This window comes from Undibacterium hunanense (genome assembly GCF_014284335.1).
Lineage (GTDB): Bacteria > Pseudomonadota > Gammaproteobacteria > Burkholderiales > Burkholderiaceae_D > Undibacterium > Undibacterium hunanense.
Genome location: NZ_JACOGF010000006.1, coordinates 1 through 115,343, shown reverse-complemented (window position 1 = coordinate 115,343; position 115,343 = coordinate 1). Strand labels below are relative to the sequence as shown.

Sequence of the window (115,343 nt, the reverse complement as noted above, 5' to 3'; positions counted from 1 at the left end):
TGTTTTTGCAGCATTTGCCATCAATCCCATTGCTTAAAGGTCCGAATGAATACGCTCACAGACACTACAGAAACACTCGATCCCAAGCTGTTGCTGGCGGCACTGACTGCGCTCAAGAAGGGTGATTTCTCAGTCAAAATGCCATCTGACCTGACGGGCTTGAATGGCAAGATTGCCGATACCTTGAATGAGATCATCGAAAATAGCTCACATATGACGCAGGGCATTCTCAACGTCAGTCAGTTGGTTGGTCAGGAGGGACGTTTGTTGCAGCGCGCTTCTTCAGTACGGGCGGAAGGGGATTGGGGCACGATCGTCAACTCGGTCAATTCACTGATTGATGATCTGGTACGCCCCACGACTGAGATGGCAAGGGTGATTGGGGCTGTAGCAAAAGGCGATCTTTCCCAAAGTATGGCACTGGAAGTGGATGGGCGCGCCTTGCAGGGCCAGTTCCTCAGCGCGGCGACGACGGCGAATACCATGGTGAGCCAGCTAAGCTCTTTTGCCTCTGAAGTCACCCGCGTGGCGCGGGAAGTGGGTACTGAAGGTAAGCTCGGTGGGCAGGCAAATGTGCCCAGCGTGGCTGGTATCTGGAAAGATCTTACTGACTCGGTCAACTCCATGGCCGGTAACCTGACCTCACAGGTGCGCAATATCGCCGAAGTGACCACTGCGGTGGCAAACGGTGACTTGTCCAAGAAGATTACGGTCGATGTGCGTGGTGAAATCCTGCAACTGAAAGACACCATCAATACCATGGTCGATCAGTTACGCTCTTTTGCGTCCGAGGTGACGCGGGTAGCGCGCGAGGTGGGTACCGAGGGCAAATTGGGTGGCCAGGCATATGTACCAGGTGTAGGCGGTACATGGAAGGATCTGACCGATAACGTCAATTTTATGGCATCCAACCTGACCGGGCAGGTACGTAATATCGCCGAGGTGACTACAGCGGTGGCGAATGGCGACTTGTCCAAGAAAATTGCGGCGGATGCCAAGGGTGAAATTTTACAGTTGAAAGATACCATCAACGTCATGGTGGATCAGTTGAGCTCGTTTGCATCTGAAGTCACACGGGTGGCAAGGGAAGTGGGTACCGAAGGCAAGCTCGGTGGGCAGGCGCAGGTCAAGGGAGTTGGCGGTACCTGGAAAGATTTGACCGATTCGGTGAATTCCATGGCGGGCAATTTGACAGGCCAGGTGCGTAACATCGCGGAAGTAACGACAGCGGTGGCAAACGGGGATTTATCGAAAAAAATCACGGTGGACGTAAAAGGTGAAATTCTCGAACTGAAAAACACGATTAACGTGATGGTGGATCAGTTGAATTCGTTCGCATCTGAAGTAACCCGTGTGGCACGCGAAGTGGGGACTGAGGGCAAACTGGGCGGACAGGCAAACGTGCCCGGCGTGGCTGGTACATGGAAGGATTTAACGGATTCCGTCAATTCCATGGCAGGTAACCTGACAGGACAGGTAAGGAATATTGCCGACGTCACCACGGCGGTGGCGAATGGTGACTTGTCGAAGAAAATTACTGCCGATGCCAAAGGTGAAATTCTGGAATTGAAAAACACCATCAACGTAATGGTGGATCAGCTCAGCTCGTTTGCCTCTGAAGTCACGCGGGTGGCCCGCGAAGTGGGTACCGAAGGTGAGCTGGGTGGGCAGGCGAATGTACCGGGTGTTGCCGGTACCTGGAAAGATCTGACCGACTCGGTCAACTCCATGGCAGGTAACCTGACCGGGCAGGTGAGGAATATTGCCGACGTCACCACGGCGGTGGCGAATGGTGACCTGTCGAAGAAAATTACTGCCGATGCCAAAGGTGAAATTCTGGAGCTGAAAAATACCATTAACGTGATGGTGGATCAGCTCAGTTCGTTTGCCTCTGAGGTAACGCGGGTGGCCCGTGAGGTCGGTACCGAAGGTGTGCTGGGTGGCCAGGCGAATGTGCCTGGCGTGGCGGGTACTTGGAAGGATTTGACAGATAACGTCAACTTCATGGCATCGAACCTGACTGGTCAGGTTCGTAATATCGCCGATGTGACAACAGCAGTGGCCAAAGGTGATTTGTCGAAAAAAATTACGGTCGATGTCAAAGGCGAAATTCTGGAACTGAAAAACACCATCAACGTCATGGTGGATCAACTGAGTTCATTTGCGTCTGAAGTAACACGCGTGGCACGTGAGGTCGGTACAGAAGGCAAGCTCGGTGGACAGGCGTTTGTGAAAGGGGTAGGCGGCACCTGGAAGGATCTGACCGACAACGTCAACTTCATGGCATCCAATCTGACTGGCCAGGTACGTAATATTGCAGAGGTAACCACGGCGGTGGCGAATGGTGATTTGTCCAAAAAAATCACCGCCGACGTCAAGGGCGAAATTCTTCAGTTGAAAAACACCATCAACGTCATGGTGGATCAGCTCAGCTCATTTGCATCTGAAGTGACGCGGGTAGCGCGTGAGGTGGGTACCGAAGGCAAGCTGGGCGGGCAGGCAAATGTGCCCGGTGTTGCCGGCACCTGGAAAGATCTGACCGATTCGGTCAACTCCATGGCAGGTAACCTGACTTCACAGGTGCGCAATATTGCCGATGTGACGACGGCGGTGGCGAATGGTGACTTATCCAAAAAAATTACCGTAGACGTGCGTGGCGAGATTTTGCAACTGAAAGATACCATCAACACCATGGTCGATCAGCTCAATTCTTTTGCTTCTGAAGTCACGCGGGTGGCGCGTGAAGTGGGTACTGAAGGGCGTCTGGGTGGCCAGGCGAATGTTCCCGGTGCTTCAGGTACATGGAAGGATTTGACGGATAACGTCAACTTCATGGCATCCAACCTGACCGGTCAGGTGCGTAATATTGCAGATGTAACGACGGCTGTGGCGAACGGTGATTTATCCAAGAAAATTACGGTGGACGTAAAAGGCGAAATTCTTGAATTGAAGGACACCATTAACGTCATGGTGGATCAACTGAGTTCCTTCGCTTCCGAAGTGACCCGCGTAGCACGTGAAGTGGGCACCGAAGGCAAACTGGGTGGACAGGCGCAAGTGAAGGGCGTGGGCGGCACCTGGAAAGATCTGACAGAAAACGTCAATTTCATGGCGGCCAATCTTACCGCGCAGGTACGCGGTATTGCCGGTGTGGTGACAGCCGTGGCGAACGGCGATCTTAAAAAGAAACTGACCGTGGCTGCACAAGGTGAAATTGCCTCGCTTGCCAATACCATCAATGAAATGACCGATACGCTGGCCGTGTTTGCGGATCAGGTGACAACCGTTGCGCGTGAGGTGGGGGTTGAGGGCAAACTCGGTGGACAGGCCAGCGTGCCAGGCGCATCGGGTACCTGGAAAGATTTGACTGAAAACGTCAATCAGCTCGCCGCCAACCTGAGTACGCAAGTGCGTGCGATTGCCGAAGTGGCGACAGCGGTGACCAGGGGCGATCTCTCGCGTTCCATTCAGGTGAAAGCCCGTGGTGAGGTGTCTGACCTGAAGGACAATATCAATGAAATGATACGTAACCTCAAGGAAACCACACAAAAGAATGCTGAACAGGATTGGCTCAAGACCAATCTGGCACGCTTTACCCGTCTGCTGCAAGGCCAGCGCGATCTGGGTACCGTCACCAAACTGATTCTGTCTGAACTTGCACCGTTGGTGTCCGCGCATCATGGGGTGTTCTATATGATGGACTCCAATAACGATGCTCCCTTGCTGGAAATGATTGCCAGTTATGGTTATCGCTCCAGCAGCAAGTTACCGACTTCCTTCCTGCCTGGCGAGGGCCTGGTAGGGCAGTGCGCGCTGGAGAAGAGCCGGGTGTGGCTGACCAATGTACCGCGTGACTATATCAAGGTCTCGTCCGGTCTTGGCTCTGCACCGCCGACCAATATTGTGGTCTTGCCTATTTTGTTCGAACAGCAGGTCAAAGCGGTCATTGAGATTGCTTCTCTCGACAAGTTCACGCAAACGCATATGGGCTTTCTGGATCAGTTGATGGAGTCTATCGGCGTTGTCTTACATACCATTGAAGCGAATAGCCGTACCGAGAGTCTGCTGACACAATCCCAGTCATTGGCGCAAAAATTACAACAGACCAATCAGGAACTGGCAGAAAAAGCCAGCCTGTTATCTGATCAGAATATTGAGGTGGAACGTAAAAACCGCGAGGTTGAACAGGCCAAGCTGGCACTCGAAGAAAAAGCTACGCAACTGGCTTTGTCATCCAAATACAAGTCCGAATTCCTGGCCAATATGTCGCATGAATTGCGTACGCCACTGAACAGTCTGTTGATCCTGGCCCAGCAATTAAGTGATAACCCGCAGGGAAATCTATCTGGCAACCAGGTGGAATACGCCAAGACCATCTTCGGTTCCGGTAGCGATTTGCTGACGCTGATTAACGATATTCTGGATTTGTCGAAGATAGAATCAGGTACCGTCACGCTGGAACTCAGCGAATCGCGCCTGTCCACACTGGCATCTTATGTCGAACGTACTTTCCGCCACATGGCAGAAGCCAAGAATATCAATTTTTCGATTACCCTGGATCAGGGCTTACCGGCAGCTATCAAAACCGATACGACACGTTTGCAACAGATTCTTAAAAACCTGTTGTCGAATGCCTTCAAATTTACTTCACGCGGTGAAGTGCGGCTCAGTATCGGTGTGGTGCAGTCAGGCTGGACGCCTGATCTTCCCCAGTTAAGCCATGCAGATGCCGTGCTGGCATTTTCGGTAGCTGATACGGGTGTCGGTATTGCCAGTGACAAACTGCAATTGATTTTCGAGGCATTCCAGCAGGCAGATGGTAGTACCGCGCGTAAATACGGGGGTACAGGGCTGGGACTTTCCATCAGTCGTGAACTGGCACGTTTGCTGGGCGGAGAAATTCGTGTGACCAGTATCGTCGGCAGCGGTAGTACGTTCACCCTGTTCTTGCCATACAGCGGTGGGGGCCTGATTAGCCCAGTACCGCAACAAAATGCAGCATCAACAACGCCGGCACTGATCAGGGTGTTGGGAACACCTGTGGGTAGTTCCAATGAATTGACGCACCCTGCACTGGGCGAAGCAGCGACGATGAGCCTGAACTATGCCGAGGGGGAGGCTGCATTCGATGACAGAAACATGATAGCCAGCGGTGACCCGGCGCTATTGATTGTGGAAGACGATTCCCGTTTTTCTGCTATTTTGCTCGCTTTCGCCAGAGAGAAAGGCTTCAAGGGTATAGTCAGCCAGAGCGGTGACGCGGCATTGACACTGGCACGCGATTACAGTCCGACCGCGATTCTGCTCGATATAGATTTGCCAGACTGCGATGGTTTTACTGTGCTCGATCGTCTGAAACGCGACCCCGGTACACGGCACATTCCTGTGCATATCATGTCCAACTCCAATGAGCGTGAGCGCGGCCTGCAACACGGTGCCATTTCTTACCTGACCAAACCGATCAAGCGCGAGAGACTGGAAGAAGAGTTCAACCGCATACAGCAATTCCTGATCCGCGGTAAGCGCAGCTTGCTGGTCGTGGAGGATGAGGAATTGCAGCGCGCCCGCATTGTAGAGCTGATAGGCGAACATGATGTGCAGATCACAGCCGTGGAAAGCGGCCAGAAAGCGCTGGAGGCACTAAGAAACGCGCATTTTGATTGCATGGTACTGGATCTGACTTTGCCTGATATTGATGGTTTTGAATTACTGGACATCATCAGCAAGGATAAGAAACTCAGGGACTTGCCGGTGATTATCTATACCGCCAAGGAATTGTCACGCAAGGAAGTCACCAGGATACGCAAGGTGGCGAAAACCATCGTCGTCAAGGATGCCCGTTCTCCCGAGCGCCTGCTGGATGAGACGGCGCTGTTCCTGCATCGTTCGCCTGCCGATTTGCCTGAATTCCAAAGACGCATGCTGGAAGACATGCACGCATCGGATGGCAGCCTGTCAGGCCGGAAAGTACTGGTCGTTGATGATGACTTGCGTAACATTTTTGCGCTGACGACCGTCCTCGAAAGGCAGGACATGCTGGTGGTTTTTGCAGAAAACGGCAGGGATGGCATAGAGTTGCTGGAACAAGACCCGGATATCGAGATCGTGTTGATGGATATCATGATGCCGGAAATGGATGGCTATGACACCATGCGTGCCATCAGGAAAATACCCAAGTTCAAAAGCATGCCCATCATCACCCTGACGGCCAAGGCCATGAAAGGTGACCGTGACAAATGTTTTGCGGCAGGGGCGTCCGACTATATTACCAAGCCGGTGGATAGTGCGCAGTTACTGTCATTGATGCGTGTCTGGCTAACGGAATAAAGCAGGCATCTGATGAACGCATTAAAAGTCGAGGATATTGAACTCGATATGCTACTGGAAGCCATCTACCGCTACCGCGGTGATGACTTCCGTGGTTTTGATCGTCTGATGCTGATAGAGAAATTCAATGTCCTGATGCAGCAGAATGCAATCAAAACCTATTCTGCATTGCAAGACAGCATATTGCATGACAACGCGCAGTGGGATGCGTTGTTGCGCAGCCTTCTTTTAAGCCCGTTCGCCATGTTTGGCGAACCGCAGCGCCTGCGATTTTTGCGTAATCAACTGTCACCGTGGCTGCGTTCACATTCGCATACCAGGATATGGATTGCAGACTGTTCCAGTATTGAAGAAGTGTATGCCCTTGTTATCCTGCTTCATGAAGAGCAGGTGTACGAAAAAGCAGCAATTTACGTAACGGGTGCCAATGAAATGCTGATACGGGAAATGGCCGCAACAGGATTTCCTGCCGGGAAATTGACTGAATATGAAAAAAATTATGTGCAAAGTGGAGGTGAAGGCAGGTTCGCGGATTATTTTTATGAAAAAAACGGCAACCTGATACTCATCGACCATCTGCAAAAAAATCTTGTCTGGTCGCAGTTCAGTCTGATCACGGACACTTCTTTTAATGAGTTTGAACTGATCAGTTGCCGCAGGGTGCTTGCCCATTTTGGTGTCGCCCTGCGTCACAGAGCATTGCGCCTGTTTGCTGCCAGCCTTACTCCGCTTGGTATGCTGGATGCTGATTTAGCGCGCCATCAAGATATAAGGACTAATATTACCTGGCATTACCAGGCTATCTCGGATGAGTATGGATTGTATCGCTATCATCCCTGATGTAGCGACATGCAGCATGCATGTCGGTAATGACTGAAGGCTGTCGATGATGTTTAGTCTTTCCGCAAGCCCTCAACCGCCTTCAATTCTTTCGAACGATCAATCGTTTGATTGGTCGTGGCAAACTGATCGTTGGTTGGCAGTTTGATTTCGATATCGGATACCGCACCGACCTTGATCGCGCCCAGGCTAAGGCTGAGTGCCAGTACGTGGCCGCCAGCTTTGTGGTCGTTGGACAGATAGTGCCAGTGATAGCCCGGTACATTAAAGCCCTTGGCAAAACCAGGACTGCGAAAGCCGACCAGTACACCTTTGGTATTGGTATAGTTGAACAGGGTTTGTGTCTTGGTGACTTCGGCCAGTGGTTTGTAGGGTTTGTCCTGTGGTGCAATGGCACGTGTGGTCAGTTGCTTGAAATCACCCTCTACCCGGATCGCATAGAAAAGGTTTTTATTGTCCAGGCGCTGATCCAGCATGTCTTCCAGTTCTTTCATGCCGGTTTCTTTGCTGATGTCATAGCGAAAGTCCGCGTTGAATCTGGTGACGACGGCAAAAGGTGTCAACTGAGTGCCACTGGCTTTGACCACGGAACCGTCGGCTTTGAACTGGAATACTTCACCGTCAAGAACAATCATCTCTCCATCAACCCGGTTGAAAGTGCCAATGCCAAAATCCCCCTTCAGTTTAAGCTCATCGACGGTCAATTCACCTTCATACGCACCTGCCAGTAATGCGTCTATGGTGGAGTAATGAAAGGCCTTGGCTGGCGGCGGTGTTTGCGCGCAGCTTAGTGTTGTGACTGTTGTAGCGAAGAAAAGCAGGGATGCCAGGCTCAGATTTTTCATGATTTTTATTGGGCGGTAATGTTGCGATGGCAGATGGACAGTAAAGACGTGCGCCATATTAACTCAGGATGCCTTTGTTTTGTAGTTAAATAAGCAATTGTGTTGCGTAGCGAAAACTGACGGAAGGTGCGACATAAAATTGGTGAACTATGCGAAGAGAAGATAGTCTGAGTTAGTCTGATAATTGCTCGACAATTGAGCAGCTTGTATCCCCACACACCGGTGAACATGATGAAACGATTAATTGAAATACGCACTTATCGCCTGAAGCCCGGCATGGCTGAAGCGTTCCACCAGGCGGTACATGGCCTGGCAGTACCCATGCTAAAGAGCCGGAATATGGATGTCGTTGCTTATGGGCATTCAGATCATGAAGAAGCCACTTATTACTTGATACGTTCGTATGAAAGTCGTGACGCACTGGAGCAGGAGCAGAATGCTTTTTATGGTTCCAGCGAATGGAAGGATGGCCCCAGGAAAGAATTGGTGGATTGCATAGACAGTTATATGAATACGCTGATCTGGGTGTCTGCCGAAGCAATTGAAAGCATGAGGGAATTGAATCAAGCCTGAGTGTATCTGGCAATGAACCTGCTTTGCGTCAAATCTGCAACTTTGTCGCACCCAGGAATTGTGAAAACCACCAAATCGAATAACGATTCTTCCTAGCGGCATCCAAAGCAATGGTCTGATGCATTGTCATCTGATACCCTTTTTGAACTTGCTTTTGAACTTGCATCAGACATGGTGCTGATCATGCAAAAGTAATTTGCAATACGATAAAATATAGTCAACCGTGCAACCTCGGCCATTGTTTTGCGATGGTCCTCGTTTTAACGGCGCGGAGTACGCGAGGTGCTCCAGTTAAACGGCATGCCGCAGGCATGTGTGTTAGTTATAACTGGAGACTGACAATGCACTGTTTTACTTCCATTCAAATTCATCGACATATCCTTAACTGGCAGAGTTTGCTTGGCCTGACTGCGCTTGCCTCATTGGTTCCTGTCGCACAGGCACAGGATACGCGCAACGTGCGCGAGCCTGTGATGCCAGCGACATGTACAGTCTTGCTGGCAGAGCCATCAACACCCAGCCGCAACGATGCCCCGCGCATCCAAGCCGCGATGGACAAATGTACAGCAGGGCAGGCTGTGCATCTCGCACCCGGCAGCGGCAACACTTCCTTCACATCTGGTCCGTTGAAGCTGCGTTCTGGCGTAACGCTGGTGGTCGATGCGGGCACTATCTTGTATACCAGCACCAATCCTTTGCTTTTTGACCGGGGAGCAAAAACCTGTGGCACCAATGATGCAACAGGCAAAGGCTGTCAGCCGTTTATCACGGTCGAAGGAGTAAACGGCACGGGTATCATGGGTGAAGGTGTGATTGATGGCCAGGGCGGTCAGTTAATCGACGGCAAGAACGAAACCTGGTGGCAAATCGCACGTCGTGCGCAAAAAGAAAAGCAGCGCCAGAATGTGCCACGTCTTATTCAACTAGACAAGGTGCAGGATTTCACCATGCACCGTATCACCTTGCGCAATTCACCCAATTTCCACGTGGCGATGAACCGTGTTGATGGCTTTACCGCCTGGGGTATCCGCATCGATACACCGCATGATGCACGCAATACCGATGGCATAGACCCGGGTGCATCGCGCAATGTGACGATTGCATACAGTCACATCCGCACGGGTGACGACAATGTCGCCATCAAGGCTGGCAGCAGTGGGCCTAGCGAAAACATATCCATCCTGCATAACCATTTCTATAGTGGTCACGGCATGTCGATAGGCAGTGAAACCAATGGTGGCGTACGCAATGTACTGGTCGAAGACCTGGTGATGGATGGAACCACGTCAGGCTTGCGCATCAAGAGCAATGACAGACGTGGTGGCATCGTTTCTGGTGTTGTATATCGCGATGTGTGCCTGCGCGATATACGCTGGCCGCTGTACATCAACACGCAATACGAACCCGGCCCGGCGGGTGACCTGATTCCTTCCTATACCGACATCCGCATGGAGCGTGTGCACAGCCTGACCCCGGGGCAAGTGATCTTGCAAGGCTATGACGAACAACGCCCGCTGCACCTGGCATTGAAGGATGTGGTGGTGGATGGCAATCCGGTAGTCAAACTTGAATTTGCCAAACTGACGGGGCAACTGAATGCGCCGGATGCGCAGGCGGTCAATTGCACTGAACGCTTCGTGCCGTTTCGACAATCATGATGCGATAGCTTCAGCGGCCAGTTTAATGACTGCTGCGAGTTGTGGCTTGAGGCTTCTTTCAGAAAATTTCACTACACATATCAATGAACACAAGACATTTACTGCTTGCTTTGCTGGCGGCCATATTGTCATTACCTGCATGCGCCGTCACTTGTCCGGGCAATGCGACATGGTGCGACGATTTTGAGCATGGAACAGAGCGGTGGCCAAGCAAAGACCTTGCCGCATCTGGCGCAACGGTGCAAAGCCAGAATGGATCAGGCAATCATGTGCTGGTGCTCAATGGTCAGGGTGTACCCTTGCTGGCATCCGAACCTGTTGCACAAGTAAAAGATGCCTACTTTGTCGAGGCACGTATGCGTCCAGTCAGCAATGCAGTCACCTCTTCGACTGGCGGGCAGGCTTATCTGATTGCCCGCTACCAGGATGACAATAACTGGTTGGGTGCCAGCCTCAGTATCAATGTCGACAGACAAAGACTAGCCGTTGACCTGGTCAAAATGCAGCATGGCAAACTGCTCAAACTAAAACAGTCTGGAAAAGACGCTGGCCCAAACGGCAGCTTTTACACCGTCAGGCTGGACGTTGCCGGTGGCGCGCTGGTGCTGTACCTGAATGGGGAAATGCTGGTCAGTGCCACGGATTCTTCACCGTTTGAGGGACGGATAGGCTTATTGGCCAAAGGCCAGAGTGTCGAGTTTGATGATGTACGCATCGGCGCTGCTGCCAGCAAGCCTGTGCGCCTTGCCTTGGCGCGCGTGATGGATCGTGTCAGCTTGCAGTTGGGTGATGCGCCTCAGTCTTATCAGGTACTCGCGTTCTCAGGCAAGGACAGGCTCACACTTCCCTTGAGTGCATTGTCCAGTAACGCCAGCATTGCGGGCGTTGTCGTGGAAGATGGCAAGCTTGTATTCACCGCGAAACGCCCTGGCCTGACAACGATCGCAGTCAGCAGCCAGGCAGATGCCAACGTGGCCACGTATATCACCGTGCGGGTTGATCCGGCTTTTACTTCATCATCACAACAGTATGCACTGCAAGGCAAAGTCAGGCCGGCGTCGCATGCTGATGAAGTGCCAGTGGATACCCATTTGCAGATCGAGTTTGATCAGGCACCAACGCTGGGGCAAGGCGGATCGGTGCGGATTTATCGCGCCTCAGACAATGCCCTGGTCGATATCATCCGCGTCGGTGAAGATATTGATGAAATTGGTTACGAAGGGCAGGAACTCAAACGCGTGGTGCGCTTCCGGCCCATCAGGATAGACGGCAGGACTGTGACTATTCAGCCGCACAGTGCGCGCCTGGCGTATGGCATGGCGTATTACATCGCTGTTGACGTAGGTGTTTTCGTCAACGCCAGCCTGGCGGGGCAGGCATTTACCGGGCTGGGGCAAGCTGCCGGCTGGAGTTTCAGCACGCGCAAGCTGGCACCATCTGGCACCAGTCTGACGGTTGACGATGATGGCCCGGCTGATTTCCGTACCGTGCAGGGGGCCTTGAATCATGCAATGCGCTATCTGTCGCGTGCAGAACCGGTGTCCATACGCATCGCCAATGGTCGGTATGAGCAGTTACTGTATCTGCGGGGCAAGGACAATATCACCCTGCGTGGTGAAAGCCGTGATGGCGTCATTCTGCAAGCTTACAACGACGATGGCAATAATCCCGGAACCGGTGTCAGTCAGGGCCTATTGACGCCATCGGTTACCGGTGGACGCTCAGTATTTCTGATTGAAGATGCCGACATGCTGATGCTGGATACGCTCACGCTTGTCAACACGGCAGTGCGTGCCAAAAGTGTCGGCGCGCAGGCAGAAACCCTGGTGTTCAGCAGTGACCGCGGCCGCCTGGTCGCGCAGCATGTCAACTTTTTCAGCGAACAAGACACCATACAGGTGAAGGGTTACTCGTGGTTTTATCGTTCACTGATTGCTGGTAACGTCGATTTTATCTGGGGTGCCAACAGGGCAGCCTTGTTCGAAGAAAGTGAAATCCGTTCTGTCGGTGACAGTGCCAATCCCGGCAAGGGTGGCGGCTATGTGGTGCAGGCACGCACGGTTGCCGCCAGTGAACCCGGTTTTGTTTTTCTGAACAGTCGCCTGACGCATGGCAATGGTCCCGGACAAAACGACGTCTTGCCCGGCACGGCTTATCTGGCCCGCCAGGGGCCATCAACTACCTGGGACAGCGTCAGTTTCATCCACTGCATGATGGACAAACATATAGCTCCCGCAGGCTGGCTGACGCCACGCCCGGAATCCGCACAGGCGCAGCCCGGTGCCGGCTGGGGTGAATACGGCAGCATGGATATCAACGGCAAGCCACTGGATGTATCGCAGCGTTTGCCGGGGCACACATTGACTGAACAACAGGTGGCGACACGCTTCGCCAGTCGCCGCCTGGTTTTCGCAGATTTCGATAACGGCAAAGGCTGGAACCCATCGCCATCGGATAGCAAGTAAGGCAGTAGCAGGAAATATGAAGTAAACATGAAATAAGCATGAAGTACAAATAAAGCACATATAAAAAAACGATAAAACAAAGGAGATAGACAATGAACAGAATCAGGTGCGCCACTACCCCAGGTCTGGCACTCAGCACGGTCACCCTGGCCGTGCTGACCTTGATGAGCCAGGCCCAGGCTCAGCAGGGTCAGCCAGGCCCAACAACACCCACACCAACTTCCGCACCAGTAACCAAGATAGAAATCACTGGCTCATCGATCAAACGGCTGGCTACGGAAAACGCCTTGCCGCTGACTACCTACAAGGCCGAAGAACTGGAAGCACAGGGGCTGACAACCATGTCCGAAGTAGCCACGTCCTTTGTTATGGGTGCCACCAATGAACCCGTTGGCGGTGGTGGTGGTGGCACCATGATCAATATGCGCGGCCTGAACACCAACCGCACCCTGGTCTTGCTGAACGGCCGTCGTTTGCCGAATGAAGCCATCGGCGACAGTTCGATTAACGTTGATGTCGTGCCCATGAGTGCGATAGAGCGCGTTGAAGTTTTGCGTGATGGTGCGTCGTCAATTTACGGTACCGACGCCATCGCCGGGGTCGTCAATTTCATCACCCGGCGTACGCTGACTGACATCAGGCTGGCTGCCAGTGTGGTGGCACCAGAACGTGCAGGTGGCGGTGACCAGCGCCGCTTTTCCATCGCCGGTGGCAAGGGGGATTTGAACAAGGATGGCTGGAACGTGTATGCAGCATTTGATACGCAGACGCGCTCGTCCCTGTTGCAAAAGGACAGACCGAATATCACCGATCCTGATGCCATCGCCCGCCTGGGGGGAAGCGTATTCAGCACCAATACCTCGGGCTCTTCGTCTGCCCCTGCCAACTTTACGGTGTACACCAATGGCAAGGCGACCAGCACTACCGGAAATCCGTATTGGGCCACCGGTTGCTCCAGCACGTATGGTGCGCAATACAGTCTTCCCTCGATCAAGGCTACTGGTTCTGGCATCAAGACCTGTATTCTCGACCCTACTCTTTATCCACAACTCTTGCCCGAGAACCGGCAGACTACCTTGTTTAGCAAAGGATCTTTGCGCCACGGCGACAACAAATTGTTGACGGTTGAAGTGCTTGCCAGCGAATCCTATATCGATGCACTTAATCCGCCGCAGGTATTTGGTGCCCAAACAGATTACGACAAGTTCAACCCTGGTGTACGCAAGCCGTTGTTTATTACCAAGAGCAGTAAATGGTACCCAGGCGGCAGTGGTGGTGTACCGGCAGTTGCGGGGGTGACCGGGCAGGACCTGGCATTGACCTGGAGCCTGGATGAGCTTGGCCCAGCCGCTACGGATGATCGTCAAAATACCAATCGCCTGGTCATCGCTGATGAGGGCGAATTCATGGGCTGGGATTACCGTGTCGGTTTCAATGCCGCGATGAGCAAGCGCCGGGTGGGCTGGAAGAGTGGTTTTGTCAGCACACCGAAGCTGTATGACGGTGTGGCAAACGGTATCCTGAATCCCTTTGGTGCACAGGATGCGACGGGCCAGGCCTACCTCAACAGCATCAAGGTGGATGACATTACCTATCGCACCGCCAGCGTGAAATACTTTGGCCCTGATTTCAATCTGTCGCGCTCACTGACAGAATTGTCCGGCGGGTCGCTGTCGGTGGCAGTGGGTGGTGATTTGCACAGAGAAACCTATACCGATTCCACGAGTCTTCTTACCAATGAAGTCGTCTACAAGGTGTCCGGTACACCCGGTGCGAATCCAAGTGGTGCCCGCACCATTGCGGGCCTGTATGTGGAACTGGACGCTCCGCTGACCAAAGAGCTTGATCTGACCTTCGCTGCCCGTGCTGACCGTTTCAGTGATTTTGGTTCTACAGTGAACCCCAAGGCCAGCATACGCTGGGAACCGCATAAGTCTGTCATGCTGCGTGGTACGGCCAGCACCGGTTTCCGTGCCCCGACCTTGCCTGAACTGTATGGCACACCACGGACCAAGACACCGTCTACCAATCGCTGGGATGACCCTTTGCTTTGTCCAAGTACCACTCCGTCACAGCCAAATACCGGGACGCTGACGACCGACCCCAAATATGCCAGCCTGAATCTTGATCCGGCACGCGTATGTAATACCCAGCAGACCATATTGACGGGTGCAAATCCTGATCTGCAACCAGAAAAATCACGCACGCTGACGGCTGGCATCGTGCTTGAACCTGTGCAGAACATGATGCTGTCCTTCGACATATGGGATATCCGCATGAAGGGAACCATCGCCCAGATTACGGAAGAGACGATTTTTTCTGATGTCAACAAATATGCCAACCTGTTTGTGCGCAACCCGGATGGCACGCTGAACTACATCGTGGTTACGCGCCTGAACATGGGCGGGGTACACACGCGTGGTGTTGATGTCAATTTCCGTTATCTCTTCCCAACTTCCAGATGGGGTAAGTTTGGTGTGAGCATGGATGGCACTTACGTCAACAAATATGAAGGGCAAAACGATGTCGGCGGGGCCTGGGTGGATAGCGTAGGCAGGCCAGGTGCACTGGCGACGGGTTCTACTTCAGCCAATACGTATATTTACCGCTGGCGTCATAATTTGCGTTTGTCCTGGAACATGGGCAAATTCGCGACGCAGTTGTCGCAATCGTATACGTCCAGTTATGAAGACACCAATGCGCTGGCTACGCAAAAAATCGGGCAGCCGTATTACAACGTGATTGATTCTTACATCATCTATAACCTGAGTGCCAACTATAGATTTTCAGATAAATTCAGGTTGAACTTTGGCATCAACAATCTGTTGAATGTGGACCCGCCTTTGTCGAATCAGCGTTTGAGTTCACGCGTGGTGTTTGCGCAAAACGTCGCCAAACCCATAGGCCGTGCTTATACTGTCAAGGCAGAGTATGCATTCTGATTTTGCTTTGAGCATTATTTGTACTTAACAAGCCGAAGAGCTGCCGGTGCAGCTCTTCGTAAGAATTCTAAAATGAATCGTAACAGTATGCCTAATTACACTTCTTCCTCTATGTACCGCGCTGCATCGACGATTGCATCAGTTGTCCTGCTCGGACTTGGCATTTCGGCTTGCCAGCATACGCAGGTTGCGCAACGCGAGGCGACAAAAGAGCCGTGGGTGGCTGACCTGGGTGATGGGCGTTATAAAAACCCTGTGCTTCATGCCGATTATTCTGACCCGGATGCGATACGTGTAGGTGATACCTATTACATGACGTCTTCGAGTTTCAACAGTTCGCCGGGTTTGCCTTTGCTGCAATCCCGGGATCTGGTGAACTGGGAACTGGTAGGCCATGCCTTGCCGCAACTGGTACCGGCGGAACGTTTCGCTGTGCCACGCCACGGCGAAGGCGTCTGGGCACCGTGCCTGCGTTATCACGACAATCAGTTCTGGATATTTTATCCCGATCCCGATCTGGGTATTTTCGTTATCACGGCAAAAGATTTTGCCGGACCATGGAGCACGCCCAAGCTTTTGCTGCCGGGTAAAGGCATCATCGACCCCACTCCGCTGTGGGATGACGATGGCAAGGCTTATCTGTTGCATGGCTGGGCAAAAAGCCGGGCTGGTATCAATAATCTCTTGACCTTGCGCGCCATGGCTCCAGATGGCAGCCGTTTGCTGGACAGTGCGGGCCAGACTGTTATTGATGGCAATAAAATACCTGACTACCGTACGCTGGAAGGCCCGAAGTTTTACAAGGCCAATGGCTATTACTATGTGTTTGCGCCGGCAGGCGGGGTTGAGCAGGGCTGGCAAGCAGTATTCCGTTCGCGCAGTATCAATGGGCCATATGAAGTCCGTACCGTCATGGATCAGGGCAATAGTCCCATCAATGGTCCGCATCAGGGTGCCTGGGTAAGGGCGCAGGATGGCAGGGACTGGTTCCTGCATTTCCAGGACAAGGAAGCCTATGGCCGTGTCATGCATCTGCAACCCATGCGCTGGGTAGATGACTGGCCTGTGATTGGTGAGGATGGCCCTAAAGCTGGCACCGGGCAACCAGTGCTGACTTATGCAAAGCCGGTATCCGGTGCTGCAATCAAGGTGCCACCGACATCGGATGAATTCAAAGGAAGCAGGCTGGGTCTTCAATGGGAATGGAATGCCAACTTCAACGCGCAATGGTATTCATTGACTGAACGCCCTGGCGTATTGCGCCTGTACACGCAAATTGAACCCGAAGTGATCAATAACGTACGGCGTGCGCCGTCGGTGCTGACGCAAAAACTGCCTGCGCCAGAATTTGCAGTCAATACACATGTGCAGTTAAACAATGCGGCAGATGGTGACAGGGCCGGTTTAATTCTGAATGCCATGCAATATGCCTGGCTGGGCTTGCAGAAAACAGCAGGCGTGACACAACTGGTATATGTGACCTGCACCGGGTCTGGTGATCGTTGCACGGAAGCACCACAGGTGATCTTGCCGTCTGCCCCATCTTCATTGTATTTACGCCTGAATATGGCTGATGGTGCACTCGCAAGCTTTTCTTATAGTACGGATAACGTGAATTTCCAGAAAATTCCTCAAGCCTTCAAGGTTGGCAAGGGACGCTGGGTGGGAGCCCAGATTGGCCTGTTCAGCATTGGCGAAAAAGTGACGACGCCACGTTCCAGCATGGATGTGGATTATTTCCGTGTTACCGCGAAATGATGGACTTCAATTGATCAAGGTGCATTGCGTCTGAATCGCGATTGGGCAGGATAAGTTACATACAAGTGCAACACAAAAAACAACGCCCAATATAAATTGGGCGTTGTTCTTTAAGCGGCGACCTCTTGATGAGACCGCCATTCCCAGCGGATTACTTCGATGCTGCTGGTGTTGATGCAGCTGGTACTACCTTGGCATCGTCCGCTTTCATGTCCTTTGTTGTCTGCTTAACTTGCTTGGTCTGTTTCTCTTGCTTCGTGTGTTTTGCGTGTTTTGTTGCTTTTTCTGTTACCGCAGATTTGACTTCAGGTGCTGCTGGCGCTGCTGCAACGGGTGTTGCAACGACAGGCGTTGATTTGGCGACGCTGGCCGCAACTACAGCAGATGCTGCCTTGACTGGCTTATTAGCTGCTGTACTTGCTGCTGCGCTTGCTGTAGCTGGTGTCTGAGCGAACGCGCTACCCATGATGACGGTAGAGGCAACGAAAGCGGTGATGAGCTTGTTCATGTTTATTTCCCTGATATGAATGGTTTTTTGAGTATCTGTTTTTTTACCGACAGCATATGTTGCGGGTAATACCTGCGCTTTATTGATTATTTCGATGCTGCTGGTGCCGAGGCTGATGCCGCTTTGACTTCATCTTTCTTGACTTCTTTTTTTACATGTTTTTCATGCTTAGTTGTTTTGTCCGTCATTGCTTTGTCTGTCACCGGTTTTGCTTCAGTTGTGGCAGCGACAGAAGCAGATACAGAGCTGGCTTTGGCAACAGGAGCAGATTTCGCTACGCTGGCTGCGGCAGATGCAGATGCGGCTTTCACTGGCGTGCTGGCGGCTGTTGCGGATGCTGCTGGAGTCTGTGCAAATGCGCTACCCATAACAACAGTGGCGGCGATGAAAGCGGTGATGATTTTGTTCATGATGTTTTCCTATTCCTGTTTGGGTTTGCTTGCTTTGTTTTGCGTAGTCAAGCTACGTAAGCCAAGAACGCAGTCAATGACAACAGCGTTGACGGAAAAAAGACAGTTTCAGCCTGTTAGTATTGTTGATCTAAACGCAGATCAGGCTGTCAACCAAAAACATGGTTTGCACGTTACGCACGTATACTTGTATAAATTTTGTAAAACGAAAGAACAAAAAAAACGACACCAGCATATTGCCTGATGTCGTTTTTTTATAGATTCTTGGCCTTGCCTGTAGCAAGACCGCCTGCTATTTTTTGGTGTTCTCGCTATAGCTGACACGATAAATACGCCCACCAAAGTCATCCGAGATGAGCATGGATCCATCTGGCAGGAAGGCAATGTCAACCGGGCGACCAATCACTTTTTCATCCTGCAAAAATCCTTCGATGAACACGGTATCACTGACGACCTTGTTGTTATACAAGGTGATCAATGCGACGCGATAGCCGATTTTTTGTGTACGGTTCCAAGAGCCGTGTTCTGCGACAAATAGCTGATTCCTGTATTGCGCAGGAAATTGCGTGCCATCGTTGAATGCCAGACCTAGTGAGGCAACATGTGGCCCCAGCTTTGCTGCCGGTTCTGCGAATTCTTCACAGCGCCTGTTTTTGTGAAATTCCGGATCCTCCACGGCACCGCCAGCGCAATACGGAAAGCCAAAATGCATGCCGGCTTTGGGGGCGTAGTTCAATTTATCGGATGGCATGTTGTCACCCATTTCATCGCGACCATTGTCGGTGAACCACATTTCCTTGCTGGCCGGATGCCATGCAAAACCGACAGAATTTCTGATGCCGCGTGCATAGATTTCAAAGCCTGAGCCATCAGGGTTCATACGATAAATTTTGGAATGTGGTGCATCTTCCTTGTCGCAGACATTGCATGGCGCACCTATGGGTATATATAATTTTCCATCCGGGCCAGCCTTGATTATTTTCTCGCCATGCCATTTGTCTTTGGGAAAATCATCTTTGACCACGTGCAGTTGCGGCGATTTGTCGTAGGTTTTTTCGATGTCATCAAAGCGAATGACGCGTGTCATTTCTGCCACGTACAGTGAACCATTCAGCAAGGTCAGGCCGATAGGGGAATCCAGCCCTTTGGCAACGGTGACGACTTTCGGTGGCACGCCATCTTTGCCGCTATTGATGACGGCATAAATTTTTCCCACTTTACGTGATCCGACAAAAACAATGCCGGATGCAGTCACGGCCATGCCACGTGCATTTGCAAGCTGATCGCTATACACAGAGATGGAAAAACCAACCGGCAGGCGAAATTTTTTGAGTTCGGGGTAGGGATCTGCCCGTGTTTCTTTGACCACTGCCTGCGCCACCGGCTCAGGCAGCAACAGATATTCAGCAAGGGCAGCAATCTGCTTCTGGTTCAGGACATTCTTCCATGCGGGCATGCCGGTGTTGGGGGAACCTTCGCTAATGAAGCGTTGCAGACTGTCTTTTTTCCAATCGACCTTTGCCCACGGCCGCTTGAGCAGGCTGGGACCAAGGCCTCCTTCACGATTGGCACCGTGACATTGTGCACAGCTTTGCTTATACAGATCGCTGCCTTCTCCTGCAAATACAGATGAGGTATGCAGTAGCAGCAGGGTGGTGAGCAGAGTAATGATTTTCATGGTGTTGTGTCAGTGTCGGGGTTAGTACTAGTAACTTAACTTCACCAGGGAAACCGCCTGGCGCGGCAACTGCATATGTATCGTGACTTGCTGCTCACGCACCTGCAGATGTGCAGGTGCTTCGAGTTCAGCCAGTTGACCAGCTTTTTCCAGTTCTGCAATCTGTGCTGTGTTTGGGTTTTGTGGCGAGCCCATCTTTTTCCAGGCAGCATAGGAATTGCTGTGTGCTTCATCAATACGATAGTGGTGCACGGTCAGTTTATCAGCAGCTATGCCCTTGATGGTTAATGCTACTGGTGAACCCGCGTCGATGATGTCAGTGTCATGGTAATTCCACACCAGAATGCTGACACTTTTTTTGTCTTTGGCGGCAAGTGCATTGATGTCGGTTCTTTCTGCACGTACGCCGGTTTTGATGACGGCTTCGGTATCGTAGGCAATATCGCCACTGACTTCGACCCGCTTGCCCGACATCATACCCAACATGCGAAATACATTCAGTACAGGTTTATCGACACCGTTGGTGGCCAGGTCTCTAAAACCGGCAAACCATGGCTGGTCTTCAAATTCAAATGACCAGTTGACGGCGCCCAGCAGGTTGACGCCACGACGATCGGCAATCTCGTATTCGCGTGCAATGGAGGCTGCAGTGTAGCTGGAATACAAGGTGCCGTTGCGATAGGCATTTTCTGGATTGGTCTGCATGCCGCAGGCTGCACAACCTTCAGGATCAGATTCGCCAATGATGATGGGGATGTTCTTCAACTCGGGATAAGAGGCAACGATAGAAAAACCACGATCAATTTTACTGAGATGCGCCATGATACCCATTTGCACCACGCCATTGATCAGCCTGGGTGAACCCTTGGCGTGAAAGGCGACAAAATCAAGCGGTGCGCCAATCTTGCCTGTCGCCATATTGGGCTCGTACAAAGCATGCTTCAGAAAGTTGTCAAAAAATTTGCCTATACTGGCGGTATGCGGGCCACCCATGCGTGCCGTTGGCAGGGCGCGTTTGACGGCATCGGCTGCATAGTCGTACATCTTGAAAAATTCGCGCTCTGTATCTTCGGCTTTTAGATAGGCGCCATCCGGTTCATTCCATAATTCCCAGTACCAGCTCTCGACTTCGGCCTGGCCATAGCGATCCACGCTGTGCCTTACCCATTGATAAATCAGTTCTGCCCATTTGTTGTAGTCCTTGGGTGGGTAAGCCCATCCGGTCATGATGTCTTTGTATTTTTTGCCGGGTTCCCAATTGTGTCTATAAGGTTGTGGTACCCGGGATAGCGCTTCCGGCATGAAACCGATTTGTGCCAAAGGCTTCATTTCTCGTTCGACATAGGTATCAAAAATCTTGTCGATGATGGTCCAGTCATAGATGGGCTTGCCGTCTTTGTCTTCTTTGTACATATCGGTTGACCCCCACTTCAGCGCGGCAGTGCCATCGCCGGAAGTCATCAGATTGTGGGCGCGTACATACACCGGGGTCGGGCTGAGTGCGGCGATTTCGCTGAGCAGCTTCTTGCCATCCTTCATTGTTGTGTAGTTTGGTTCGTCGTACCCAAACCATGCCCATATCGGCTTCATGTCACCTTTTTCCCTGGCCAGATCGACTTGCAGGGCGACGGCAGGGGTCTGACTGTGTGCAGTGACAGATGCCGCCAAAGCAAGCAACAGACAGCAACTAAGAATGATACTTTTCATGATAGGGTCATTTTTCAGATGGCAAAGATGATGAATGAGCGCGCAGTGGTATTCGGCTGCACGACGCAAGGTGCTTGCCATGTCTCTCTGCGTCCACTGAGTATGGATTCTTATAAGTGATAGTGGCCTTGTTTGTCTGGGCCAGTATTGTGTTTGAGGACAGTATTGTCAATAATATTGCTCTCATGTTTTTGATTGAATTCTTGTATCTGTTATTAACTTATTGTTTTTTAATATAAAATTTGAGTAAGACATTGATTGCCCTTGATTTGTTGTGAATAGTATTATCGATAATTGTCCAATGGCAGGTTTTGTCGTGTTGACCTTGCTTTCAACCCTGACGAGTTTTGCTCATGCCTCAAACACAGCGCAGTACTATTGATTCATACCCGGATGCAGACCTGCACGTCATCAGCGAAGCTGAATTGGTCATGCAACTGGAAGAGGACATACTTTTTTTGCGTCTAAAGCCTGGAGAGCGTCTGGTGGAAGATCTCCTTATGCAGCGCTTTGGCGCAACGCGGCATTGTGTGCGTCAGGCCCTGAATCGGCTGGAGCGTACCGGGATAGTCATGCGAGAACCCAACAAGGGGGCACGTGTACGTTCGTTTTCGCAGGAAGAGGTAAGCCAGATTTATGAAGTGCGTGAATTCTTGCAGCGTCAGGCCGTGCTGATGTTCAAGCTTCCGGCACCGTCAGAATTTATTGATGAATTGAACGCGATTCATCAAACGTATTTAGTGCATGTGAAGAATGCTTACCTGCGTGGTGTGCATGAATTGAATGATCAATTCCATTCGAAAATATTTTCACTGTGTGGCAACCGCTACCTGGAACGGTCGATCCAGGATTATATGAACTTGAGTTATGCAATCCGCACCAACTCATTGGCTGTACCAGAAAAACTGCAGATTTCAGTCGCCCATCATGCATTGATGATAGAACTGCTGAAGGGACGTGATAACTGGACGCTGGCCCAGCTTTGTGTTGATCATATCTTGCCCAGCAAATATGAATACCTTGCACAACGCAAGGCCAGTGAAGCTGGAGATGAAACTTGATCTCTGCATACGAGTCCTGGCATTCTCCGGTTGTTCACCTTTTTGCCTGATTACCTGAAGCAAAGACAAAATATGTGTAAAAAGAGGGTTGTACTGGGATTGAGTCTGCTTGCACCGTATAGTCTCATTGGCCTGACTCCGGCCTATGCTGGTACACCTGCGGATGTCGTGGTTATCAGTGGCAGTCGTATTGAGCGCAGCAGCTTTGATCTGGCGGCAGCGATTGATGTTGTGGACGATACCCGCCTGGGCGAAGCGCAGATGCGTGTCAATCTGTCAGAAGCGCTGATGTCTGTGCCTGGCCTGGTGGTATCGAACCGGCAAAATTATGCGCAAGACTTGCAAATATCTTCCCGTGGTTTTGGCGCACGTTCTGCTTTTGGCGTGCGTGGCATGCGACTGATCAGCGATGGCATTCCAGCCACCATGCCCGATGGTCAGGGGCAGGCCGCCACCTTTAATCTGGATGTCGCCAGCCGCATCGAGGTCTTGCGTGGGCCACTTGCCGCCATCTATGGCAATCATTCTGGTGGTGTGATGCAGTTGCTGACCAAAGACGGCAAGGGGCATCCTTCCGTTGAGGTGAGTGTCGTCAGCGGCAGTGAAGGTGTCGGCAAGATCGACGTCAATGCGCAGGGCGAAACTGCTGGCATCAGCTATGTGGTGGATAGCTCGCGTTTCCAGACCAGTGGCTACCGCGAGCATAGCGCCGCCAGACGTGAGACCAATTTTGCCAAAATAGCGTTTGTGCCATGGGCCAAAAGCAAGCTGACACTGGTGGCAAACAGATTGATTCAGGACGATACCCAGGACCCGCTGGGCGTGCAATGGCAGACATTTCTGAATAATCCACGTCAGGCGGAAATCGACAGTTCAGACACTCAGGACCCAAAGCGCTCATTTGCCGACCGTTACAACACTCGTAAAAGTATCCATCATGCGCAATTTGGACTGACTTATGAACAACTGATGGATGCTGGTCGCTTGCGGCTCAGCTTGTATGATGGCGACCGTCAGGTCAGCCAGTATCAGGCGTTTTCCAAAGCGCTTCAGGCAAATGCCAGTCAGTCTGGTGGTGTGGTTGATTTTGACCGGCATTTTTATGGCGCGGAAGTGAACTGGCTTCACACGGCTGAATTGGCCGGTGGCGTGCTGACCACGACATTGGGTCTGGAGTATGCAAGGTCGAGCGACAGGCGTCAAGGATTTGAAAATTTTATTCTTACCCAGTATGGGGTGAAAGGTAACTTGCGACGTAATGAACAGGATATCGTCACCAGCCTTGATCCTTACCTGCAAACAGAATGGGTGACGGGCCCGTGGCGCTTCAGTGCCGGCTTGCGACGCAATCAGCTTAATATCCAGGTACGTGATTATTTTCTGGCAAATGGCAACGATAGCGGCAGCCTGAAGTATGCGAAAACCACGCAATTTGCCGGGCTATTGTATAAATGGAATCCAGAACTGAATCTGTATGCCAGTGCGGCGCGTGGCATGGAAAGCCCCACGCTGAATGAATTATTTTATTCAGGCAGTGGCAGCGGATTTAATTTCAATTTGCGGGCCGCACACAATACCCAGATAGAAGCCGGTATGAAAACCATCTTGCCTGGTGGTGCACGTTTTAATGCAGCCATCTTCCAGGTGCGCAGCGCGGATGAACTGGTGGTTGACACTGCAGTCGGCGGACGCACCAGTTACCGGAATGCCGCCAGTACCTTGCACCAGGGTATGGAAGTAGCGCTGGACTGGTCCTGGCGCAATGGCATCAGTGCCAGGTTTTCCGGCACAGTCTTGCGAGCAATCTATGATGAAACCTATGGCGCTATTGCCGCAGGCAACAGGCTGCCAGGCGTGCCGGAGATCAACTGGTATGGTGAGCTTGCATGGCATGCCCGGGATGACAGCCTTGATGCAGGGCTGGAATTGCTGGCAAGCAGCAAGTTATATGTAGAAGACAGCAATAAAGAGACAGCTGCCCCTGCATATGCCATTGCCAATTTTCGCGTTGGTGCCAGGCAGGATGCCGGCGCCTGGCGTTTCAAAGAGTTTTTACGTGTTAATAATCTGTCGGATAAGATCTATGTTGGCTCAGTAATCGTTGGCGATACCAACCGGCGCTTTTACGAAGCTGCGCAGGGGCGGAACTGGTTGCTCGGCATCAGCGCACAGATGACTTTTTATTAAAAATATCCTGCGAAGTGTGCTAATGATGCTGTCCCCAATTTATTGAAGGCAGGTTTTGCACAAGTATCTCTCCGGTAGTTGTGGGGCAAGTGAATTTTCAACCAGACAACTTTTGTTGATTATTAAATCGCCTGAGGTCGTAGCAAATCCAGTCAACCTGGCTGTTGAAATGGATTAAATAATTACGACAGGGAGCAGATGCCATATTTTTTTGATATCTTTCTAGTCTGTCAAAGCCTTAAACCATCTTATAAGTTGACTTTGTATTTGTTACAGATTGTTAAAGAAAAACGCCGAAAAGCCTGTTTTTCACGTGAAAACAGGCTTTTTTATTGTTTTTTTATAAAAAATATAAAAAAAATCCTGAGTTTTGTAACTTTCCATGTCAACTGAACTGCAAGTCGAATCGTTTTTGGACTAAAGAATCTTTGCTGACCACTTCTATTAAGCAAAGTTTCACTTATAGGAGTCAGAAAAATGATTTACGAAATACTGGTTCGCCCATCGGACAACAGCAAGAAAATGACTTCAGATCATTTGATCTGGATTGAAAGCGACATGACTACCCGTTCTTTCGAGAAATGGCTCCGCGAAAAATCCTTGCTTGATGGCAGCGGCCATGCGCCTGTAGCGCGCTGGAGTATCGTACAGACGCAGCGTGCTGCGCATTTTAAACTGGCTACCCAGGCTAAAGCCCTGAAAAGCCGCATTTCCGAATTGATGACTGGTGTACCAGAAGTTGTCGCCGTACCAGACGCGAAGCGTGCACTGAAAGTGTTCCGTCTGAAGAGCCCTGTAGCGCCACAGTTGATCGCAGCCTGATTGCTGTCTGATCCGCATCAGATAGCGCTGTAGCCTGACTTGTTGAATTGCCCTGATACTGCATCAGGGCAATATATTTTGACAAGTACGCCTGGGGCAAGCACAATCCAGTCTCTTTTTTTGGATTGCACCCTGCTTGCCCTGCCATGGCCAGATTAGCCCGACTCGTTATCCCGCATCAGCAACATCATGTCATCCAGCGTGGAAACGCTGGTGCCATGGTTTTTATTGATGCGGAAGATTATGCTGCCTTTCTCGATTGGCTGAAGCAGGCGGCTAGCCTGTTTGATGTTGCCATTCATGCCTATGCGCTGTTACCTGATCACCTGCATTTATTGCTGACGCCCGGTGATGAAACCGGCCTGGGCAAGATGATGCAATGGCTGGGGCGCCACTATGTCCCCTATTTCAATCGCAAATATCAACGTACCGGCACCTTGTGGCAAGGGCGTTATCGCGCCACAGTGATCGAATCTGCCGTTTACTTCATACCCTGCAGTATTTATATAGAAAGCAATCCTCAGCGAGCAGGCCTGGTGACGGATTTGCTGGATTACACCTGGTCAAGCTATCGCCACCATATAGGCCTGCACATTGACCCGCTGATTACCGATCACAGCACCTATTGGGCTTTAGGCAATACGCCGTTTCAACGTGAGGCGGCCTACCGCGAAAATATGGAGCATGGTTTGTCAGGCCAGCAAATCATGGAAATTACCCAGGCAACGTCCAAAGCCTGGATGTTGGGTTCGTCCCGCTTCAAGATAGAGATGAGCAAACTGACCGAAAGACGGGTAGAGCCCATCAAGCGTGGCCGTCCCCGCAAAATTGCCGTTAATTCCTGAACGGTATTACCCCTGATGCATACGTCCGCAGCACGCAAGTCATTCAATTAAACAAGCTGAAAAATGTCGATATAGCTACAAATTTGCCTGAATTTACTATGTCCCCAATTAAATAAATCAGGAAATTTCCTTAATTTAAATTGACACTGACCCTAAATAAATTTGTTGAATAATCTTTTGCACCGCAGTATTCTCTTCCTTAGTCCTTTTCAGGATTTACGCAAAACTGTTTGAACACCCTGTTTTCATGCTCGCAAGTCTGTTGTAGACAGATTCCGGCAGTTCCTCTTGGTTGATCCGCCTCTCTGATCAACACGCCCGATACTGGCTGTGAAAGCCCGGCTTGAACAGGTGATAGCAGTTTTGCGTAAGTGCTGAATTTAAATTTGTTTTCCGGAGATCGCTATGCATGCTCAAGGTTTATACGACCCATCCAATGAACACGACGCCTGTGGCGTCGGTTTTGTTGCCCATATCAAAGGCAAAAAGACCCATGCCATCGTTGATCAGGGTTTGCTGATATTGAAAAACCTGGACCACAGGGGTGCAGTTGGTGCTGATGCCCTGATGGGTGATGGTGCCGGTATCCTGATCCAGATTCCTGATCAGTACTATCGTGAAGAGATGGCCAAGCAAGGCATCAGCCTGCCGCCGCCAGGTGAATACGGCGTGGGCATGATTTTCCTGCCGAAAGAACATGCATCCCGTCTGGCCTGTGAACAGGAAATCGAGCGTGCCGTGCGCGCCGAAGGCCAGGTGGTACTTGGCTGGCGTGATGTACCGGTGGACCGTGAAATGCCGATGTCGCCTACCGTACGCGAAAAAGAACCGGTCATACGTCAGATTTTCATAGGCCGTGGCCCGGACATCATGGTGACTGATGCGCTGGAACGCAAGCTCTACATCATCCGCAAATCCGCAGTACACGCGATTGAAGCGCTGAAGCTCATCCACGGCAAAGAATACTTTGTGCCATCCATGTCAGCGCGCACCATTGTGTATAAAGGCTTGCTGTTGGCGGACCAGGTTGGTGTCTACTATAAAGACTTGCAGGATGAGCGCTGTGTATCTGCGCTGGCGCTGGTACATCAGCGTTTCTCTACCAATACCTTCCCTGAATGGCCACTGGCCCACCCGTATCGCATGATTGCGCACAATGGTGAAATCAATACGGTAAAAGGTAACTTCAACTGGATGCGCGCCCGCGAAGGCGTCATGAAATCCGCCGTACTTGGCGATGATTTGCAAAAACTGTATCCGCTGATTTTTGAAGGTCAGTCTGATACGGCAAGTTTCGATAATGCGCTGGAACTGCTGGTCATGGCCGGTTATCCGATTGCGCAAGCCATGATGATGATGATCCCGGAAGCCTGGGAAAATCACACCATGATGGATGAAAACCGTCGCGCCTTTTATGAATACCATGCCGCCATGATGGAACCATGGGATGGCCCGGCCGCCATGGCATTTACCGATGGTCGCCAGATCGGTGGTACGCTGGACCGTAATGGCTTGCGTCCTGCACGTTACATCATCACGGATGATGACCTGGTAGTCATGGCATCTGAATCAGGTGTTTTACCGATTCCTGAATCCAAGATCATCAAGAAATGGCGTCTGCAACCAGGCAAGATGTTCCTGATCGACCTGGAAGCAGGCCGCATCATTGATGACAAGGAAATCAAGGATACCTACGCCAATGCCAAGCCTTACAAACAGTGGATACAATCGGTACGTATCAAGCTCAATGACCTGAAGCCAGGTGCAGACAAGGCTGAATACAGCGCCAGTCTGCTGGATCGCCAACAGGCATTCGGCTACACCCAGGAAGATCTGAAGTTTCTGATGGCACCTATGGCCCTGGCTGGCGAAGAAGCAATCGGCTCGATGGGTAACGACTCTTCACTGGCAGTCATGTCGAACAAGCTGAAGCCTTTGTATAACTACTTCAAGCAATTGTTTGCCCAGGTGACCAACCCACCTATCGATCCTATCCGTGAAGCGATGGTGATGTCGCTGGTATCCTTCATCGGCCCAAAACCGAATCTGCTGGATACCAATAACATCAATCCGCCTATGCGTCTGGAAGTGTCACAGCCTATCCTGGATTTTGCCGACATCGCCAAACTGCGTAACATCAGCGCGAATACTGGCGGCAAGTTTCAGTCGTATGAACTGGATATCTGTTATCCGGTGGCATGGGGCAAGGACGGCATTGAAGCACGCCTGGCTTCCATCTGTGCTGAAGTGGTTGATGCGGTCAAGTCTGGCCATAACATCATGATCATTACTGACCGCAAGATGGATGCCAACTATGTCGCGATTCCTGCGCTGCTGGCGACATCGACCGTGCATCAGCATCTGGTCAGCAAAGGCTTGCGTACGACGACAGGTCTGGTGGTGGAAACTGGCTCTGCCCGTGAAACCCATCACTTTGCCCTGCTGGCAGGGTATGGCGCGGAAGCTGTTCATCCTTACCTGGCGATGCAGACACTGGCCGATATGGCGAAAGACCTGTCCGGTGACCTGTCGGCTGAAAAAGCTGTCTACAACTACACCAAGGCAGTGGGTAAGGGCTTGATGAAAGTCATGTCCAAGATGGGTATTTCGACGTACATGTCTTACTGTGGTGCGCAGATTTTTGAAGCCATTGGTTTGAACAAATCACTGGTCGACAAATACTTCAAGGGTACTGCCTCCAACGTTGAAGGCATAGGCGTGTTTGAAGTGGCAGAAGAAGCTCTGCGTTTGCATAAACTGGCTTTCAGCAGCGACCCTGTGCTCGAAAATGCACTTGATGCCGGTGGCGAATATGCTTACCGTGTACGTGGTGAAGACCATATGTGGACGCCGGATGCAATTGCCAAACTGCAGCATTCCACCCGTTCCAACAACTACAATTCTTACAAAGAGTACGCCCAGATCATCAATGACCAAAGCAAACGTCACATGACTCTGCGCGGCCTGTTTGAATTCAGGATCGACCCAGCCAAGGCCATTCCTCTGGACCAGGTTGAACCTGCCAAGGAAATCGTCAAACGCTTTGCGACTGGTGCGATGTCTCTGGGTTCTATCAGTACTGAAGCACATGCCACGCTGGCTGTGGCGATGAACCGCATAGGCGGCAAATCGAATACCGGTGAAGGCGGTGAAGATCCGGCGCGTTATCAGCAAGAATTGAAAGGCATCCCTATCAAGCAGGGCCAGACCATGGCATCTGTTGTTGGCAAAGACCAGATTGAAGTCGATATCCCTTTGCAGGATGGTGATTCGCTACGTTCCAAAATCAAGCAGGTGGCATCTGGCCGCTTTGGTGTGACGGCAGAATATCTGAGTTCCGCAGACCAGATACAGATCAAGATGGCACAGGGTGCGAAGCCTGGTGAAGGTGGTCAGTTGCCAGGCCACAAAGTGTCTGAATACATTGCCAAACTGCGTTTCTCGGTACCTGGCGTGGGCTTGATTTCTCCACCGCCGCATCATGATATTTATTCGATTGAAGATCTGGCGCAGTTGATTCATGATTTGAAAAACGTCAACCCAAAAGCATCGATCTCGGTCAAGCTGGTGTCTGAAGTGGGGGTAGGCACGATTGCTGCCGGTGTTTCCAAAGCCAAGGCAGATCACGTGGTGATCGCCGGTCATGATGGCGGTACCGGCGCATCACCTTTGTCTTCCATTAAACATGCTGGCACACCGTGGGAACTGGGTTTGTCCGAAACCCAGCAAACGCTGGTATTGAATGGCTTGCGTGGCCGTGTGCGGGTACAGGCTGATGGCCAGATGAAAACCGGTCGTGACGTGGCGATCGCTGCCATGCTGGGTGCAGACGAAATCGGTTTTGCGACAGCACCGCTGGTGGTTGAAGGCTGCATCATGATGCGCAAATGCCATCTGAATACTTGCCCGGTCGGCGTGGCGACACAAGACCCGGTCTTGCGTGCCAAGTTCTCTGGCAAACCTGAATATGTCGTGAACTACTTCTTCTTCGTTGCTGAAGAACTGCGTCAGATCATGGCGCAACTGGGTATCCGTACGTATGACGATCTGATTGGTCGCGTTGATTTGCTCGATAAATCCAAAGCGGTTGGTCACTGGAAAGCCAAGGGCCTGGATTTCAGCCGCATCTTCCATCAGCCAGAAGTGGCCGAAGGCGCTGCTATCCGCAATGTGGACTGTCAGGACCATGGTCTGGAAAAAGCACTGGATAACAAACTGATTTCCCAGGCGAAAATCGCGCTGGAAACCGGTGAAAAAGTATCCTTTATCTCACCTATCAAAAACTTGAACCGTACTGTCGGCACCATGCTGTCCGGTGAAGTGGCCAAAAAATACGGCCATGCCGGTTTGCCGGATGACACCATCCATATCCAGTTACAGGGTACGGCTGGTCAGTCTGCCGGTGCCTTCCTGGCGCATGGCGTGACCCTTGATCTGGTCGGTGAGGGCAATGACTATGTGGGTAAAGGTTTGTCCGGTGGCCGCATCATCATTCGCCCGAATACCGAATTCCGTGGCTGGGCGGTTGACAACATCATCTGCGGCAATACCGTGCTGTACGGTGCGATTTCTGGCGAAGCCTTTATCAACGGTGTTGCCGGTGAACGTTTTGCGGTACGTAATTCCGGTGCGCTGGCAGTGGTCGAAGGAACCGGTGACCATGGTTGCGAATACATGACTGGCGGTACCGTCATCGTGCTGGGTAACACAGGCCGCAACTTCGCTGCCGGTATGTCGGGTGGTATCGCTTACGTGTATGACCCGGAAGGCGAATTTGAAGCCAAATGCAATATGTCCATGGTGACACTGGAGCCAGTGCTGGCAGGTGATGTACAGGTAGCCACGCTGGACAAATCCATCTGGCATAGCCGCCTCAGTGGCGGTGAAAGAGAAACAGATGAAGCCATTCTGCGTAATCTGATCGAGCGTCATTTCAAACATACAGGCAGTACCCGTTCCCGCAACCTGCTGGATGACTGGGCCCGTAGCCGCGCCAAGTTCGTCAAGGTATTCCCTACCGAATACAAGCGCGCACTGGGTGAAATGTATGCGGCCAAACAAGCCGCAGGAAAAAAGGAAAAAGTCACAGCATAAACCGGATGGTCACGCCGCAGCCTGGCTGCGGTAGTGTCTGCTTGTGTTGTTCAGACTATTCAGCTTGTTCAGATTAAGACAGGGCAAAGGCCCGCAACGATATTGAGGTTAGAAAATGGGTAAAATCACCGGCTTCATGGAATACCAGCGCTTGCAGGAAGCAAGCGAAGCACCACAGTCACGCAAAAAGCATTACAAAGAATTTCTGGTGCATCTTGATGATGGCCAGGCCAAGGTGCAGGCCGCACGCTGTATGGATTGCGGTATTCCCTTCTGTAACAACGGCTGCCCAGTCAATAACATCATTCCTGACTGGAATGATCTGGTCTTCAACGGCAATTACAAACTGGCGCTGGATACACTGCATTCCACCAATAACTTCCCGGAATTTACCGGCCGTATCTGCCCCGCACCTTGCGAATCTGCCTGTACCCTGGGTATCAACAGTGACGCAGTAGGCATCAAGTCGATAGAACATTTCATCATCGACAAAGGCTGGGAAAATGGCTGGGTTGTGCCACAAGTGCCTTCCATCAAAACCGGCAAGAAAGTCGCCGTGGTCGGCTCCGGTCCTGCAGGCATGGCCGCTGCCCAGCAACTGGCACGTGTTGGCCATGATGTAACCGTGTTTGAAAAGAATGACCGCGTTGGTGGTTTGCTGCGTTATGGCATTCCTGACTTCAAGATGGAAAAATCGCACATCGACCGCCGTGTCGACCAGATGGTGGCTGAAGGCGTGACTTTCCGTACCAGCGTATTCGTCGGCAAGGATTTTCCGGCAACAGTCACCAACTGGGCCAAGGAAACCGTCTCTCCTGAACAACTGCAAAAAGAATTTGATGCAGTCATCATTGCCGGTGGCGCAGAAACACCACGTGACCTGCCAGTGCCTGGCCGCGAATTGAAAGGCGTGCATTTCGCCATGGATTTCCTGCCGTTGCAAAACAAGGTGAATGCCGGCGACAAGGTCAAAGACCAGATCATGGCCAGTGGCAAGCATGTAGTCGTGATCGGTGGCGGTGATACCGGTTCGGATTGCGTTGGTACCTCGAACCGTCATGGCGCCAAATCGGTTGCTCAGTTTGAGCTCATGCCTCAGCCGCCAGAACAGGAAAACAAACCCATGGTCTGGCCTTACTGGCCAACCAAATTGCGCACCTCTTCTTCGCATGAAGAAGGTTGCGAGCGTGACTGGGCAGTTGCGACCAAGCGTCTGGAAGGCAAGGGCGGCAAGGTTGACAAGCTGATCGCCTGCCGCGTGGAATGGAAAGACGGCAAGATGCAAGAAGTACCGGATTCCGAATTTGAAATGAAGGCCGATCTGGTCTTGCTGGCCATGGGTTTTGTCTCGCCAGTTCAGCAAGTGCTGGATGCTTTCGGTGTCGACAAGGATGCGCGTGGCAATGCCAAAGCGAGCACGGATGGTGCTGGCTGTTATAAAACCAATGTCGATAAAGTGTACGCCGCAGGTGATATGCGTCGTGGCCAGTCGCTGGTGGTGTGGGCGATACGCGAAGGCCGTCAGTGTGCACGTGAAGTCGATGCCTTCCTGATGGGGGAATCGGTACTGCCGCGTTAATCGCGCCGTACTGTGTACACGCAGTGTGTGCCGTTATGTACTTGCACTGCCGCTTACTGAAATAATGACATAAGCGGCACGCGGGGCACTGGCAACAACAGAAGTAAGCGATGGGGCAGGCACTTGGCTTGCCCCATTTCATTTGCGCTGTAATGTGCATCCTTAACTATGTACGTCCTTATTTGTGTTGTTATCGGCACATACATTGCCGATGTCTTGTCATGCGTCAGCAGTTTTTGTGTATGCTAGACACATAAATCAGACAATACAGACAGTAAAGAAGTTGGTGAAAGGGTAAGTATTTGTAAATAACTGACTTACTGTTCATTAAAAAATTTATTTTTCATCGTTCATTTTTGAATAAAATTTTGAGATGGGTAACTTTGCTGTATTTTGCGTGGAATTATTCGGTTATTCCGAATTTATCGCGAATCATTGTATTTTTGTCATAGTTGTCTGTACAACCCTCTTTGCTGTTCTGCATTACAATCTAGCTTTTACAAAACTATCTCCGCTGCTGTGCCAAATCTTGTAGAAATTCGTGATATCCACTTTGGGTATGGAGATCGGGCAATTTTGTCCGGGCTGCATATGGATTTTCCACGCGGTAAGCTGATTGCCGTGATGGGTGGTTCTGGATCAGGTAAGACAACGATACTGCGTCTGATCGGTGGGCAGATTCGCGCCCAGCAAGGTAGTGTCAGCGTCAATGGACAGGAAATCAGCAAGCTCGATAATAGTGGTTTGTATGCTATTCGCCGCAAAATGGGCATGCTGTTCCAGCACGGTGCCTTGTTCACGGACCTGAGCGTATTTGATAATGTGGCTTTTCCCCTGCGTGAGCATACGGATCTGAGCGAATCCATGATACGCGACCTGGTGCTGCTTAAATTGCAGGCAGTCGGTTTGCGTAATGCAGCAGGTCTGATGCCGTCTGAAGTCTCCGGCGGTATGGCCAGACGGGTCGCTTTGGCACGCGCAGTGGCGCTTGACCCCGAACTGATCATGTACGATGAACCGTTTGCCGGTCTTGACCCGATTTCCATGGGGGTTGCTGCCAATCTGATACGGAACTTGAACGACGCTCTGGGGTCTACATCCATTCTGGTTTCGCATGATGTACATGAAACCTTCGCGATTGCGGATTATGTCTATTTCTTGTCCAAGGGCAAAATCGTCGCACAGGGTACGCCGGAAGAAATGCAGGTCTCGGATGATCCTTACGTCAGGCAGTTTGTGCATGCCGAGGCGGATGGTCCGGTTCCCTTTCATTACCCTGGCGCTTCCCTGCAGGATGATCTTGGACTGGAGAAGCGCGCATGATAATTGAAAAAATAGGCGGTACTGTCAGATCGGTTGTGGCTGATCTTGGCTATTCTGCACGCAGCTTTTTTTCTATCCTGAGTAATTGTCTGGGCTTGTGGCGCAGGCCGCGCCTGGTGACAGACCAGATACATTTCATCGGCAATTATTCCATGCTGATCATTGCCGTGTCGGGATTGTTCATCGGTTTTGTGCTGGCGTATCAGGGGTATTATGTTTTGAACCGTTATGGTTCAGAAGAGGCACTGGGTTTACTGGTGGCACTGTCACTGACGCGTGAACTGGGGCCGGTGGTGACGGCCTTGTTGTTTGCTGGTCGTGCAGGTACTTCATTGACGGCAGAAATAGGTTTGATGAAGGCGGGCGAACAACTGGCCGCCATGGAAATGATGGCAGTTAATCCTATACAAAGGGTGCTGGCACCACGTTTTCTGGCAGGTATTATTGCCATGCCAATATTGACATCGATATTCAATGCGATGGGTGTGATTGGTGGTTACATCGTCGGCGTGAAACTGATAGGCGTCGATAATGGTGCCTTCTGGTCGCAGATGCAGGCTGGCGTGGAAATCTGGCAAGACATAGGTAATGGCGTCATCAAGAGTATCGTATTTGGTTTTGCAGTAAGTTTTGTCGCCCTGTTTCAAGGGTATGAAGCGCAGCCTACGCCTGAGGGCGTGGCGCGCGCCACCACCAGGACGGTGGTGGTGTCTTCCTTGCTGGTGTTGTGTCTGGATTTCATACTGACGGCGTGGATGTTTCAATGATCGTGCATGACACGATGGGGAAACATATACCTTGTATAGCGTGTATATAGAAAATGCGAGCAAGTACGGCATGTCTGAATTTTAAACATCGCCCGTCTGTAATGATGAAGAGTTTCATTTCTACTGATGGTGCATATGGATTGATTTGTTGATGCCCCGCTGAAGGCTGGCTAACAAAATGTAGGAAAAAGAAAATGCAAAAAAAATCTCTGGATTTCTGGGTTGGTCTGTTTGTGGTGCTGGGTGCACTGGCTTTGCTGTTCCTGGCGCTGAAGGCAGGTAACCTGAGTTCGCTCTCATTTGAGCAAACTTATTCCGTGACGGCACGTTTTGACAATATCGGTGGCCTTAAACCCAGGGCCGCAGTGAAAAGCGCCGGCGTGGTGGTCGGTCGTGTCAGTCAAATCAAGTTTGATGATAAAACCTTCCAGGCTACGGTCGTGATGGACCTGGAAAAACGCTATAAATTCCCACAGAACTCATCCATCAAGATTTTGACGGCAGGTTTGCTGGGCGAACAATACATAGGTCTGGCACCTGGCAGCGACGAAGATAAATTCCTGGTTGCCGGTGACAGAATTAAATTTACACAGGATGCGATTGTGCTGGAAAACCTCATCAGCCAATTCCTGTTCAGTAAAGCCGCAGATGGCAATACGGAAGAGAAAAAATGAAATCCCAATCCCCATTTCCTGCATTCTCCGGGTTGCGCAGATTGCTGCCCCTGTTACTGCTGCTCACCAGCATCGTGCTGACTGGATGTAGCACGGTAACGGTAGAAAAGATCAAGGACAAGGCAGATCAAACCCTTGATGTATTGAGTACCAAGACCAATATCGGTAAAAACCCGCGTGACCCGCTCGAAGGCTTCAATCGTGCCATGTTCAGTTTCAATGACACCATTGATCAGGCTATCGTCAAACCGGTGGCCGAAGGCTATCGCGCTGCCTTGCCAACGTTTGTGCAAACCGGTGTCGGTAACTTCTTCAGCAATATCGGCGATGTCTGGAATGCGGTGAACAATATATTGCAGGGCCGTGTGAATGATGGTGTTACCGACGTGATGCGCTTTGCCGTTAACACCACTATTGGTATCGGCGGCTTGCTTGACATCGGTTCTGCTGCCGGTATGCCCAAGCACAATGAAGACTTTGGGCAGACTTTGGGCAAGTGGGGTGTGAAGTCCGGGCCGTATCTGGTGTTGCCTGTGTTGGGGCCGTCAACCGTGCGTGATGCGCTGGCAACCCCGGTTGATATGAAAGGTGATTTGTGGACGTACAAGCGGCCCGTCTACGTGAAAAACATAGGCACAGTGTTGCGCCTGGTGGACAAACGGGCATCGGTGCTGGATGCCGGCAGTTTGCTCGAAGAGGCAGCACTGGATAAATATGTATTTTTCCGCGATGCCTATTTGCAACGTCGTGCTGGTCAGGTGAATCCTGAAGACGATTAAGTTCGTTGTGTTTGTGCAAATTACTTGCTCGATATGCTGATCTGGCGTGCACAAATTGTAAGAAATAATAACAGCCGTCAACCTGCCTGCAGGCTGACAGGTTAACGCGATATGCATATCGCATAAAAAAGGAATAAAAATGAAAAATCTGATCACAAAAATAATTGCTCTGAGCTTGCTTGGTATGGCCCTGTTTGGTGGTAATGCCATGGCGCAGCAGGAAGCGCCGGATGTATTGGTCAAGCGTATCAGTCAGGAAATCATTGATCTGGCCAAGAATGACAAGGAAATTCAGGCTGGCAATCAAAAGCGTGTCTATGACATGGTGGAAAGCAAGATCCTGCCTTACATCGACTTCCCGCGCATGACATCGCTGGCGGCAGGCAAAAGCTGGAAAGAAGCCACGCCTGACCAGCAAAAGCAGTTGACGAATGAATTCCGCACTCTGTTGGTGTTCACTTACTCTGGCGCTATCTCCCAGATCAAGGACCAGCGCGTTGAATTCAAGCCTCTGCGTGCAGCACCTGATGATACCGAAGTGGAAGTACGTTCCCAGGTGATTCAGACCCGTGGCGAGCCTATCCAGTTGAACTATCGCCTGGAAAAACTGGCATCCGGCTGGAAGATTTTTGACATCAATGTACTCGGCGCCTGGCTGGTGGAAACCTATAAAGGCAGCTTTTCAGCAGAAATCACCAAATCTGGTATCGATGGCCTGATCAAGACTCTGGCTGAAAAGAACAAAAAACTGGCAGCTGCCGGTGCTGGCAAACCAGCTGGTAAGTAAGTAGACAAATAAGCTGACCGATAAGCCGACAAATAAGCCGACGAGGTATTTGTGTATAAAGTAACAGGCGAGTTATGCCATGACAATGCCCCCGCAGTAGTGGCTGCGGGCTTGTCTGCTATTGCCTCGGGGCAATTGGCCTTCGATTTGTCTGAATTGAGCAAGATAGACTCCAGCGCCGTGGCTGTCATGATTGAATGGCAACGCCATGCCTTGCAGCGTGGCGCGCAACTGCAATTCCAGGGATTGCCAGGTAGTTTGCTCAGCCTGATCTCTTTATATGGCCTGAGCGAGCAGTTCCAGGTCGCTGTTCCAGAACGACATTGACGTTTCCCACCTGGCGGTGTCGTGCTGCCAGTCACTGAAATGCACAGCGTCTGCCCATGATGCTGTGCCATTTCAGATCAAATCCGGAAAATCCCCTATAATCAAAGGTTTCGCCACCTGAATGGCGTTTAAGCCCAAGCTTCCGGTTCTTTCTACCCCCTGATGAGCACGTAAAGTGCAAACAACGCCAGATGGCAGCCATACAAATTACCAATATACAAAAACGCTACCAGTCGCTACAAGCACTGGGGGGCGTATCACTCACTATCGAAGAGGGTGAGTTTTTCGGTTTGCTGGGGCCTAATGGTGCCGGTAAGACTACCTTGATTTCCATTCTGGCGGGCCTGAACCGGGCTGACGCTGGCAATATCACCGTGCAAGGCCACGATGTGGTCACGGATTACCGCAATGCCCGCAAGAAGCTGGGCGTGGTGCCGCAAGAGCTGGTGTTTGATCCTTTCTTCACCGTACGCGAAACCCTGCGGATGCAATCTGGCTATTTTGGTCTGAAGAATAATGACAAATGGATAGACGAGGTGATGGAAAACCTCGATCTGACCAACAAGGCCGACACCAATATGCGCGCCCTGTCCGGCGGTATGAAGCGTCGTGTGCTGGTCGCACAGGCGCTGGTGCATAAACCACCCGTCATCGTGCTGGATGAACCGACTGCCGGTGTCGACGTGGAATTGCGTCAGACCCTGTGGCAATTCATTGCCCGTTTGAATCGCGAGGGTCATACCGTGGTCTTGACCACGCATTACCTGGAAGAAGCGCAGGCATTGTGTAACCGCATCGCCATGCTAAAACTGGGCAAGGTGGTGGCGCTGGACAGCACAGCGAATCTGATCAAACGCATTTCCGGTTCGCAATTGCGCATTACGCTGGCGGCCAGTGCAGTGGTGACACTGCCAGCCAGCCTGCGCGACAAAGTCATCACGCATGAAACACCGTCTGATCCACGCCAGTTTGCCCTGCGTGTGACTGACTATGATCAGGTCGAAGGCATGCTGGCGGCCTTCCGTGCGGATGGCTGTGTGATAGAGGATATGCAATTGCTGCAAGCTGATCTGGAAGATGTCTTCCTGCAAATTATGGAGGGCGCCAAATGAGTAACCTGACCGGCTTTAACACCCTGTTCTACAAAGAAGTCTTGCGCTTCTGGAAGGTCGCAACGCAAACCATTACGGCGCCCATCATGACGGCGATTCTGTATCTGTTGATTTTCGGGCATGTGCTGGAAGATCATGTGCAGGTCTATCCGGGCGTCAAATACACGGCCTTCCTGGTGCCAGGCCTGGTGATGATGAGTGTTTTGCAAAATGCATTTGCAAATTCGTCGTCGTCGTTGATACAGTCCAAGATCACAGGTAACCTGGTGTTCATATTGCTGCCACCGTTGTCGCACTGGGAGATTTTCAGCGCTTATGTGCTGGCGGCCATCCTGCGTGGTGTTGCCGTCGGTGCCGGGGTCTTCATCGTGACTGCCTGGTTTGCTGATCTGCATTTTGTCGCGCCATGGTGGATAGCGATTTTTGCCTTCCTTGGTGCGGCCATGTTGGGTACCATGGGTTTGATTGCTGGTATCTGGGCAGAAAAATTTGATCAGCTCGCTGCTTTTCAAAACTTTCTGATCATGCCGGCGACTTTCCTGTCGGGCGTGTTTTATTCCATTCATTCCCTGCCTGCTGTATGGCAAGGTATTTCGCGCTTCAACCCGTTTTTCTACATGATAGACGGCTTCCGCTTTGGTTTCTTCGGCAAGTCCGATGTCGATCCTTTGCATAGTCTGATGATCGTTTGCATATTCTCGCTTTTGCTGGCGGGCATTGCTATCAATATGCTGAAACGGGGATATAAGTTACGACACTGAGTACGCCACTGGGTACGTAACTAAGTACGTAACTAAATAAGATACAAAGTAAGACACTGAACGCATTACTGAGTACAACAATTGCTTCACCAATTTGATCAAGAAAGTTAGCCGTGTTTCCTACGCCCGAACAAATTAAACATTACATTGCAGCCGGTCTGGAATGTACGCACCTGGAAGTCGAAGGCGACGGCCAGCATTTCAAGGCTGTGATCGTTTCTGCTGCCTTTGCCGGCAAGCGCCCGATACAGCGCCACCAACTGGTGTACGCCGTGCTGGGTGACCGCATGCGCGAAGAAATACATGCCCTTTCGATGAAAACACTGACTCCTGAAGAGTACGCCGCATAATGGATAAATTATTGATTACAGGCGGCAAACGCCTGAATGGTGACATACACATCTCCGGTGCCAAGAATGCGGCACTGCCTATCTTGTGCGCAGGTTTGCTGACTTCGGGTGACGTGGTTTTGCACAACGTACCATCCTTGCAGGACGTCAGCACCATGCTGAAACTGCTGCGTCAGATGGGTTTGCAAGTCACACAGGAAAATGGTGTGACCACCCTCAATGGCAATGCCGTCGACAAGCTGGAAGCACCGTATGACCTGGTGAAAACCATGCGCGCATCGATACTGGTACTCGGTCCTCTGCTGGCGCGTTTTGGTGAAGCCAAGGTATCGTTGCCGGGTGGCTGCGCGATTGGTTCCCGTCCTGTGGATCAACACATCAAGGGCCTGCAAGCCATGGGTGCCGAGATCACCATAGAAGCTGGTTATATCCATGCGCGGGCCAAGAAACTCAAGGGTGCGCGTATCGTCACTGACATGATTACCGTGACAGGTACCGAGAATCTGTTGATGGCCGCCACGCTGGCCGAAGGTGAAACCGTGCTGGAAAACGCCGCACGTGAGCCGGAAGTCACTGATCTGGCCAACTTGCTGGTTGCCATGGGTGCGAAGATAGAAGGCATAGGCACAGATCGTCTGGTCATTCACGGTGTTGACAGCCTGCACGGCGCTACCCATACCGTGATTGCTGACCGCATAGAAACGGCGACCTTCCTGTGTGCAGTAGCTGCCACTGGTGGTGACATTACCCTGAAAAATACCCGTAGTGACATCCTGGATGTCGCTCTGGATAAATTGCGTGAAGCTGGCGTTATTCTGACCACAGGTCCGGACTGGATACGTGCGCAAATGAGTGGCCGTCCCAAGGCTGTCGGGTTCCGCACTACCGAATACCCGGGTTTTCCTACTGATATGCAGGCGCAATTCATGGCCTTGAACTGTATTGCGCAAGGTACCAGCCGCGTGACAGAAACCATTTTCGAAAACCGTTTCATGCATGTGCAGGAAATGAACCGCCTGGGCGCAAAGATAGAAATCGATGGTCACACGGCGATTGTGAATGGCGTCGATAAACTGGTCGGTGCACCGGTGATGGCCACTGATTTGCGTGCCTCTGCCTCGCTGGTGATTGCTGCCATGGTGGCCGAAGGCGAGACACTGATCGACCGTATCTACCATCTGGACCGCGGCTATGACCGCATGGAAGTCAAACTCTCCGCCGTTGGTGCCCAGATACAGCGAGTCAAATAATGTCTTCACCTATATCTTCGCAACTGACACTGGCCTTGTCCAAGGGCCGCATCTTTGAAGAAACCCTGCCATTGCTGGAGGCAGCGGGCATACGTGTGGCGGAAGATCCTGAGAAGTCACGCAAGCTGATTCTGGCCACCAATGATCCTGATGTACGCGTCATCATCGTGCGTGCTTCCGATGTGCCTACCTACGTGCAATATGGCGCAGCCGATTTCGGCGTAGCCGGCAAGGATGTTCTGCATGAACATGGTGGCGCTGGCCTGTACCAGCCTATCGATCTGAATATTGCCAAATGCCGCATGTCGGTGGCGGTGTCGGTTGGTTTTGATTATGAAAATGCCGTGCGCCAGGGGGCACGCCTGCGTGTCGCCACCAAGTACACAGAAACTGCGCGTGAACATTTCGCCAGCAAGGGTGTGCACGTCGATCTGATCAAGTTGTATGGCTCGATGGAACTGGCACCGCTGGTTGGTCTGTCGGATGCGATTGTCGATCTGGTCAGTACTGGCAGCACCCTGCGTGCGAATAATCTGGTGGAAGTCGAACACATCATGGAAATTTCTTCACGACTGGTGGTCAACCAGGCAGCGTTGAAGTTGAAACGTGAACGCCTGCAACCCATACTGGAGGCATTTGATCGTGCCTCCAAAGCAAATGCATAAGTGACCAAGAGAACAGCATGGCATCCCTGATTACCCGGCTTGATACGACCGATGCAGATTTTTCCAGGAAACTGACTTCACTGCTGGCCTTTGAAGCCAGCGAAGATGAAGCGATAGACCGTGCCGCTGCGCAGATTCTGGCCAGCGTCAAGACCAACGGCGACACCGCCGTGCTGGAGGCGACCAATCGCTTTGATCGCCTGAATGCCAGCAGCGTTGCCGCGCTGGAGTTGACACAGGAAGAAATGCAGGCAGCACTGGCATCCCTGAATGTTGAGCGTCGTACTGCGCTGGAAATTGCAGCAGCACGCGTACGCTCTTATCACGAAATTCAAAAAGCAGAATGTGGTTCTGCCGGTTTCAGTTATACCGAAGCGGATGGCACGGTGCTGGGGCAAAAAGTTACGCCACTCGATCGCGTCGGTATCTATGTGCCGGGCGGCAAGGCTGCTTACCCATCTTCCGTATTGATGAATGCGATACCGGCCAAAGTGGCAGGCGTCAAAGAAATCATCATGGTCGTGCCTACACCAGATGGTGTGAAGAACCCGCTGGTATTGGCGGCTGCGGCAATTGCCGGTGTTGATCGTGTCTTCACTATCGGTGGTGCCCAGGCTGTCGGTGCCCTGGCCTACGGTACGGCAACCATACCGCCGGTCGATAAAATTGTTGGCCCCGGTAACGCCTATGTGGCTGCGGCCAAGCGCCGTGTGTTTGGCGTGGTCGGCATAGACATGATCGCCGGTCCTTCCGAGATTCTGGTCTTGTGCGACGGCACCACGGACCCGGACTGGGTCGCCATGGATCTGTTCTCGCAGGCAGAACATGACGAGCTGGCGCAATCTATCTTGTTGTGCCCGGATGAAGCCTATATCGAAGCCGTGCAGGCCAGTATCATCAAGTTATTGCCAGACATGCCCAGGCATGAAGTGATACGCACTTCACTGGCCAATCGCGGCGCCCTGATCAAGGTGCGTGATATGGATGAAGCCTGTGAAATTGCGAACAGCATCGCGGCCGAGCATCTGGAAATTTCCGCAGAAAACCCGCAACAATGGGCGGACAAGATACGTCATGCCGGTGCCATGTTCCTCGGTCGTTATTCATCTGAAGCATTGGGCGATTATTGTGCCGGCCCCAACCATGTGCTGCCGACTTCGCGTACCGCAAGATTTTCTTCACCGCTGGGCGTATATGACTTCCAGAAGCGCTCATCGATGATTCATGTCAGTGAGCAGGGCGCGCAGACTCTGGGTAAGGTAGCGGCTGAACTGGCGTATGGCGAAGGCTTGCAGGCCCACGCACGCAGTGCAGAATTGCGGCTCAAGTCATGAAGGCGAAACCGCTGTCTGCCATGAATACCTGCATATGATGGCTGAATGGCGTAACCAGATTTTTTGTGAAGACGCGCTACAAGGATTGGCGCGCTTGCCCGATGCCAGTATCGATTTATTGCTGGCTGACCCACCATATGGCCTGGGCAAGGATTATGGCAATGATTCCGACAAGATGGAATCTGCAGCCTACCTGGAATGGATGGCGCAATGGGTGGATCTGGCCCTGCCCAAACTGAAAGCAAATGGCAGCCTGTACATCTTCCTGACCTGGCGATATTCACCAGAAGTCTTTGTCATGCTGAAGCAGCGCATGAGCATGATGAATGAAATCATCTGGGACAGACGGGTACCCTCCATGGGGGGCAGCGTGCGCAAGTATTCATCGGTGCATGACACCATAGGCTTTTTTGTCAAAGCCAAGGATTATTATTTTGACCTGGATGCAATACGCATCCAGTATGATGCAGCCACCAAGAAAGCGCGCAGCCGGAAAATTTTCGAAGGCGCGAAATGGCTGGAAATGGGATTCAATCCCAAAGATGTCTGGAGTGTGTCGCGCCTGCACAGAGAACATGCCGAACGCGAAGAACATCCTACCCAAAAACCGCTCGAAATCATCGAGCGCATGATCAAGGCTTCCTGCCCACCCGGCGGTGTTGTTCTCGATCCCTTCATGGGCAGCGGCACCACCGCCGTAGCTGCCAAACGTTGCGGGCGTGATTTTGTCGGTTTCGAACTGAACTCCGACTATTGCGCAATGATAGAAAATCGCCTGGCCCTGATCGATACGGAAGAAATCTCTGTCTGATTGAGTGATTCATCACTCAGACCCAGCCTGCGCGATTTTCAATGAACTGAGCCTGAACATGGAGCAATAATTGAGCATCACCAAACTGATACGCCCTGAAATCGCCAATCTATCCGCCTACCATGTGCCGGATGCCAGCGGTTTTGTGAAGCTGGATGCGATGGAGAACCCCTACCTGTTGCCACCCGACATGCAGCAGGAACTGGCACAGCATCTGGCCAGCGTGGCACTGAACCGCTATCCGCAGCCAGCGTATGCCAGCCTCAAGCAACTGATCGCCGACAAGCTGGGTGTGCCTGCCGGCCATGACATTGTGCTGGGCAACGGATCGGATGAACTCATCAGCATGGTATCCATCGCCTGCGCCAAACCAGGTGCCAAAGTATTGGCGCCGGTGCCCGGTTTTGTCATGTATGCGATGTCGGCGCTGTTTGCAGGGCTGGAATTTGTGGGTGTTGACCTGAATCCCGATTTCACGCTGAACAAAGCCGCCATGCTGGCGGCCATTGCCGAGCATCAACCGGCCATCATCTATCTGGCTTATCCGAACAATCCTACCGGCAGTTTGTATGATGCCGATGACATGCTTGCCATTTTGCAGACAGTGGGGGATACGGGTATCGTCATCGTTGACGAAGCGTATCAACCCTTTGCCCAGGCCAGTTTCATGTCCCGGCTGGCAGAGTTTGATAATCTGGTGGTCATGCGTACCGTGTCCAAGCTGGGTCTGGCAGGTATACGCCTGGGTTATATGGCGGGCAATAATGCGCTGATGCATGAATTTGAAAAAGTGCGTCCGCCCTACAATATCAATGTACTGACACAGGCGGCGGCAGAATTTGTGTTGTCAAGAGTAGAAGTACTGGATGCCCAGGCGGCCGAATTGCGTCAGCAGCGCACGGAATTGATGGCAGCGATGGCAAGCTTGCCAGACGTGCAAGTGTTTCCATCGGCTGCCAATTTTGTGTTGATTCGTGTTGCGAATGCCGAACAAGTCTTTGTGAAATTACGCGAACAAAAAATTTTAGTCAAAAATGTAGGTAAAATGCATAATCTGCTGGGACACTGTCTGCGCATTACAGTCAGTACCCGGGAAGAGAATGCTCTTTTTCTTGCTGCCCTGGCAGCATCTTTATCATCAAAATGAATAAGCCAATTGAACGCATTGCGGCGGTTACCCGCAATACCAATGAAACGCAAATCCGTGTCGCCATCAATCTTGACGGCACTGGCCAGCAAAAACTGAACACCGGTGTGCCTTTTCTTGACCACATGCTGGATCAGATCGCCCGTCATGGCCTGATCGATCTGGACATTGAAGCCGTCGGTGATCTGCATATCGATGCTCACCATACCGTGGAAGATGTCGGTATTACGCTGGGCCAGGCATTTGCCAAGGCAATAGGTGATAAAAAAGGTATACGCCGTTATGGTCATGCCTATGTACCTCTTGACGAGGCATTGTCACGCGTGGTCATCGATTTTTCTGGCCGTCCAGGTCTGGAATACCATATCCCCTTTACCCGCGCCATGATAGGCAATTTTGATGTGGACCTGACCCGTGAGTTCTTCCAGGGTTTTGTCAACCATGCGCTGGTAAGCCTGCATATTGATAACTTGCGTGGCGACAACTCCCATCATCAATGCGAAACGGTATTCAAGGCTTTTGGCCGTGCCTTACGCATGGCAACCGAGCTCGATGCACGTGCCGCCGGGACCATACCTTCGACCAAAGGCAGCCTTTAAATCCTGATGCCAGCCTTGCTGGTAAATCATTATGAACAAAATTGTTGTTGTAGATTATGGTATGGGCAATTTGCGCTCGGTAGCGCAGGCCCTGCGTGCAGTTGCGCCAGATGCCAATGTATTGATCTCGGGTGAAATCGCTGATATCCAGAGTGCCGACCGCATCGTCTTGCCGGGGCAGGGGGCCATGCCTGATTGCATGAGTTGCCTGCGTGAATCGGGGTTGCAAGATGCCTTGCTGGAAGCCGCCCGTAACAAACCCCTGTTTGGTGTCTGTGTAGGTGAGCAAATGCTGTTTGACATCAGCGAAGAAGGTGAAACACCCGGCCTGGGCCTGTTGCCCGGCAGAGTGGTACGCTTTGCGCTGGAAGGTCAGTTGCAGGAAGATGGCTCGCGTTACAAAGTGCCGCAAATGGGCTGGAACCGTGTACAGCAATCACGGTCTCACGCTTTGTGGCAAGATATCGCAGACGATGCTTATTTTTATTTTGTGCATAGCTACTATGCGCGCCCTGCTGATGGTCAGCATACAGTCGGTGTGACCGATTATGGCAGTCCATTTGCCTGCGCAGTAGCCCGCGACAATATTTTTGCGACACAGTTTCACCCTGAAAAGAGTGCAGCAGCCGGCTTGCAACTGTATAAGAATTTTGTACACTGGAAACCCTGAGCGCATTTTTTCCTGAACAGTTTTTTGCTTTTCGTTTTGCTTATTCGTTTGCCTATTCGTTTTACTTATCCATTTTATTGTCAATCTGACGCCCACACTTTTCTCATATCATGCTGCTCATCCCTGCTATCGACCTGAAAGACGGTCACTGCGTACGCCTTAAACAAGGCGATATGGACCAGGCTACCGTGTTCTCCGAAGATCCTGCTGAAATGGCACGTCACTGGCTGCGCCAGGGTGCACGTCGCCTGCATCTGGTGGACTTGAACGGTGCCTTTGCCGGCAAGCCAAAAAATGAGGCTGCGGTCAAGGCCATCATCCAGGCTGTGCGTGACTATGCCGAAGAAACCGATACCGAAGAAATCCCTGTGCAACTTGGTGGTGGTATCCGCGATCTGGACACAATAGAACGTTATCTGGACGACGGCCTGTCCTACATCATCATCGGTACCGCAGCGGTCAAGAACCCTGGCTTTCTGGCAGATGCCTGCAGCGCGTTTCCAGGTCAGATCATCGTCGGCATTGATGCCAAGGATGGCAAGGTAGCTACCGATGGCTGGAGCAAATTGTCAGGCCATGAAGTCATCGATCTCGCCAAAAAATTTGAAGATTATGGCGTCGAAGCCATCGTCTATACCGACATCGGTCGTGATGGCATGATGGGTGGCGTGAACATTGAAGCCACCGTCAAGCTTGCGCAAGCCGTCAGCATTCCTGTGATTGCTTCTGGTGGCGTGCACAACCTGGCAGACGTGGAAGCCCTGTGTGCCGTGCAGGATGAAGGTGTGGAAGGTGTGATCTGTGGCCGTTCGATTTACGAAGGCACCCTGGATTTGTCGTCAGCACAAGATCGTGCCGATGAACTCAGCGGTGAATTCGATGATGAAGAAGAAACTGAATGAGCTTAGCCAAACGTATTATCCCTTGTCTGGATGTGACTGCCGGTCGCGTCGTCAAGGGCATTAATTTCCAGGAACTGCGCGATGCCGGTGACCCGGTAGAAATCGCCCGTCGCTATGACGGGCAGGGCGCAGATGAAATTACTTTTCTCGATATCACCGCATCATCTGATGGCCGTGATCTGATCTTGCCGATTATCGAAGCCGTGGCTTCGCAAGTGTTTATCCCGCTGACAGTCGGCGGTGGCGTGCGTACCGTCGCCGATGTGCGTCGACTGCTCAATGCAGGTGCCGACAAGGTTGGTATCAATACGTCGGCCGTGACCAATCCGCAACTGGTGGCCGATGCGGCGCATAAATATGGCTCGCAATGCATCGTCGTTGCCATCGATGCCAAAAATGTAGCACCAGGCAAATGGGAAGTATTTACCCACGGCGGTCGCAATGCCACTGGCCTGGATGCGGTCGAATGGGCGCAGCACATGGCGAAACTGGGTGCCGGTGAAATCTTGCTGACCAGCATGGACAAGGACGGTACCCGCTCCGGTTTTGATCTGGGCCTGACCCGTGCAGTGTCGGATGCGGTTTCCATTCCCGTCATCGCCTCTGGTGGTGTGGGTGGTCTGCAAGACCTGGCGGACGGTATCAAAGTCGGTGGTGCGGATGCCGTGCTGGCAGCCAGCATTTTCCATTACGGACAACATACAGTCGGTGAAGCAAAGCAATTTATGGCGGCACAACATATTCCCATGAGGTTGTCATGAGCGCGGCAAAATGGTTGAACAAGGTCAAATGGGATGAAAACGGCCTGGTGCCCGTCATCGCCCAGGAAGCCAGCAGCAATGATGTACTGATGTTTGCCTGGATGAACCGGGATGCCCTGGCAAAAACGGTGGAACTGGGTGAAGCCGTTTACTGGAGCCGTTCGCGCAAAAAACTCTGGCATAAAGGCGAAGAATCGGGCCACATCCAGAAGGTCAAGGAAATCCGCCTCGATTGCGATGAAGACGTGGTTTTGTTGAAGATAGAACAGACGGACAGCATTGCCTGCCATACCGGACGCCATTCCTGCTTCTTCCAGAAATTTGAAGGCAGCCTCAATGATGGCGACTGGGAAGCGGTTGATCCTGTGCTGAAAGACCCCGAAAGTATTTACAAGTAAGTATTTACCAATGAGTGCCGTGAAATGACAGTAACACAAGAGCAGACTTTGCAGCATCTGGCAGAGATCATAGAAAGCCGTAAGCTGGTCAATGGCGGTGATCCGGACAAATCCTACGTCGCCCGCCTGTTTTCCAAAGGTGACGATGCCATACTCAAAAAAATAGGCGAAGAAGCAACAGAAACCGTGATGGCGGCCAAGGATGCGCGCGTCTCGGGTGACGCCACCAAGCTTTTATATGAGTGTGCTGACCTGTGGTTTCATTCGCTTGTCATGTTGGCGCAGTATGATCTCAGCCCTCAACAGGTGCTGGACGAACTGGCCAGGCGCGAAGGTATTTCTGGCCTGGAAGAAAAAGCGGCACGCAAGGATGCCTGACTGGTATTAACTGGTATCAAGCGATATTAAGCGGCATCAAAATAATCATGCATCTTGTTGAAATGAACGGATAAAACGTGGATAACTGTATTTTTTGTAAAATAGCTGCTAAACAGATTCCTTCCGCCACGGTGTATGAAGATGAAGAATTGCTGGCTTTTAAGGATATCAATCCGGCTGCCCCGGTGCATCTGTTGATTATCCCTAAAACCCATATCGATACTTTGTCGGCTGTGCAGCCGGAACATACGGTTTTACTGGGTAAAATGCTGGCTCTGGCGCCAAAACTGGCGCAGGAACATGGTTGTGCTCCGGTGCAACTGGCCGATGGCAGCCTGTCCGGGGGCTATAAAACCCTGATCAACACCGGACCGGATGGCGGGCAGGAGGTGTATCATCTGCATATGCATGTGATCGGCGGCCCCAAACCATGGCGTGGGCAACGCTGAGACTGGCTTGACCGTGCGATAAAATACACGTTACGGTTATCGGATTCTCATCAGGACTGAACGTTCTGATCATCATATTTTTCGGGAGCAAGTCTCTCACAAGGAGTAAGTAATGGGTTCATTGAGTATTTGGCATTGGCTGATTGTTCTGGTGGTGATCGTACTGGTGTTTGGTACCAAAAAATTGGGTAATGTCGGTTCCGATCTGGGCAAGGCCGTCAAGGGTTTCAAGGATGGCGTCAAAGGCGAAGAGGAAAAAACTGCTGCTTCCCAGCAGGTTGCCGATAAAAGCACCATAGACGTAGAAGCAAAAGAAAAATCCAAGCTGTGATGTTTTTTTTGACGATTCATCCGTATTTCCTGCCCAGGTCTGACCAATGATCGATCTGGGTATCAGCAAACTCGCCCTGATTGGTGTGGTTGCCTTGATCGTGATAGGGCCTGAAAAATTGCCAAAAGTGGCAAGGATGGCCGGTACCCTGCTGGGACGGGCGCAGCGCTATATCAATGAAGTGAAATCTGAAGTCAGCCGCGAAATCGAGCTGGAAGAGTTGCGCAAGATGCAAAAGGATGTGCAGGAAGCCGCTCAGAATGTCGAGCAGTCGATACATCAGACCTGGTCAGAAACCGAAAATGAACTGCGCAACATCGGACAGGAAACTGATTCTGCACTCTTGCATACCGCGACGCCAGAACATCTGGCCATCAAGGCAAAAAACTTCCGCCGCAAGAAACTGGCACGGTCTTCTGCCATACCGGCCTGGTACAAAAATCGTCATGGCCAAAGACAGAAAATCACCTCAGGCTCAGCCAGAATGGCGCGCCATCGGGTAACTGCCCGTTCTGGCAGCAGCTTCTTTTAATTGTCGCTTATGTTTTTGCGTATTTATAATCTGGCGGTATTCGCATGAGCGAGCAAACGGAACACAGTCCTGAAGAAAGCTTCATCTCGCACCTGGTCGAGCTGCGCGACCGGCTGGTCAAGGCCATGTATGGCCTGGGTATAGCCTGTGCAGCATTGATGGCCTGGCCTGGTCCATCGGCGATTTATGATTTTCTTGCAAAACCCATGCTGGCATCCCTGCCGGCGGGTTCCAAAATGATTGCGACAGGGGTCATATCTCCATTCCTGGTGCCAATGAAAGTCACCTTGCTGATGGCTTTCATGCTGGCACTGCCATGGATACTGTACCAGGCCTGGGCTTTCATCGCGCCTGGCCTGTACACACATGAAAAGCGTCTGGTGGCACCGCTGGTGATTTCTTCTTCGGTCCTGTTTCTGAGCGGCGTGGCGTTCTGTTACTTCCTGGTGTTTGGCCGCGTCTTCAAATTCATTAATGAATTTGCGCCGACCTCCATCAGTGTGGCGCCAGATATAGAAAACTACCTGGATTTCATCATTTCCATGTGTCTGGCGTTTGGAGTGACATTTGAAGTGCCGGTGGTGGTGGTGGTGCTGGTGCGCATGGGGCTGGTACCGCTGGAAAAACTCAAGGCCATACGCCCGTATGTCATCGTTGGTGCTTTTGTCATCGCCGCCATCGTGACACCGCCGGACATCGTCAGCCAGTTTTCACTGGCGATACCGATGATTATCCTGTTTGAACTGGGTTTGCTGATTGCTCCGCTGTTCGTGAAGGCAACCCAGGCACCCGGATCGACAGAATCAAACGGCGGGAACTGATCTTAACCAGCTTACCAGCGGCTTTGCGCTCTGGTAGGCTTTCAGCAGGGTGGCTTTCAGGTCATCCGTATCCATGCCCTTGAGTGGGCATTCTGTCCACACCATGAAATTTTTCAACTTGATCTGCTCTATGTGAGGCAGATCAGCATCAAAGCCTTTCGGCGGACGTTGCAGCTTGCCTTCATCCTGCAAGACACCAAAATACTGTTTCAGCTTCTTATCCTTCAATACTTTGGCAAAGCCATCCGGGTCAGCCACGATCTGGTTACGTATCGCTTTCAGGCGGTCTGATGGCGGCATGTATTCACCGCAGGCATAAAACAGGCGTCCAGTACCATCCATCTGGAAATAATAAGCCGGCCCGCCACCTTCGCTGGGTTTTTTGCGCCCGCTGGGTAAAATGGATGAAGAAAATGTCGTCTTGTAGGGCGATTTGTCATGGGCAAAGCGCACGTCGCGGTTGATACGGAACAGCGCTTTTTTCGGTTCCAGCCCGGCAATCGCCGGATCAAACTTGCTGATGTCGGCAATCAGTTCCGTTACCAGTTGCAAAAATTCTGCGCGCAAGATGTCGTAGCGCGGCTTGTTCATGACAAACCAGGCGCGGTTATTGTTATCGCCCAGTTCGGACAGGTAGGCTTGCAAATCAATCAGGTGCATGGGGTTTTACTCTCTCTGTTCTTCTCTGCGTGCCGGTGGGCGTTTGCCTATCAGGACTTCCAGTGTGGGTTCCTTCGTGTCACGCAAGACAGTAATTTTAGCCTTGTTGCCAGGTTTTAGCTGAGCCACCAGATTCAGCATCTGGGTGGTGTCGCCCACGGTTTTACCTTCGATTGCGATCAGGATATCACCTGGTTTCATGCCAGCCTTGTCGGCTGGGCCGCCACGTATGACGCCAGCGATGATGGCACCGGATTTTTGCTTCAGGCCAAAGCTCTCTGCCAACTCGGGCGTAATGTCTTGCGGTTCTACACCTATCCAGCCGCGTACAACATGGCCATTGGTGATGATGGATTCCATCACCAGTTTGACGGTGGATACCGGAATGGCAAAACCTATGCCTACCGAGCCACCATTTTGCGAATAAATCGCGGTATTGACGCCCAGCAGATTGCCATTGACATCCACCAGCGCACCACCGGAATTACCAGGATTGACGGCAGCATCGGTCTGGATGAAGTTTTCAAAGGCATTGTCGGTCAGGTTATTGCGGCCCAGGGCCGAGATAATGCCCATGGTGACAGTCTGGCCGACGCCGAAGGGATTGCCTATGGCCAGCACCACGTCACCGACGCTGGCCTGGTCCGAGCGGCCAAAGGTGATGGCAGGTAAATCGGTCAAATCGATTTTGATGACCGCCAGATCGGTTTCCGGATCGGTGCCGACCACTTTGGCATTTGCCTTGCGGCCATCAGCCAGTGCGACTTCGATATCGTCGGCAGATTCGACCACATGGTTATTGGTCAGAATATAGCCCTGGGTGCTGACGATCACGCCAGAACCCAGGCTGGACAGACGTTCGGCCTGCGGGTTTTGCTGATCGCCAAAAAAACGCTTGAGAAAGGGGTCGTTTAGCAAGGGATTGCGACGTTGCCGGACTTCTTTCGAGGTGTAAATATTCACCACGGACGGCATGGCATGTTTGGCTGCCGCGCCATACGAGCTTTGTGCCGGCACGCTATTCGGTGGCGCTTCCTTGACGGTGACACCGGCATTCAAGGGCAGATCCTGGCCCGCACGATAACCACCTTTTACCCAGGCGGGTTTCAAGGTGGTTACAATAAACCATATCGCCAGACCGACAGTGACAGTTTGGGCAAACAATAACCAAAGACGACGCATAGTGAGAGTGAGTATGAAATCAGTGAATCGGGATGAGCTGGGCCAGTTTTTGGCTAAAGAATTACAAGTCAGTTACTTTCGTGATTATTGCCCAAATGGCTTGCAGGTGGAAGGGCGGGATACAATAAAACATATCGTCAGCGGGGTGACCGCCAATCTTGCCTTGCTGGAGAAAGCGGTGGAACTGCAGGCGGATGCCATACTCGTGCACCATGGTTATTTCTGGCGCGGCGAAGACATGCGCGTGATAGGGCAAAAACACCGCCGGCTGAAATTGTTGTTGAAGCATGATATCTCATTATTTGCCTACCATCTGCCACTGGATGGACATGCTGAGCTGGGTAATAACATTGGCCTGGCCCGTTGCCTGGGCTTGCTGCCGGACGGGCGTTTTGGTGAGAATGACCTCGGCTGGCTGGGGTGGGCAGACAATGTACAGCTCAATACCATGGCTGACCTGGCGCTGCATGTTGAACATAAACTGGGGCGCAAGCCTTTGCTGATCGGTGACCCGGCGATACCGCTGGGGCGTATAGCCTGGTGTACCGGCGCTGCGCAGAACATGCTGGACCAGGCGATTGCGGCGGGGGCCAGTGTTTACCTGAGTGGAGAGATTTCTGAACCGACCGTGCATCTGGCGCGGGAATCAGGGGTAGCTTACCTGGCTTGCGGCCACCATGCGACCGAGCGTTTTGGCGTGCAAAGCCTGGGGAATTTCATCGCAGCGAAACTCGGTATAACGCATAGTTTCGTGGATATTGATAATCCGGTGTGACGGGCAATCACAGTTTTCCCCCTTGCCTGCAAGGGGGAAAGGATGGCATTGCTTCTTATTATTTCTTATTACTTCTTCAAAGCGTCACGTATTTCACGCAATAACAGAATGTCTTCTGCCGTTACTTCTGGTGCTGGTTCTGGCGCAGGTTCTGCTTTTTTCATCGCATTCACCAGTTTCACCATCTGGAAAATCACGAAAGCCAGGATGAGGAAACCAACACTGACCGTAACAAAATTACCATAAGCGATGACGCCGCCGGCCTTTTTGGCTTCGGCCAGTACCAGATGCGTGCCCTGGCCATTCAAAGGTATGTAGTAGTTGGAAAAGTCCAGGCCACCGACAATACGGCCAATCACAGGCATGACGATGTCACCGACCAGCGAATCAACGATTTTGCCAAAAGCGGCACCGATAATGACACCGACAGCGAGGTCGACCACATTGCCACGGCTGACAAAGGTTTTGAATTCTTGCAACATACTCATGAAAATCTCCTGTTTGGTGGATAGAGCTGGTGCAAATGCCATGCCCCAACGATAAGTGACAAGATTTTAATGCCCAAATCACATGAAAAGGAGAGGGAATTTTGTCAATTTTGTTTTCCATCCCGGTATAAATACCAAATCCTGATTGGAATTCTGGACTTTAAGCAGGCTCAAGACTAGCTGAAGCGCGCAAATGAGGGCTTAAATGTTGAAAAAAGCCTTCAAGTTGGTGATTCGGATATCTTTTTCTTTAAAACCATACCCGCCTCATTTATAATTTAAGGTTGCTAGAAGCTGGGTTTTGCTTCATCAAGTTTTGATTATTGACAGAATGGGGTTGGTATGAGTATCGAAAAGCAGGTCGATTCCGGCCGTCGCGGTTTGCTCGTCGCCACTTGCGCGGCGGGTGGTGTGGCAGGCTTGGCAACGGCAGGAGCGCTGGTAAGCACTTTCCAGCCATCCGAGCGTGCCAAGGCAGCTGGTGCTCCAGTGGAAGTGGACATTTCGGCCTTGAAACCGGGTGAAATGACGACTACGGAATGGCGTGGTAAGCCAGTATGGATACTGAAGCGTACGCCAGAAATGATGGCGAGTCTGGCCAAGACAGAAGACAAGGTCGCTGATCCAAAGTCAGAAAAACCCTACACCATGGAAATGCCGGACTATTGCGAAAAGCAAAGCCGTGCGCGTAAAGAACATAGTGACATCCTGGTGGCTGTTGGTATCTGCTCTCATCTGGGCTGCTCTCCAAGTTCCAAGTTCCAGGAAGGCGCACAGCCATCTTTGCCGGACGACTGGAATGGCGGCTTCCTCTGCCCATGCCACGGTTCGACTTTTGATCTGGCTGGCCGTGTATATAAAAACAAACCAGCTCCGCAAAATCTGGATGTGCCTCGTCACATGTTTTTGTCAGATACTAAAATCATCATCGGTAAAGATGAGAAAGGCGAGGCCTGATCATGGCATTTGTTGAGAAAAAACTCCCGGCGGACGCTCCTGTCGTGGACAAAGCCTTGAACTGGGTTGACTCCCGTTTCCCGCTGACCAAGCTGTGGAATGATCAATGGGGCAAGTACTACGCACCAAAGAACTTCAACTTCTGGTACATCTTTGGTTCCCTGGCGATGCTGGTGCTGGTTATCCAGATCGTTACCGGTATTTTCCTGGTCATGCATTACAAACCAGATGCGACACTGGCGTTTGCTTCGGTTGAATACATCATGCGTGATGTGCCCTGGGGCTGGCTGGTGCGCTACATGCACTCGACAGGCGCTTCGGCATTCTTCATCGTCGTCTACCTGCATATGACCCGTGCTTTCCTTTACGGTTCGTATCGCAAGCCACGTGAACTGATCTGGTTGTTCGGTTTTGCCATCTTCCTGTGCCTGATGGCCGAAGCCTTCTTCGGTTACCTGCTGCCATGGGGTCAGATGTCTTACTGGGGTGCTCAGGTTATTGTTAACCTGTTTGGTGCCATTCCTTTCATCGGTCCTGATCTGTCCCTGTGGATCCGTGGTGACTATGTGGTGTCTGATGCGACATTGAATCGCTTCTTCTCTTTCCACGTCATCGCCATTCCTCTGGTCTTGCTGGGTCTGGTGGTTGCTCACTTGATCGCCTTGCATGAAGTAGGCTCCAATAATCCTGATGGCATCGAAATCAAGGAAAACCTGGGCCCGGATGGTCACCCTGTTGATGGCGTACCTTCTCATCCTTACTACACTTTCCACGATATCTTTGGTGTGACTGTGTTCCTGACAATTTTCAGTGCAGTCGTGTTCTTTGCACCGGAAATGGGTGGTTACTTCCTGGAATACAACAACTTTATCCCGGCTGATTCCCTGAAAACGCCTCCGCACATTGCTCCTACCTGGTACTTCACGCCTTTCTATTCGATTCTGCGTGCAACCACTTCCGAGTTCCTGTTCGTGGTACAGGCAGGTGCAGTTGGCTATGTCGTGCTGATCTGGCTGACGACCAAGTTGCCACAACTGGTGAAAATCGCCATTGCTGCGATCGCAGTGATTGCGGTAGCAGGCATGATGCCAGGTGCACTCGATGCGAAATTCTGGGGTGTGGTATTGTTCGGCGGTTCTGTCATGATCCTGGCATTGTTGCCATGGCTCGACGTTTCTCCGGTCAAATCGATACGTTATCGTCCAGACTGGCACAAATATGTGTACATCGTCTTCGGTATTGCCTTCGTTACCCTGGGTTACCTCGGTGTCGAGCCGCCTTCACCAATTCGTGAGCGTATTTCTCAAGTTTGCGCGATCATTTATTTCGGCTTCTTCATGCTGATGCCATGGTGGAGTGCAATGGGTACATTTAAGCCTGTGCCAAAGCGCGTTACATTTGCAGCGCACTGAGAAAAAGCGAGGAAGAATAAGCATGAAATTACTTAAAAAACTGATCGCTGTGTTGGCTTTTGCTCCTGCACTGGCACTGGCAAATAGCGGTACTTTCCCACTGGATCATGCACCTGACCGATCTACGGATATGGCGGCTTTGCAAAACGGCGCGAAACTGTTCGTCAATTACTGCCTGAATTGCCACTCTGCGTCTGCGATGCGTTACAACCGTTTGAAAGATATCGGTTTGACAGATGACCAGATCAGGCAAAACCTGTTGTTCACGGGTGAAAAAGTCGGTGACCTGATGAAAACCACGCTGGCAGCAAAAGATGCCAAGGCCTGGTTTGGCGCAGTGCCACCAGACTTGTCCGTGATTGCCCGTGCCAAGGCATCTGAGGCGGGTTCTGGTGCTGACTGGATTTACACTTATCTGCGTACTTACTACAAAGATGAATCCCGTCCAACTGGCTGGAACAACATGGTGTTCCCTAACGTCGGCATGCCACATGTACTGTGGGAACTGCAAGGCACGCGTAAAGTCAAAATGGTAGAAGAAAAAGACGCGCATGACGAATCCAAGACCGTGCATAAATTTGATGGTTTTGAGACAGTCAAGCCGGGCACCATGACTTCCCTGGAATATGACAATGCAGTGGGTGACCTGGTCGCTTACCTGCAATGGATGGGTGAGCCTGCACAAAGCACACGCAAACGCCTGGGTGTTTGGGTATTGCTGTTCATGGCAACACTGGCAACACTGGCATGGCGTCTGAACGCGTCGTACTGGAAAGAAGTCAAATAAATGTAATGTTCCCGGTTGATGCTGCTTACAGTGTGAACCGGGGATTTTTGAGATCGTCCGTTTTTCTCCGTCGTAAATGGACGTGTAATCCCAGGGGTGAGGTGCGCAAAACTGGCTCCTCGCCCTGATCGTTTCTAAGGAACTATAAAATGATGGTTCTCTACTCGGGCACAACTTGCCCATTTTCCCAACGTTGCCGCCTGGTTCTGTTTGAAAAAGGCATGGATTTTGAAATCCGCGATGTTGATCTGTTTAACAAACCGGAAGATATCTCGACCATGAATCCTTATGGTCAGGTACCGATTCTGGTTGAACGTGAATTGATATTGTATGAATCCAATATCATCAACGAATACATCGATGAACGTTTCCCGCATCCGCAACTGATGCCGGCAGACCCGCTGCAACGTGCACGTGCCCGTCTGATGTTGTTCAATTTTGAAAAAGAATTGTTCATTCACGTCCATACTCTGGAAAACGACAAGAACACCGCGTCGGCCAAGGTACAGGACAAGGCACGCGCAGAAATCCGCGATCGTCTGACGCAGCTTGCTCCTTTGTTCGTCAAGAACAAATACATGCTGGGTGATGAATTCTCCATGCTGGACGTGGCCGTTGCACCATTGTTGTGGCGCCTCGATCACTATGGTATAGAATTGTCGAAGACAGCAGCACCGCTGATGAAATATGCAGAACGCATTTTCTCTCGTCCTGCCTATATTGAAGCACTGACACCTTCTGAAAAGGTCATGCGCCGTTAAAAACCTATTGACGATCTTAAGCGCGGGCGTAATAGGAGTCGACGCGGGGCTCATGTGCTGCTCAAAATGCTCATGTACCAGAAGTACATTTCGCTTTTTGCGCTGCTCTTCTCTCCGCTGACGCCCGCTCGCTACAGATCGTCAACAGGTTTTAAGAGCGCAGTCCGTAGCAGATAGGGATAACAAGGCTGATGTACTACGTCAGCCTTGTTGTTTTTGGGCTCCACGCCTATTCTTGAAATACACTTCCGACTGATGGTATAGCCATGCAAGAAATATCCACCAAGCCTTATTTTATGCGTGCCATTTATGAATGGTGTACCGACAATGGCTACACCCCGTATATGGCAGTCAAAGTGAATCACGCCGCACGCGTCCCCATGGAATTTGTACGCAATGGCGAGATTGTCCTCAACATCAGTTTTGGTGCCACCAGTGGCCTGAAGATGGATAACGATGCCGTTGCCTTCAAAGCCAGATTCGGCGGGGTTTCGCGCGATATCCATGTGCCGGTTGAAAATGTCATGGCAGTGTATGCCAGTGAAAATGGCCAGGGCATGGCATTTGAAGTTGATCTCAGCGAAGCCAGCGAAAGCCCTGCCACGGATGAGGCTACGGATGAACCCGTCAAACCTGTACTTGGCCTTGCCGCAGTGAACAGCAAGCCGGCACCGGCAGAAACCGCTGTTTCACCAGAAGAAGTAAAAAAACCTGAAAAAAAATCAGAAAAGCCCTCGCTAAAAATAATAAAGTAGCCTATAATCTTGGTCTTCGGGAATGCAACGGTAACGAAGCAAAAACGAAAAAAGTTTCGCCGACTTAGCTCATTTGGTAGAGCAGTTGACTTGTAATCATCAGGTGGCCAGTTCGATTCCGGCAGTCGGCACCAAATTAAAATCCCATCGTTAGCAATAACGGTGGGATTTTTCTTTATCTCTCCTCTTTGCAACAAAATCCCTCTCTGTAGTTTTCGTTATGCAAGCAAGTCTTGCAGGTCTTTATCGCCGTATTCGTTTAGCACGAATCGTGGTGGCAGCTTGCGTCCCATGGTTGCAAGAAATTTACCGCCGCCTTGACTGGCAAGCAATCGGCTTAATAATTACTGGCAAAATCGGTTTTTTCTGATATTCTCATTTTGTCAATTGTTGGAATTGCCATGCCTGACAAGCACTCAAACTTTCTGCGGGCCTGGAACATACCGGCCTGAATCTGATCCTGAAGTGGTATGTGTTTGAATAGTTATCAAACTTTGACCGTAAGGAGAGCCGGACTATGAAGCGTCTTGTCACTCAACCGGGATTGATCGGGCTAGGCTTGATTTTGCTTGGCGCAGAGACGATGACGGGCTGGGTGACACGGCATCCACTCTGGATTCTGCTGTTCCCCAGTAGTACGGTCATGGTGTTTTCAACGGCATTCTGTTTCTTTTGCGTAGGCATTGCTCTGGCTTTGCCGATGTTCCACGCGACACATAGTGTACGGGTACGCAAGCTGGTTGGCATTATTGTCATTTTGATTGGCAGCATGATGCTGCTGGAAAACCTGTTCTCCATCAGCACAGGTCTGGATATGCCAGGACTGCACCGCTGGTTTGACGATGCCAATCCTTACCCTGGCCGCATGGCACCCAATACCGCGCTGGCATTCATGGTCGGTGGTGTCGGCCTGTTGTACACAGATGGTTTTTTTTATGTGAAACCGCGCATGCTGGCGTCCATCATGCTGACCATCAGCCTGCTGGGCATGGTGGGGTATGCATTATTGCTGGATCTGGCCTATACCTGGTATGGGTTTCCGCGCATGGCTTTTTCAACCGGGCTGGGCATGAGCCTGTTTGCCTGCGCACTGTTACTTGAAAGAGCAGAGGCTGATAGCCCCAGCAAAAAAGAATCGAATATCTACCTGTTCCTGGGAGTGGCAATCACGGTACTGATCACTACCATGTTTGTTTCATATGGCAGTCTGCGTGCACTGGATGCGCGTACCAACTGGGTGGATCATACGTATCAGGTCAGGCTGTTTGCCGATGAAGTGATCGGTACTTTGCAGCAGGCCAGGCGTGCCAGTGATCAGCATGAATTCAAGGCTATCACCGCGGCGATCGACGACAAGATAATTGAGTTGCACCGGCTGAGCAAAGACAATCCAAAACAACAAAGCAGATTGATGCAATTGCGCCAGATATTGCTGACGCACCTGGAGGCGGCGCAAAAGATTTTGCCTGAAGAATCGACAGATGCAAACGATGCCAGGCTGGATCTGGAATTTAAACCTCTGATATCGACGATGGTTCAGTTTGCAGATGCAGAAAGTCTTTTGCTGGTACAAAGAAAACAGGATTCCATACAAAGCACATCCAGTACGATTTCAATTATTGTGATGGGCAATTTGCTCGGTTTTGCGATTTTACTGTTTACTTTCTGGCTGCTTAAAAACCAGAATGATCAACGCAATGCACTGGAACTGGCTTTGCAGCGATCGAACACAGAACTGGAAAGCAAGGTCGAAGAAAGAACCCGTGCGCAGGCAGTATTGAATGACGAACTGCAAGAACTGAATCAAACTCTGGAGGCAAGAATTACCGAGCGCACCGCTGATCTGGAGAGTTTTACTTACTCGATCTCGCATGATTTGCGCGCTCCCTTGCGTGCCATCGATGGCTTCGGTCGTATGTTGGAAGAAGACTATGCCGCCAGCCTGGACAAGAGTGCAGCACGTTACCTTGCCGTCATCCGCAGCAATAGTCAGCGCATGGGTAATCTGATTGATGACTTGCTGGCTTTTTCCAGACTGGGTCGTCAGAATGTGGTCAAATTCCACATCGACATGACGGCATTGGCACAGGAAGTCATTAGTGAATCCGTGCAGAATCTGCCCGATCCGCCAGAGATACAACTGCTGGCTTTACCTTCTGCATTTGCCGACCGCAGCCTGATGAAACAAGTCTGGGTGAATCTGGTGTCCAATGCGATCAAATATAGCGCCAAAAAGGAGCGGGTGCGTATCGAGATCAGTGGCAGTACAGAGGATGGTATGCTCAGGTATATGATCAGGGATAACGGTGCAGGCTTTAATATGGAATACTATGACAAGTTGTTTGGCGTGTTTCAGCGCCTGCATCATGTCGATGAATTCAGTGGTACCGGTGTTGGTCTGGCTATTGTTCACCGTATCGTCAGCAGGCACGGTGGACGTGTATGGGCGGAATCAATCATCGATGAGGGTGCCACTTTCTTTTTCACCTTGCCAATAGGAGAGCACAATGGATGAACTGGAAGTTGTAGAAATTTTGCTGGTCGAAGACAGTGAAGAAGATGCGGAGTTGACGATACGTGCGCTGAAAAAGAATAACCTGGGCAACAAGCTGGTCTGGGTCAAGGATGGCGTGGCAGCATTGAATTTCATCTTTTGTACTGGCGAATACGCAAGCCGCAACAAGGGCGATCCCAAGCTGATTTTGCTGGACATCAAAATGCCTAAAATGGATGGTGTCGAAGTGCTCAAGCGCTTCAAGGCCGATGACCGCAGCAAGACTATTCCGGTAGTGATGCTGACTTCGTCAGCAGAAGGACGCGACGTGACCGACTGTTACAAGCTGGGTGTGAATAGTTACCTGATCAAGCCGGTCGATTTCGATGCTTTCATGAGTGTGGTTGCACAGGTTGGTCTGTACTGGACAGTGATGAACAAGGTGCCCAAATAAGAGGGCTACCCTATTCATAAGCGAAGAGTACTGCGTGGCACCGTAACGGGTGCCATTATTTTTCTGCTGTAGTCAGGCCCATGCGTATGGCATAGCGAACCAGACCGGGTACGTCATGAATGTCGAGGCGCTCCATCAGTTGTGCCCGGTGGGTTTCGACCGTCTTGCCGCTGACATTGAGCCGGTAGGCAATTTCCTTGGTGTTGTCCCCTTCGGCAATCAATTGCAATATCTGTCTTTGCCTTGGGGTCAGCACTTCAGCGCTGGTGCCCTTGTCGAGTACCCGGCGCATATATTCATCCAGTGCCTGGGGTGACAGTATGGAGTCGAGGTAACGCTGGCCCTGCATGACCTGGCGTATGGCTTTTTCCAGTTCGTATGCGGCAGAATCTTTCAGCAAATAACCGTTGGCACCGGCATTCAGTGCCTGCATCACATACTCTTCACTGCTGTACATGGATAGCATCAGTAATTTGATATCTGGTTGCTGGGCGCGGAAACGGCGTACAGCTTCAACGCCATTCATGCCTTTCATGGCGATATCCAGAATCGCCAGATCAGGCTTGTGGGTGCCTGCCAGCAACAGGGCTTCGGCCCCATCGGCAGCTTCGGCTACCACCTGTATGCCAGGCATGGATTTCAGTAATGAATGTATGCCGCTGCGCACCAGCGCGTGATCATCTGCCAGCAAAACACGTATATTGATCATGTGAGCTCCCTGATACCGGGGGTAAAGGGAAGCACGACGTCGATGCTTACACCACTGCCCGGAGAAGATTTGATATCCATCGTGCCTCCCACCAGCAGGGCGCGTTCTTCCATATTCAGTAGTCCGAAACTATTGCCACGTACTGCATGCTCGCGCGCCTTGTCCACGTCAAAGCCCTTGCCGTCATCGCGTATACGCAAGATCAGATTGCTTTCATTCTTGTCCAGCCTGACCCAGATATTGCCGGCCCGGGCATGCCGCAGGATATTGGTGATGGCTTCCTGGACGATGCGAAAACAGGTATTTTCTATATCCGGATGCAGTTTGCTGATTTCACCTTCATGCTCAAACCAGCCATGCAGGCCGTCGTCTGAAGTTTTGCTTTCTACATACCAGCGCAGGGCCGATACCAGGCCCAGGTTATCAAGCTGGGGCGGGCGCAATTCCAGCGACAGCGTGCGTACCTGGGACAAAATGCTCGATACCAGTTCTATGCCTTCCTGTAATTTGGCATGGCGGTTTTCTGCATCATTTTTCTGTGCTGCCTGCAGCATAATTTTGAGAGCGGTCAGTGACTGCCCCACATCATCATGCAGGCCACGTGCCAGATGCTGGCGTTCTCTTTCCTGCACCTCTATGACGCTGCTGGATAATATCTGCAGGCGCTGATTGGCTGCTTTCAGGTTTTTCTCGCCATGCACCTGTGTCGTCACATCAATTGCCAGGCCGGCAACCATGGGCATGCCTTCATCCACTTTCAGAGGGAAGCGAGTGATATTCAATATCCGAGCGGTCAGGCCTTCATCTGCGATGGTTTCCTGGGTGCTGAGGCTTTCCTTGCTGGCCAGGACTTGTTCATCATGATGACGTGAGTTTTGTGCGGCACCTATCGACATCAGATCAAAGTCATCACGCCCTATCATTTCTGCTGGGGACATGCCAAAGAAGCTGGCCTGGGCTGCATTTACGTAGACATAATGCAAATCCCTGTCCTTGATCCAGGCAGGCATGGGGGCATTATTCATGAAGGCATGGAACCGTGCCTGGGTTTCCCGCAGCGAGGTTTCGCTGGCCAGTTTTTTTCGTCTGAGGACGGTATCGCGCAATTCTCTTTCGATTGCCAGTGGCAGGCGGGCAATATTCTGCTTGAGAAAAAAATCATCGGCACCAGCACGCATGGCTTCGACCGCAGTTTGCTCACCGATGGTACCTGAAGTAATGATGAAGGGAATCTGTACCTTCTGGCGCTTCAGAACTTCCAGCGCATTCAAGCCGCTGAAAGAAGGCATGGAATAGTCAGAAATGACGATATCCCACTTTGATTCTTCCAGTGCGCTTTGCATCGCCTTGGCATTGTCCACTCTTAACCAGTCAGGCGCGAAGCCGCCGCGCTTGAGTTCGCGGACGATCAGCTCCGCATCTTCGCTGACATCCTCAACCAGAAGTACACGCAGCGGTATATTCATCAGCTGGTCCTTATACAGTTAGCAAGTAGAAGGCAAAATATTGTATAAAAAAGCGATTTTGCGTGCTGATAAAGGAATATCGCTATATCCTTACAGCTTCAGACTTGTTGTTTGTGTTTAGTCCTGCCCGGTTGTTTTACGGCCAGAAAAAAGCTAGCCATAACAACAAAGATCATTGCAAATTAGATATTAGCAATTATTATAGAATTAGTTGTAATTTTTTGTCAAAACAGATGAATACCGGATGAATGCAGGTTAAAAACTGCAATCAGGAGCCTGGTTGCGTGATGCAGTTGACCATGCCGGTACAGATTGATGTTCCTCTTATCAGATAATGTGTATTTTTTTAAATAAAATAAAAACATTGCCAAAGTTAATGATTAATTTTGCAATGCTCTCTGCTTTACTTGTTATACTAACACCAGCTCTGGCAGAGAATCGTACTGCCAGCCTGGCAGTATCTGCAGTTGTTGTCCCAACTTGTACAGTACAGGGTTCGGCAATTTCCTTTGGAAATTATGAAACCACGCCTGTTGAACAAACCAGCAATATCGGTGTGAATTGTTCGCAAGGCACGGCCTACGTGGTGAGTCTTGGTGGTGCCAATGCCAATGTACGGCAGATGGCAGGTCCGTCAAATGCCACACTGAACTATGCCTTGTTTCAGGATGCGTCGCGTAGCAAGCTCTGGGGAAGCGCTGTGGACAGCAATGCCGTCGCCGGTACCGGCAATGGCAATCTGCAAAATCTGCCTGTATATGGTCGCATCCCGGCTGGTCAGGTAGTTACACCTGGTAATTACAATGAAGCGGTAAGCATCACCCTGACCTATTGATGTAAAACCTCGCGATGGAGGAGACGTCATGTTTCCTTATGCATGTGTTTTAATTCTTGGTTTCAGTTTGATGGCAGGCTCTTTCTCTGCCCGTGCTTCCAATTTCGAGATCGCTCCTGTCGTACTTGAATTGGGCATGAATCGTACGGCTGGTGTCATACGTATCGTTAATAAGGACGATCATGCCGTTTCCCTGCAGGTCCGTGGTTATGAATGGACCCAGCTGGACAATGATGACCAGCTCAACAGTACCGAAACCCTGCTGATCAGCCCCCCCATGTTCAGCATCGCGCCTGGCGCATCCCAGGTCATACGCGTGGTATCTCGCAAGCCCCAGTCCAGTAATGTCGAGCTGGCTTATCGCCTGTTGATTGATGAAATTCCAGACGAAGGTCAGGTCGCAGTCAATTTCAAGTTCCGTATTTCCATGCCGGTATTTCTTGTCCCGGACAAGCCGCAGGCGGCACGCATCAACTGGCGTGTCGAAGCCGGCAGCAAGCAAACCATCACTGTAGAAAACCAGGGCGGCCAGCGGACCAGGTTACTCAATATCAGCGTGGGTCTGCCTGATGGCAAGCGACTGGTACCGAAAGCCGCCGCCAATCCGTATGCTCTGGCAGGCGCAAAGCGTCGCTATGAATTTGAGTCAGCCGCAGAACTCAAGGCCGGGTTGCCAGTGAAGATATATGCAACAGCAGATACCGGAGCCATCGAAGTGGATACCATCGTCATGCCATGAAATTACTGGTCATGTGTGCCATGTTTTTCTGTATGACGACTTTGCTTCAGGCTGCCCCGGCGGACGAAATATTATTGCTGGAGGTGAGTGTGAACGGGCGTCAGACGCAGGCAGTAGTGCCATTTACCAGGCGTGCAGGCAAGTTATATGCAAGCGTGGAAGAATTGCAGGCTGCCGGTATACGACTGACAGCACAACAGTTGCAGCAAGGGCAGCAGGGACAGCAAATCGACCTGGCCAGTTTTTCTGATGATGTCCAGCTCGATATGGCTGCGCAGAAAATCAATATCAATGTGCGCGCAGACATGCTCGGTACCACGCAATTGACCATGAGCTCTGCCGACGATGAGGCAAGGGCCATGACAGACAGGAGTCTGGGGGCCTTGATCAACTATGATGTGCTGGCATCGCAGACGGCAGGTAGCCGTGCTCTCAGTGGCCTGGCCGAGGCCAGGGTGTTTTATGGTCCCCATGTATTCAGCAGTACCGGCCTGGCCTATGCACAAGGTGGCAGGTTCAGTCCTTTGCGGCTTGATACCACGTATACTCATTCCAGCCCTACTACCATGCAGCGCTACAGTGTCGGTGACTTTATCAGCAATGGACTGACCTGGTCGAGGCCGGTACGTATTGGGGGCCTGCAGCTTTCCACCGATTTCAGCCTGCGGCCGGACCTGGTGACGTTTCCTACCCCTGATCTGCGTGGCGAGGCCGTTGTGGCTTCCAATGTAGACCTGTTCCTGAACGGCATACGCCAGTTATCGGAAGCAGTGCCGCCGGGGCCTTTTGAAATCCGGCGTGCACCTGTCGCTACCGGTGCTGGTACGGTGTCGATTGCCGTGACCGATGCGCTGGGGCGCCAGACCTTCAGGAACATACCGTTTTATGCCAGCGAAAAATTGCTGCGGGATGGCCTGTTTTCCTATTCGCTTGAAGCTGGGGCGCTGCGCAGAAATTATGGACTGCAAAGTAGCGACTACGGTGGCATGGTGGCATCTGCATCGACACGCTACGGTTATTCGCCCACCCTGACTCTGGAAGGACATGCAGAAACGGCCAATTCACTGCGTCTGGCCGGCATGGGCCTGGCAACCACACTGTATGACTGGGGGGTATTGAGTGCAGCAATCAGCGGCAGCACCATGGGTGACAGGCGTGGCCGGCAATATATGCTGGGGTTTGAGCGGCGCGCTGCCGAGGCCAGTTTTTCCGTTTCAAAATTACAGGCCGACCGTGATTATCGCGACATTGGTGCCGTGTACGGGTCGCCCGTGCCACGTGCCTTGCTGAATGCCAGCGTGGGTTTATATTCACAACAGTATGGCTCGTTGAACCTGGCTTATACCTCGGCAAAAACGACTTTGCCAGGTACTGAAAACATGCCGGAAGTGAGGCAGATAGATGCCGACATATTTTCCTTTTCCTATTTCAAGTCGATTTTCAACCGGGCAAATTTTTTCCTGACAGGGTTTCGCAACAGCACGGACCAGAGCTATGGCCTGACCATGGGTTTGCTCATGGCCCTGGGGGGCAGGGATAGTGTGAGTGCCACCTATACATCAGGCGGTGGCCTGCGCAATCTGTCGCTACAGGCATCCAGGCCGGCCATCGTGGCTGGCGATATTGGCTGGCAACTACAGGCGAATGAGGGTGACTATACACAAAGGCTGGCTGAGTTTTCTTACCGCGCCGATGCTGCACGTGCCAGTTTTGCCGTCGCGCAAAATGCCAACCTACTGAGCCAGCGCGCCAATGTGCGTGGGGCTGTGGTGTGGGCCGACCGCTCTTTCTTTCTGTCCAACTGGGTGGATGACAGTTTTGCCATTGTGGATACCAATGGTATCAGCGATGTCCCGGTATTTGCTGAAAACCGCAAGGTGGGCCGTACTGATCAGCGTGGCAAATTGCTGATACCCGACCTGCGCTCGTATGAACTCAACAAGATTTCCCTTGATCTCACTGAATTGCCACTGGATGTGCAGGTAGGCGTGTCTGAGCAAACGGTCAGACCACAGCACCGTAACGGTGTCATTGCGCATTTCAAACTTGCCCGAAGCCTGGGTGCGCGCATCATATTGCGTGACCAGGATGGCAAATTCCTGCCTGTCGGCAGCCAGGTCCGCATGAAGCGCGGCGGCGTGCAGGCACTGGTCGGGTATGACGGTGAAACGTATTTTCCTGAAGTGCAGATCGATAACAATCTCGAAATCATTACTGCAACCGGGGCCAGATGTCGTATGAACGCGGGCAGTATTCCGCAAAAAGACACGATACCCGTGATAGGTCCACTTACCTGTAAATGATCATGCGCTATTTTCGCCAACTATTTCTGATCCTGATGCTGCTCTTCAGTTATGAGGCTCAAGCCCTGACCTGTACGGTTTCCACGCTGCCAGTGACATTCAGTACCTATGATCCGCTATCGAATACGCCTTCTGATATCAGCGGCACGGTGACGGTGACCTGCAATGCCCTGGTGTCGATACTGGTCAGCTATAGCGTCAAGCTGAATGCCGGTCTGACGGGCACCATAGGGTCGAGGATCATGACCAGTGGCAGTTCACAAATGACTTACCAGCTATACACCGATTCCGGGCGCACCACCGTCTGGGGCGATGGCACTGCCAGCTCTACCGTGGTCAACGATGGTTACCTGCTCAATGTAGTGGTACCGGTGATACGCAATTATTCCGTGTATGGGCGTATCGCTGCCAAACAGAACGTCAAGGCAGGAGCCTATCTCGATACGGTCACGATTTTGCTGACGTATTGAAAAATGTATTGACTGATGTATGGATGAAACAGGTTTTCAAAACGCGGTAAATAATTTTGCCGATTTTTGCCCATATCAGGAAAACCCTGAGTTATATACGGCAAAACTCAGGCTTACCCTGATACCACAGAAAGCTTGTCGGGCATAAAGTTCTATTACAGCGCAGGTACTCAAAACAGTGAAAAACCTGGCTTACAAAAGAACCAGAAACAGAACCCGAATCCAGCCTGAGGAAACCATCATGTCCAACGCAAACCGCCATCGCCTGATACACCAATTATTGCCCGCCGTCTTTCTGTGCATGACAGCCAGCAGCTTTGCAGCGACCTCCACTGGTAGCCTGTCAGTGTCATCCACTGTCCTGGCTGCCTGTTCGGTGACGGGGGCTTCCCTGGCTTTTGGAAGTTACACAAATGCCCAGATTGATAACAGTGCTGCCGTCAGCGTCACTTGTACCAATGGCACATCTTATAACGTTGGGCTGGATGCCGGTGGTGGCTCGGGTGCCACCATGGCATCCCGCAAGATGACAGGCTCTGTCAGCGGAACGCTGAGTTATTCTCTTTACAAGGATGCCGGTCGCAGCACCGTCTGGGGTAATACCGTGGGTTCCGATACAGCCATTGGCACAGGTACCGGCTCTGCGCAATCCATGTCTGTGTATGGCCGCGTACCAAGCGGGCAGAATGTCGACGCCGGTGTATATAGCGATACTGTTACCGTTACCCTGACTTACTGATAGACCAGGCTGATACGCTATAAGTATTGAATTAGTATCGAGTTGGTACTGCGTCACCACTGATTGCTGATTGCCTTTGCATTGGCAGGTCGTGCACCTTGTATGTGTATGTATTTGTGTCGCATTTGTGTATTTGCGTCGTATTTTTGTCGTATTTTTTTATTAGGCAGGCCATTTAGGCTTGTTGATGATTTATGACAGTCGGATTTTCCTGGGTAGACGGATACGGGTGTCGGTTCCGTCATATGCGTGGCGAAATTGCCTGTTATTGGCGTTATTTTTGTTTTTTTGTGGCGTTTTCCACAAGAAATACTTCTGTTGCTGCCGCTGAACGGTGGCCATTATTTTTTAAATTATTTTGCCGATTTTTGTCGATATCAGGAAAACCCTGAGTCACATAAGGCGAAACTCAGGTTTACCCTGATACCACAGAAAGTCTATCGGGCATAAAGTTACATCACTGAGCTTGATTCAGAAATATGAAAAAGCTAGCCACTAACAGAACCCGATAATTCAGCCTTAGGAAAACATCATGTCCAACGCAAACCGCAACCGCCTGATCACCAAATTGTTTTCTGCCATCTGCTTGTGCGTTTCAGCCAGCAGCTTTGCAGCGACTTCTACTGGCAGCCTGTCAGTGTCCGCCACCGTCTTGTCGGCATGTTCTGTGACCGGTGCTTCCCTGGCTTTTGGCGCCTATGCAAGCAGTCAGATCGACAACAGCGCTGCCGTCAGCATCACTTGCACTAATGGCACATCTTATAACGTTGGTCTGGATGCCGGTGGTGGCTCGGGCGCCACCATGGCAGCCCGTAAGATGACAGGTTCTGTCAGTGGCACACTGACGTATTCTCTTTATAAAGATGCAGGTCGCAGCACCGTCTGGGGCAATACCGTGGGTTCCGATACTGCGATTGGTACAGGTACTGGTTCCGCCCAATCCATTTCCGTGTATGGCCGGGTACCTAGTGGACAGAGCGTCGCCGCTGGTGTGTATAGCGATACTGTTACCGTTACCTTGACTTACTGATCGACTTGGTACGGCCCCTTCACATGGAGGGAATGGCCGGATGTGTACGTCAGATTTTTATAATGTGATGTTTTTCAGCTTGATGATGGTTTCTGACAGGCAGATTTTCCAGGACAGACCGACCCGGGGCGCCGGGTCTGTCATATTTAAGCCGGAATAGCCTGTTTTCTGTATCCCCCGCCTTTCAGGCATTCCCTGCTTTTTTCTCGTTCTCGTTCCCCAATACTTGAACTGCTGCCCTGTATAGCGGTCATAATTCCTTGATGCAAAGGTTTGATCATGCATTTCTGGTAAAAGCCTGATCAGTATTAATGAAATGAAAAGAGTAGGAGTCTTATGAAACTTCGCAAGGTATCGCAGTTGTTGTTCCTGTTCCCGCTGCTGGTGGTTACGGCCGTCCATGCGCAAGAAGGAATGTTGAGTCTGGAAATGTTGTATCACCCGACAAAAAAAGAAAAATTTGATACCAAAACCCTCACTCGTCTGGCATGGGATGCACAAAACCGTCTGATAGAAACCCAGAGTACCAACGGCGTCGTCCAACAGTGGGTAGTTAACCCCGCCACCTGGGAAAAGCAGGCGCTACCGGCAGATGGCAATATCCTGGCCATGATGACGGCGGCGGGCATTCCGGAACGCGAAGCCAGGGCGCAGGTGGATAAGCTGACACCGCTGATCAAGCCGGAACTGAAGTCTTATCTGTTCACCTACAAGAATGATGTATGGCTGCTTGATCTGCAGCAGGGCAAGGTCAGGGAATTGACGCATACGCCTGACGTGGCTGAAGATGAAGCCCTGCTTTCTCCCGATCTGCAATCAGTCGCGTATTTGAAAGGCAATGATCTGTATGTAACCGATGTCGCCAGCGCTACCGAAAAACGTATGACCACAGGCGGTAGTGAAACGGTATTCAATGGTCGCCTTGATTGGGTCTACATGGAAGAGGTGTATGGCCGTGGCCGCCTGCGCGCTTTCTGGTGGGCACCCGATTCGAAAAAACTGGCCTACCTGAGCTTTGATGAAAGCAAGGTGCCGGTGTATACCCTCAGCGGTGATCATGTGCAGCCGGTCAGGACTGAACGTACCCGTTATCCCAAGGCTGGCGATCCCAATCCCGAAGTCAGACTGGGTGTCGTTGATATGGCTGGCAACACCAGCTGGACTGAGAATCCTTATCCTGGCAAAGAAACCCTGATCGTGCAGGTGGGCTGGACGCCGGATGGCAAGTTGCTGGCATCCTGGCAAGACCGGGTACAGACCTGGCTGGATTTGCGTTTATACGATGCGCAGTACCGCAGCACACAATTGCTGCGCGAAAGCGGCCCGGCATGGACGGATCGTTTGCCACTGCCCCAGTTCCTGAAAGATGGCAGCTTTGTCTGGGAATCAGATCGAACCGGGCACCGGCACCTGTATCGGTATGACAAACAGTACAAGTTGAAAGGAGCCATCACCCAGGGTGAGTGGGATATCCGTAGTGTGTATGGTGTGGATGAAAGCCGGGGGCGGGTATTGTTTGCCGCGAATGAACGTAATCCGATTGGCAACGATGTGTATGCAGTCAGCCTGGAGGGCGACAAGTTGCAGAGACTGACTGCAGAATCGGGTACGCATTTGGCACGCTGGAATACGGCCTATACCCACTTCATCGACAACTGGAGCAGTTTGAAGCAGCCGCCAAGGCAGGCCGTATTCAATGCAGAAGGTACATCCCTGAAACTGGTTGACGATGTCGGCATGCCGGAAAAAATGCAGGGCCTGAAACTGGCGACCGTGACACAACAGCAAATCAAATCGCGAGATGGCTTTTTGATGGAAAGCCTGTTGTTCCTGCCACCTGATTTTGATCCGAAGAAAAAATACCCTGTCTACCAGCATCTGTATTCAGGCCCCATGGCACCACAGGTCACGGACCGCTGGAATAGCAATCTCTGGCATCATTTCCTGGCGCAACAGGGCTATGTGGTGTGGATACTGGATAACCGCAGTGCCAGCAACAAGGGCGCAGTCAGTGCCTGGCCGATACATAAAAAGCTGGGACAACTGGAATTGCGGGATCAGCTCGATGGCCTTGACTGGCTGCGCCAGCAGGGCTGGGCCGATATGGACAGGATAGCTCTGAATGGCTGGAGCTATGGTGGCTACATGACTTCGTATGCGATGACACATAGCAAAGCCTGGAAGATCGGTTTTGTCGGTGCGCCAGTCACGGATTACCGTCTGTATGACAGTATCTATACCGAGCGTTATATGGGTTTGCCTCAGGAAAATGCTGAAGGCTATGACAAGGGCAGTGTATTGAAAGCGGCCAAGGATCTGAGCGGAAAAATTCTCATCATGCATGGCACCATGGACGACAATGTACACCCGCAAAATACCGTCATGCTGATCGATGAACTGATCAAGAATGGCAAGGACTACAGTCTGCAATTGTACCCAGGTGCAGGTCACGGCCCACGTGGTGACTGGACCATATGGTCATTGCAAAAAGCCAAATGGGAATTTTTGAAAAATAATCTCTGATTCTTTAATCCGCCATCAAAAACAATAAGAAACGGTGCAGAAAAGTCTGCACCGTTTTTTTATTGCATCAGGGCCGATAAGGCAGAATGACGTGCACGCAGGAAAGCACTTAGTAAAGCAGGATAATCTTCACTGACTGCGGTCTGTACTGAAACCCGTGCCTGCAGAGCCTGCCGCCATGCCCGGATCTGAGGAAGATCAGTAAAAAATCCAAAATCTGCTATCTGTTCAAACACCTCAAAATAGCGGAAAACGGGTGCAAATGCAGCATCCACCAGGCTGAAATTCTCACCTGAAAAATAAGGACCATCGCCTGGGTGTTTTTCAAGTTGCGCAAATTTCGTTTTTAATTCCGTGACTTTGGTATTCAGTGCCTGCTTATCCGGGGCATTGTAAAAGCCGCCTATGCTATTCAGGGTGGCCGAGGCAAACTCTATCCATGCACGGTGTTGTGCTCTTTCCAGTGCTGCTTGCGGATGCAGGCGGTGTGGCGTGGTTTCATCCAGGTATTCGCAAATGACTGCTGATTCAAAGATGACTTGCCCATCCACCAGCAATACAGGTGTTTTGCCCAGTGGCGATACTTGCAGGAACCAGTCAGGCTTGTTGGCCAGGTCTATGTCCACACGATCGAAATCAAGACCTTTCTCGGTCAGAGTAATTGCCGCACGTTGCACGTAAGGGCAAAGCTGGTGGCTGATCAGGGTATATTTGCTACGCATGATTTTTCCTTTCCTTATGCCAGTGAAAAGCGGGAGCTGCGGCGCAAGGCAAAGGCACCATCACCCAGTAACCAGACGGCGACTGAAGTTGCGATCAGAAATACCGGATATTCCCAGCCACCGTCAGGGCTGGTATGCACCCAGCCATTGCCAAAATGCACAGTCGCGGCAACCGCCATGACAGGCACCAGTGCCAGCGCAACCTGGCGGCTGTAGATGCCGAGTACCAGTGCCACGCCACCCAGCAATTCCAGTGCAAATACGGGGTAAGCGAGAAAGCCCGGATAACCTATGCTGACAAAAAACTGCGCCGTACCAGGCAGGGTAAACACCAGCAGTTTCAGCAAGGCATGGGCTATCCACATAGTGCCCAGACTGATGCGTAACAGGGTGATACCGTAGGCATTGCTGCCTTGGTAGGTAGAGGGATTTGAGTGAGTCATTTTATTCTCCAAAAAGTGATAGCTGGAGCTACTATATGATTTCGAATTTGCAATGAAAATAGGCAACGGGGCAAACTATGAATGCAAAAACACAATACAGACTGAATTACAGATTAACTGCTACTGATCTGGAAATAGTTCTGGCGCTGGTGCGTACCGGCAAACTGGCAGAGGCTGGTGAGCGCCTGGCCCTGGATGCTTCCACCGTATTCCGCAGCATACAAAAACTGGAAAAAGGTCTGGGACAACGTCTGTTTGAGCGCTCGCGCACAGGTTATCAGGCCAATGAGCTGGCGCAGGAACTGGCGGTGCATGCTGAGCAGATGGAAGCGCAACTCGAAGCTGCCCGTTCAGCCATGCAAATGCAGCCAGACCAGGTAGCAGGAGCCGTGCGTATCACGACGACAGATACCATACTGCATGGCTTGCTGGCACCCGTCTTGAGGCCCTTGCAACTGCGGCATCCCCTCTTGAGCCTGGACCTGCATGCAGGCAATGAACTCGCCAGCCTGACCAGGCGTGATGCCGACATTGCGATACGGGCCAGCAAGCGGCCGCCACAGCATTTGATAGGCAAGCATCTGGGGCCGATACGGGTGGCCTTGTATGCAGGCAAGACCACTAAGATAAAGCACTTTGATGCCGATGTCGCCCAGCGTCATCACTGGATAGCGCCTGACGATGCCTTGCCTGAACATCCTTCGGTGCTATGGCGCAAGAAACACTTCCCAAAGCTGCAGGCGACCTACAAAGTCAATAGCATACTCACCGTGGCGGAACTGGTGGGGCAGGGTTTGGGGCTGGGTATCTTGCCGCTATTTCTTGCTCAAGGTCGCAAGGATTTGCTGCAACTGACGGATGTGCTGGATGAATGTCAGACCGAGCTGTGGCTGCTCACGCATACCGAGGCCAGACATTTGCGCAGAGTTTCTGCGGTGTATTCGTATCTGTCGCAAGAGATGGTATTGAATTGAAAAAGCCGCTGTGAGTTCTATCACTCACAGCGGCTTTTTATCGGCAAGACAATATCAGGAAGGGATATTAAAGTCAGCCAGTTTCTTGCTGAACTTGAACAGCCAGATACGGTTAGGACGTTCGGTATCAGCACCACGGGCAACGCGCATGGTATTGCCTGCGGTACAGCCCAGCACCCCAGCTGTCGTCGTCATGGCACCATTGGCGTCTACTGTACACTTGGTGACATCCGCACCAACCACAATGGCACCGCTAGGGTCAAGGATTACGGTCTTCATGCCAAAGTCATCGTCATTCGTCAGCGCCAGGGTGTTTTCATCGACCAGTGCCAGACCTTCGGCTTTTTCTGCCAGCCAGCCTGCATTGTTCAGATCAAACAACTGGGTTTTCTTGAGCAAGACGATATCAGCATAATTGACACCATTGACTGCTGCACCTGTCATGCTGCTCTTTTCCAGATCGCTGCTCATGTTGGCGATGTCGGTGGCATTGCCTGGTACTTGCACCAGCATCAGTTTGTTGAACGCCTTGCCGTCCGGGCCTGTACCCTGTTCGATGACGATGAATTTGCCATTGCCCAGCGATACCATATCACCCAGTTTGGCATTGCCGGTCTTGCCTGCGGTGTATTGCGTGCTGTCGATAGGGTAGGCATACAGCTTGGTTTTTTCTGTGGTCGGATCAAACTCTACCCAGCGGTTGAACTTGGCATAGTCCTTGATGCTTTCGCTGGTAGCCACGGTGGCACCGGGGACGATGTAATTTGCCTTGCCGTCATCCAGCGGGCTTTGTACAAATCCATTCAGCTTGCCGGTAGCAACTTCCAGCGACAGGCCTTCCATGCCGCGATTGGCACGGCGTTTCAGCAAAACTGCCGGCAGGTCGGCGGCACCTGTGCCTGGCTGGTATTTTTTCAGGATGATGCCAGTGGCAATATCTATTTTCAGTATAAAAGGACCGTATTCGTCCGACACCCAGACCACACCACGTGCTGCATCATAGACGATGGATTCGGTATCCAGGCCATAGTCGCTGAACGTGGTTTTGCTGCTGGCGTCAAATTTGGCAGCATCATTCAGTGGTACTTCGGCAGAAGAACCCAGCTTGCCCGGAGCGATAGACAGGCCGGAAGAATTGATGGTGCTACTGAACTTGATAGGCGTACTGGATTTCAGGATTGCACCATCCTTGCCTATGCTGATCAGGCCAAATGATGGCGTAAAGCTGGGAGATGGAAAAAACTTGGCATCGCTGGTGCCTGTTGCGCCAGCAGTCACGACAGAATTCGGTACTTTGGGGCCATCACCATTCGGACCACGGTCGGTGATGCCATAAAATTCCAGTGAGCCATCAGCGGCCTTGCCCTTGAAAGTCAGGCCAGAACCATAGGATGGCAAAAAGCCTTTGGGGAATTCGGCCTTGACAGCAGCATTCGTGCCTTCATACGGTACAAAGAAATTGTCGGCAGCCTGCACCTGATAACGCGTGACGCTGGCGCTGACCGTGCCCAGGGCATTGGTTTGCGTGACTGTATCAACAACAGGTGTACCCAGTTTGGATGCCATGGTGTCTTCAAAATGTTCACGTACCAAGGTGCGGCGATCTGCATCCACGGTGAGCTTCTGGTAATTCGCAGGCAGCTTGGCCAGCAGGTTAGTCATTGCGGTATTGAAGTTGGCCGCAGTGGCAGTGAAATCCAGGGTCTGGCTGGCGAGTGCAGTCTTTACTGTAGCAGGAATCTTGATGCCGGTGGCAACATCATTGTCTTCATCCAACAATTGCAGGAACAGCAGACGGTTGACTACACTGTCATCCTTGACGTTGCTGGAGTTGGCCAGGTTCAGTGGCGTGACCATGGCCGCACAAGGGGCAGAACCAAGGGCGACACCACCTACAGAAAATGCCACGGTATCGCCTGCATTACAGTTGAAGCCGCCAGTGCTGGATGTGCTGAGTTTGCTGCTACCAGATATGGAATAATCCAGACCCTCGACTGTCGCATCCAGAAACACACCACTCACAGGAACAGGGGTAGGTGTAACGGTAGTATTGTTGCTGCCACCACAGGCAGTTAAGAATACGGCTGTAAACACCGCTGCAGCCATGCTGCCCGGCAACAGGTTTTCCTTGGGTTGTTTCATTGGAGTGGACCTCGTAGTAAATTGCGTGGAAAAAGTTTTCCGCGAATGTACTACGGGCTTGTGACGCAGCCATGACAGGCATGTGTGTACATGTTGCACACACGTATGCTGTGCGCTTGCTAAGTGTTTTCCTTGATGCCTTGCCAGCGTGGCGTCAGCGTATGCGGCAGGGCAAACATGTCGAGTACGCGGCCAATGGTGTGGTCAACCATCTCGTCTATGGATTGCGGACGGTGGTAAAAACCGGGTAGGGGCGGGAAGATGATGCCACCCATTTCAGTTACGGCCGTCATATTGCGCAGGTGGGCCAGATTGAAAGGGGTTTCACGCACCATCAGGACCAGACGGCGGCGTTCTTTCAGGACCACATCGGCAGCGCGGGTGATCAGATTATCAGACAAGCCATGTGCTACGGCTGCCAGGGTTTTCATCGAACAGGGTGCAATCACCATGCCATCGGATAAAAACGAACCGCTGGCAATGCTGGCACCGACATCGCGCACATTGTGGACAACATCAGCCAGGGCTTCGACATTCTTGCGTTTCATGTCCATTTCCTGATGCAGATTCAGTACACCCGCTTCTGAAATCAGCAAATGACTTTCTACACCGGGAATGTGACGCAAGACCTGCAACAGCCGTACACCATAGACAGCGCCTGTCGCTCCGGTAATGGCAACAATCAGGCGCTTGGAGACGGCAGGTGCAGTCATGCCTGTCTTAGTCTTTCAACAGGGCTTGCAGTTCGCCGCTTTCAAACATTTCATTCATGATGTCAGAACCGCCGACAAATTCACCCTTGATATACAGTTGGGGAACGGTAGGCCAGTTGGAATAATCCTTGACGCCCTGACGTACTTCCGGGTCTTCCAGCACATTGATGGTGACCAGGTTTTCCACGCCACTGGCTTTCAGCAATTGCACCGCGCGGCCAGAGAAGCCGCATTGTGGGAACTGGGCAGTTCCTTTCATGAATAAAACGACAGGGTTTCCTGTGACGGTTTCTTTGATCCAGCTTTGTACGTCGCTCATGGCTATTTTCCTTTAATAACGAATGTTCTCATTATAGAGGAAAGCCCAATTCATTGTCGCCGCTATGCGCTCAGGCTCTGGCGCTTTTCAATGGGAAAAGTGTTCAATCAGATAATATTTCGTTGCCCGTGCCACTTCGAGCCAGCCTCGTTGTTGCGGTTATGTTGCGCTTATTCACAACCCGGCAAGGGTCATTGCCCCGTCATATTCAAACAATATCATTGCGCTTCCCTGGAGGCAGGCGCAAATTCCGTGTATTTCAGGACAAGAAATGACGGCTGGATTCATGTAATTTTATTAATCATGAATAGCCACAAACAGCATTTCTTGCGCAGGTCTCGAACCAGACATCCAGCCAGACATTTCCCTTAAGGCAAATGTGGGAGCAATATTTTTTGTTGCTTTCAGGCTTTGGTTTTGCTTTTACTACTTTTGAGATTTTTTATGCACCTGAATTTTCCTGCTTCTTTACGTCTGACCAAACTGCACAAGGCTTTTCTGGCTGCCGGCCTGTGCGCCACTGCCTTTAATACGACTACCGTATTTGCTGCAACAGAAGCCAGCGCTGAAGCGGCTGCTGGTGACAGTGCGCCATTGTCACAAGTGGTGATCAAGGCTACGGTAGAAAAAAAGAAACTCAGCGACAAGGTCAGCACCGGTGCGCTGGGACGCCGGTCAGAACTGGACACGCCGTTTTCGACCAAAGCCGTGAGCAGCGATGAAATCGAAGACAGGTTGGCCACCAGTATTTCTGAAGTCATGAAATACGATGCTTCAGTCACTGCCATCAGCCCGCCTATCAGTACGCATCCGGCTACCATACAAATGCGCGGCTTGCGCCTGGATGATTTGAACGGCTACAAAATTGATGGCCTGGCCAATATCAATCGTGGCACAGAAATGCCACTGGAAATGTTTGAAAGCATAGAAGCCATGAAAGGCCTGTCAGGCTTCATGTATGGCTTTGGCTCACCAGGCGGGATCATCAATTATGTGAGCAAGCGCCCAACGACAGAAAAAAGTTTTAGTGCAGCACTGGGTTACCAGCAAGGTGGTGCCATCAAGGAACATATCGATGCAGGTGGTCGTGTGGGTGAAGATGAGCGTTTTGGTTACCGTCTGAATATGTTGCATGAAGATGGTGGCGTTGCCGAAGAAAGTGGCTCGGTCAACCGCAACGCGGCTGGTTTGAATCTGGACTGGCGCCTGACCCGGGATCTGGTGCTGAGTTTGAATGGCATCTATCAAAAACGCAAAACTGTAGGTGGTACAGATATCGTCACCAGCCCTGCGTTTGCCTTGCCGCAGCCTATTGATGGCAGCACCAGACTCAACAGCGATGGTGCAGGCAATGATGTTGAATACAAATTGATGACTCTGGGCCTGGATTACCAGTTCACTCCAGGCTGGATTGCCAGCGCTTCTTATCGTGGTTCAGACTCTACCCGTATCTACAAAAAAGATCAGTACTACATCAGCAGTGACAGCGGCAACTACCGCGACAGGGTTACGTCTGAATACCATGCGTATAAGTTTTCCCAGGTACAAGTGGGACTGGAAGGGAAATTTACGACTGGCGCTCTGCAACATCAGTTGATCGCCGGAGCGATGACACAAGAGCTGACGTCGACATCTTCTGTCGTTACTCCCAAGACCTACTTGAGCACAGGTAATCTGTATTCACCAACCATCATTTCAGTTGCCTCAGTCAACTATAGCGGCGGTATTTATCAGGATGAAAAAACCAATCAGGATGCCGTGTTTGCCAGCGATACCATCAAGCTGACGGATGACTGGTCTGTCCTGGCCGGATTGCGTTATACCAAATTCAAAGACATCGCCTACACTACAAAAAACACGGAAGCAGCGAACTACCCGGCCAATAAAACCACGCCAACGCTGGCGCTGATGTACAAGCCTGCTGTCGATACCACCGTCTATGGCAGCTATGTAGAAGCGCTGGAGCAAAGCGCCAGCGCACCGGCTTCGACCGTTAATGCCAATCAGACATTTGCACCGCTGAAAAGCAAGCAACTTGAATTTGGTATCAAAACCGAACGCAGTTTCTGGAATGGCAGTGCTGCTTTGTTCCGCATAGAACGTGCGGCACAATATACCAACAGCGCAAATTATTTTGTGCTGGATGGCAGAACCCTGTATCAGGGGCTGGAAGTCAACAGTGTCGTGCAGGCAGCGAAAAACTTGTCGATAGAAGGCGGCATCATGATATTGGATGCCACGTTAAAAGATGCAGCCGCTGCCGTCACCGGCAAGCGTGCCGTTGGCGCACCAAGAAAACAGGTGTCAATACAAATGACCTGGCGACCAGAAGCCCTGCCAGGCCTGGCCCTGCACGCAGGTGCCCAGTATCTTGGCGAATTGCCTATGGATGCGGCGAATGTACATACCCTGTCTTCCTATGGTCTGTTTGACGCGGGTTTGAATTACCGTGCAAGAATAGGTGGGAAAATGGTCAGCGTACGCGCCAATATTTCCAATATCGCCAACCGCAAATATTGGACCTATTATCAGGAAAACTATTTGAACGTCGGTTCGCCACGTACTGCCAGTGTGAATGTCAGGGTGGATTTCTAAACGGCATTGAAAACCGTGCCTGCCTTGCCATAAATGTTTAGCGGCAAATGACGAACGCCACTGCAAGATCAGAGGCGTTTTTCATTTGCAAATATTGATTGGTCTGGCAAGGCATAATTTACCAATGCTGCACCACATCAATTTTCTGAAATAATCATTCTGCCCTGGATATCATCTGCCTGACTGCTATCCTTGCTGTTCGACTTAACAAGCCTTGCCAATGAAACCTATTTTTTATCCGGTATATACGCTGCTATCCTGCATTCTTTTCGGTCTGAGCAATACAGCCGGGGCAAACGCTCAGGGGCAGGTGACTGATCCCGTAGTTGAACGTTACTATCAAACCAAGACACCGTATCAAGCCCGGCAAACTCTCGCTACTTACCAGGCTTTGCCTTCGGGTTATAGCGCGGTGTACACGCAAATGCTGGCACGTCATGGTTCACGCGGCTTGACTGGCCCCAAGTCTGACCTGGCGCTATACAATCTCTGGCTTCTGGCGCAAAAGGATGATGCACTGACTGCACTCGGTACAAAACTGGGACCTGATATCTTCAAGTTGATGCAGGCAAATTTGCTGTTGGGCTATGGCATCAAAGGCATTAGCAAGCCGGGTTATGGTAATGAAACTCAGCAGGGTATCAATGAACATCTGCAACTGGCAGAACGCATGTATCAGCGCCTGCCTGCCTTGTTCAGCACGGCGACAGAGGCACAGAAATCCAGAAAAATCATTGTTCTTACGTCAGGCAAGGACCGCGCCGTGGACAGCGGTTATTTTTTCGTACAGTCACTGATCAGGCAACAGGCCAGTCTGCAAAATGTGGTGGTTTTTCCGCCATCCCTGGCACCTGCGGCTGAACAGGATCATCAGTCACGCCCTGTTGGTACAGACCGGTTCCTGCTGTATTTTCACAAACTCGGTTCTTCGCAGGATAAGGTCAGCGACCCGGCAGATCCCTTGTTTGCCACTTATCAAGCCAGTCAGGCTTATCAGCGTTATGCAAAGAGCAGTGAGTTGCGCAGCAGGGAAGAGGCTGTACTCAGGCAGCCGCAACTGGCAGTCGCTGCCAGAGTCGTATTGCAAGCCTTGTTCAAGCCAGCCTTTATCGCGGCGCTGGATCAGGGCAAATACCATGTCAGCAATGAAGGTAGTTACAGTTTCACCAGCAGCGACGGCAAGTTTACCGATACCCTGCGCGGTGATGGTGATACTGAAATCAGTTCATCTGTTGAAGCCGCCATGGCGCTGTATGATTTATACAGTGCTGCCGCAGACATGCAGGCCGAGCTGAATGCTGACTTTACGGTCTATATCCAGCCCGCACAGGCCAGCATTTTTGCTTCGGTGAACGATGGCCTGAGCTTTTATGCCAAAGGGCCAGGCATGATAGAAAATGCCGATGTGACCTATCGCATGGCAGGCACGCTGCTCAAGGATTTCTTTGATGAGGTCGATGCGATTGCCAAAGGTGATATGTCGCATGCAGCCAAACTGCGCTTCGCCCATGCAGAAACTGTCATTCCCATGGCAGCTATATTGGGGATTAAAACCATGTCAGAACAGCAGCCACGCAATATACCTTATAGCTATGAAAGCAATCCCTGGCGCGGCGAAAAAGTGGCGCCCATGGCAGCCAATATACAGTGGGATGTATATCGCAATGCACAAGGACATACTCTGGTAAAAATGTACTATAACGAGAAAGAGACGCACTTCAAGACAGAGTGTGATGCAGCGCAAATTTTACCAGGCAGTTTCTTTTATGATTATGCAGGCCTGAAAAACTGTTATCTGCATCAGATGCCTGCCGGACAGAAAAAATAACTTGGCATAGGGTGGTATTGGGTGACTCTAATTAGGATGGGCAGGGTAAAAATGGGCAAACTGCGCCTTATTTTTTCAATGATGTTACATTAAGCTTGGTAGAACCTAAAAACATATAAGAAAAAGATTGCCATACAGCAGGAGAGCAGGAGACCGTCATGCAGATGCCAGATACCTCGATTTCTTCGCGACCAGCCCATGCCGACCCTGGCATGATTTCTGCGAGACCTGATCGCATGATGATAGAACAGGCTCATGAACGTTCCGCCGCCTATGGCATACCGCGCAGTGCTGCGCCGGATTATGGCCCTTTGGGCAAAACCGACCTGAAAGCTTTGCTGGAGCAAAACCGGGTCTTGCACCGCCATGCCGTACCGGTCATGGAAACCCTGTATGAGCAAATCATCAATACCCATAATATGGTCATATTGACGGATGTGAATGGTTTGATCATTCATACCCTGGGCGATGCCGATTTTCTGGAAAAAGCCGATAAAGTGGCACTCAGCCCTGGTGTGGCGTGGTCAGAAAGAAGCAAGGGCACAAATGCTATCGGTACCGCCATCGCAGAAAAAACACCAACCATCGTGCACGCCGATCAACATTACCTGGAAGCCAACAGCTTTCTGACCTGCTCTGCCGCACCGATTTTTGATGTCATGGGGAATGTCATCGGTGTGCTGGATGTCACCGGTGACCAGCATAATTTCCACAAGCACACAATGGCCCTGGTGCGTATGTCGGCGCAGATGATAGAAAACCAGTTATTTGCGTCTTCTTTTCAGGATGCCATCAAACTCAGTTTTCATAGCCGCCCGGAATTTCTGGGTACCCTGATGGAAGGCATCGCCTGCTTTGACAGTGATGGACGGTTTTTATCGGCCAGCCGTAGCGGCTTGTTCCAACTGGGTTTGCCTTTATCTGCCTTGCAGACACATACCTTTTCTTCCCTGTTTGGTTTGCCGGTATCTGCATTGCACGAACATTACCGCACCGCTGCACCGGGTTTGCTGACGCTATGCCTGCACAATGGCGTGCGTGTGTATGCCAAGAGCCAGGGCTTGAAGCGCCAGTCGGCAGCAGCCAGGCACGTGCTGGACAATGCGCGTGAAGCGCAAAATCCTGAAGTTAAAACCAAACTTTCCAGTCTGCATTATCTGGACACGGGTGATGAACAGGTCGCCCGTGCCATTGATAAACTCAAACGTGTCATAGGGCGCGATATTTCAGTTCTGGTGACCGGCGAAACCGGTACCGGCAAGGAATTACTGGCCCAGGCGGTACATAATGATTCGCCGCGCAAATCGGGGCCTTTTGTGGCCGTGAATTGCGCCTCGATACCCGAAACCCTGATTGAATCTGAATTATTTGGCTATGAAGACGGTGCATTCACCGGTGCGCGCAAGAAGGGTAATATAGGCAAGATATTGCAGGCGAACGGTGGCACGCTGTTTCTTGATGAAATCGGCGACATGCCATTGAACCTGCAGGCTCGTTTGTTGCGTGTATTGCAGGAACGTATGGTGACACCGCTGGGTAGCAGCAAATCCATTCCTGTTAACCTGGCCCTGATCTGTGCCACCAATCGCAATCTGCGCGAGATGATAGGCAAGGGCGAATTCCGCGATGACCTGTATTACCGCCTGAATGGACTGGTCGTGCGGCTGCCGCCCTTGCGTGAGCGTTCAGATCTGGATGTGGTCATAGAAAAAGTATTGGCGACAGAAAGCGAAGGCAGGCAATACAGAATCGCACCTGAAGTCATGCAACTATTTCATGCGCATGGATGGCCGGGCAACTTCCGGCAACTGACGAATTTATTGCGCACGGCCATCGTCATGACGGATGCCGATATGGAAATCCGCCTGGAACATTTACCTGAAGATTTTCTGGAGGATATGGACGTGATAAGCGCGCCGGTCACTCCATCTGCAACGATTACTCAAGCTGCATCCAGTCTGGAAGTACTGGAAATGGATGCCATACAGCAGACTTTGCAACTACATCAGGGCAATGTCTCTGCTGCTGCCAAGGCTCTGGGTGTGTCACGCAATACGATTTACCGCAAACTGGCGACGTTGAAGCCTGATTGATTACACTTGTGGTCCATGTAGCACGGTAGTACCCAGCAAATCATTTTCTTCGTCCGTGAACAGGCGCGAACGTGTGAGGAAACGTTTGCCAGTGCCATTGTCGAGCGAAAACATGCCGCCCATACCAGCCACCACATCAATGATCAACTGCGTGTGTCGCCAGTATTCAAACTGATCGCTGCCCATATAAAACGGCGTGCCATCCAGATCGCCGAGATACACATCGGCATCACCGATGCCATATTCGTTCCGGGCGTAACACAGCGGTGAACTGCCATCACAGCAACCGCCCGACTGGAAAAATAATAGCGGACCGTATTTGGTCTTTAGCGCACTGATAAATTCCAGAGCGGTAGGTGTGGCGGTGACGCGGGCGGGTGTGGTGGTCATTTTTCTCTTTGTCTCGAGGATTCATGCATAAATTCCCTCCCCTTCAAGGGGAGGGCTAGGGTGGGGATGGGTTTCGGTTGATTGGCTATGTATTCCGCTGGCGGAAGAACCCCATCCCCATCCCAACCATTCCACTGCGCCGCTTGCATGCGGCTTAGATATTTGTGGCGCAAAGCAATGCTTTGCGAATTCCCACAAATATCCCCTTGAAGGGGAAGGAGCGATACACCGGATTTTAGAAATTCTCAGGAAATGCAGGTTCACGTTGACCTAGCTTCATGAAATGCAGGCCACCTTCCCCTCTCTGCACCTCTGTGTTGAGAGGTCTTGAACTTAATGACTACTAAAAGAATCCCATCGCATTCGGGTTATAGCTCACCAGCAGGTTTTTAGTCTGCTGATAGTGATCCAGCATCATCTTGTGGTTTTCACGTCCTATGCCGGATTGTTTGTAACCGCCAAATGCTGCATGTGCTGGGTACAGGTGGTAGCAATTGGTCCAGACACGGCCAGCTTCGATGGCGCGACCTACGCGGAATGCGCGGGAACCATCGCGTGTCCACAGGCCAGCGCCCAGGCCATACAGAGTGTCGTTGGCTATAGCTATCGCGTCTTCTTCATCCTTGAAGGTGGTGACGGACACCACAGGGCCAAAGATTTCTTCCTGGAAGATACGCATCTTGTTGTGGCCCTGGAAGATGGTAGGCTTGACGTAGTAGCCCTTGGCCAGGTCTCCTTCGAGTACATTCCTTTCGCCGCCTGCCAGGAGCTGCGCGCCTTCCTGCTTGCCTATGTCGAGGTAAGACAGGATTTTTTCCAGTTGTTCCTGCGAGGCTTGCGCACCTATCATAGTGGCGCTGTCCAGCGGATTACCCTGCTTGATGGCAGCGACGCGTTTGATGGCTCTGGCCATGAACTGATCATAGATAGATTCCTGTATCAGCACGCGTGAAGGGCAGGTGCAGACTTCTCCCTGGTTCAGCGCAAACATGGCAAAGCCTTCGAGGCATTTGTCGAAGAAGGCATCGTCCTGCTCCATGACATCGGCAAAGAAAATATTTGGCGACTTGCCACCCAGTTCCAAAGTCACTGGAATAAGGTTTTGCGACGCATATTGCATGATCAGGCGGCCAGTGCCGGTTTCACCAGTAAAGGCAATCTTGGCGATACGCTTGCTCGATGCAAGTGGCTTGCCTGCCTCCAGGCCAAAGCCATTGACCACATTGAATACACCGGGCGGTAACAGGTCTTTGATCAGATCAACCAGTACCATGATGGAAGCAGGTGTTTGTTCTGCCGGTTTCATGACGATGCAATTGCCTGCTGCCAGAGCGGGTGCCATTTTCCACACTGCCATCAGGATAGGGAAATTCCATGGAATGATCTGACCGACGACGCCCAGTGGCTCATGGAAGTGATAGGCATAAGTCTGGTCATCGATCTGTGAAACCGAACCTTCCTGCGCACGTATGCAACCTGCAAAATAGCGGAAGTGATCGATTGCCAGCGGAATATCTGCCGCCATGGTTTCGCGTATGGGTTTGCCGTTGTCTATGGTCTCGGCAGTGGCCAGCAGACTCAGGTTGGCTTCCATGCGGTCAGCAATCTTGTTGAGAATGTTGGCACGCTCGGCTGGTGAAGTTTTACCCCAGGCCACTTTTGCTGCATGTGCAGCATCGAGTGCCAGTTCCACATCTTCTGCGGTGGAGCGTGCTACCTCGCAAAAAGCCTGGCCGATGACAGGGCTGATATTCTCGAAATATTCACCCTTGACCGGGGCCACAAATTTGCCGCCGATAAAATTATCGTAGCGTTTGGCGAAAGGATTGCTGATACCGAGTTTGCTGATGTCTGCCATGTTCATGATGGTGGTCTCCGTTGTTTGTCAGATGGTGCGCAGTTGATGCGACACAGGGATAACAACGCAAACGGCGTGCCATGCTGGGAATGTTGAGTCGACGAAATATTTGAGTGCAAGGCTTGAATGAATTCCCGCCCCTTCAAGGGGAGGGTTAGGGTGGGGATGGGTTTCGGTTGATTTCCAGTCGTTGAATTTACATAGGAAACCCATCCCCATCCCTGCCATTCCACTGCGCCGCTTGCATGCGGCTTAGATATTTGTGGCGAAAAGCAATGCTTTGCGAATTCCCACAAATCTCCCCATGAAGGGGAAGGAGTGAATACGGCAAAATATACAAATAGGATTAATTGGAAACTTGTGTTGAAGTAAGTGCGTGGTTGTCACATTATTTCGCAACACAGATCAGACTGTCACAATTTGAGACAGTCTGATCAGCAAGCTTATTGCTTATTTATTGCTTATTTATTGCTTATTTTTACTGCTTACCCACGCAACTTCGCAAACGCCGCAGCCATCGCATTACCGGCAGGTGCTGGTGCCTGAGCTTGTGAGCGGTGTTGATTGAGGCGCTTGGCATCATTACGGTCGCCACGCTGTTCAGGTTTGCTGCCTGCCACAGGTGCGGCGTCCGTCAGGCGCATGGTCAGGGCGATACGCTGGCGTTTGACATCGACTTCCAGCACTTTCACCTTGACCACCTGGCCAGCCTTGACGACTGTATGCGGGTCCTTGACGAAGGTATTTGACAGGGCAGAGATATGTACCAGACCATCCTGATGCACACCAATATCAACGAAAGCACCAAAAGCGGCAACGTTGGTGACCACGCCTTCCAAAATCATGTCAGGGCGCAAGTCCTTGATTTCTTCCACTCCATCCTTGAAGGTGGCGGTGGTGAATTCTGGACGTGGGTCGCGGCCCGGCTTTTCCAGTTCACCAATGATGTCGGTAATTGTAGGTACACCAAATTTTTCATCGGCGTATTTAGCGGGATTCAGAGATTTCAGCAAGCCAGAGTCGCCAATGACGCCCTTCACATCCTTCTTGATATCCGCCAGGATTTTCTCTACCAGTGGATAAGATTCAGGGTGGACTGCGGACGCATCCAGCGGGTTGCTGCCATTCATGATGCGCAGGAAGCCGGCAGCCTGCTCAAAAGTCTTGTCGCCCAAACGCGGTACGGCACGCAGGTCAGAACGTGAGCTGAACATGCCTTTGGCATCGCGGAAATTGACGATGCTTTGCGCCACACTGGATGACAGGCCGGACACACGTGCGAGCAAAGGTGCAGAAGCAGTATTCACATCGACGCCAACCGCATTCACGCAATCTTCAACCACGGCATCAAGTGAGCGCGCCAATTGTGACTGGCTGACGTCATGCTGATACTGACCAACACCGATGGACTTGGGATCAATCTTCACCAGCTCAGCCAGTGGATCTTGCAGGCGACGGGCAATCGATACCGCACCACGGATGGAGACATCGAGGTCAGGCAATTCTTTGGAAGCAAATTCAGAAGCAGAGTAGACCGATGCACCGGCTTCAGAGACCACGATCTTGGTCAGCTTGAGTTCAGGTTTGAGCTTGATCAGATCGCCTGCCAGCTTGTCGGTTTCACGTGAGGCCGTGCCGTTGCCGATAGAGATCAGCGAGACATTGTGCTTGGCCGCCAGTTGTGCCAATACATGCAGCGAACCATCCCAGTCATTGCGCGGTTGATGCGGGTAAATCGTCGCATACTCAACCACTTTGCCGGTCGCATCCACAATCGCCACTTTGACGCCGGTACGCAGACCAGGATCCAGGCCCATGGTGGCACGCGGGCCGGCAGGGGCGGCCAGCAACAGGGCTTTCAGGTTGCGGGCAAAGACATTGATGGCTTCAACTTCTGCGGTTTCGCGCAGTTTGCCCATCAATTCCGTATCCAGATGCATAAAGACTTTGACGCGCCAGGCCCAGCGCACAGTATCCACCAGCCATTTGTCGGCTGGACGGTCTTTCTGGCTCACACCAAAGCGGGCAGCGATGCGGCTTTCGCAGGGGTTCAGCGGCGCATCCCATTTTGGTTTTTCTTCTTCTGTATCCAGACGCAGGCTGACTGTCAGCATTTCTTCACGGCGGCCACGGAACAGGGCCAGGGCGCGGTGCGAAGGGATGGTGCCCAGGGTTTCTGAATAATCGAAATAATCGGCGAATTTTTCACCGGCTTCTTCTTTGCCAGCGACAACCTTGGATTCCACGATGCCGTGGTCATTCAGGTATTCACGCAGGGCTTGCAACAGGGTCGCGTCTTCGGCAAAGCGTTCCATCAGGATTTGGCGTGCGCCATCGAGTGCTGCTTTGGCATCCGGCACACCGGGGTTGTCGCCATTGTCGGTCGTGAAGGCAGGTTTCAGATAGCTTGCTGCTTCGCTATCCGGATTCAGCATGGGGTCAGCCAGCAAGGCGTCGGCTAGCGGCAACAGACCAGCTTCAACGGCGATTTGCGCTTTGGTGCGACGCTTGGGTTTATACGGCAGGTACAAATCTTCCAGGCGGGTCTTGTCTTCGGCATGGGTGATGGCATCCAGCAGCACTGGAGTCATCTTGCCCTGTTCTGCTATCGAGGCGATGATGGCGGTGCGGCGGTCTTCCAGCTCGCGCAGGTAGCGCAGGCGTTCTTCCAGCAGGCGCAACTGGATATCATCCAGGCCACCGGTCACTTCTTTACGGTAACGGGCGATAAACGGGACGGTCGCACCTTCGTCCAGCAAGGCAACAGCAGCGGCAACCTGAACCGGCTTGGCAGCCAGCTCTACGGCAAGTCTTTGTTCAATCGAAGGCAACATAAATCCAGAATCCAGACAATAAAAAAGCAATCAAGGCGCAGATGATACGCAATTTGCGACTTTGCGCCAGTCTTGACATGGGGGCAGACTAAGGTTAGAAGTTGCAAATTATTAAAAGAACATTCCTCTAATTCAATCGGCAATACCTGCTGACCGTGCTTTATCCGGACATTACTGAGGGTTTGTAATGGCCCTGTTGACGTCCTTCTTGCTTACCAAGTTTTACAGGATTCTGGATTTAATAATGATAAAGTTGCGCATATTGATATTTATTTTGCCACTTATCCTCAGGTTTCATGAAAAATTTTTCCATTTCATCAGGCGCATTTCCCGTCCAATTGCTTGTGACTGCGGCGTTGCTGCTGCCTGTTACTGCCGCATTCGCGATTGAAGACTGCGAACTGAACAAGGAATCAGTCAATCCTGCAAATGGCAGCACGACAGCAGGCAAGACCGGCATCATGAAATGTGTGGACAGAAATAGCGGCAAACTGGTGCGCGAGCAGGAATTGCAGGCGGGTGTCTTCATGGGTGTCCGGCGTTATTACAAAGATGGCGTGTTGACGAAAGAAGTTAACGTCAATGAACGCGGCAACATGCACGGGCGTTCGCGTGAATTTGCCCCTAATGGACAAGTGCTGCGTGACGAAACCTATGTGAATAGCAATGTGCGGGGGCTGGTGCGGGAATGGCATCCAAACGGCGCGGTAAAACGCATCGCCTTTATCGGTGAAAATCCAAATGAAAAAGCAGCGGTCAAATATACGTCAGACAAACAACTGAGTGATATTGAATGTGCCGACAAACCCTTGCTGGCACCACATGCGAATGACGCCGCCTTGTGCGGTTTTAATGGCAAGCCATCGCAAGTACAGTTGTACGCCGAAAATGGCCGCTTGCGCAGCCAGTTCACCTTGCTGGCTGGTGTCCGCCAGCAATCCACCTATTTTCATGACAATGGCAAACCGGAGACAGTGGAGGAGTCAGGTAGCAAACAGAAGACCCGCAAACAATATTCCGATACAGGTATTTTGCGCAAGGAGACCGTCTGGAACATGATAGAAAAAACTGCCGTTATCGAGCGCGAAGTTGAATATCACGAAAGCGGCGCAAAAGTGCGTGAACAACTGTATACCCTGACTGAAAAAGACGGCCGCCGCCAGAATCGCCTGGTATCTGACGCCAGCTTTTATTTGAATGGCCAACCCAGACGCAGTGAAAAATTCTTGATCGAAGGCAAGAACGATATCAAGGAAGTGCGCAATTATTTTGATAATGGCCAGATGTCCAGCCTGGAACGTTATGTGTCTGAAGGCCGTTATCTTGAACGCCCGGTCGGTATCCATCAGGGTTTTGCGCAAAACGGCAAGTTGGTGCGTGAATCGCATTATGATGAGCGTGGCCGCATACAGCGCGAGCGTAGCTGGGATGAAAATGGCAAGCAATTGTCGGATGATCAGGTCTATGAAGACGGGTCACGCAAGGCCTTTTCAAAATAGATGGTAGTGAGTGCCAGTCAGCCAAGCCACGGTTCATGACCATATTTAATTTCAACTGTTTGCGCAGCGGCGTTCAACTGCACCGATATGCATCCGCGCTGATGTGTCTGGTGCTGTGTTGCCTGCTGTCTGCTTGCAGTATGGCTGAGCTGCAACGCGGGCGGACGCTGGTACAACTGAGTCAATTCCAGTTCCGTGACGGTGGCAAGGCGATTTACTATCAACTGGAAAAAAAGCCCTGGCGGCAACAGGATGGTGATGCGCCACTGGCGAATCTGATCTTTGTGATTTCCGGTTCGGATTGCGTCAGCATGGGTGAATTTTTGCCGCAGTATTTTTCTGGACTGGAAGGTGAGTCAGGCCGTACACGCATACTCATTCTGCACAAGCGGTATATTTTACCTGGCTCAAATGGCCAGGCATGTGGTGACGCGTTTGTGCGTGCCGATCATCCCTCGCGCTGGCAGGCAGATCAGCTGGAATTCATGCGGGTGCAACTGGCCAAACTGAAACAACAAGGCATTACGCCAAAACGTGTGATTGTGTGGGGTGTGTCCGAAGGCGCGGAACTGGCACCGCTACTGGCGCAACAAATACAGGCGACGCATCTGGTGTTGCTGTCGCATTCAGGCAAAAATGCACTGGATGCTTACCGTGCGCTAGCCACGCATTACCCGACCATGCAACAGGGCTGGCGAACCTTGCAGACCGCGTTGCTGACAGTGCCGGCTGATCCGGATGCTACACGCATACATGGGCGCAGCTGGCGTTACTGGTCTGAAATTGCAGCCATTCCACAAAAACAGAATTTGCTGCATGCAGGCATACCTGTCTTTCTGGCTGTGGGTGAAGCCGATCCTGTGATACCGCCCGGTGCCGTCGATGATTTGCAGCAAGCCTTCAAGCTGGCGGGCAGGCAAATTCATATCAGTCGCTTTCCCGGCGTGGGACATAGCCTTGGCGGCAAGGACGCGAATCGTCTACCCGATTTCATGCATCAGGTCGATAATTGGCTGGCAGAAACTGATGTACATCAAACTTCCATGCAGTAATACGTTTTTATAACTAGAACTCATTTCATCAATAGGGATGAGATGCGTTTGTCTCATAACGCGGGCTGGCAAGGCGGACGAGGCAGTCAATAGCGGGTCTATTGACAACGAGTTCAACGCAGTCCAGCACGCGTTATGAGGCAAACCCTTCGGGAGCTGGCGATTCGGGCGCATTGCTGCGTTGCGCCGCTTGCTAAGGCACCAGCCTTAGCTGCGCGTCACGCCTTGCACTGCATCCCGAATCGCCTTGCTCGCACTCACCCCTATTGATGAAATGAGTTCTGGTTAATTACAACTCGTTACATAACTGTATTTTTGTAGCAGTTCTTTCAATGACAATATGGCAAAGCCTTACTATACTTATTGGCTGTGCTTGCGCCGTAGTATTTGTCGTGTCTTGAAGGAGGCGTTTTGCATGTCGTGCTTTTCCGTTTCTCAAAAAAAACATAATCATAACTATGCGCCTACTGACTGTCTCTTATACCCCTATTGTCGCGGCACTCTTGCTCGCCGGTTGCGTGACCACGCCAACCCATGACAGCAAAGTGGCAGCTTCGCTTTCTGTCGCCAAAAGTGGCCAGATCGATGAAGCGATCAAGCAAGTGGAAGCGCAAACACAAGGCAGTAACAAAGCGGATCTGTTGCTGAACCTGGAAAAAGGTGAACTGATGCGCATAGGCAAGCGCTACAAGGACAGTCTGGATGCTTTCGATGTGGCCGACACCAAAGTGAAGGAATGGGAAGAAACAGCCAAGTCCTCGCCGCAGAAACTGATGGGCCAGATTGGTGCCACCATTATGGGTGATGCCAGTCGTGATTATGAGGGCCAGGACTATGAAAAAGTCATGCTGACCACACGCATGGCCATGAACCGCCTGAACCTGGGTGATCTGGATACAGCACGTGTCGATATCAAACGTACCCATGAACGCGAAGCCGTGATTGCTGAATTCCGCGCCAAGGAAACCGCAGAAGCCGAAAAAGAAGCCAAAGACAAAGGCGTCACTACGTCCGGCAAGGAACTCAATGGCTATCCGGTAGAAACCCTGAATGACCCTGAAGTTCTGAAACTCAAAAATGGCTACCAGAATGCGCTCAGTCATTACATGGCTGGTTTTGTGTATGAAGCCCTGAATGAACCTGGTCTGGCTGCGCCCGGCTATCGCAAGGCGATAGAGTTGCGTCCTGATTTGCCGGTGCTGGAAGATGGTCTCAAGGGCCTCGACCAGCGTACCAGCTTCCGCCGCAAGAAAGGTGTGACGGATGTTCTGTTCATTATCGAAGCCGGTAATTCGCCAGCACGCCAATCCAAGAAAATTGCGTTCCCGGTGCCGACCGGCAGAGGTTTGGTGACGGTTTCCTTTGCTTTCCCGGTCATTTATCCTGATGCCAACGCACCTATGATTGACAGTGTGCGTGTCGGTAGCCAGGTGTTACCAACGGCACTGGTAACCGACTTCAACGTCATGGCCCGCAAAGCCTTGAAAGATGAATTGCCAGGCATACAAATGCGTGCTGCGGTACGTACCGTAACCAAGGCTCTGGTGCAGGATCAGGTCAATAAAAAATTCGGTGCGCTTGCCGGTCTGGCCGCCAACGTTGCTGTCGCTGCGACCGAAAGCCCGGCAGATGACCGTATGTGGCGCAGTTTGCCAGAACGGGTTTTTGTTGCGCGTGCCTTTATTGCGCCTGGCGAATATGAAGTGAATTTTTCCAATCGTCCGGGTGACAGCATGAAGCTGACGGTGGATGGTCGTTACATGGTCGTGCCAGTTCGCATGTATCAGGACAAGACCTATCTGGGTGACCAGGCAAAGTTTGGCAGCGTCACACCTGTGGCACAATTGCAGGCTGAACCGGAAGCCAAACCTGCTGAAACCGCAAAAGGCAAGCCCAAAACTGCAGCAAAAGCGAAACCGGCAGCCAAGGCAAACACAGCAACCACTAGCACCAGCAACACCACCAGCAGTGCCAAATCCAATTGACATCCAATTGATAACAGAGGGTATATGAAACAGTTTTCCAAACAATTTGCAGCCTGCGCCGCTCTGGTTGCAGCCTGTTTTGCAGCACCAGTCATGGCTGATGATATTCCTAACGCCGTTTCCCCCGGCATCGCCGCCAAGCTGATCGTGCGCGGCACGCTGGAAGGCGTTCAGGTGACTGACTTGCGTTCACAACGCAAAAATGATGTTCTTGTAGTGCAGGCAGAGCTGGTCAATCAGATCGTCAAGGATGTCCGTGTGTATTACCGCTTCCGCTGGACAGATGCCGCAGGCATGCAGGTCGGCGATGGCGAAGTGTGGAAACCCTTGATGATACTGGGCAAACAAAGTCAGTTCATCAAAGGTACAGCCTATGGTCCGCAAGCGACCGACTTCAAAATTGAGATGAGTGCAGAGCCACGCTAAGTGAATGCAGATTTTGCAGAGTTGAACCAGATAAAATTTATTTACGGAGTACCTATGAAAAACATATCCTCACTGTCCAAATCCTGCGTCATGCTGGTTCTGGTATGTGCCTCACTCAGCGCCTGCCAGACAAAACTGTCTCAACCTACCGTCAGCCTGGCACGTCAGACCAGCTATGGCGATAACAAGGCAGTAGAAACCGTCACCAATGAATTCGGTTCCACCGACTTGCAGATGATTGCAGAAAAAATGGTTGGTTCCCTGCTGGAAGATCCGGTACTGGCAAATCGCCCGACCATGACACTGGCAGGTGTACGTAACAAGACCAGTGAATACATCGATACCAAATCCATCATGAACAGTATTCAGACTGCATTGGTGAAAAGCCGCAAGGTGAAATTCACCCGTAGCGCTGATGAAATGCAGCAAGGTGTTGATGAGTTGCAGCGTCAAAACCAAAGCGGCTTGTATAAAGCCCAGGGCAAGGCAAAGATCGGTAACATGACAGCCGCCAAGTATTCCCTCGAAGGTGAGATTGTTTCCATCGTCAAACAAAGTGCAAACACCAAAGACGTGTTCTACAAAATGACCTTGAAGTTGTATGACGTGGAAGATGGTTCCATCGAATGGCAAGACGAAAAAGAAATTCGTAAGACTTCCAAGCGTTAATTTCGTGCGTCATTCTGAAGCGTTATTCTCTTAAAGAGGCAATACGATGTTGAATTTAAAAAAATTGATGGCAGGCTTGTTCTGCTCTGTAGCGGCATTGTCTGCCAGTGCAGCTGAACAAAGAATCACCATCCCAAAAATTGCGGTGACTGACCTGACGTATGAAGAAAAAGTCAGTGAATACTTCCGCGTTGTGTCTGCTTCCAGCAAGAGCAGTGTCAAGGGCAGCTACAGCGAACGTGAAACCGATCACAGCTATTCCCAGCGTGGCAACGTCAATGCCAAGAGCGAAAGCAATTACTACGAAGCGGAAGGTTTCTATACCTACATTGATCGTGGTGAATTGAAGACCTATACCGCTGACCTCAAAGGTGCATTGATCAAGGGCGGTGGTGTGTCCCTGGTACAGGCGCGTCCTTATGTTGGCAAGCCTATGGAAAAAATTTACGACATCATAGGCCGCATCAAGCAAGGCATGTACCCAGGTGCTGATTATGTCTTGTTTGGTACTGTCAGTAATATCCAGTTCCGCCAGGAAAGCAATCAGCTGCAATACGGTAATTCCATGACAGCCAGTCTGTCACTGGATCTGGTCGCTGATTTCAGTCTGATCAATACCAAGACCTATGAAGTCAAGGCAGCTTTCAGCGCCAGCGGTTCTGGTGTTGACACCAAAATCATCAGCCGCGCTGGTGACCGCGTTGTGTTCAGCCGTGGCAAGGTCATGCAAGAGACTTCCCGCAGCCTGGCTGACGCAGCCTATGATGAATTGTTAGTGCAGTTCGGCGCCCCGCGTGGTGCCAACCGCGGACAGTATGGCCGTGGGCAGAATGCTCAGCCTGTCGTGCCTGTGCAAAATACTGAACCGGTGACTGTTTACAAGTAATCTGCCGGTAGCAGTGCAGTAGTAATGCAGTAGCAGCGCAGTAGCAACAAAAAGCCTGGTGTGTTCACCAGGCTTTTTGCATTCCGGAATACCAGATTGTTCGCAGATGTGGAAAATCAGGCTTCTGGATTGATCTCGACTTTATACAAACTCTTGCCATCGATGTCGTGGATGGACACGGTCATCGCCCTGGTCTTGGCATCAATTTTCGCTATGCCAAAGAATTGCAGCAATTCTGCCGGTGAGCGGTTTTGTTTCATGCCCTGTGGCACGCTGACATATTTCACATCAGGGCCAAAGGTCTGGTCTACTTCATTCGGGCCAAAGGTGCCGGCATTCAGCGGGCCACCGACAAATTCCCAAAAAGGTTTAAAGTCGGTGAACCGGGCTTTTTCAGGCGTGTAATAAGTCGCTGCTGCATAGTGGACATCGGCAGTGACCCAGACCACATTCTTGATATTGTGTTGCTTGATGAATTTGAGTATCTCGGCAATTTCCAGTTCACGTCCCAATGGTTTGCCATTGTCGCCGTTGGCCCATGCTTCATATGTGCCTTTGGGTACATCCGGGTTCAGGTCAGGAACGACGATAGAAATCGGCATATCGCTGGCGATGACTTTCCAGGTTGAATGTGAACGCAGCAATGCCTGTTTCAGCCATTGCAATTGTGGCTTGCCAAGAAAGGCTGCATCCTCATTCAATTCGGTTTGCAGATTGGGTGAATTCTTGCCGCGATAGCTGCGTTCATCCAGCATGAAGACTTCCAGCATGGGGCCGTAGCTGAACATGCGGTAAATGCGGTCCGGGTCATGCTGATTGATGCGATAGGGGTTGTATTCAAACATCGCCCGGCGTGCATGGCCTGCCAGCGTGTTCAGGTCGCGCTGCTGGTAGCGTTTTTCTGCTTCACCTATCTGCTGGCCCGGATACCAGTTGTTGCGTACTTCATGATCATCCCATTGCACCAGGAAAGGCACTTCGGCAGCAAAGCGGCGTTTGTTGGCATCCATGAAGTTGTATGCAAAATTGCCGCGATAGTCTTCCAGGGTTTCGGCTACTTTGGACTTGGCTGACGTGACGAGGTTGTTCCATATACTGCCATCGTCGAGAGTGACTTGTGCCTGTATCGGACCATCTGCATAAATCTGGTCGCCAGAGTGAATGAAAAAATCTGGTTTGAAACGGCGCATGCTTTCATAGATGCGATAGCCACCGAATACCTCATTGATGCCCCAGCCCTGACCTGCTTCATCGCCCGAAAAGGCAAAGCAGATATCGCGTTGGGTGCCACCCGGAAGCAGCAGGCTGCCGTTGACGGCTTCGCTGATGGCAGAAGGATTTTGCGCATCCTGAAAACGCACGCGATAAAAAGTGGGCTGGCCAGTGCGCAAGCCACTGAGATCTACCCGGGCCGTGTAGTCTGTGCCTGGCAGCGCCATCGGGCCTGTAATCCGATGTGCATTCTTGAACGCTTCGTCATTCGCATATTCAACCAGCATACGGGCTGGCCTGTCCGTGCGACTCCAGATGATGGCCTTGTTGCCGGTAATGTCGCCACTCATGACGCCGCATGGCATTTGTGGTCTGGCCTTGTCTGCCGTGATCAATGCAGGCGCTTGTCCCTGCTCCTGCCCTTGCTCGTGCGCCATCCCAGGCAAGGCAGTGCCACCCAGCAGCGCGCCGGCACCGGCAGTCATATGGCGCAGGAACTGGCGGCGTTGCGGCTTGTTGCGTGAAGTAAGATCGTCAGACATGGCTTTTCCAGAGAGGGGCAATCAAGCCCCAGATTGTAAAGCGCTTGTATGACCAAAGCATGTCAAATCTATGTCAACCACGGTGGATTGCGGTCTAATCGATCTTCCATACGTATTGCACTCTGGTCCAGCTTTGTTGTGCTACCCCATCGATAGTGCCGGGTGTGAAGCGGCATAAGGACAGTGCCTGGCTGGCAGCCCGGTCCAGATTGCGAAAGCCGCTGCTGCCTTCGGTTCTGGTATCCATCACACGACCATTGGTACCGATCAGCATGGCGAGTGTCACTGTTCCTTCTTCATTATTGCGTATGGAACTGGCGGGATAGACCGGTTTTTCGCAGCGGCTCATGTCAACTACCGCCGCTACATGGACCGGCGCTTTCGCCTGCGCAGGTAAATCGCTTACGCCTGTGGTTCCGTTGCCGCTACCTGTACCTTCTTTTCCAAGAGTAACTGCCGGTCCATCGTTATCTGTCGTTTTTGGCGGCGGTGTATGAATCACAGGGCCATCAACAACAGGCGGATCAATGACAACAGATTTCAGCGGTGGTGGTTTGGTCGGTTCAATCACAGGATCACGCGTGACAGGTTTTTCCTGTCTGGGTTTCTCAAAATCCACGATCAGCGGATCAGCGTGCGGCAGCGCAATCTTGATTTTCATGTCATTAAGTACAACTGCCAGCAAGACCACGTGCAATGCTGCGACGGCACCCAGACGTGACAGACGCCTAATGGATTGATATCGGGAATGAAGCCCGGATTGATGCTGGTTTTCTGTGAATTCCATATTTTTCTCCAAGTTTGGGCTTAGGCCAGTCATGAGGCGGTATTGCAAACGGCTATTGCAAACCATGCTGGTGTCAATCTGGACAGACACGTGAGGGTTTTTTCCTTTGGCTAGGGAGGGAAAGAAAGTTCTCGTGCAATCCATATGCTTTAATATAGCAATATAAATTGCTATTTAAAAGCATTTAAATTGAAATTTAAAAGAAATTACTTTGCTTTTATAGAGGTGGCTGTTGTTTTTCTAGCAGGGAAAATGGAATTTATGTGTTGAATTAACAATTAAATACGGTTAGACAGAGGCTTATTTAGGTACGTCCAAAGTGCAGCCATGGCAATAAGTCGCTTAAAAATCGACAGCGAATCCTGTTATCGCATCGGGAAAAGTGATATTGCTAGTAAAAAGCATTATCATTGCGTGTAAAGGGTAATTTGCCCTGCCGTACAGGAAAATAGTGTGAATATGCAAACGCAAAACCCTATCAAGGTACTACTGGCTGACGATCACCCTATTGTGATGACGGGCTTTGCCATGTCGCTCAGTAACTTGGGAATCAAGGTGCTGGGGCAAGCCAGGACCCCGCAAGAAGCCTTTGAGCAATATGCAGCCCTGCTGCCAGACGTGGTGATACTGGACATACGCTTCGGTGCTGAGCTGACAGGACTGGATGCCGCGCGTGACATCCTGGCGACATTCCCGGATGCAAAAATCATCTTTCTCAGCCAGTTCGATCAGGATGCGCTGATCAAGGAAGCCTATCGCCTGGGTGCCAGGGCTTTTGTCACCAAGGATTGTGACCCGGCGGATCTGGCCAGCGCTGTACAACGTGCGCACCAGGGAGAATTATATTTCTTGCCGCAGATTGCTGAACGGCTGGCGAATTTGTCGGTGCGTGGTGATGAGTCACCGCAATCTTTGCTGAGCGAACGAGATCTGGAAATTTTCAAATTGATGGCAGAAGGTCTGACCAATGCCGAAATTGCCGAACGTCTGGATCTGTCGCTGAAAACCATCAGCAATGTCAGCCAGGCCATCAAGGAAAAGCTCGGCGTACACCGTCCTGCGTACATTACCAAGCTGGCTGTCAAACATGGGCTGATCGCCCCATGACGCTGCCACCGGCGACGGGCTGTTGATGTCGGGCACGCATATCTTCAACTGGAAGAATTGGGGAATACGCACGCGGGTGATACTGATCACCTTGTTGCCGGTGATCTACATGTTCTGTTCAGTCGTCTGGTATTCCTATCACTCGCGCCTGCAGGAAGCTCGCACGGAACTGGCCGAGCGGGCCTATGTCGTGTCGACCGCGCTGGCAGAAAGTGTGGAATACAATCTGCTGTCCAAAAACATGGCAGGCTTGAGAAGCACCATGGCGGATGTCATGCAGTCGGATCACAGCATTTTCAGGATCGATGTTCTGGATACCGACAAAAAAGATATCGTTCACATCATTTCTGCGAATCGTGTACAGGGTGATGAGCGCTATGTCGAAGTACCCATCAAGAAACAACTGGTATGGGTCAATATCCTGAAAGATACGGCGAATACCGCACTGACCGGGCGCAGCATGGAAGCTGCAAAAAAAATCGGGAAAGACAGCGACATCGCAGGCTACGTGCGGGTCACCATGTCGCCAACGCGTTTGCAGGAAAAGCATAGTCAGCGCTTCCAGTTTGAACTGGCACTGAGTGCTCTGGCGCTGCTTGTCAGTGCCATGGTGGCTGTGTTCCTGTCGCAAAGTCTGACCTATCCCTTGCAGCGATCGATAGAGACCTTGCGTGAGATACGCGAAGGTGATTATTCCACCACCCTGGAATTAAGCACAGGCGGTGAACTGGGTGATTTGCAGACTTCCATCAATACCATGTCGGTCAGCCTGCAGCAGGCCAAGCAAGATCTGGAAAACAAGGTGCAGGAAAGAACCAGGGATTTGTTGGAATCACGCAATGAAGCACTGAAGGCAAATGCAGAAAAAAGAAAACTGATACAGAAAGTGCATACCATTGTTGAAGATGAACGCAAGAGCATCGCGATCGAGATTCATGATGAATTGAATGCGTCCCTGATCGCTGCACGGCTGGAATCACAGCGCATCCTGCATCTGGCGGAACAGATGGCACCAGGTGCGGCGGCAGACGAAATACAGGAAAGAGCCCGGGCCATCACCACGTTGACGCTGGATCTGTATGCCAATGGCCGCAACCTGGTACGGCGCTTGCGACCAGAGGTACTGGACATGCTGGGTTTGCAGGGTGCAGTCGAAGACATGCTCAGGCATTACAACAGCAATGCACAGGCTTGCCAGTTTCACTTTGACAGCGAGGGTGACTTTGCGCAACTTGACAATGCACTGGCGATTTCTGCTTACCGCATTATTCAGGAAGCCTTGTCGAATGTGCTCAAGCATGCCCATGCCACACAGGTAGAGGTGGCATTGACGATGATGCCTGAACAACAGCTATTGCAGATCGAGGTGAGTGATGATGGTGCCGGTTTCGACATGGGCCATAGTACAGCAGGTATAGGCATTACCGGCATGCGCGAACGGGTGGCGGCATTTAACGGCGAATTTGACTTGCACTCGGCCAGTGGCCAGGGAACCCAGTTGACCATACGCCTGCCGCTGATACCTGCGTGAATGCAGGCGTCAGCAGGAGATAAGTGACCACAAACTTTATACAGAAATCGCCACGGACAAGGTAACCACATAGCCCAGCGTGGCACTGCCAGTCACACTAACCATTTGCAGGCTGGTGCCATCGCTGAACACATTATCGGTCGCATACGTGATCTGTGACAGATTGCGTACACTGGTGGTATAGCCTGTGGCCTGATAGGCCTCATTCAACGTCGCCATAGGGAAGGTGAATTGTGATGTTTTTACTTTGTTGTTGGCGCTGCTGATCTTGCTTAAACTTGGATACACCTCAAAATGTACATGCGGTATACGGCCTGAATAACAGCCAGGGAAGATGGTCGTGAAACTGACATTGCCGCTGCTGTCGGTTTCCTGTACGCCGCGCAAATAGTTTTCATTGGTGATGCCCGACGAATACATGGAGTAGTTGCCATCACGGTCGCAATGCCACAAATAAATTGCATACCCGGCGAGGGATGCACAACTGGTTTTGGTATTTACCAACTGTAATTTGATGGTCAGCGGTACGCCAGCAGCCACCGCACTGGCACCAGCGATGCTGGATCGTATGTCGCTGCGCACTATGCCAGACAGCAGCAACGCATTGGCAATACTGGTGCCATTGCTGTTACTGCCATCGCCAGGATATGGGCCAGCCGTTTCTTCCGGTATGACCGTGCATGAACCGATGGCCGTTGTTGTACCAGTGGTGGTACCGGTGCTTGTGCCGGTCGTGGTACCCGTGGTAGTGCCCGTGCTGGTGGTCGTTCCTGTCGTACTTGTCGTGGTGCTGCCGGTCGCGGTGGAACTGCCACCACCACATGCCAGCAATGACATGGCGCTTCCAGCCGACAGCCAGCGCAGCATTTGCCTTCTGTTGGCGGCCATCTGCAACAGATTGTTCAGGTCGGTTTCTAGGTGTGAGCTAAGCTTGTCCATGGCATTTTTATATAGAAGTTGCGGTTGTGGTATTTTGTCTTTTCAGCTTGTAAAGCGCCGTAAATCGAACGTAAAGATAGGTAAGGAATTTGTGTAATTGAACTGAAAACACTGTAAAAGCAGGTAAATTTGCCAAAAATCCAGGTGATTTTTGCTATGATTTGCAAACGTACATAACTTATGTTGATAACTGGCAGCTCCCGATGACCAAGGTATTACTCGCTGACGATGATGTCGAACTGGTAGGCATGCTCAAGGAATACCTTGAGCGTGAAGGTTTTGTCATTACCACAGCTCATGACGGCGAACAGGCTGCAAAGGAAGCCTTGTCCGGTGAACATGAAATCGCCGTACTGGATGTCATGATGCCGCGCATGAACGGTATTGATGCCTTGCGCCGTATCCGTGCTGAAAGCCGTATCCCGGTATTGATGCTGACCGCCAGGGGCGATGACGTCGACCGCATCATCGGTCTGGAACTGGGAGCGGATGATTACGTCCCCAAACCCTGCACGCCACGCGAATTGCTGGCCAGATTGCGCGCCATCTTGCGACGCACCCAGATCGGCGTCAATATCGAGCATGATCGCCAAACCCTGGTGGTAGGTTCCTTGCAAATATGGCCAGGACAGCGCCGGGCCGAATGGAATAACAAATTGCTGGATCTGACCAGTACCGAATTCAGCCTGCTGGAATTGCTGGCAAAAAATGCTGGCCAGACTGTCAGCAAGAGCGATTTGTCGGAGCAGGGCCTGGGCCGGCCGTTGACCAGGTTTGATCGCAATATCGATGTACACCTCAGCAGCATACGCCAGAAAATCAGTGCATTTTCCGATGGCCGTACCGTCATACAGACGGTTTACAGGCAGGGCTATATGTTGACCCGCGAGTAATCATGGGGCGCTTGTTCTGGAAATTCTTTTTCTTTATCTGGCTGGCACAACTGACTGCCATTGCCGGTATCAGTACCACTTTCTGGCTCAAGCATCTAGAGCTGGATAAGGACAGCACGTCAACACGCACCGCTGATTTTGGGAAACCACCGCCGTTCGGCGATGGTCCGCGTTTTTCTGGAGATGAACAACGGCCCGGACCTGGCATGCCGCCGCGTGGTGAACCCTCATCCAGAGGCGGGCCGCCGCTAATGCGCGGGCAACCACACGATGAAATTTCACGTGCGCTGGTGCCTATGTCGGTAGCATTTTTTGCCAGCCTGCTGTTTGCTGCATTAATGGCATGGTATATGGCGAAACCGATACGGCGCCTGAGCGAAGCTTTTCACGCACTGGCAGGCGGTAGTCTGCATACGCGTATAGGCGACAGCATGGGGCAGCGTCAGGATGAGTTGACGGCATTGGGCCGTGACTTTGACCGCATGGCTGAACAACTGACGGGTGCCTTGCAGAGCCAGCGCCGTCTTTTGCATGACGTGTCGCATGAGCTGCGTTCGCCGCTGGCGCGCTTGCAGGCAGCGATCGGCCTGGCCAGACAGCAGCCGCAAAAAGCCGAAGAATATATGACCAGGATGGAACGTGAAGCCATCCGCATGGACAAGCTGGTGGGTGAACTGCTGACCTTGTCCAGGCTGGAAGCCGGTGCGAATATAGGACAAGACCTCATCCATATGGATGAACTGATGATAGAACTGATGGATACCGCCAGCTTTGAAGCGCAGTCTGTACAGAAAAACTTTGTCACTACCTGTCAGCCGGAACGACTTGCCCTGGTCGGTGTAAAGGGAAAATATGAGTTGTTATACCGGGCATTTGAAAACGTATTGCGCAATGCACTGCGGCATACGCGGCCGGGTAGCACAGTGACACTGGAAGTAGCCGTGCTGAGCAATGAAATCCAGGTGACAGTGCTGGACGAAGGCAGTGGCGTCCCGGAAGCTGAACTGGACAATATTTTCCGACCGTTTTATCGCGGCCATGATGCCGAGCGCAATACCGATGGCTATGGTCTTGGTCTGGCAATTACCCAGCGCGTCATACAGGCACATGGTGGTCGCATCGTGGCCAATAACCGCCAGGAAGGCGGTCTTTCCATGCGCATGAGTTTACCGCTGGTGGGGATGCAGTAAGTGTAAATTTTACTGCGGTCCTTGGTGCGGTATTTACGGTGGATGGTACTTATCTTACCGCGTGGTTGACAGGCAAAAACAGGCTGACTGACAGTCCGCCGCCTTCCCTGTTATTGAGGGTGATGCGCCCGCCATGGGCTTCTATGATTTCGCGTACCAGCGCCAACCCCAGTCCGGTGCCGCTGCGTTTGGTGGAATAGAAGGGAATCAGCGCATTCGACATCACCGTATCCGTCATACCGCTACCTCTGTCCATGATCTCTATGCGTGCAATATCCTGCACGACACGTATGGCCAGGCCGACTTCACTTTCGACTGAACCCGATTCATGCGCATTCTTCAGCAGGTTGAGCAGGGCATGTTCCATTTGCGCTGGGTCAACACTGATGCTTTCATCTGGGATGTTGCCGCTTATCGTGAACGTGATTTGCGATTTCAATCCGTTGATGAAGCTTATCCAGTTGATGTTTTCCAGACGGGGTGTCGGCAATTTCGCAAACCTGGCATACCCATCGATAAAACTTTCCAGGTGGCGGGTGCGTTCTTCTATGGTGTGCAGGATGGCAGGCAGGCGTTCCGTTTGTCCGCGTCGTACCAGTTCCTTGGCCGAATTGGCCAGCGAGGCGACGGGGGCCAGTGAATTATTCAATTCATGACTGATGACGCGTATGACTTTCTTCCAGGTCTGTACTTCCTGACGGCGCAATTCCACCGTCAGGTGACGCAGCAGGAATAATTCATGATGTCGTCCATTCAGGCTGAAATGACGGCGTGCCAGGTGATAGACTTCTTCCTCTTCATCGGCACTGGCTGCACTGACAGTGAACAGACCATCACCGCCGCGCTGTATGGCTTCGCGCAAAGACAATGAAACACGGTTCAGCAATTCATTGAAATGATGACCTTCCAGCTTGCGTCCCTGGTTGAGCAATTGGCGGGCCACGATATTCGCAAAGACGATGATGCTTTGATCGGTGGTCAGCAGCATGGCTACCGGCGTATTTTGCAGCATGGTGTCGAGCAGGAGCTCGCGCTGTACCAGGTCCAGGCGCTGGCTGCGCAATATGTCGCCCAGCGCATTGTGGGCGTCGACCAGTTCTCCCAGCTCATCCGCATACGGCCAATGCACGCCAAAAGAAAAATCATTGTCCTGATAACTGATGACCGTACCGGCCAGCGTATGGAACAGCCGTATGACGGAGTGCATCTGGCTGCGTATGATAATCAACCCGAAGGGCAGCATCACCAGCAGGCTGATGGAAGCTGTCAGCAAGGGATGCAGATCCAGCCAGTAGTGCAGGCCGGTTGTCAGCGATACTGCCAGGGTCAGCAGGCCCGCAACGCTGAGGCTGAGGCGGCTGATCAATGACGGCACCAGCGTTTTCCCGGTTTTGCCATGCTTGTCTGATGAGTCTGACATCATGCGTTACGGTTGATGCCCAACCTGTCCATGCGGCGATACAGGGCTTGCCGGCTTAATCCCAATTCAGCCGCTGCCTGTGCCACCACGCCACCGGCCTTGCTCAGTGCCCGTTCTATGGCTTCCTTGTCCGGTTCATTGTCGCTACTGGCCCAGGAGATACTGGCAGGCAAGCCTAAATCGGCTGGCATGATTTCATTTTTGGCCGCCAGCAGGCAAGCGCGTTGCAAGACATTTTTCAGTTCCCTGACATTGCCTGGCCATGCATATTGTTGCAGGCAGCTTTGTGCCGTCGGGTGCAGGCTTTTGCCATCGGACAGAAAAGATTCTGCCAGCGGCAAGATGTCGCCCGTCCGTTCGGCCAGCGGTGGCAGATGCAATTCGATCACGTTCAAGCGATACAGCAAATCCTGTCGGAAACTACCGGCCCTGATCATGGCTTGCAAGTCGGCATTGGTGGCGCTGAGTACCCTGACCTTGACCTGTCTTTCCTTGTTGGACCCCAGGCGTTCGAAACGCCCGGTTTCCAGCACACGCAATAATTTCATCTGACCCGCTAAAGGCAGGTTGCCGATTTCATCGAGAAACAGAGTGCCGCCGTCAGCGGCTTCAAACTTGCCTTCGCGTGCCTTGCCGGCACCGGTATAGGCACCGGCTTCGGTTCCAAACAATTCAGCTTCAATCAGTTCTGACGGCAGGGCACCGCAATTCAGGATGACAAAAGGGCCGTCCCTGACGCTGGAATTGGCCTGGATGATTTGCGCTATCCTTTCCTTGCCCGCGCCGTTGGGGCCGGTAATCAACACCGGCACATCGGCACGTGCGACCTGGCAAGCCATGCCCAGCACGCGCTCGGTGGCGGCATCATTCCAGACCAGACCGCACAGATTGAATTTTTGTTCCAGCTCGCGTTTTTGCTTGCGTTCTCTTTGCAGCCGCGGTTGCAGTGCACGATTGGTCTGGCCCAGTTCTATCAGGTTACGAACCGTGGTCAGCAGCTTCTGATCATTCCAGGGTTTACCCAGATAATCCGCCGCGCCTGACTTGATCAGATTGACGGCGGTATCGAGATGGGTCCAGGCTGTCAGCAACACCACGGGCAAATCTGGAAAGTGTTTGCGAATTTCACTAAACAAAGCTTCGCCTTCTTCGCCAGAGGTGGTATCCGCTGTAAAGTTCATATCCTGTATCACCAGATCAACGGCGTGCTGGTCCAGCATCGCCAGGCCCTGTTCTGGCGATGTGGCACAGATTGCATCGATATCATGCAGCGAAAACAGTACTTCCAGTGCCACCGCAACGGTGGTGTTATCATCAATAATCAGTACGGTAGGCATGGGTCTGTATCTAAATTTTCAGGGCTTCAGGTGCTGCGGGTGGCGGTTGCCGGCGAGATGGCCGCTGCACGTGCAGCAGGCCCCGCAACCGCGATGATACCAAGTATCCAGAAAATAACACTTCCTACCAGCAAATATTGCACCGGTAATTTAGTCAGTTCCAGTTTGCTGACCAGCAGCTGGTTCAGGGCGATTGCCAATGCTGTGCCACAGAAAATGCCGATACTGGTAATCATGACGTTCTCTGTCACGAAATAACGCAGGATGTCGATGCGGCGCGCACCCAGTGCACGTCGCACGCCGATATGTTTGCGGCGTTGTGTCACCCACAGGCTGGAAATACCCACGATGCCGCTGGCCGTCACCAGCAAGAGCAATACGCAAACCGCGATCAGCATCCATGCCAGGCCGTTGTCAGCGCGATAGCGTCTGGTTCTGTCTTCTTCCAGGGTGCGCATATTGATAATCAGGGGTGTTGCAGACGATTTTCTGAGCGCCGCCTCAACATCCTTCATGACACGGTCACGCTGACCTGGTTCAGCACGTATTGAATACTTGGAATACGGGTCATTCGACATGCGTATTGGCAAGATAACTGAAATTTCACCCTTTGCGCCGATTTGGGCGGCATGGGTCTGCAAGCGTTCAAGCACGCCAATGATACGCGTCGCATAGGCATCGTCACCAGTGCCAAAATAGATCGTTTTTCCTACAACACTGGCCTGGTCAGGGAAAAGTTTCTCTGCAAGGGCTTTGGTGATGATGACGACATCAGGAAATTCCTTGCTGGTGCTGGTGTCAATTTCGCGGAATTCGCCCTGATTGAAGTCACGCCCGTCAGCCAGCTTGATGCCCCAGAGTTTCATCAGCGATTCGGACGTGATATACATCGAGACGTTGGCGCTGGTGGCAGCCTGTTTCCTGTCCAGCGAAACGCCAGTGGTACTGCCCGACCAGGACAATGGCGTCTGGCTTACTCTGGTGACACCCTTCACGCCAGCGACGCCGCGTATGGTTGCCTCATCCTGCTTTTGGGTGGCGATCTGTTCTGCATGCTCAGCCAATTTACGGTTGCTGAGGTTGATGGAGAACAGATCATTTTCTTCTGTCAGGCCGCTGGGGCGTGCTACTACTTCCATACGCAGTTGTACGATGTACACGGCGTTGGCCAGGATTGCCAGACTGATTGCGACTTGCAGGGCCACTAGGATGGCGCCTGTCTTGCTGCGCATCAGCGCAGACAAAATGGGGCGAATTTCCAGATTGAGTTTCATATTAGCCTCATTGTGATTTGAGTTGTATTGCAGGCGTCACCTGGCATGCGCGCCAGGTCGGGAACAATCCCGCCAATATGGCTGCCGTGACGGACATGACGAAGGTGATGGCCAGCATTTGCCAGTCCATGTGTGCGACTACAGTCAGCTGTTTCGATTGCATGGCGATCAGGGCAAGTGCGCCAAAAGCCAGCAGCAGACCAGTGACACCGCCAGCCAGGCCAATGACGCTGCTTTCGATAAGAAACTGATTAAATATTTCTTTGCGGGATGCACCCAGTGCACGTCGCACGCCCACTTCTGATGCCCGTACAGAAAACTTGGCCAATAAAAGACCCACAGTATTCACCAGGCATAACAGCAGAAAACCAAACGCCAGCCATGCAGACAGTCTATTGTCGTTGCCAACCACTTTGGCTTCGTCCAGCCATTCCATGACATTGAACAGTTTGTTTTTTGTCTGGCGCATGAAACGGCCCAGCTTGCGCTGTTCAGCTGCATAATTGTCGAGATAGCTTTGCAGTTCCTGACGCTGACCTTCTGACTTCAATTCAAACCAGAAGCTGAGCCATGTGCATTCAGAATCCAGTCGTCCCTGCCAGCCGGGTGCGGTGTCGCCAGTACAGCCCATGCCGCCAGCGTGGGTAATTTCATGCCGGATGGCGCTTGCAAGTGGAATAAAAAAATCTTCCTGCGTGCCAAATGTGGCGTTACGGTAAAAGCGTGGACTTGGTTCCCAGGTATTAAGTACGCCGACTATCTGGAACTGATGGCCTATCATGGTCAGGTACTGACCAACTGGATTGGTATTGCCGTACAGTTTTTCAGCCAGTTTTTTTCCAAGCACGACAACGTCTGCAGCTTTCTTATCGTCGTTATCAGTCCACCCCTGTCCATACAAAAAGGGTGTATCAAACATGGCGAAAAAGTCCTTGGTCACAGCGCTACCTTCTGGCTCTATTGCGGGCAAGTCTTTGCGTGCTGGTTCTATGGCCATTAATATGCCGTACATAGCCGTACGTCTTTCCCCAATTTGGGCCGGCAGATGATTCATGACATCCCGGTAAGTCAACTGGGTATCATTCGGTTTATCGTTTGGTGTGTAGCCTTTCAGCGGGCCATTGTCCATCACGGGGGTGAACAGACGGCTACTCTTGTGTGGTATCGGGTCACCTGACATTACATGCAAAATCGTCAGTGTGGAAATGCTGGCAGCAACGCCGACAGCCAGGGTCAGCACCATCAGTGCAGTCAGGGCCGGATTGCGGCGCAGGCTGCGTATGCCCAGGAAAAAATAATATTGAAACATGTCACTACTCCTCAGGCGACAGCTGAACGATCAACTGCATTGGCAGAATTTTCAGCCTTGGCGTCATACAGCGAAGGCATCTTGCGCACCAGATCACTGACCTGACCATCGATGATGTGGACATTGCGCTGGGCGCGTACGGCCAGTTCAGGGTCATGCGTTACCATCAGAATGGTCGTACCCTTGGCATTGATTTCTTCCAGCAATTCCATGACACTACGGGCCATTTGTGTATCCAGGTTACCGGTCGGTTCATCGGCCAGCAATAATTTGGGAGAACCGGCCAGTGCGCGTGCAATGGCGACCCGTTGCTGCTGTCCGCCCGACAATTCCGCCGGATAATGTTTCATGCGCGAAGCCAGACCAACCTGGGCCAGCGCCGCTTCTATGCGGTCTTTACGTTCAGTGGCGTTCAAACCACGATAACGCAGGGGAACATCGACATTGTCGAATAAATTCAAATCAGGAATCAGATTGAAACCCTGGAAAATGAAACCCAGTTTTTCATTGCGCAAACGGGTGCGGGCATTGTCATTCATGCCTTTGACATTGATGCCGTCGAGCAGATAATCACCATCATTAAAATCTTCCAGCAAACCGGCGATGTTCAGGAAGGTGGTTTTTCCGGAACCGGACGGGCCGGTCACGGTGACAAACTCACCTTCCTTGACATGGATGTCAAAGCCGCGCAGGGCATGGGTTTCTATCAGATGGGTACGGTAAACTTTGCTCAGGCTTTTCATGCGTAACATGGGATGTTCCTTTATAAATTAATTAGTTATTGATAGAAACGCTGGTCGCGCTTTCAAATGTATCGGTACCTGATATCACGACCTTGTCGCCGTCCTTCAAACCACTGAGAATTTCTACTGCAGAGATACTGGTTGCGCCCAATTTGATGGGACGGCGCTGGGCTATACCTTTTTCAACAACGTAGGCAAAGCGTCCACCGTCTGCTTCAACAAAGGGGCCACGCGGCAAGATCATGACGTTGGTTTTTTCTTCCATCAGCAAACGGGCTGAGACGCGCTGGCTTTGACGCAAGCCTTCTGGTTGCTTACCGCTGAAACGGACTCTGGCAAGTATCTGGTTCTTCACCACTTCTGGCGAGATAGCCGTCAAGGTACCCATGATCTTGTTATTGTTGATCATGATTTCTGCCTTCATGCCCAGACCCAGATCAGTCATATACGATTCCGGAATTTCCACTTCGACTTCCAGTTGCGACAGATCAACCAGGGTCATCAGCGCCGTATTGGCTGCCACGACACTGCGGTTGGAAATGGCCAGGCTGCCGATGATGCCGTCTACTGGTGCGCGTAATTTCAATTCGTCGACGCGACGCTTGGCATAGTCCAGGCTCAGGCGCTGACGCTGCAACTGACTCATTTTTGTTTTCAGTTCCAGGGTCACGTCTTCGTTTTCCAGATCGGCTGCCTGCGCTGCATGTTTTGAACGTATTTCTGTGGAATGCATGGCATCCTGCGCTTTCAGGAAATCATTCTTGGCGACCACACCAACGACACCAGCGGCTTCTATGCGCTGGAAGGCTCGCTGTGCAGCCACGCGCTCTATTTCTGCCTGGTCAGCATCACGACGGGCGATCAGCTTTTGCTTTTTTGCCAGTATCTGCTGGCGAGCGACTTCGGCTTCCAGCTGTTCGGTATTGGATTGCTCGCGTTTAAACTGGTCCGTCAGGTCGGGCGATTCTATTTCGGCGACGATATCCCCTTTCTTGACGGTTTCACCAGCGCTCACCTTCAACGTGACCGTGCCACCGGCACTGGAATACAGAGTAGGGCTGATTGCCGCCACAATCCTGCCGTTGACGGATGCATCCCTGACCAGGGTACCGTGAGTGACTTCTGCAATGTTCAGGCGCGATGCATTCACCGACTGGCTGCTGCCACGCCAGGCAGACATCAGCAACACCAGGGCAGTGATGCCAGCCAGGCTGGTGCCTGCAACGATCAACAGGCGCTTGCGGGTTTGCCCCTTACTGGTGGACAACTTGGTATCTTGGGCTGAGGTATCTCGTATCATGATGTGCTTGCTTGTTGAATTGAATGCATGACATTTAGCAGAAACCGTGCCAGTTATAAGTTGTTGAATATTAAGGAGAAATTTTTAATCTGATTTGTCCGCCCCGTCCGTTATTTGTCCGCGTTCAGCAAGCGGGCAGTCCGGACGGCAGGCAGGGTAAACGAATGGACGGTATGGCAGGGAAGCTGAAAAGGCTGGAAGAACGGGGCAGGCAGTGATGCAGTTAGGCAGGCAGTGAGGCAGACAGAAAACTTACCCACAGACTATCCACTGCTTATGCACTACTTATTCACCACTTATCCACCTTATTTGTATGACTTATACATGGCTTGTCCACAGCCGGTCGAGGGTGTATTGATTGCTTATTTGTGCTTGCCAGCTCCTGACGACGTTGCGTCATACGGGGTTTAAGGGACTATCTACATCTGCTCATCTGCTCATCTACCCATGACCCAGGTTTTCACTGGCTGTTGCAAGATACCGGTACAGCCTGCCGCCACTGCAATCAAGATCTGCATGCTGACTGACTGGAGACTGGCGACACCGTTGAAACCGAATGCATCGATCATGCTGATATGGCTTGCGTTGACTGCGACATACAGACCAAACAGGAATAGCGACATGAAGGTGCGTGATGTGCCGGACAGACGACCCAGCAGGTTGGCAACAGCACTGAAGCTGATGATGCCGGTGATGACGGCTGCCGCCCGCACCGGCTCATGTACCAGCCAGCGCAAGGCGATGACACCGGTCAGCATGAAACCAATGCCAGCGCTGGCAGCAAGATGGCGGATATACGCCAGACTGGCACCACCTGCGGCACTGCCGGTCATGTCCGCAGTGGTGGTTTGTTCATCGCGTGTGCTGATGTCACTGATCAATATCCCCCATATGGCAACCGTCAGTGTCAACAGGCCAGGCAGCGAAGTGGCGGGCAGGAGCAGGGACAGGACAGGTATCAGCAACAAGGCCAGGCCGGCAACAGGTGCGCTGGCCACGGTCAGCGCCATCTCTGCCACAAGCTGACCAGTCATGCCCGGTAATGCCTGTGCCAGACTGAACAGGGGTTGTGCCAGCCTTGCGAACGGACGCAGCCATTGATTCAGATATGCCAGTGGTGAGCGGCGTTGTCTGGCACGTGCCATTCGCACGCGGTCTGGTGAAAACCGGTGGAACAACATGATCGCCGGAACCAAAGGCATGATGGCCAGCAAAGCGCTGATAGCACGTATCGTCATCACTTTCAGCGACCACAGCGATGCAGGAAGGGCGATGGCCGTCAGTGCCGGGTCAAAACTGGCAGTGCCCAGAGAAAAATGCGTGGTGTCGACATAGGCCTTCAAATTTGCCATGGCCGTCGCCAGGCCGATAAAATCAAAATACATGGCGGGATCAATCCTGCCTGCGACCGAGCCATCTATTTTTGCCATCAGTACCAGTTGCCCTATCCAGATGAAGAAAAAAATCACGTCACCTGCTTTACCCATCAGGGGTGAGAAACTGTCAAACAGGATGGCGCAACTGGCACAAAACAAAGCCATCGGCACCAGTAGCAGGACATAAGTCTGCAGATAGATACCCAGTTCGATGGGTGCTTCGCCGCGTAACAAATGGCATACCAGCATCGCCCCCAGCAGTGCCAGTATCAGGGTTAGCAAATACAGCGTGCCACCCAGTGCACGGCAACATAAAAACCCGGCATTGCTAACCGGCGTGGCAGCAATCACGCTACCACTGCCACTGCGCAAATCTTCTGCTATGCGACCACGTACCAGATAAAAACCGGCCAGACCCAGCAACAGGCTGGCGAGTGATGCGCTACCCAGGGCCATGGTTGAACTGGTATATAAAACGCGGGCATGGTTGATTGCCATCAGGGTATCACCCGTGCGCGGATCGGGGATCATCATCCACGCCAGTACGATGACCGCGAGCATGGTCACGACGGTGCTCAGACGGCGCATGCGCAATCTGATTTCATTCAATACCAGCGTGCAGATCAGATGGAAAGTCATGCTGCCAGCTCCTGGCTTGCATAACGTTGCGCCATCAATGCTTCTTCCAGACTGGGAACGGCATGACTAGCGCTGGCACAGGGCTGATGAGGGTGGGCGATACGCAGGCTGACCTGGTTCCCCTGTTTTTGAGATTGCAGTACATGTACCTGCTTGCGCAGGATTTCGTATTCCTGCGCATCCACTTCGGCCGACCAGATCTGTCCGTGGGCCTGCGCAAGAATTTGCTCCGGCGTTTCAAAGGCGATCAATTCTCCTTTGCGCATGATGGCGAGCTGGCTGGCAATGCTTTCCACGTCAGAAACGATATGGGTGGACATGATGACCAGTTTCTTGAACCCCAGCTCACTGATCAGATTACGGAAACGCAGACGTTCTTCCGGATCCAGGCCAGCGGTTGGTTCATCTACAATCAGGATGTCCGGATCATTCAGCAAAGCCTGGGCGATACCCAGGCGACGTCGCATACCGCCAGAAAAGCTCGCGGCCTGACGTTTTGCCTGATCGTGCAGATTCACCAGTTCCAGCAAATGATGGATGCGGGCCGGGTCACGCACCCCTTTCAGGGCCGCAAAATATTGCATGAATTCGAGTGCTGTCAGATTTGGATATACGCCAAAATCCTGCGGCAGAAACCCCAGCCGGCTACGCATGGCTTGCGGTTTTTTGACAATATCCTGTCCCTGGAAAAGGATATTGCCACTGCTGGGTTGCGTCAGTGTTGCCACCATTTGCATCAGGGTCGTCTTTCCTGCACCGTTATGCCCTATCAGACCCACCACGCCTGCTTCAAGCTGCAAGGACACATCCTTGACCGCAGTCAGTTTTTTGCCGAAATGTTTGCTGACGTGGCGTATCTCTAGCATGGCGTATCCTCATGATTTTTATTGGTTGATGTTCTGACTGTAAAGCAAGTCAGTTTCAAAAATCTTTAAAAAAAGACGGAATGCAGATTTCTTGGGATGGAATGGCAATTTTCCGATCTGGCAGCTGACACCTGCGCACCAGCCTGGATGGAATGCCGTCTGAATATATTTTTCTGGTGACGGTTATGGCAGGCTCATGCGCCTATACTGGTTATTCACCAAATTCTTGGTGTTACCAGGAGATTATCGTGAGTAAGGTACAACAGAGTAATAAAGAGACCAAGAAGCAGGCAGCTAGCACACCCAAGGAAAAGAAGGCAGCCAAACAGGCCAAGAAAGAAGCTTCGACGGTGATTCCGTGGACGCAACGTAATGGCGCCTGATCTGGGCATCTGACCAATAGCCAATAAGCCAATAGCCCGGCTAGCTGCCATTCCCATCACTGCCCCTTATTTACCCTCTATCAGACGGTAATCAAGGGGCAGTTTCCTTCAAACTGCCCTCAAGCATCGCTGCCCTATCCTCAAACCGGCATAAACCTGGCGAGATACTCAGGCGAATTAATAAACTGCCCGATGAGCGTCACCGCATCCGTGCCCGACTGTGCCAGCAACTGATTGAAGGTTGCGGCATCCGGTGCATGGCCCAGCAGCCCGATATAATCCAGCGTCAGCGAGACCTTGG

97 protein-coding genes and 1 tRNA gene are annotated in these 115,343 nt (G+C 51.7%); 68 read left to right on the top strand and 30 right to left on the bottom strand.

All coding sequences use genetic code 11. The features are described 5' to 3' along the window. Positions 1 to 45: 45 nt before the first annotated feature. Both H8L32_RS13305 and H8L32_RS13300 read left to right on the top strand, forming a co-directional pair. A complete protein-coding gene (locus tag H8L32_RS13305) occupies positions 46 to 6,327 on the top strand; it encodes a HAMP domain-containing protein (RefSeq protein ID WP_186947724.1) in 6,282 nt (2,093 codons plus the stop codon). Positions 6,328 to 6,339: 12 nt separating this feature from the next. After that, positions 6,340 to 7,167: a CheR family methyltransferase gene (locus H8L32_RS13300; protein ID WP_186947723.1), complete on the top strand. Its 828-nt coding sequence runs from the start codon at positions 6,340 to 6,342 to the stop codon at positions 7,165 to 7,167. 53 nt (positions 7,168 to 7,220) lie between these two features. Here H8L32_RS13300 and budA read toward each other — a convergent pair whose 3' ends face one another. Next, entirely contained in the window at positions 7,221 to 8,012 is a 792-nt protein-coding gene (gene budA, locus H8L32_RS13295; RefSeq protein WP_186947722.1) for an acetolactate decarboxylase, read from the bottom strand. Between the two features lie 231 nt (positions 8,013 to 8,243). On the opposite strand from budA, the gene H8L32_RS13290 reads away from it, so the two are divergent. From H8L32_RS13290 to H8L32_RS13270, 5 genes are all read left to right on the top strand, one after another. Beyond that, positions 8,244 to 8,585 carry an NIPSNAP family protein gene (locus H8L32_RS13290; protein WP_186947721.1) on the top strand — a complete coding sequence of 114 codons (342 nt, stop codon included), beginning with the start codon at positions 8,244 to 8,246 and terminating at the stop codon, positions 8,583 to 8,585. A 341-nt stretch (positions 8,586 to 8,926) separates the two neighbouring features. Further along, entirely contained in the window at positions 8,927 to 10,243 is a 1,317-nt protein-coding gene (locus H8L32_RS13285) for a glycoside hydrolase family 28 protein (RefSeq protein ID WP_186947720.1), read from the top strand. A gap of 83 nt (positions 10,244 to 10,326) precedes the next feature. Beyond that, complete coding sequence (locus H8L32_RS13280; RefSeq protein ID WP_186947719.1) at positions 10,327 to 12,708, top strand: pectinesterase family protein; 2,382 nt, start codon at positions 10,327 to 10,329, stop codon at positions 12,706 to 12,708. A gap of 92 nt (positions 12,709 to 12,800) precedes the next feature. After that, complete coding sequence (locus H8L32_RS13275) at positions 12,801 to 15,650, top strand: TonB-dependent receptor plug domain-containing protein (RefSeq protein ID WP_186947718.1); 2,850 nt, start codon at positions 12,801 to 12,803, stop codon at positions 15,648 to 15,650. Between the two features lie 87 nt (positions 15,651 to 15,737). Next, entirely contained in the window at positions 15,738 to 17,408 is a 1,671-nt protein-coding gene (locus H8L32_RS13270) for a glycoside hydrolase family 43 protein (protein WP_230412197.1), read from the top strand. Between the two features lie 151 nt (positions 17,409 to 17,559). Here the strand turns inward: H8L32_RS13270 and H8L32_RS13265 are convergent, their stop codons facing one another. The 4 genes from H8L32_RS13265 to H8L32_RS13250 all read right to left on the bottom strand — a co-directional run bounded on the left by H8L32_RS13265 (position 17,560) and on the right by H8L32_RS13250 (position 21,711). Further along, positions 17,560 to 17,916: a hypothetical protein gene (locus H8L32_RS13265; RefSeq protein ID WP_186947717.1), complete on the bottom strand. Its 357-nt coding sequence runs from the start codon at positions 17,914 to 17,916 to the stop codon at positions 17,560 to 17,562. An 86-nt stretch (positions 17,917 to 18,002) separates the two neighbouring features. Next, entirely contained in the window at positions 18,003 to 18,326 is a 324-nt protein-coding gene (locus H8L32_RS13260; protein WP_186947716.1) for a hypothetical protein, read from the bottom strand. A 292-nt stretch (positions 18,327 to 18,618) separates the two neighbouring features. Beyond that, complete coding sequence (locus H8L32_RS13255) at positions 18,619 to 20,004, bottom strand: c-type cytochrome (RefSeq protein ID WP_186947715.1); 1,386 nt, start codon at positions 20,002 to 20,004, stop codon at positions 18,619 to 18,621. A gap of 27 nt (positions 20,005 to 20,031) precedes the next feature. Continuing rightward, positions 20,032 to 21,711, bottom strand: a complete 1,680-nt coding sequence (locus tag H8L32_RS13250; RefSeq protein WP_186947714.1) for a GH39 family glycosyl hydrolase — start codon at positions 21,709 to 21,711, stop codon at positions 20,032 to 20,034. A gap of 353 nt (positions 21,712 to 22,064) precedes the next feature. On the opposite strand from H8L32_RS13250, the gene H8L32_RS13245 reads away from it, so the two are divergent. The 30 genes from H8L32_RS13245 to tatC all read left to right on the top strand — a co-directional run bounded on the left by H8L32_RS13245 (position 22,065) and on the right by tatC (position 51,227). Further along, positions 22,065 to 22,772, top strand: coding sequence for a GntR family transcriptional regulator (locus H8L32_RS13245; protein WP_186947713.1), 708 nt, complete (start codon positions 22,065 to 22,067; stop codon positions 22,770 to 22,772). Between the two features lie 72 nt (positions 22,773 to 22,844). Further along, positions 22,845 to 24,959 carry a TonB-dependent receptor family protein gene (locus H8L32_RS13240; RefSeq protein ID WP_186947712.1) on the top strand — a complete coding sequence of 705 codons (2,115 nt, stop codon included), beginning with the start codon at positions 22,845 to 22,847 and terminating at the stop codon, positions 24,957 to 24,959. 477 nt (positions 24,960 to 25,436) lie between these two features. After that, positions 25,437 to 25,781, top strand: coding sequence for a hypothetical protein (locus H8L32_RS13235; RefSeq protein WP_186947711.1), 345 nt, complete (start codon positions 25,437 to 25,439; stop codon positions 25,779 to 25,781). A gap of 146 nt (positions 25,782 to 25,927) precedes the next feature. Next, on the top strand, positions 25,928 to 26,626 hold the full coding sequence (locus tag H8L32_RS13230) for a transposase (protein ID WP_186947710.1): 699 nt from the start codon (positions 25,928 to 25,930) through the stop codon (positions 26,624 to 26,626). 405 nt (positions 26,627 to 27,031) lie between these two features. Further along, a complete protein-coding gene (locus tag H8L32_RS13225; RefSeq protein ID WP_186947709.1) occupies positions 27,032 to 31,720 on the top strand; it encodes a glutamate synthase-related protein in 4,689 nt (1,562 codons plus the stop codon). A gap of 115 nt (positions 31,721 to 31,835) precedes the next feature. Then, a complete protein-coding gene (locus H8L32_RS13220) occupies positions 31,836 to 33,299 on the top strand; it encodes a glutamate synthase subunit beta (RefSeq protein ID WP_186947708.1) in 1,464 nt (487 codons plus the stop codon). Between the two features lie 519 nt (positions 33,300 to 33,818). Next, the gene (locus H8L32_RS13215; protein WP_186947707.1) at positions 33,819 to 34,622 is read left to right on the top strand and encodes an ABC transporter ATP-binding protein; all 804 of its coding nucleotides are present in this window, start codon (positions 33,819 to 33,821) and stop codon (positions 34,620 to 34,622) included. Next, positions 34,619 to 35,389, top strand: a complete 771-nt coding sequence (mlaE, locus tag H8L32_RS13210) for a lipid asymmetry maintenance ABC transporter permease subunit MlaE (RefSeq protein WP_186947706.1) — start codon at positions 34,619 to 34,621, stop codon at positions 35,387 to 35,389. Before H8L32_RS13215 ends, mlaE begins: the two co-directional genes overlap by 4 nt. A gap of 194 nt (positions 35,390 to 35,583) precedes the next feature. Then, positions 35,584 to 36,063: an outer membrane lipid asymmetry maintenance protein MlaD gene (gene mlaD, locus H8L32_RS13205; protein WP_186947705.1), complete on the top strand. Its 480-nt coding sequence runs from the start codon at positions 35,584 to 35,586 to the stop codon at positions 36,061 to 36,063. Continuing rightward, on the top strand, positions 36,060 to 36,842 hold the full coding sequence (locus tag H8L32_RS13200) for an MlaA family lipoprotein (protein WP_186947704.1): 783 nt from the start codon (positions 36,060 to 36,062) through the stop codon (positions 36,840 to 36,842). Before mlaD ends, H8L32_RS13200 begins: the two co-directional genes overlap by 4 nt. Before the next feature lie 139 nt (positions 36,843 to 36,981). Then, positions 36,982 to 37,629: an MlaC/ttg2D family ABC transporter substrate-binding protein gene (locus H8L32_RS13195; RefSeq protein ID WP_186947703.1), complete on the top strand. Its 648-nt coding sequence runs from the start codon at positions 36,982 to 36,984 to the stop codon at positions 37,627 to 37,629. A 51-nt stretch (positions 37,630 to 37,680) separates the two neighbouring features. Next, entirely contained in the window at positions 37,681 to 37,956 is a 276-nt protein-coding gene (locus tag H8L32_RS13190) for an STAS domain-containing protein (protein WP_186947702.1), read from the top strand. Positions 37,957 to 38,147: 191 nt separating this feature from the next. Next, on the top strand, positions 38,148 to 39,068 hold the full coding sequence (locus H8L32_RS13185; RefSeq protein ID WP_186947701.1) for an ABC transporter ATP-binding protein: 921 nt from the start codon (positions 38,148 to 38,150) through the stop codon (positions 39,066 to 39,068). 5 nt (positions 39,069 to 39,073) lie between these two features. Further along, a complete protein-coding gene (locus H8L32_RS13180) occupies positions 39,074 to 39,829 on the top strand; it encodes an ABC transporter permease (RefSeq protein ID WP_186947936.1) in 756 nt (251 codons plus the stop codon). Between the two features lie 113 nt (positions 39,830 to 39,942). Next, positions 39,943 to 40,179: a BolA family protein gene (locus H8L32_RS13175; RefSeq protein ID WP_186947700.1), complete on the top strand. Its 237-nt coding sequence runs from the start codon at positions 39,943 to 39,945 to the stop codon at positions 40,177 to 40,179. Further along, positions 40,179 to 41,429 (top strand): UDP-N-acetylglucosamine 1-carboxyvinyltransferase, encoded by a 1,251-nt coding sequence (gene murA / locus H8L32_RS13170; RefSeq protein ID WP_186947699.1) that lies wholly within the window; start codon positions 40,179 to 40,181, stop codon positions 41,427 to 41,429. The genes H8L32_RS13175 and murA overlap by 1 nt, the downstream gene beginning before the upstream one ends. A gap of 11 nt (positions 41,430 to 41,440) precedes the next feature. Then, entirely contained in the window at positions 41,441 to 42,094 is a 654-nt protein-coding gene (gene hisG / locus H8L32_RS13165; protein WP_186947935.1) for an ATP phosphoribosyltransferase, read from the top strand. Positions 42,095 to 42,111: 17 nt separating this feature from the next. Further along, positions 42,112 to 43,428 carry a histidinol dehydrogenase gene (hisD, locus tag H8L32_RS13160; protein ID WP_186947698.1) on the top strand — a complete coding sequence of 439 codons (1,317 nt, stop codon included), beginning with the start codon at positions 42,112 to 42,114 and terminating at the stop codon, positions 43,426 to 43,428. Between the two features lie 37 nt (positions 43,429 to 43,465). Then, positions 43,466 to 44,239, top strand: coding sequence for a DNA-methyltransferase (locus tag H8L32_RS13155; RefSeq protein ID WP_186947697.1), 774 nt, complete (start codon positions 43,466 to 43,468; stop codon positions 44,237 to 44,239). Positions 44,240 to 44,309: 70 nt separating this feature from the next. Then, positions 44,310 to 45,386, top strand: a complete 1,077-nt coding sequence (gene hisC / locus H8L32_RS13150) for a histidinol-phosphate transaminase (RefSeq protein ID WP_186947696.1) — start codon at positions 44,310 to 44,312, stop codon at positions 45,384 to 45,386. Continuing rightward, positions 45,383 to 45,985, top strand: coding sequence for an imidazoleglycerol-phosphate dehydratase HisB (hisB, locus tag H8L32_RS13145; RefSeq protein ID WP_110256500.1), 603 nt, complete (start codon positions 45,383 to 45,385; stop codon positions 45,983 to 45,985). Before hisC ends, hisB begins: the two co-directional genes overlap by 4 nt. A gap of 31 nt (positions 45,986 to 46,016) precedes the next feature. Then, the gene (gene hisH, locus H8L32_RS13140; RefSeq protein WP_186947695.1) at positions 46,017 to 46,655 is read left to right on the top strand and encodes an imidazole glycerol phosphate synthase subunit HisH; all 639 of its coding nucleotides are present in this window, start codon (positions 46,017 to 46,019) and stop codon (positions 46,653 to 46,655) included. A 110-nt stretch (positions 46,656 to 46,765) separates the two neighbouring features. Next, positions 46,766 to 47,557 (top strand): 1-(5-phosphoribosyl)-5-[(5-phosphoribosylamino)methylideneamino]imidazole-4-carboxamide isomerase, encoded by a 792-nt coding sequence (gene hisA, locus H8L32_RS13135; protein ID WP_186947694.1) that lies wholly within the window; start codon positions 46,766 to 46,768, stop codon positions 47,555 to 47,557. Continuing rightward, positions 47,554 to 48,318: an imidazole glycerol phosphate synthase subunit HisF gene (gene hisF, locus H8L32_RS13130; protein ID WP_186947693.1), complete on the top strand. Its 765-nt coding sequence runs from the start codon at positions 47,554 to 47,556 to the stop codon at positions 48,316 to 48,318. Before hisA ends, hisF begins: the two co-directional genes overlap by 4 nt. Then, on the top strand, positions 48,315 to 48,716 hold the full coding sequence (gene hisI / locus H8L32_RS13125) for a phosphoribosyl-AMP cyclohydrolase (protein ID WP_186947692.1): 402 nt from the start codon (positions 48,315 to 48,317) through the stop codon (positions 48,714 to 48,716). The genes hisF and hisI overlap by 4 nt, the downstream gene beginning before the upstream one ends. Before the next feature lie 24 nt (positions 48,717 to 48,740). Then, the gene (locus tag H8L32_RS13120; RefSeq protein ID WP_186947691.1) at positions 48,741 to 49,094 is read left to right on the top strand and encodes a phosphoribosyl-ATP diphosphatase; all 354 of its coding nucleotides are present in this window, start codon (positions 48,741 to 48,743) and stop codon (positions 49,092 to 49,094) included. 77 nt (positions 49,095 to 49,171) lie between these two features. Further along, a complete protein-coding gene (locus H8L32_RS13115) occupies positions 49,172 to 49,543 on the top strand; it encodes a histidine triad nucleotide-binding protein (RefSeq protein WP_186947690.1) in 372 nt (123 codons plus the stop codon). Between the two features lie 112 nt (positions 49,544 to 49,655). Further along, positions 49,656 to 49,874, top strand: a complete 219-nt coding sequence (gene tatA / locus H8L32_RS13110) for a Sec-independent protein translocase subunit TatA (protein WP_162060924.1) — start codon at positions 49,656 to 49,658, stop codon at positions 49,872 to 49,874. Between the two features lie 46 nt (positions 49,875 to 49,920). Next, a complete protein-coding gene (gene tatB / locus H8L32_RS13105; RefSeq protein WP_186947689.1) occupies positions 49,921 to 50,406 on the top strand; it encodes a Sec-independent protein translocase protein TatB in 486 nt (161 codons plus the stop codon). 44 nt (positions 50,407 to 50,450) lie between these two features. After that, the gene (tatC, locus tag H8L32_RS13100; protein ID WP_186947688.1) at positions 50,451 to 51,227 is read left to right on the top strand and encodes a twin-arginine translocase subunit TatC; all 777 of its coding nucleotides are present in this window, start codon (positions 50,451 to 50,453) and stop codon (positions 51,225 to 51,227) included. Here tatC and H8L32_RS13095 read toward each other — a convergent pair. After that, a complete protein-coding gene (locus tag H8L32_RS13095) occupies positions 51,210 to 51,887 on the bottom strand; it encodes a DUF2461 domain-containing protein (protein ID WP_186947687.1) in 678 nt (225 codons plus the stop codon). The two genes, tatC and H8L32_RS13095, sit on opposite strands and share 18 nt — an antisense overlap. Positions 51,888 to 51,893: 6 nt before the next feature. Next, positions 51,894 to 53,069, bottom strand: coding sequence for a Do family serine endopeptidase (locus tag H8L32_RS13090; RefSeq protein ID WP_186947686.1), 1,176 nt, complete (start codon positions 53,067 to 53,069; stop codon positions 51,894 to 51,896). A gap of 13 nt (positions 53,070 to 53,082) precedes the next feature. Here H8L32_RS13090 and H8L32_RS13085 point away from each other — a divergent pair, with 13 nt between their 5' ends. Continuing rightward, positions 53,083 to 53,844: a Nif3-like dinuclear metal center hexameric protein gene (locus H8L32_RS13085; RefSeq protein WP_186947685.1), complete on the top strand. Its 762-nt coding sequence runs from the start codon at positions 53,083 to 53,085 to the stop codon at positions 53,842 to 53,844. A 68-nt stretch (positions 53,845 to 53,912) separates the two neighbouring features. Here the strand turns inward: H8L32_RS13085 and mscL are convergent, their stop codons facing one another. After that, positions 53,913 to 54,332: a large conductance mechanosensitive channel protein MscL gene (gene mscL, locus H8L32_RS13080; RefSeq protein ID WP_329605184.1), complete on the bottom strand. Its 420-nt coding sequence runs from the start codon at positions 54,330 to 54,332 to the stop codon at positions 53,913 to 53,915. 342 nt (positions 54,333 to 54,674) lie between these two features. Here mscL and petA point away from each other — a divergent pair, with 342 nt between their 5' ends. The 8 genes from petA to H8L32_RS13040 all read left to right on the top strand — a co-directional run bounded on the left by petA (position 54,675) and on the right by H8L32_RS13040 (position 61,952). Next, entirely contained in the window at positions 54,675 to 55,289 is a 615-nt protein-coding gene (gene petA, locus H8L32_RS13075; protein WP_186947684.1) for a ubiquinol-cytochrome c reductase iron-sulfur subunit, read from the top strand. Then, complete coding sequence (locus H8L32_RS13070) at positions 55,289 to 56,701, top strand: cytochrome b (RefSeq protein WP_186947933.1); 1,413 nt, start codon at positions 55,289 to 55,291, stop codon at positions 56,699 to 56,701. Before petA ends, H8L32_RS13070 begins: the two co-directional genes overlap by 1 nt. Positions 56,702 to 56,723: 22 nt before the next feature. After that, a complete protein-coding gene (locus H8L32_RS13065; RefSeq protein WP_186947683.1) occupies positions 56,724 to 57,488 on the top strand; it encodes a cytochrome c1 in 765 nt (254 codons plus the stop codon). 149 nt (positions 57,489 to 57,637) lie between these two features. Next, positions 57,638 to 58,249 carry a glutathione S-transferase N-terminal domain-containing protein gene (locus H8L32_RS13060; protein ID WP_110256517.1) on the top strand — a complete coding sequence of 204 codons (612 nt, stop codon included), beginning with the start codon at positions 57,638 to 57,640 and terminating at the stop codon, positions 58,247 to 58,249. Between the two features lie 266 nt (positions 58,250 to 58,515). Then, a complete protein-coding gene (locus H8L32_RS13055) occupies positions 58,516 to 59,004 on the top strand; it encodes a ClpXP protease specificity-enhancing factor (protein WP_186947682.1) in 489 nt (162 codons plus the stop codon). 58 nt (positions 59,005 to 59,062) lie between these two features. Continuing rightward, positions 59,063 to 59,138 (top strand) — tRNA-Thr (locus tag H8L32_RS13050). A 383-nt stretch (positions 59,139 to 59,521) separates the two neighbouring features. Continuing rightward, on the top strand, positions 59,522 to 61,519 hold the full coding sequence (locus H8L32_RS13045) for a sensor histidine kinase (protein WP_186947681.1): 1,998 nt from the start codon (positions 59,522 to 59,524) through the stop codon (positions 61,517 to 61,519). After that, positions 61,512 to 61,952, top strand: coding sequence for a response regulator (locus H8L32_RS13040; RefSeq protein WP_186947680.1), 441 nt, complete (start codon positions 61,512 to 61,514; stop codon positions 61,950 to 61,952). The genes H8L32_RS13045 and H8L32_RS13040 overlap by 8 nt, the downstream gene beginning before the upstream one ends. Positions 61,953 to 62,007: 55 nt before the next feature. On the opposite strand, the gene H8L32_RS13035 is transcribed toward H8L32_RS13040, so the two are convergent. Both H8L32_RS13035 and H8L32_RS13030 read right to left on the bottom strand, forming a co-directional pair. After that, positions 62,008 to 62,658: a response regulator gene (locus tag H8L32_RS13035; protein ID WP_186947932.1), complete on the bottom strand. Its 651-nt coding sequence runs from the start codon at positions 62,656 to 62,658 to the stop codon at positions 62,008 to 62,010. Then, a complete protein-coding gene (locus H8L32_RS13030; RefSeq protein WP_186947679.1) occupies positions 62,658 to 64,127 on the bottom strand; it encodes a hybrid sensor histidine kinase/response regulator in 1,470 nt (489 codons plus the stop codon). Before H8L32_RS13030 ends, H8L32_RS13035 begins: the two co-directional genes overlap by 1 nt. Before the next feature lie 391 nt (positions 64,128 to 64,518). Here H8L32_RS13030 and H8L32_RS13025 point away from each other — a divergent pair, with 391 nt between their 5' ends. From H8L32_RS13025 to H8L32_RS13000, 6 genes are all read left to right on the top strand, one after another. Further along, complete coding sequence (locus tag H8L32_RS13025) at positions 64,519 to 64,962, top strand: Csu type fimbrial protein (protein ID WP_186947678.1); 444 nt, start codon at positions 64,519 to 64,521, stop codon at positions 64,960 to 64,962. A gap of 28 nt (positions 64,963 to 64,990) precedes the next feature. Beyond that, entirely contained in the window at positions 64,991 to 65,701 is a 711-nt protein-coding gene (locus H8L32_RS13020) for a fimbrial biogenesis chaperone (RefSeq protein ID WP_230412196.1), read from the top strand. A 32-nt stretch (positions 65,702 to 65,733) separates the two neighbouring features. Then, positions 65,734 to 68,004 (top strand): fimbria/pilus outer membrane usher protein, encoded by a 2,271-nt coding sequence (locus H8L32_RS13015; RefSeq protein WP_186947677.1) that lies wholly within the window; start codon positions 65,734 to 65,736, stop codon positions 68,002 to 68,004. Positions 68,005 to 68,006: 2 nt separating this feature from the next. Beyond that, the gene (locus H8L32_RS13010; protein WP_186947676.1) at positions 68,007 to 68,474 is read left to right on the top strand and encodes a Csu type fimbrial protein; all 468 of its coding nucleotides are present in this window, start codon (positions 68,007 to 68,009) and stop codon (positions 68,472 to 68,474) included. Positions 68,475 to 68,715: 241 nt separating this feature from the next. Next, a complete protein-coding gene (locus H8L32_RS13005; RefSeq protein WP_186947675.1) occupies positions 68,716 to 69,213 on the top strand; it encodes a Csu type fimbrial protein in 498 nt (165 codons plus the stop codon). Positions 69,214 to 69,745: 532 nt separating this feature from the next. Further along, on the top strand, positions 69,746 to 70,243 hold the full coding sequence (locus H8L32_RS13000; protein WP_186947674.1) for a Csu type fimbrial protein: 498 nt from the start codon (positions 69,746 to 69,748) through the stop codon (positions 70,241 to 70,243). Positions 70,244 to 70,300: 57 nt separating this feature from the next. Here H8L32_RS13000 and H8L32_RS12995 read toward each other — a convergent pair whose 3' ends face one another. Next, positions 70,301 to 70,528, bottom strand: a complete 228-nt coding sequence (locus H8L32_RS12995; protein ID WP_186947673.1) for a hypothetical protein — start codon at positions 70,526 to 70,528, stop codon at positions 70,301 to 70,303. Between the two features lie 51 nt (positions 70,529 to 70,579). On the opposite strand from H8L32_RS12995, the gene H8L32_RS12990 reads away from it, so the two are divergent. Further along, positions 70,580 to 72,766 carry a S9 family peptidase gene (locus tag H8L32_RS12990; protein ID WP_186947672.1) on the top strand — a complete coding sequence of 729 codons (2,187 nt, stop codon included), beginning with the start codon at positions 70,580 to 70,582 and terminating at the stop codon, positions 72,764 to 72,766. 59 nt (positions 72,767 to 72,825) lie between these two features. Here H8L32_RS12990 and H8L32_RS12985 read toward each other — a convergent pair whose 3' ends face one another. Both H8L32_RS12985 and H8L32_RS12980 read right to left on the bottom strand, forming a co-directional pair. Next, positions 72,826 to 73,488: a glutathione S-transferase family protein gene (locus H8L32_RS12985; RefSeq protein WP_186947671.1), complete on the bottom strand. Its 663-nt coding sequence runs from the start codon at positions 73,486 to 73,488 to the stop codon at positions 72,826 to 72,828. Between the two features lie 14 nt (positions 73,489 to 73,502). After that, positions 73,503 to 73,931 (bottom strand): DoxX family protein, encoded by a 429-nt coding sequence (locus H8L32_RS12980; RefSeq protein WP_186947670.1) that lies wholly within the window; start codon positions 73,929 to 73,931, stop codon positions 73,503 to 73,505. Positions 73,932 to 74,008: 77 nt separating this feature from the next. Between H8L32_RS12980 and H8L32_RS12975 the strand changes: the two genes are divergently transcribed. Further along, on the top strand, positions 74,009 to 74,905 hold the full coding sequence (locus tag H8L32_RS12975) for a LysR family transcriptional regulator (protein WP_186947669.1): 897 nt from the start codon (positions 74,009 to 74,011) through the stop codon (positions 74,903 to 74,905). Between the two features lie 54 nt (positions 74,906 to 74,959). Here the strand turns inward: H8L32_RS12975 and H8L32_RS12970 are convergent, their stop codons facing one another. From H8L32_RS12970 to grxD, 3 genes are all read right to left on the bottom strand, one after another. Continuing rightward, entirely contained in the window at positions 74,960 to 77,047 is a 2,088-nt protein-coding gene (locus H8L32_RS12970) for an esterase-like activity of phytase family protein (RefSeq protein ID WP_230412195.1), read from the bottom strand. A gap of 119 nt (positions 77,048 to 77,166) precedes the next feature. Further along, positions 77,167 to 77,760, bottom strand: a complete 594-nt coding sequence (locus H8L32_RS12965) for a UbiX family flavin prenyltransferase (RefSeq protein WP_186947668.1) — start codon at positions 77,758 to 77,760, stop codon at positions 77,167 to 77,169. Positions 77,761 to 77,767: 7 nt separating this feature from the next. Continuing rightward, the gene (gene grxD, locus H8L32_RS12960) at positions 77,768 to 78,079 is read right to left on the bottom strand and encodes a Grx4 family monothiol glutaredoxin (RefSeq protein WP_186947667.1); all 312 of its coding nucleotides are present in this window, start codon (positions 78,077 to 78,079) and stop codon (positions 77,768 to 77,770) included. 444 nt (positions 78,080 to 78,523) lie between these two features. Between grxD and H8L32_RS12955 the strand changes: the two genes are divergently transcribed. From H8L32_RS12955 to H8L32_RS12945, 3 genes are all read left to right on the top strand, one after another. After that, positions 78,524 to 80,674: a TonB-dependent siderophore receptor gene (locus tag H8L32_RS12955; protein ID WP_186947666.1), complete on the top strand. Its 2,151-nt coding sequence runs from the start codon at positions 78,524 to 78,526 to the stop codon at positions 80,672 to 80,674. A gap of 220 nt (positions 80,675 to 80,894) precedes the next feature. After that, a complete protein-coding gene (locus H8L32_RS12950) occupies positions 80,895 to 82,502 on the top strand; it encodes a histidine-type phosphatase (protein WP_186947665.1) in 1,608 nt (535 codons plus the stop codon). Positions 82,503 to 82,714: 212 nt separating this feature from the next. Next, positions 82,715 to 84,595 carry a sigma-54-dependent Fis family transcriptional regulator gene (locus H8L32_RS12945; protein ID WP_408058886.1) on the top strand — a complete coding sequence of 627 codons (1,881 nt, stop codon included), beginning with the start codon at positions 82,715 to 82,717 and terminating at the stop codon, positions 84,593 to 84,595. On the opposite strand, the gene H8L32_RS12940 is transcribed toward H8L32_RS12945, so the two are convergent. From H8L32_RS12940 to H8L32_RS12930, 3 genes are all read right to left on the bottom strand, one after another. Then, positions 84,596 to 84,985 (bottom strand): DUF779 domain-containing protein, encoded by a 390-nt coding sequence (locus tag H8L32_RS12940; RefSeq protein ID WP_186947664.1) that lies wholly within the window; start codon positions 84,983 to 84,985, stop codon positions 84,596 to 84,598. A gap of 343 nt (positions 84,986 to 85,328) precedes the next feature. Beyond that, complete coding sequence (adh, locus tag H8L32_RS12935; RefSeq protein ID WP_186947663.1) at positions 85,329 to 86,849, bottom strand: aldehyde dehydrogenase; 1,521 nt, start codon at positions 86,847 to 86,849, stop codon at positions 85,329 to 85,331. Positions 86,850 to 87,328: 479 nt separating this feature from the next. Further along, entirely contained in the window at positions 87,329 to 89,677 is a 2,349-nt protein-coding gene (locus H8L32_RS12930; RefSeq protein WP_186947662.1) for a Tex family protein, read from the bottom strand. Between the two features lie 296 nt (positions 89,678 to 89,973). Between H8L32_RS12930 and H8L32_RS12925 the strand changes: the two genes are divergently transcribed. The 6 genes from H8L32_RS12925 (at position 89,974) to H8L32_RS12900 (ending at position 96,194) form a co-directional block, all read left to right on the top strand. Beyond that, complete coding sequence (locus H8L32_RS12925; protein ID WP_186947661.1) at positions 89,974 to 91,176, top strand: toxin-antitoxin system YwqK family antitoxin; 1,203 nt, start codon at positions 89,974 to 89,976, stop codon at positions 91,174 to 91,176. A 35-nt stretch (positions 91,177 to 91,211) separates the two neighbouring features. Next, positions 91,212 to 92,228, top strand: a complete 1,017-nt coding sequence (locus H8L32_RS12920) for an alpha/beta hydrolase family protein (RefSeq protein WP_186947660.1) — start codon at positions 91,212 to 91,214, stop codon at positions 92,226 to 92,228. Between the two features lie 458 nt (positions 92,229 to 92,686). Further along, entirely contained in the window at positions 92,687 to 94,213 is a 1,527-nt protein-coding gene (locus H8L32_RS12915) for a COG3014 family protein (protein WP_186947659.1), read from the top strand. Between the two features lie 24 nt (positions 94,214 to 94,237). Next, positions 94,238 to 94,639 carry a YcfL family protein gene (locus H8L32_RS12910; RefSeq protein WP_186947658.1) on the top strand — a complete coding sequence of 134 codons (402 nt, stop codon included), beginning with the start codon at positions 94,238 to 94,240 and terminating at the stop codon, positions 94,637 to 94,639. Between the two features lie 54 nt (positions 94,640 to 94,693). Then, on the top strand, positions 94,694 to 95,308 hold the full coding sequence (gene lpoB, locus H8L32_RS12905) for a penicillin-binding protein activator LpoB (protein ID WP_186947657.1): 615 nt from the start codon (positions 94,694 to 94,696) through the stop codon (positions 95,306 to 95,308). Positions 95,309 to 95,354: 46 nt separating this feature from the next. Then, on the top strand, positions 95,355 to 96,194 hold the full coding sequence (locus tag H8L32_RS12900; RefSeq protein ID WP_186947656.1) for a penicillin-binding protein activator LpoB: 840 nt from the start codon (positions 95,355 to 95,357) through the stop codon (positions 96,192 to 96,194). Between the two features lie 116 nt (positions 96,195 to 96,310). Here the strand turns inward: H8L32_RS12900 and H8L32_RS12895 are convergent, their stop codons facing one another. Continuing rightward, the gene (locus H8L32_RS12895; protein ID WP_408058879.1) at positions 96,311 to 97,948 is read right to left on the bottom strand and encodes an alkaline phosphatase D family protein; all 1,638 of its coding nucleotides are present in this window, start codon (positions 97,946 to 97,948) and stop codon (positions 96,311 to 96,313) included. Positions 97,949 to 98,042: 94 nt separating this feature from the next. After that, complete coding sequence (locus tag H8L32_RS27715; protein ID WP_186947655.1) at positions 98,043 to 98,735, bottom strand: energy transducer TonB; 693 nt, start codon at positions 98,733 to 98,735, stop codon at positions 98,043 to 98,045. Positions 98,736 to 99,194: 459 nt separating this feature from the next. Between H8L32_RS27715 and H8L32_RS12885 the strand changes: the two genes are divergently transcribed. After that, the gene (locus H8L32_RS12885) at positions 99,195 to 99,842 is read left to right on the top strand and encodes a response regulator (protein ID WP_186947927.1); all 648 of its coding nucleotides are present in this window, start codon (positions 99,195 to 99,197) and stop codon (positions 99,840 to 99,842) included. Positions 99,843 to 99,867: 25 nt separating this feature from the next. Then, on the top strand, positions 99,868 to 101,373 hold the full coding sequence (locus H8L32_RS12880; RefSeq protein WP_186947654.1) for a HAMP domain-containing sensor histidine kinase: 1,506 nt from the start codon (positions 99,868 to 99,870) through the stop codon (positions 101,371 to 101,373). 36 nt (positions 101,374 to 101,409) lie between these two features. Here the strand turns inward: H8L32_RS12880 and H8L32_RS12875 are convergent, their stop codons facing one another. Further along, positions 101,410 to 102,312, bottom strand: coding sequence for a dioxygenase family protein (locus H8L32_RS12875; protein ID WP_186947653.1), 903 nt, complete (start codon positions 102,310 to 102,312; stop codon positions 101,410 to 101,412). Positions 102,313 to 102,515: 203 nt separating this feature from the next. On the opposite strand from H8L32_RS12875, the gene H8L32_RS12870 reads away from it, so the two are divergent. Both H8L32_RS12870 and H8L32_RS12865 read left to right on the top strand, forming a co-directional pair. Beyond that, positions 102,516 to 103,205 carry a response regulator gene (locus H8L32_RS12870; protein ID WP_186947652.1) on the top strand — a complete coding sequence of 230 codons (690 nt, stop codon included), beginning with the start codon at positions 102,516 to 102,518 and terminating at the stop codon, positions 103,203 to 103,205. 2 nt (positions 103,206 to 103,207) lie between these two features. Then, entirely contained in the window at positions 103,208 to 104,395 is a 1,188-nt protein-coding gene (locus H8L32_RS12865) for an ATP-binding protein (protein ID WP_186947651.1), read from the top strand. A 49-nt stretch (positions 104,396 to 104,444) separates the two neighbouring features. Here H8L32_RS12865 and H8L32_RS12860 read toward each other — a convergent pair whose 3' ends face one another. The 8 genes from H8L32_RS12860 to H8L32_RS12825 all read right to left on the bottom strand — a co-directional run bounded on the left by H8L32_RS12860 (position 104,445) and on the right by H8L32_RS12825 (position 114,659). Further along, entirely contained in the window at positions 104,445 to 105,815 is a 1,371-nt protein-coding gene (locus tag H8L32_RS12860; protein ID WP_186947650.1) for a sensor histidine kinase, read from the bottom strand. Then, entirely contained in the window at positions 105,815 to 107,152 is a 1,338-nt protein-coding gene (locus H8L32_RS12855) for a sigma-54-dependent transcriptional regulator (protein ID WP_186947649.1), read from the bottom strand. Before H8L32_RS12855 ends, H8L32_RS12860 begins: the two co-directional genes overlap by 1 nt. Before the next feature lie 26 nt (positions 107,153 to 107,178). After that, positions 107,179 to 108,426, bottom strand: coding sequence for an ABC transporter permease (locus H8L32_RS12850; protein WP_230412194.1), 1,248 nt, complete (start codon positions 108,424 to 108,426; stop codon positions 107,179 to 107,181). Between the two features lie 7 nt (positions 108,427 to 108,433). Continuing rightward, positions 108,434 to 109,735, bottom strand: a complete 1,302-nt coding sequence (locus tag H8L32_RS12845; RefSeq protein WP_186947648.1) for an ABC transporter permease — start codon at positions 109,733 to 109,735, stop codon at positions 108,434 to 108,436. Between the two features lie 11 nt (positions 109,736 to 109,746). Beyond that, a complete protein-coding gene (locus tag H8L32_RS12840; RefSeq protein ID WP_186947647.1) occupies positions 109,747 to 110,487 on the bottom strand; it encodes an ABC transporter ATP-binding protein in 741 nt (246 codons plus the stop codon). Positions 110,488 to 110,509: 22 nt separating this feature from the next. Further along, entirely contained in the window at positions 110,510 to 111,778 is a 1,269-nt protein-coding gene (locus H8L32_RS12835) for an efflux RND transporter periplasmic adaptor subunit (protein WP_186947646.1), read from the bottom strand. A 437-nt stretch (positions 111,779 to 112,215) separates the two neighbouring features. After that, positions 112,216 to 113,793: a hypothetical protein gene (locus tag H8L32_RS12830; protein ID WP_186947645.1), complete on the bottom strand. Its 1,578-nt coding sequence runs from the start codon at positions 113,791 to 113,793 to the stop codon at positions 112,216 to 112,218. Then, positions 113,790 to 114,659 carry an ABC transporter ATP-binding protein gene (locus H8L32_RS12825; protein WP_186947644.1) on the bottom strand — a complete coding sequence of 290 codons (870 nt, stop codon included), beginning with the start codon at positions 114,657 to 114,659 and terminating at the stop codon, positions 113,790 to 113,792. Before H8L32_RS12825 ends, H8L32_RS12830 begins: the two co-directional genes overlap by 4 nt. A gap of 248 nt (positions 114,660 to 114,907) precedes the next feature. Between H8L32_RS12825 and H8L32_RS27975 the strand changes: the two genes are divergently transcribed. Continuing rightward, entirely contained in the window at positions 114,908 to 115,042 is a 135-nt protein-coding gene (locus tag H8L32_RS27975; RefSeq protein ID WP_268977627.1) for a hypothetical protein, read from the top strand. The last annotated feature ends 301 nt before the right edge of the window (positions 115,043 to 115,343 follow it).

Excerpts from the sequence above, each read along its gene's own strand:
- hisB (WP_110256500.1), top strand. The coding sequence starts at position 45,383 with ATGAATAAGCCAATTGAACGCATTGCGGCGGTTACCCGCAATACCAAT.
- H8L32_RS12895 (WP_408058879.1), bottom strand. The coding sequence starts at position 97,948 with ATGTCTGACGATCTTACTTCACGCAACAAGCCGCAACGCCGCCAGTTC.
- H8L32_RS13030 (WP_186947679.1), bottom strand. The coding sequence starts at position 64,127 with ATGAATATACCGCTGCGTGTACTTCTGGTTGAGGATGTCAGCGAAGAT.
- H8L32_RS12985 (WP_186947671.1), bottom strand. The coding sequence starts at position 73,488 with ATGCGTAGCAAATATACCCTGATCAGCCACCAGCTTTGCCCTTACGTG.
- H8L32_RS12995 (WP_186947673.1), bottom strand. The coding sequence starts at position 70,528 with ATGCATGATCAAACCTTTGCATCAAGGAATTATGACCGCTATACAGGG.
- hisA (WP_186947694.1), top strand. The coding sequence starts at position 46,766 with ATGCTGCTCATCCCTGCTATCGACCTGAAAGACGGTCACTGCGTACGC.
- H8L32_RS13195 (WP_186947703.1), top strand. The coding sequence starts at position 36,982 with ATGAAAAATCTGATCACAAAAATAATTGCTCTGAGCTTGCTTGGTATG.
- H8L32_RS13255 (WP_186947715.1), bottom strand. The coding sequence starts at position 20,004 with ATGAAAATCATTACTCTGCTCACCACCCTGCTGCTACTGCATACCTCA.
- H8L32_RS12840 (WP_186947647.1), bottom strand. The coding sequence starts at position 110,487 with ATGTTACGCATGAAAAGCCTGAGCAAAGTTTACCGTACCCATCTGATA.
- H8L32_RS13025 (WP_186947678.1), top strand. The coding sequence starts at position 64,519 with ATGCTCTCTGCTTTACTTGTTATACTAACACCAGCTCTGGCAGAGAAT.
- H8L32_RS12970 (WP_230412195.1), bottom strand. The coding sequence starts at position 77,047 with ATGAAACAACCCAAGGAAAACCTGTTGCCGGGCAGCATGGCTGCAGCG.
- H8L32_RS12860 (WP_186947650.1), bottom strand. The coding sequence starts at position 105,815 with ATGTCAGACTCATCAGACAAGCATGGCAAAACCGGGAAAACGCTGGTG.
- H8L32_RS27715 (WP_186947655.1), bottom strand. The coding sequence starts at position 98,735 with ATGGAATTCACAGAAAACCAGCATCAATCCGGGCTTCATTCCCGATAT.
- H8L32_RS13005 (WP_186947675.1), top strand. The coding sequence starts at position 68,716 with ATGTCCAACGCAAACCGCCATCGCCTGATACACCAATTATTGCCCGCC.
- H8L32_RS12915 (WP_186947659.1), top strand. The coding sequence starts at position 92,687 with ATGCGCCTACTGACTGTCTCTTATACCCCTATTGTCGCGGCACTCTTG.
- H8L32_RS12925 (WP_186947661.1), top strand. The coding sequence starts at position 89,974 with ATGAAAAATTTTTCCATTTCATCAGGCGCATTTCCCGTCCAATTGCTT.
- H8L32_RS13085 (WP_186947685.1), top strand. The coding sequence starts at position 53,083 with ATGAAATCAGTGAATCGGGATGAGCTGGGCCAGTTTTTGGCTAAAGAA.
- H8L32_RS12875 (WP_186947653.1), bottom strand. The coding sequence starts at position 102,312 with ATGGACAAGCTTAGCTCACACCTAGAAACCGACCTGAACAATCTGTTG.
- tatA (WP_162060924.1), top strand. The coding sequence starts at position 49,656 with ATGGGTTCATTGAGTATTTGGCATTGGCTGATTGTTCTGGTGGTGATC.
- H8L32_RS12845 (WP_186947648.1), bottom strand. The coding sequence starts at position 109,735 with ATGTTTCAATATTATTTTTTCCTGGGCATACGCAGCCTGCGCCGCAAT.
- H8L32_RS12945 (WP_408058886.1), top strand. The coding sequence starts at position 82,715 with ATGATTTCTGCGAGACCTGATCGCATGATGATAGAACAGGCTCATGAA.
- H8L32_RS13300 (WP_186947723.1), top strand. The coding sequence starts at position 6,340 with ATGAACGCATTAAAAGTCGAGGATATTGAACTCGATATGCTACTGGAA.
- hisH (WP_186947695.1), top strand. The coding sequence starts at position 46,017 with ATGAACAAAATTGTTGTTGTAGATTATGGTATGGGCAATTTGCGCTCG.
- H8L32_RS13010 (WP_186947676.1), top strand. The coding sequence starts at position 68,007 with ATGCGCTATTTTCGCCAACTATTTCTGATCCTGATGCTGCTCTTCAGT.
- H8L32_RS12865 (WP_186947651.1), top strand. The coding sequence starts at position 103,208 with ATGGGGCGCTTGTTCTGGAAATTCTTTTTCTTTATCTGGCTGGCACAA.
- murA (WP_186947699.1), top strand. The coding sequence starts at position 40,179 with ATGGATAAATTATTGATTACAGGCGGCAAACGCCTGAATGGTGACATA.
- hisI (WP_186947692.1), top strand. The coding sequence starts at position 48,315 with ATGAGCGCGGCAAAATGGTTGAACAAGGTCAAATGGGATGAAAACGGC.
- H8L32_RS13260 (WP_186947716.1), bottom strand. The coding sequence starts at position 18,326 with ATGAACAAAATCATCACCGCTTTCATCGCCGCCACTGTTGTTATGGGT.
- H8L32_RS12920 (WP_186947660.1), top strand. The coding sequence starts at position 91,212 with ATGACCATATTTAATTTCAACTGTTTGCGCAGCGGCGTTCAACTGCAC.
- H8L32_RS13265 (WP_186947717.1), bottom strand. The coding sequence starts at position 17,916 with ATGAACAAGCTCATCACCGCTTTCGTTGCCTCTACCGTCATCATGGGT.
- H8L32_RS12830 (WP_186947645.1), bottom strand. The coding sequence starts at position 113,793 with ATGACTTTCCATCTGATCTGCACGCTGGTATTGAATGAAATCAGATTG.
- H8L32_RS12950 (WP_186947665.1), top strand. The coding sequence starts at position 80,895 with ATGAAACCTATTTTTTATCCGGTATATACGCTGCTATCCTGCATTCTT.
- H8L32_RS12855 (WP_186947649.1), bottom strand. The coding sequence starts at position 107,152 with ATGCCTACCGTACTGATTATTGATGATAACACCACCGTTGCGGTGGCA.
- H8L32_RS13275 (WP_186947718.1), top strand. The coding sequence starts at position 12,801 with ATGAACAGAATCAGGTGCGCCACTACCCCAGGTCTGGCACTCAGCACG.
- mlaE (WP_186947706.1), top strand. The coding sequence starts at position 34,619 with ATGATAATTGAAAAAATAGGCGGTACTGTCAGATCGGTTGTGGCTGAT.
- H8L32_RS13225 (WP_186947709.1), top strand. The coding sequence starts at position 27,032 with ATGCATGCTCAAGGTTTATACGACCCATCCAATGAACACGACGCCTGT.
- H8L32_RS13270 (WP_230412197.1), top strand. The coding sequence starts at position 15,738 with ATGCCTAATTACACTTCTTCCTCTATGTACCGCGCTGCATCGACGATT.
- H8L32_RS13060 (WP_110256517.1), top strand. The coding sequence starts at position 57,638 with ATGATGGTTCTCTACTCGGGCACAACTTGCCCATTTTCCCAACGTTGC.
- H8L32_RS13285 (WP_186947720.1), top strand. The coding sequence starts at position 8,927 with ATGCACTGTTTTACTTCCATTCAAATTCATCGACATATCCTTAACTGG.
- tatB (WP_186947689.1), top strand. The coding sequence starts at position 49,921 with ATGATCGATCTGGGTATCAGCAAACTCGCCCTGATTGGTGTGGTTGCC.
- H8L32_RS13055 (WP_186947682.1), top strand. The coding sequence starts at position 58,516 with ATGCAAGAAATATCCACCAAGCCTTATTTTATGCGTGCCATTTATGAA.
- H8L32_RS12900 (WP_186947656.1), top strand. The coding sequence starts at position 95,355 with ATGTTGAATTTAAAAAAATTGATGGCAGGCTTGTTCTGCTCTGTAGCG.
- tatC (WP_186947688.1), top strand. The coding sequence starts at position 50,451 with ATGAGCGAGCAAACGGAACACAGTCCTGAAGAAAGCTTCATCTCGCAC.
- lpoB (WP_186947657.1), top strand. The coding sequence starts at position 94,694 with ATGAAAAACATATCCTCACTGTCCAAATCCTGCGTCATGCTGGTTCTG.
- hisF (WP_186947693.1), top strand. The coding sequence starts at position 47,554 with ATGAGCTTAGCCAAACGTATTATCCCTTGTCTGGATGTGACTGCCGGT.
- budA (WP_186947722.1), bottom strand. The coding sequence starts at position 8,012 with ATGAAAAATCTGAGCCTGGCATCCCTGCTTTTCTTCGCTACAACAGTC.
- H8L32_RS13040 (WP_186947680.1), top strand. The coding sequence starts at position 61,512 with ATGGATGAACTGGAAGTTGTAGAAATTTTGCTGGTCGAAGACAGTGAA.
- hisD (WP_186947698.1), top strand. The coding sequence starts at position 42,112 with ATGGCATCCCTGATTACCCGGCTTGATACGACCGATGCAGATTTTTCC.
- adh (WP_186947663.1), bottom strand. The coding sequence starts at position 86,849 with ATGAACATGGCAGACATCAGCAAACTCGGTATCAGCAATCCTTTCGCC.
- H8L32_RS13250 (WP_186947714.1), bottom strand. The coding sequence starts at position 21,711 with ATGAAAAGTATCATTCTTAGTTGCTGTCTGTTGCTTGCTTTGGCGGCA.
- H8L32_RS13120 (WP_186947691.1), top strand. The coding sequence starts at position 48,741 with ATGACAGTAACACAAGAGCAGACTTTGCAGCATCTGGCAGAGATCATA.
- H8L32_RS13235 (WP_186947711.1), top strand. The coding sequence starts at position 25,437 with ATGATTTACGAAATACTGGTTCGCCCATCGGACAACAGCAAGAAAATG.
- H8L32_RS13000 (WP_186947674.1), top strand. The coding sequence starts at position 69,746 with ATGTCCAACGCAAACCGCAACCGCCTGATCACCAAATTGTTTTCTGCC.
- H8L32_RS12910 (WP_186947658.1), top strand. The coding sequence starts at position 94,238 with ATGAAACAGTTTTCCAAACAATTTGCAGCCTGCGCCGCTCTGGTTGCA.
- mscL (WP_329605184.1), bottom strand. The coding sequence starts at position 54,332 with ATGAGTATGTTGCAAGAATTCAAAACCTTTGTCAGCCGTGGCAATGTG.
- H8L32_RS13045 (WP_186947681.1), top strand. The coding sequence starts at position 59,522 with ATGAAGCGTCTTGTCACTCAACCGGGATTGATCGGGCTAGGCTTGATT.
- H8L32_RS12930 (WP_186947662.1), bottom strand. The coding sequence starts at position 89,677 with ATGTTGCCTTCGATTGAACAAAGACTTGCCGTAGAGCTGGCTGCCAAG.
- H8L32_RS13155 (WP_186947697.1), top strand. The coding sequence starts at position 43,466 with ATGGCTGAATGGCGTAACCAGATTTTTTGTGAAGACGCGCTACAAGGA.
- H8L32_RS13065 (WP_186947683.1), top strand. The coding sequence starts at position 56,724 with ATGAAATTACTTAAAAAACTGATCGCTGTGTTGGCTTTTGCTCCTGCA.
- H8L32_RS12940 (WP_186947664.1), bottom strand. The coding sequence starts at position 84,985 with ATGACCACCACACCCGCCCGCGTCACCGCCACACCTACCGCTCTGGAA.
- H8L32_RS12870 (WP_186947652.1), top strand. The coding sequence starts at position 102,516 with ATGACCAAGGTATTACTCGCTGACGATGATGTCGAACTGGTAGGCATG.
- H8L32_RS12880 (WP_186947654.1), top strand. The coding sequence starts at position 99,868 with ATGTCGGGCACGCATATCTTCAACTGGAAGAATTGGGGAATACGCACG.
- grxD (WP_186947667.1), bottom strand. The coding sequence starts at position 78,079 with ATGAGCGACGTACAAAGCTGGATCAAAGAAACCGTCACAGGAAACCCT.
- H8L32_RS13090 (WP_186947686.1), bottom strand. The coding sequence starts at position 53,069 with ATGCGTCGTCTTTGGTTATTGTTTGCCCAAACTGTCACTGTCGGTCTG.
- H8L32_RS13220 (WP_186947708.1), top strand. The coding sequence starts at position 31,836 with ATGGGTAAAATCACCGGCTTCATGGAATACCAGCGCTTGCAGGAAGCA.
- H8L32_RS13095 (WP_186947687.1), bottom strand. The coding sequence starts at position 51,887 with ATGCACCTGATTGATTTGCAAGCCTACCTGTCCGAACTGGGCGATAAC.
- H8L32_RS13245 (WP_186947713.1), top strand. The coding sequence starts at position 22,065 with ATGCCTCAAACACAGCGCAGTACTATTGATTCATACCCGGATGCAGAC.
- H8L32_RS13185 (WP_186947701.1), top strand. The coding sequence starts at position 38,148 with ATGGCAGCCATACAAATTACCAATATACAAAAACGCTACCAGTCGCTA.
- H8L32_RS13015 (WP_186947677.1), top strand. The coding sequence starts at position 65,734 with ATGACGACTTTGCTTCAGGCTGCCCCGGCGGACGAAATATTATTGCTG.
- H8L32_RS12825 (WP_186947644.1), bottom strand. The coding sequence starts at position 114,659 with ATGCTAGAGATACGCCACGTCAGCAAACATTTCGGCAAAAAACTGACT.
- H8L32_RS13240 (WP_186947712.1), top strand. The coding sequence starts at position 22,845 with ATGTGTAAAAAGAGGGTTGTACTGGGATTGAGTCTGCTTGCACCGTAT.
- petA (WP_186947684.1), top strand. The coding sequence starts at position 54,675 with ATGAGTATCGAAAAGCAGGTCGATTCCGGCCGTCGCGGTTTGCTCGTC.
- H8L32_RS13020 (WP_230412196.1), top strand. The coding sequence starts at position 64,991 with ATGTTTCCTTATGCATGTGTTTTAATTCTTGGTTTCAGTTTGATGGCA.
- H8L32_RS12885 (WP_186947927.1), top strand. The coding sequence starts at position 99,195 with ATGCAAACGCAAAACCCTATCAAGGTACTACTGGCTGACGATCACCCT.
- H8L32_RS12975 (WP_186947669.1), top strand. The coding sequence starts at position 74,009 with ATGAATGCAAAAACACAATACAGACTGAATTACAGATTAACTGCTACT.
- H8L32_RS13200 (WP_186947704.1), top strand. The coding sequence starts at position 36,060 with ATGAAATCCCAATCCCCATTTCCTGCATTCTCCGGGTTGCGCAGATTG.
- H8L32_RS13280 (WP_186947719.1), top strand. The coding sequence starts at position 10,327 with ATGAACACAAGACATTTACTGCTTGCTTTGCTGGCGGCCATATTGTCA.
- mlaD (WP_186947705.1), top strand. The coding sequence starts at position 35,584 with ATGCAAAAAAAATCTCTGGATTTCTGGGTTGGTCTGTTTGTGGTGCTG.
- H8L32_RS13305 (WP_186947724.1), top strand. The coding sequence starts at position 46 with ATGAATACGCTCACAGACACTACAGAAACACTCGATCCCAAGCTGTTG.
- H8L32_RS12990 (WP_186947672.1), top strand. The coding sequence starts at position 70,580 with ATGAAACTTCGCAAGGTATCGCAGTTGTTGTTCCTGTTCCCGCTGCTG.
- H8L32_RS12835 (WP_186947646.1), bottom strand. The coding sequence starts at position 111,778 with ATGATACGAGATACCTCAGCCCAAGATACCAAGTTGTCCACCAGTAAG.
- H8L32_RS13290 (WP_186947721.1), top strand. The coding sequence starts at position 8,244 with ATGAAACGATTAATTGAAATACGCACTTATCGCCTGAAGCCCGGCATG.
- H8L32_RS12980 (WP_186947670.1), bottom strand. The coding sequence starts at position 73,931 with ATGACTCACTCAAATCCCTCTACCTACCAAGGCAGCAATGCCTACGGT.
- H8L32_RS12965 (WP_186947668.1), bottom strand. The coding sequence starts at position 77,760 with ATGACTGCACCTGCCGTCTCCAAGCGCCTGATTGTTGCCATTACCGGA.
- H8L32_RS13230 (WP_186947710.1), top strand. The coding sequence starts at position 25,928 with ATGGCCAGATTAGCCCGACTCGTTATCCCGCATCAGCAACATCATGTC.
- H8L32_RS12955 (WP_186947666.1), top strand. The coding sequence starts at position 78,524 with ATGCACCTGAATTTTCCTGCTTCTTTACGTCTGACCAAACTGCACAAG.
- H8L32_RS12850 (WP_230412194.1), bottom strand. The coding sequence starts at position 108,426 with ATGAAACTCAATCTGGAAATTCGCCCCATTTTGTCTGCGCTGATGCGC.